84 protein-coding genes, 1 tRNA gene and 1 pseudogene are annotated in these 89,672 nt (G+C 56.9%); 67 read left to right on the top strand and 19 right to left on the bottom strand.

The window, feature by feature from the left end; all coding sequences use genetic code 11:
- Positions 1-48: 48 nt before the first annotated feature.
- Positions 49-1,212, bottom strand: a complete 1,164-nt coding sequence (locus tag HVA01_RS13995; protein ID WP_246129640.1) for a glycosyltransferase — start codon at positions 1,210-1,212, stop codon at positions 49-51.
- A 359-nt stretch (positions 1,213-1,571) separates the two neighbouring features.
- Here HVA01_RS13995 and HVA01_RS13990 point away from each other — a divergent pair.
- The 9 genes and pseudogenes from HVA01_RS13990 to HVA01_RS13950 form a co-directional block, all read left to right on the top strand.
- Positions 1,572-2,366, top strand: a pseudogene (locus HVA01_RS13990) (helix-turn-helix domain-containing protein); the annotation flags it as partial.
- A gap of 179 nt (positions 2,367-2,545) precedes the next feature.
- Positions 2,546-2,902: a RidA family protein gene (locus HVA01_RS13985; protein ID WP_146876030.1), complete on the top strand. Its 357-nt coding sequence runs from the start codon at positions 2,546-2,548 to the stop codon at positions 2,900-2,902.
- A 1-nt stretch (position 2,903) separates the two neighbouring features.
- The gene (gene lhpI, locus HVA01_RS13980) at positions 2,904-3,839 is read left to right on the top strand and encodes a bifunctional Delta(1)-pyrroline-2-carboxylate/Delta(1)-piperideine-2-carboxylate reductase (protein WP_146876029.1); all 936 of its coding nucleotides are present in this window, start codon (positions 2,904-2,906) and stop codon (positions 3,837-3,839) included.
- A gap of 81 nt (positions 3,840-3,920) precedes the next feature.
- Positions 3,921-4,994, top strand: coding sequence for a TRAP transporter substrate-binding protein DctP (gene dctP, locus HVA01_RS13975; RefSeq protein ID WP_146876028.1), 1,074 nt, complete (start codon positions 3,921-3,923; stop codon positions 4,992-4,994).
- A 98-nt stretch (positions 4,995-5,092) separates the two neighbouring features.
- Entirely contained in the window at positions 5,093-5,638 is a 546-nt protein-coding gene (locus HVA01_RS13970) for a TRAP transporter small permease (RefSeq protein WP_146876027.1), read from the top strand.
- Complete coding sequence (locus HVA01_RS13965) at positions 5,635-6,909, top strand: TRAP transporter large permease (RefSeq protein WP_146876026.1); 1,275 nt, start codon at positions 5,635-5,637, stop codon at positions 6,907-6,909. The genes HVA01_RS13970 and HVA01_RS13965 overlap by 4 nt, the downstream gene beginning before the upstream one ends.
- Positions 6,910-6,929: 20 nt before the next feature.
- Complete coding sequence (locus HVA01_RS13960) at positions 6,930-7,961, top strand: histone deacetylase family protein (protein ID WP_146876025.1); 1,032 nt, start codon at positions 6,930-6,932, stop codon at positions 7,959-7,961.
- Positions 7,958-9,064, top strand: a complete 1,107-nt coding sequence (locus HVA01_RS13955) for a histone deacetylase-like amidohydrolase (protein ID WP_146876024.1) — start codon at positions 7,958-7,960, stop codon at positions 9,062-9,064. Before HVA01_RS13960 ends, HVA01_RS13955 begins: the two co-directional genes overlap by 4 nt.
- Positions 9,061-10,017, top strand: a complete 957-nt coding sequence (locus HVA01_RS13950; RefSeq protein ID WP_146876023.1) for a branched-chain amino acid transaminase — start codon at positions 9,061-9,063, stop codon at positions 10,015-10,017. Before HVA01_RS13955 ends, HVA01_RS13950 begins: the two co-directional genes overlap by 4 nt.
- Here the strand turns inward: HVA01_RS13950 and HVA01_RS13945 are convergent.
- From HVA01_RS13945 to HVA01_RS13920, 6 genes are all read right to left on the bottom strand, one after another.
- On the bottom strand, positions 10,014-11,132 hold the full coding sequence (locus HVA01_RS13945; RefSeq protein WP_146876022.1) for a pyridoxal phosphate-dependent aminotransferase: 1,119 nt from the start codon (positions 11,130-11,132) through the stop codon (positions 10,014-10,016). The genes HVA01_RS13950 and HVA01_RS13945 overlap by 4 nt on opposite strands.
- Before the next feature lie 71 nt (positions 11,133-11,203).
- Positions 11,204-12,583, bottom strand: coding sequence for an FAD-binding oxidoreductase (locus HVA01_RS13940; protein WP_146876021.1), 1,380 nt, complete (start codon positions 12,581-12,583; stop codon positions 11,204-11,206).
- Positions 12,584-12,618: 35 nt separating this feature from the next.
- On the bottom strand, positions 12,619-14,250 hold the full coding sequence (locus tag HVA01_RS13935; protein ID WP_146876020.1) for an ABC transporter ATP-binding protein: 1,632 nt from the start codon (positions 14,248-14,250) through the stop codon (positions 12,619-12,621).
- 27 nt (positions 14,251-14,277) lie between these two features.
- Positions 14,278-15,111 (bottom strand): ABC transporter permease, encoded by an 834-nt coding sequence (locus HVA01_RS13930; RefSeq protein ID WP_146876019.1) that lies wholly within the window; start codon positions 15,109-15,111, stop codon positions 14,278-14,280.
- On the bottom strand, positions 15,108-16,088 hold the full coding sequence (locus tag HVA01_RS13925) for an ABC transporter permease (protein WP_146876018.1): 981 nt from the start codon (positions 16,086-16,088) through the stop codon (positions 15,108-15,110). Before HVA01_RS13925 ends, HVA01_RS13930 begins: the two co-directional genes overlap by 4 nt.
- Before the next feature lie 72 nt (positions 16,089-16,160).
- Positions 16,161-17,717: an ABC transporter substrate-binding protein gene (locus tag HVA01_RS13920; protein ID WP_146876017.1), complete on the bottom strand. Its 1,557-nt coding sequence runs from the start codon at positions 17,715-17,717 to the stop codon at positions 16,161-16,163.
- A 226-nt stretch (positions 17,718-17,943) separates the two neighbouring features.
- Between HVA01_RS13920 and HVA01_RS13915 the strand changes: the two genes are divergently transcribed.
- From HVA01_RS13915 to HVA01_RS13800, 24 genes are all read left to right on the top strand, one after another.
- Positions 17,944-18,654, top strand: a complete 711-nt coding sequence (locus HVA01_RS13915) for a GntR family transcriptional regulator (RefSeq protein ID WP_146876016.1) — start codon at positions 17,944-17,946, stop codon at positions 18,652-18,654.
- Positions 18,632-19,654 (top strand): histone deacetylase family protein, encoded by a 1,023-nt coding sequence (locus HVA01_RS13910; RefSeq protein WP_146876015.1) that lies wholly within the window; start codon positions 18,632-18,634, stop codon positions 19,652-19,654. The genes HVA01_RS13915 and HVA01_RS13910 overlap by 23 nt, the downstream gene beginning before the upstream one ends.
- Positions 19,655-19,755: 101 nt before the next feature.
- Complete coding sequence (locus HVA01_RS13905; protein WP_146876014.1) at positions 19,756-23,439, top strand: ATP-binding protein; 3,684 nt, start codon at positions 19,756-19,758, stop codon at positions 23,437-23,439.
- A gap of 11 nt (positions 23,440-23,450) precedes the next feature.
- Positions 23,451-24,077: a condensin complex protein MksE gene (locus HVA01_RS13900; RefSeq protein WP_146876034.1), complete on the top strand. Its 627-nt coding sequence runs from the start codon at positions 23,451-23,453 to the stop codon at positions 24,075-24,077.
- A complete protein-coding gene (locus tag HVA01_RS13895) occupies positions 24,074-25,318 on the top strand; it encodes a DUF445 domain-containing protein (protein WP_146876013.1) in 1,245 nt (414 codons plus the stop codon). The genes HVA01_RS13900 and HVA01_RS13895 overlap by 4 nt, the downstream gene beginning before the upstream one ends.
- 2 nt (positions 25,319-25,320) lie before the next feature.
- The gene (locus tag HVA01_RS13890) at positions 25,321-26,202 is read left to right on the top strand and encodes a DUF7281 domain-containing protein (RefSeq protein ID WP_146876012.1); all 882 of its coding nucleotides are present in this window, start codon (positions 25,321-25,323) and stop codon (positions 26,200-26,202) included.
- Between the two features lie 291 nt (positions 26,203-26,493).
- Entirely contained in the window at positions 26,494-26,670 is a 177-nt protein-coding gene (locus tag HVA01_RS13885; RefSeq protein WP_146876011.1) for a DUF3606 domain-containing protein, read from the top strand.
- 129 nt (positions 26,671-26,799) lie between these two features.
- A complete protein-coding gene (locus HVA01_RS13880; protein WP_146876010.1) occupies positions 26,800-28,374 on the top strand; it encodes an SIR2 family protein in 1,575 nt (524 codons plus the stop codon).
- Positions 28,375-28,471: 97 nt separating this feature from the next.
- Entirely contained in the window at positions 28,472-29,494 is a 1,023-nt protein-coding gene (locus tag HVA01_RS13875; protein WP_146876009.1) for a hypothetical protein, read from the top strand.
- A gap of 94 nt (positions 29,495-29,588) precedes the next feature.
- Positions 29,589-30,155, top strand: coding sequence for a hypothetical protein (locus HVA01_RS13870; protein ID WP_146876008.1), 567 nt, complete (start codon positions 29,589-29,591; stop codon positions 30,153-30,155).
- Between the two features lie 70 nt (positions 30,156-30,225).
- Complete coding sequence (locus tag HVA01_RS13865) at positions 30,226-30,990, top strand: hypothetical protein (RefSeq protein WP_146876007.1); 765 nt, start codon at positions 30,226-30,228, stop codon at positions 30,988-30,990.
- A 144-nt stretch (positions 30,991-31,134) separates the two neighbouring features.
- Entirely contained in the window at positions 31,135-31,407 is a 273-nt protein-coding gene (locus HVA01_RS13860; protein ID WP_146876006.1) for a CopG family ribbon-helix-helix protein, read from the top strand.
- Positions 31,404-31,685, top strand: a complete 282-nt coding sequence (locus tag HVA01_RS13855; protein ID WP_146876005.1) for a type II toxin-antitoxin system RelE/ParE family toxin — start codon at positions 31,404-31,406, stop codon at positions 31,683-31,685. The genes HVA01_RS13860 and HVA01_RS13855 overlap by 4 nt, the downstream gene beginning before the upstream one ends.
- Positions 31,686-31,953: 268 nt before the next feature.
- Positions 31,954-32,136 carry a hypothetical protein gene (locus HVA01_RS13850; RefSeq protein WP_146876004.1) on the top strand — a complete coding sequence of 61 codons (183 nt, stop codon included), beginning with the start codon at positions 31,954-31,956 and terminating at the stop codon, positions 32,134-32,136.
- 331 nt (positions 32,137-32,467) lie between these two features.
- On the top strand, positions 32,468-32,746 hold the full coding sequence (locus HVA01_RS13845) for a type II toxin-antitoxin system RelE/ParE family toxin (protein ID WP_146876003.1): 279 nt from the start codon (positions 32,468-32,470) through the stop codon (positions 32,744-32,746).
- Positions 32,746-33,039: a HigA family addiction module antitoxin gene (locus tag HVA01_RS13840; protein ID WP_066321251.1), complete on the top strand. Its 294-nt coding sequence runs from the start codon at positions 32,746-32,748 to the stop codon at positions 33,037-33,039. The genes HVA01_RS13845 and HVA01_RS13840 overlap by 1 nt, the downstream gene beginning before the upstream one ends.
- 41 nt (positions 33,040-33,080) lie before the next feature.
- Entirely contained in the window at positions 33,081-34,043 is a 963-nt protein-coding gene (locus HVA01_RS13835; RefSeq protein WP_146876002.1) for a ribonuclease Z, read from the top strand.
- Between the two features lie 516 nt (positions 34,044-34,559).
- Complete coding sequence (locus HVA01_RS13830; RefSeq protein WP_146876001.1) at positions 34,560-34,811, top strand: hypothetical protein; 252 nt, start codon at positions 34,560-34,562, stop codon at positions 34,809-34,811.
- A gap of 42 nt (positions 34,812-34,853) precedes the next feature.
- Positions 34,854-35,090 (top strand): MBL fold metallo-hydrolase, encoded by a 237-nt coding sequence (locus tag HVA01_RS13825; protein WP_307725362.1) that lies wholly within the window; start codon positions 34,854-34,856, stop codon positions 35,088-35,090.
- Positions 35,091-35,108: 18 nt separating this feature from the next.
- Complete coding sequence (locus HVA01_RS13820; RefSeq protein WP_146876000.1) at positions 35,109-35,324, top strand: hypothetical protein; 216 nt, start codon at positions 35,109-35,111, stop codon at positions 35,322-35,324.
- An 88-nt stretch (positions 35,325-35,412) separates the two neighbouring features.
- Positions 35,413-35,757 carry a nuclear transport factor 2 family protein gene (locus HVA01_RS13815; RefSeq protein WP_170243520.1) on the top strand — a complete coding sequence of 115 codons (345 nt, stop codon included), beginning with the start codon at positions 35,413-35,415 and terminating at the stop codon, positions 35,755-35,757.
- Positions 35,758-35,848: 91 nt separating this feature from the next.
- Complete coding sequence (locus HVA01_RS13810; protein ID WP_146875998.1) at positions 35,849-36,469, top strand: LysE family translocator; 621 nt, start codon at positions 35,849-35,851, stop codon at positions 36,467-36,469.
- Between the two features lie 75 nt (positions 36,470-36,544).
- The gene (locus HVA01_RS13805; protein ID WP_146875997.1) at positions 36,545-37,168 is read left to right on the top strand and encodes a SagB/ThcOx family dehydrogenase; all 624 of its coding nucleotides are present in this window, start codon (positions 36,545-36,547) and stop codon (positions 37,166-37,168) included.
- Positions 37,169-37,174: 6 nt separating this feature from the next.
- Positions 37,175-37,732, top strand: a complete 558-nt coding sequence (locus tag HVA01_RS13800; RefSeq protein ID WP_246129638.1) for a hypothetical protein — start codon at positions 37,175-37,177, stop codon at positions 37,730-37,732.
- Between the two features lie 106 nt (positions 37,733-37,838).
- On the opposite strand, the gene HVA01_RS13795 is transcribed toward HVA01_RS13800, so the two are convergent.
- On the bottom strand, positions 37,839-38,261 hold the full coding sequence (locus tag HVA01_RS13795) for a hypothetical protein (RefSeq protein WP_146875996.1): 423 nt from the start codon (positions 38,259-38,261) through the stop codon (positions 37,839-37,841).
- 99 nt (positions 38,262-38,360) lie between these two features.
- Between HVA01_RS13795 and HVA01_RS13790 the strand changes: the two genes are divergently transcribed.
- The 5 genes from HVA01_RS13790 (at position 38,361) to HVA01_RS13770 (ending at position 40,205) form a co-directional block, all read left to right on the top strand.
- Entirely contained in the window at positions 38,361-39,014 is a 654-nt protein-coding gene (locus tag HVA01_RS13790; protein WP_146875995.1) for a DsbA family oxidoreductase, read from the top strand.
- A 95-nt stretch (positions 39,015-39,109) separates the two neighbouring features.
- Positions 39,110-39,280 carry a type II toxin-antitoxin system RelE/ParE family toxin gene (locus tag HVA01_RS13785; RefSeq protein ID WP_371860153.1) on the top strand — a complete coding sequence of 57 codons (171 nt, stop codon included), beginning with the start codon at positions 39,110-39,112 and terminating at the stop codon, positions 39,278-39,280.
- Positions 39,280-39,573 carry a HigA family addiction module antitoxin gene (locus tag HVA01_RS13780; RefSeq protein WP_146875993.1) on the top strand — a complete coding sequence of 98 codons (294 nt, stop codon included), beginning with the start codon at positions 39,280-39,282 and terminating at the stop codon, positions 39,571-39,573. The genes HVA01_RS13785 and HVA01_RS13780 overlap by 1 nt, the downstream gene beginning before the upstream one ends.
- 84 nt (positions 39,574-39,657) lie before the next feature.
- Positions 39,658-39,936, top strand: a complete 279-nt coding sequence (locus HVA01_RS13775; protein ID WP_146875992.1) for a BrnT family toxin — start codon at positions 39,658-39,660, stop codon at positions 39,934-39,936.
- Positions 39,933-40,205 carry an antitoxin gene (locus HVA01_RS13770; protein ID WP_146875991.1) on the top strand — a complete coding sequence of 91 codons (273 nt, stop codon included), beginning with the start codon at positions 39,933-39,935 and terminating at the stop codon, positions 40,203-40,205. Before HVA01_RS13775 ends, HVA01_RS13770 begins: the two co-directional genes overlap by 4 nt.
- Before the next feature lie 61 nt (positions 40,206-40,266).
- Here the strand turns inward: HVA01_RS13770 and HVA01_RS13765 are convergent, their stop codons facing one another.
- On the bottom strand, positions 40,267-41,460 hold the full coding sequence (locus HVA01_RS13765; RefSeq protein WP_146875990.1) for an E22 family MetX-like putative esterase: 1,194 nt from the start codon (positions 41,458-41,460) through the stop codon (positions 40,267-40,269).
- 75 nt (positions 41,461-41,535) lie between these two features.
- Positions 41,536-42,708 (bottom strand): UbiH/UbiF/VisC/COQ6 family ubiquinone biosynthesis hydroxylase, encoded by a 1,173-nt coding sequence (locus tag HVA01_RS13760; RefSeq protein WP_146875989.1) that lies wholly within the window; start codon positions 42,706-42,708, stop codon positions 41,536-41,538.
- Positions 42,709-42,814: 106 nt separating this feature from the next.
- Here HVA01_RS13760 and HVA01_RS13755 point away from each other — a divergent pair, with 106 nt between their 5' ends.
- Positions 42,815-43,672, top strand: a complete 858-nt coding sequence (locus tag HVA01_RS13755; RefSeq protein WP_146875988.1) for an NAD-dependent protein deacetylase — start codon at positions 42,815-42,817, stop codon at positions 43,670-43,672.
- On the opposite strand, the gene HVA01_RS13750 is transcribed toward HVA01_RS13755, so the two are convergent.
- Positions 43,669-44,280: a DNA-3-methyladenine glycosylase gene (locus HVA01_RS13750; RefSeq protein WP_146875987.1), complete on the bottom strand. Its 612-nt coding sequence runs from the start codon at positions 44,278-44,280 to the stop codon at positions 43,669-43,671. The genes HVA01_RS13755 and HVA01_RS13750 overlap by 4 nt on opposite strands.
- An 83-nt stretch (positions 44,281-44,363) precedes the next feature.
- Here HVA01_RS13750 and HVA01_RS13745 point away from each other — a divergent pair, with 83 nt between their 5' ends.
- The 6 genes from HVA01_RS13745 (at position 44,364) to HVA01_RS13720 (ending at position 48,875) form a co-directional block, all read left to right on the top strand.
- Positions 44,364-45,827, top strand: a complete 1,464-nt coding sequence (locus tag HVA01_RS13745; protein ID WP_146875986.1) for a protein adenylyltransferase SelO — start codon at positions 44,364-44,366, stop codon at positions 45,825-45,827.
- Between the two features lie 43 nt (positions 45,828-45,870).
- A complete protein-coding gene (gene dinB, locus HVA01_RS13740) occupies positions 45,871-46,917 on the top strand; it encodes a DNA polymerase IV (protein WP_146875985.1) in 1,047 nt (348 codons plus the stop codon).
- A 114-nt stretch (positions 46,918-47,031) separates the two neighbouring features.
- Positions 47,032-47,259 carry a hypothetical protein gene (locus tag HVA01_RS13735; protein ID WP_146875984.1) on the top strand — a complete coding sequence of 76 codons (228 nt, stop codon included), beginning with the start codon at positions 47,032-47,034 and terminating at the stop codon, positions 47,257-47,259.
- The gene (locus tag HVA01_RS13730; protein ID WP_146875983.1) at positions 47,259-47,639 is read left to right on the top strand and encodes a type II toxin-antitoxin system VapC family toxin; all 381 of its coding nucleotides are present in this window, start codon (positions 47,259-47,261) and stop codon (positions 47,637-47,639) included. The genes HVA01_RS13735 and HVA01_RS13730 overlap by 1 nt, the downstream gene beginning before the upstream one ends.
- Before the next feature lie 147 nt (positions 47,640-47,786).
- Positions 47,787-48,614 (top strand): alpha/beta fold hydrolase, encoded by an 828-nt coding sequence (locus tag HVA01_RS13725; protein WP_146875982.1) that lies wholly within the window; start codon positions 47,787-47,789, stop codon positions 48,612-48,614.
- Positions 48,615-48,623: 9 nt separating this feature from the next.
- Positions 48,624-48,875, top strand: coding sequence for a YkoF family thiamine/hydroxymethylpyrimidine-binding protein (locus tag HVA01_RS13720; RefSeq protein ID WP_146875981.1), 252 nt, complete (start codon positions 48,624-48,626; stop codon positions 48,873-48,875).
- Between the two features lie 75 nt (positions 48,876-48,950).
- Here HVA01_RS13720 and gabT read toward each other — a convergent pair whose 3' ends face one another.
- The 5 genes from gabT to HVA01_RS13695 all read right to left on the bottom strand — a co-directional run bounded on the left by gabT (position 48,951) and on the right by HVA01_RS13695 (position 54,626).
- On the bottom strand, positions 48,951-50,228 hold the full coding sequence (gene gabT, locus HVA01_RS13715; RefSeq protein WP_146875980.1) for a 4-aminobutyrate--2-oxoglutarate transaminase: 1,278 nt from the start codon (positions 50,226-50,228) through the stop codon (positions 48,951-48,953).
- A 56-nt stretch (positions 50,229-50,284) separates the two neighbouring features.
- Positions 50,285-51,223 carry a sensor domain-containing diguanylate cyclase gene (locus HVA01_RS13710; RefSeq protein ID WP_146875979.1) on the bottom strand — a complete coding sequence of 313 codons (939 nt, stop codon included), beginning with the start codon at positions 51,221-51,223 and terminating at the stop codon, positions 50,285-50,287.
- Entirely contained in the window at positions 51,216-52,019 is an 804-nt protein-coding gene (locus tag HVA01_RS13705) for an EAL domain-containing protein (RefSeq protein WP_146875978.1), read from the bottom strand. Before HVA01_RS13705 ends, HVA01_RS13710 begins: the two co-directional genes overlap by 8 nt.
- Before the next feature lie 187 nt (positions 52,020-52,206).
- Positions 52,207-53,421: a CaiB/BaiF CoA transferase family protein gene (locus HVA01_RS13700; RefSeq protein ID WP_146875977.1), complete on the bottom strand. Its 1,215-nt coding sequence runs from the start codon at positions 53,419-53,421 to the stop codon at positions 52,207-52,209.
- Between the two features lie 26 nt (positions 53,422-53,447).
- The gene (locus HVA01_RS13695) at positions 53,448-54,626 is read right to left on the bottom strand and encodes an acyl-CoA dehydrogenase (RefSeq protein WP_146875976.1); all 1,179 of its coding nucleotides are present in this window, start codon (positions 54,624-54,626) and stop codon (positions 53,448-53,450) included.
- A 222-nt stretch (positions 54,627-54,848) separates the two neighbouring features.
- Here HVA01_RS13695 and HVA01_RS13690 point away from each other — a divergent pair, with 222 nt between their 5' ends.
- The 3 genes from HVA01_RS13690 (at position 54,849) to HVA01_RS13680 (ending at position 58,480) form a co-directional block, all read left to right on the top strand.
- Positions 54,849-55,820, top strand: coding sequence for a TAXI family TRAP transporter solute-binding subunit (locus tag HVA01_RS13690; protein ID WP_146875975.1), 972 nt, complete (start codon positions 54,849-54,851; stop codon positions 55,818-55,820).
- Between the two features lie 95 nt (positions 55,821-55,915).
- Positions 55,916-56,428, top strand: coding sequence for a DUF1850 domain-containing protein (locus HVA01_RS13685; RefSeq protein WP_146875974.1), 513 nt, complete (start codon positions 55,916-55,918; stop codon positions 56,426-56,428).
- A 33-nt stretch (positions 56,429-56,461) separates the two neighbouring features.
- Positions 56,462-58,480: a TRAP transporter permease gene (locus HVA01_RS13680; protein ID WP_146875973.1), complete on the top strand. Its 2,019-nt coding sequence runs from the start codon at positions 56,462-56,464 to the stop codon at positions 58,478-58,480.
- Between the two features lie 103 nt (positions 58,481-58,583).
- Here the strand turns inward: HVA01_RS13680 and HVA01_RS13675 are convergent, their stop codons facing one another.
- Complete coding sequence (locus tag HVA01_RS13675) at positions 58,584-61,112, bottom strand: penicillin-binding protein 1A (protein ID WP_146875972.1); 2,529 nt, start codon at positions 61,110-61,112, stop codon at positions 58,584-58,586.
- A gap of 212 nt (positions 61,113-61,324) precedes the next feature.
- Between HVA01_RS13675 and pilM the strand changes: the two genes are divergently transcribed.
- From pilM to eno, 12 genes are all read left to right on the top strand, one after another.
- Complete coding sequence (gene pilM, locus HVA01_RS13670; protein WP_146875971.1) at positions 61,325-62,386, top strand: type IV pilus assembly protein PilM; 1,062 nt, start codon at positions 61,325-61,327, stop codon at positions 62,384-62,386.
- A 52-nt stretch (positions 62,387-62,438) separates the two neighbouring features.
- Entirely contained in the window at positions 62,439-62,978 is a 540-nt protein-coding gene (locus HVA01_RS13665; protein WP_146875970.1) for a PilN domain-containing protein, read from the top strand.
- Positions 62,975-63,634, top strand: a complete 660-nt coding sequence (locus HVA01_RS13660; protein WP_146875969.1) for a type IV pilus inner membrane component PilO — start codon at positions 62,975-62,977, stop codon at positions 63,632-63,634. Before HVA01_RS13665 ends, HVA01_RS13660 begins: the two co-directional genes overlap by 4 nt.
- A complete protein-coding gene (locus HVA01_RS13655; RefSeq protein ID WP_146875968.1) occupies positions 63,631-64,167 on the top strand; it encodes a pilus assembly protein PilP in 537 nt (178 codons plus the stop codon). Before HVA01_RS13660 ends, HVA01_RS13655 begins: the two co-directional genes overlap by 4 nt.
- A 14-nt stretch (positions 64,168-64,181) precedes the next feature.
- Entirely contained in the window at positions 64,182-66,224 is a 2,043-nt protein-coding gene (locus HVA01_RS13650; RefSeq protein ID WP_146875967.1) for a type IV pilus secretin PilQ, read from the top strand.
- A complete protein-coding gene (gene aroK / locus HVA01_RS13645; protein WP_146875966.1) occupies positions 66,224-66,784 on the top strand; it encodes a shikimate kinase AroK in 561 nt (186 codons plus the stop codon). The genes HVA01_RS13650 and aroK overlap by 1 nt, the downstream gene beginning before the upstream one ends.
- Complete coding sequence (aroB, locus tag HVA01_RS13640; RefSeq protein WP_146875965.1) at positions 66,781-67,899, top strand: 3-dehydroquinate synthase; 1,119 nt, start codon at positions 66,781-66,783, stop codon at positions 67,897-67,899. The genes aroK and aroB overlap by 4 nt, the downstream gene beginning before the upstream one ends.
- Positions 67,900-68,460: 561 nt before the next feature.
- The gene (gltB, locus tag HVA01_RS13635) at positions 68,461-72,903 is read left to right on the top strand and encodes a glutamate synthase large subunit (RefSeq protein ID WP_146875964.1); all 4,443 of its coding nucleotides are present in this window, start codon (positions 68,461-68,463) and stop codon (positions 72,901-72,903) included.
- A 36-nt stretch (positions 72,904-72,939) separates the two neighbouring features.
- Entirely contained in the window at positions 72,940-74,358 is a 1,419-nt protein-coding gene (locus tag HVA01_RS13630) for a glutamate synthase small subunit GltD family protein (protein WP_146875963.1), read from the top strand.
- Between the two features lie 270 nt (positions 74,359-74,628).
- Positions 74,629-76,284: a CTP synthase gene (gene pyrG / locus HVA01_RS13625; RefSeq protein ID WP_146875962.1), complete on the top strand. Its 1,656-nt coding sequence runs from the start codon at positions 74,629-74,631 to the stop codon at positions 76,282-76,284.
- Positions 76,285-76,299: 15 nt separating this feature from the next.
- Positions 76,300-77,175 carry a 3-deoxy-8-phosphooctulonate synthase gene (gene kdsA, locus HVA01_RS13620; RefSeq protein WP_146875961.1) on the top strand — a complete coding sequence of 292 codons (876 nt, stop codon included), beginning with the start codon at positions 76,300-76,302 and terminating at the stop codon, positions 77,173-77,175.
- Positions 77,176-77,284: 109 nt separating this feature from the next.
- Entirely contained in the window at positions 77,285-78,574 is a 1,290-nt protein-coding gene (gene eno, locus HVA01_RS13615; protein WP_146875960.1) for a phosphopyruvate hydratase, read from the top strand.
- Positions 78,575-79,249: 675 nt separating this feature from the next.
- On the opposite strand, the gene fdxA is transcribed toward eno, so the two are convergent.
- Positions 79,250-79,573 (bottom strand): ferredoxin FdxA, encoded by a 324-nt coding sequence (gene fdxA / locus HVA01_RS13610; protein ID WP_007111508.1) that lies wholly within the window; start codon positions 79,571-79,573, stop codon positions 79,250-79,252.
- Positions 79,574-79,913: 340 nt separating this feature from the next.
- On the bottom strand, positions 79,914-82,475 hold the full coding sequence (mutS, locus tag HVA01_RS13605) for a DNA mismatch repair protein MutS (RefSeq protein WP_146875959.1): 2,562 nt from the start codon (positions 82,473-82,475) through the stop codon (positions 79,914-79,916).
- 152 nt (positions 82,476-82,627) lie between these two features.
- On the opposite strand from mutS, the gene HVA01_RS13600 reads away from it, so the two are divergent.
- The 7 genes from HVA01_RS13600 (at position 82,628) to HVA01_RS13570 (ending at position 89,625) form a co-directional block, all read left to right on the top strand.
- Positions 82,628-83,158, top strand: a complete 531-nt coding sequence (locus HVA01_RS13600) for a CinA family protein (protein ID WP_146875958.1) — start codon at positions 82,628-82,630, stop codon at positions 83,156-83,158.
- Between the two features lie 89 nt (positions 83,159-83,247).
- A complete protein-coding gene (gene recA / locus HVA01_RS13595) occupies positions 83,248-84,324 on the top strand; it encodes a recombinase RecA (protein WP_146875957.1) in 1,077 nt (358 codons plus the stop codon).
- A gap of 9 nt (positions 84,325-84,333) precedes the next feature.
- Entirely contained in the window at positions 84,334-84,798 is a 465-nt protein-coding gene (locus HVA01_RS13590; protein ID WP_146875956.1) for a regulatory protein RecX, read from the top strand.
- Positions 84,799-85,013: 215 nt separating this feature from the next.
- Positions 85,014-87,623, top strand: a complete 2,610-nt coding sequence (alaS, locus tag HVA01_RS13585; RefSeq protein ID WP_146875955.1) for an alanine--tRNA ligase — start codon at positions 85,014-85,016, stop codon at positions 87,621-87,623.
- 146 nt (positions 87,624-87,769) lie between these two features.
- A complete protein-coding gene (locus tag HVA01_RS13580) occupies positions 87,770-89,020 on the top strand; it encodes an aspartate kinase (RefSeq protein WP_146875954.1) in 1,251 nt (416 codons plus the stop codon).
- Between the two features lie 192 nt (positions 89,021-89,212).
- Positions 89,213-89,401, top strand: coding sequence for a carbon storage regulator CsrA (csrA, locus tag HVA01_RS13575; protein ID WP_146875953.1), 189 nt, complete (start codon positions 89,213-89,215; stop codon positions 89,399-89,401).
- A gap of 131 nt (positions 89,402-89,532) precedes the next feature.
- Positions 89,533-89,625: transfer RNA gene (locus HVA01_RS13570), tRNA-Ser, on the top strand.
- The last annotated feature ends 47 nt before the right edge of the window (positions 89,626-89,672 follow it).

Below are 89,672 nucleotides of genomic sequence, written 5' to 3'. Positions count from 1 at the left end.
ATTGAATGCCCTAATGTGTCCACAAAGTGTCAACGGAGACTTCGGCTCTTACTCTCTTGCATTAGCTAACTGCTTCTCTGCCAGCTGTCGATAAAGCGTAACCAGTTCCTCGCTTTTGGCATCCTCATGCCAGCTGGAGGCATAGGCCTGAGCGCACTCGGCAAGCTGTTGGCGCAGGGTTTCATCGCTTAGTAGTCGGTTGACCTTGGTAGCGAAGTCGTCATGGTTATCCTCGGCAATTAGGCAGCCTTCTCCCTCTTTTAACACATCAAGGGTGCCCATCATTGCCGTGGACACTACCGGTGTGCCCAGCGCCATGGCTTCTAGCAGTACCAGCCCTTGGGTTTCCGTGCGTGACGCAAACACAAACACATCCGCTGCACGGTAGGCGGCTTGCAGCGGGCCGTTGCGGTCGAGATAGCCGAGAAATAGCACCGCCTCTGCCACGCCTATTTCCTGGGCGCGCCGTACCAGCGAATCATGGGCCGGACCTTCGCCAGTAATGATTACACGGGTGGAGGGGTGTTCGGCCAATACCTTGGGCAGCATGTCGATCAGAAAATCGATGTTCTTCTCAAAGGCGGCACGGCCGACATAAAGCAGTAATCGTGCTTCCTGCGGCAGGTCGTAATAGGCTCGAAAGTCGCTATCTTGCTGGGGGTGCCTGAACGTCTCCAGCGCCAGGCCGGTGGGAATGACCTCGGTGGGCGTGGTGACGCCGTAGCGGGTGAGTGCTTCATACATCGCTCTGGAGGGGGCCACGATGGCGTCAACCTGTTGGCACTGGTGTACCGACAGTCTTCGTGCGGCAAAGCGCAGCCAACGTCGCGGTAACCAGCGAATATAGTGGTGCAGATACTCCTCGAAAAGCGTGTGATAAGTGGCTACCACCGGAAGGCCGAGCCGACTGCCGAGGGCGACGCCGGCATAGTGCGCGGTAAAGGGGGTGTGAACATGAATCAGGTCAAAGGCCTCGCTGGCCAGTTGCGGCGCCAGGGCCAGCAGCTCCCGGTAGTGCATCATACGGTCTTCAGGGTCGCCGGGAACCTGTCGCGAACGGGTGCGTAGCACGCCCGGCTCGTCTACCTGGCCCACAGGGTAGCCGGGGCAAATCAGTGTGACCGAGTGGCCGAGGCGTTCAAGGGCGCCGCGAAAGCTGGCAATGGAAGTAGAGACACCGTTGACGCGGGGAAAATAAACATCCGAAATCATGAGTATTTTCATGCCGGCCAACGGAGCTTCGTCAGTTGACGGCGTCGGGTGAAATAGCCTTGAAACAGAGGCCAGTCGTGCCTTGCGGTCAGCTTCGCGTTGAAGCGCCAGGGCGTTGCCGTTGGCCAATTTTATAAGAGGTGCAACTTCCGCGTCGCTGAGAGGAGGGCGTCGGCGCTGTGGCATGTTATTTGAACTCTTATGGCAGCTTTTGAGCACGCTAACCCGATTCTATGACTGGCGGATGACAGTCTGCCGCTCTTCAGGCTATGCGTTAGCGCACAGTTGATCGTCCCCTCGCTTTTTGCCGCCTAGCCGTTTTATAGTATTTAGATCGTGCTCAAAATAGTGTTGAAACAGCATTCGACAAACGACGGTATTCCACCATGACCCTTTTTGAGCTGCATAGTCGCAACTTATCCTCGGAGCAGGTGGCCCATACCCACGACTTCCATCAGCTTATTCTGGCCACCTGTGGTGTCACGGAGCTTTCGATGGAGGGGCAGGGGGAAAGAGTGACCGCCCGGCGCGGGTGTCTGATCCCCTCGTCGCGCCACCACGAGTACCAGGGCGATGGCAGTAACCGTACTTTGGTACTGGATATTCCCGTTGCTCAATTGGCCACGCTGGAAAAAGGCAGCGAGATCGAACGCCTGTTCGATAAACCGCGCTTCTTCAGCGTGCCCCCGGCGTTAAACCAGCTGACCCACGCCCTGGCCAATCAGCTTGAACAGTGCCCCGCGCTGCAGAATGAAATTGCCATCCTGCTATTACGCGCGCTGACCATGTATTTGCACGATGCCACTCCGGCAGCGGCAGGGCAGTTGGGCCAGCACTGTATTAGCGAGCGTCTTGATCTTGCCCGTCTGGACGCCTGGCTGGATCAGCATCTGGCCGATGAGGTTCGTGTTGAACAGCTAGCCGCCCTGTGTGCCTTGAGCCCCGGGCACTTTCATACCTGCTTTCGTGAGCTGACCGGTGTGACGCCGCTGGCCTATGTCCAGCGCAGGCGCCTGGAGCATGCGCGTACGCTGGTGCGACACAGCACGCTTAGCCTGGGGCATGTCGCCACGCTGGTGGGCTTTCGCGACCAGGGCAGTTTTTCCCGCGCCTATCGACGCTATTTTGATATCTCTCCTTCGTCTGATAGATAGATGCACCTTGTCTAGACATACCTTGTCGGTAGACGTTGCCGGTTGATTGCCGCTTTCAAATCCCCCTTTCCTGAAAAACCTGCCTGCATGACTTACGGGCAAACTTTCCGCAGTGCCGGGCAAGTAATTTGCCCCGTAGCGTTCTAGTCTTTGAAAAGCCCCTTTCATGGAGAGACCCAATGAGCGTTACCTACCAAGACAGCAATGCGCGGATGAGCCAAGTCGCGGTTCATAACGGCACCGTTTATCTCGCCGGTCAAGTACCCACGGATGCCTCGGCGGCTATGCGTGGTCAAACCGAGCAAGTGCTGGCGCGCATTGATCAACTGCTAGCCCAAGCGGGGACTACCAAAGAGTACCTGCTGTCAGCGCAAATCTGGGTCACCAGCATGGCAGAGTTCGACCAGATGAACGCCGCCTGGGATGCCTGGGTCGTGCCGGGCCGCCCGCCGGTGCGCGCTGCGGTTGAAGCCAAACTCGCCAAGCCCGAGTGGAAGGTGGAGATCATGGTGATCGCCGCGCTGCCGGAGGCCTGATATGCGGGTTGTATCTGCACAAGACGTCGCCAAAACGCTTAGCTGGGATGGCTTGATCAAGCGGCTTCACACCACCTTCGTCAACGGGGTTGAGTCTCCGCCGCGCCACCATCACGCCATGCATCGGCCGGATGGCGAAGCCACCATGCTGCTGATGCCCGCCTGGGAAGCGGCGGGCTATATCGGCGTCAAAATGGTCAACGTGTTTCCACAAAATGCCGACCACGGTGTTCCGGCGATCTCCGGTCTTTACTTGCTCAGCGAGGGCAAACACGGCCAGCCGCTGGCGTGTATCGATGGCAGCGAGTTGACCCGTCGACGCACGGCAGCCGCCTCCGCGCTTGCCGCCCAGGCCTTGGCCAATGAAAACGCAGAAACGCTGCTGGTGGTGGGTACCGGCAAGCTGGCGCCCATGGTGATTGAGGCCCACGCCAGCGTGCGGCCCATCAAACGGGTGATGATTTGGGGACGTAACCCCAGTAAAGCGGCGGCGCTTGCCAAGGAATACGCCGAACAATTCGAGACCCAGGCAGTGGAAGCGTTGGCGGATGCCGTGGCAGAAGCGGACATTATCAGCTGTGTCACGCTCTCTACCCAGCCGCTGATCAAGGGCGAGTGGCTGACGCCTGGCACCCACATCGATTTGATCGGGGCGTTTCGCCCACAAATGCGCGAAACCGATGCGCTCTGCCTGCGCCGCGCAGAGGTGTTTGTGGATACCTACGCCGGTGCCAAAGGTGAAGCGGGGGATATTCTTCAGGCGATTGACGAAGGTGAATTCCAGTTTGAGCAGGTTCAGGCGGAGCTTGCCGAGGTGCTATCCGGGGCTAAACCAGGGCGGTCGTCGCCAGACGCCATTACGCTGTTCAAATCAGTCGGCGCTTCATTGGAAGATTTAGCTGCCGCCATCGAGGTATGGGAAGCACTGCCCGAATAACCACTACAACAACCACGCCGCCCATTAGGTGGCAACGCCAGTCATAACGAAGACCCACCAATAACCAGAAAGAGGCATGTTATGAACGCTAATCGATCTTTGCTAATCGCCGCGATGGCGGCACTCCCCTTGGCGATTGCCAGCGCCAACGCCCAGGCGCAGTCACATGAAATGGTCATCGCCACCCAGTTGCCGGAGAACATGAGCAATAACGCCATTTATCCGGCGCTGGTGCACTTCAAAAACCTGGTGGAGGCGCGCACCGACGGGGATCTTGCGGTCAATATCTTCGGTGGCGGCCAGCTAGGCTCCGAGGTGGAAAACGGCTCGGAAGTTCAGGGCGGGCGTACGCTGCAGTCGACGATCATGTCGTCCGGGGCGATGTCATCGTTTTATGGCGACTATCAGGTGGTTACGGCGCCATTCCTGTTTACCAACTGGCGCCAGGCATGGGCCTTCTTCGACAGTGAATGGTTTGCTGACTTCATGTCCGGCACCATCGAAGACGCCGATATGCGCTACCTGGGCACCTTCGACGATGGCGGCGGCTTTGTGGCGTTTACCAATAATGTGCGCTTGATCGAGACCGTCGAAGACCTGGAAGGGCTCAATATTCGTACCGAAGAGAATCCCGCCCACGTGGCGATTATGCAAGCCCTCGGGGCTTCTGCCACACCGCTGCCCTGGGGCGAGCTGATCACTGCGCTGGAAACCGGCCTGGCCGATGGTCAGTTCAATGCGCCAGTGCTCAATACCACCTTTAACTTCGATGCCGTCACCGACTACACCACGCTCACCGGGCACGTTTACAACAGCGCTCCCTGGATGGTCAGTGAGTCTTGGTACCAATCGTTACCCGAAGAGCACCAGCAGGTGCTGATTAATTCCGCGCGGGAAGCGATTCAGCTCAGTCACGGCATGTCCGGCGCCCTGGCCACCGCCAGTTGGGTGGAGTCCTGTGATCGCTTTGAAGAGTGCTACCTGATGCCCGATGAAGAGCGCGAACGCATGGCCGACATTGCCCGCCCCGCGTGGCAGGAATGGATCGTCGATGACTTTGGCATGGAAGAAGGCCGTGTTCAGGGGCTGCTGGATGAAGTCGAGCGCGTTGGCCAAGAGGTTGCAGACGAAGACTACCGTGTTTATGGCCAATAAACGCATGTCCAGAGCGACGCGCTGTTAATCGACGCCGGGGCGGCATTGTCCGTCTCGGCGTAAAACGTGGTTAGCGGGCGTTGCCATGAGGGGTCGTTATGGGCGTATTACAACCGTTGCGCCGCCTGAGCGATAGCGTCAATCAGGTGGCCATTGTAGTTTGTGTGGGCTGTATCCTGGCGATGCTGGGTATTTCGTTTACGGCGTTTCTCTACAAGCTGGTTACCGGTAGTACGTTGAGCTGGACCTACTCGCTGGCCCGGTTGTTTCTGCCGTGGATCGGCTTTCTCTCCATGACCATTTCGCTGCGCTACGGCGAACATGTCGCCATGACCCTACTGGTGCGCAGCCTGCCCAGAATAATGGTGCAAATCGCTGCCGGGCTCTGCTTGGGAGTGATTGCGCTGTTTGCCCTGATGCTGACCTGGTACGGCTGGGATTACTTCACGAGCGCCACCCAGGTCTACATGGTGTCTGCGCAAATTCAAATTCCCAGTAAGTTTACCGCCGTTGTACTGCCCATTAGCGGCGTCATCATGTTGCTGCATCTGGTGCATGGTTTCGCCCTGCTGGAGCATTTTATCGATGAGCGCCATGTGATTGATGAACTGATTGAAACCGCCGATGGGGAGCATCGCTCATGATGCCTGCGATTGTGGTATTTGTGCTGTTGCTGTTGATCGGTGCGCCGGTGGCGGTGGTGATGGCCATGTCGGGGCTCGCGGGCGGGTTTGCAATAGGCGGTGAGCGCATGCTGGGGATCATCGCTGACCGCATGTTCTCTGGTGTTTCGGGCTTTTTGCTGATCGCCGTGCCCTACTTTATTTTCACTGCAGAACTGATGAACCAGGGCGGGCTGACCCATAAGCTGATCGCGTTCAACAATGCCCTGTTTGGCCGGGTGCGCGGGTCGCTGTCCCACGTCAATATCTCGGTTTCGGTGTTTTTTGCCGGGCTCACCGGCGCGGCGGTCACCGACACCGTCGCCATTGGCAAAATCATGATCCCTGAGATGAAAAAGCAGGGCTACGATGCCGAGTACGCCGCTGCGGTCACCGCCTGCTCATCGATCATCGGGCCGATTATTCCGCCCAGCGTAGTGATGGTGGTTTATGCCACGTTGCTGCGGGATATCTCGGTCATTGACCTGTTCGCCGGTGGCATTATTCCCGGCTTGATCATGGCGCTGGCGCTGTTGGGGGTCAGCTTCTTCCTCGCCTGGAAGCGCAATTACCCGAAGCAGGCACCCACGCCCTTTAAAGCGGCGATCGTCGCCTTTCTCGTCGCATTGCCCGCAATGGTGGTGCCCGTGATCATTCTTGGCGGCATTCTCTCGGGGTTAACCACGATTACCGAAGCCTCAGGCTTTGCGGCGGTTTACGCCATCGTGATTGGCGTGGTGTTCTACCGTAACCTTACCTGGCGCAAGATATGGGATTCGCTGGTCACGACGGTACGTTTCTCCGGCGTGGTGTTTTTTCTATTGGCAACGTCGGCCGTGCTGGGCTGGTTTGTCACCCGCTCGGGCATCGCCAGGGATGCGGCCAGCATGATCACCACCGTTAGCGATGTGGCCTTTGTACAATTGATGTTGGTGTGCCTGCTACTCCTGGTGATCGGCACGGTGATGGATGTGCTGCCCGCGCTGGTGGTCATTGCCCCGGTGCTGGTGCCTGCAATGATCCAGCTTGGCTTTGACCCGCTGCACTTCGCCATCTTGATGATCGTGGTGCTCAATATCTCCAACGTGACGCCACCCGTGGGGATGACGCTAATGACCGCTGCGCGCATCGCCGAGGTGCCCTACGAGCGGGCGATAGTGGCGTCATTGCCGTTTTATGTGTCCTTTTTAGTGGTGATTGTGCTGCTGGCCGCATTCCCAGCGCTTTCCACCTGGATTCCTTCTCTACTGTAACGGGCTGCCAACACTCAACTATGAAATGCTTTTACCACCCAGACCAGGCTTACCATGCGCCGCCGACCTTTCTGTTGCGTGGTCAGCCCGTGCCTTCGCCGGAAGGGCTGGTGCGCGCCGAACTGCTTACCCAGGGGTTGGCGAGTGCAGGGCTAACGCTAACCGCACCTAAAGCGGCCGATTCGCCAACGCTGCGCAAACGCCTGGAGCAGATCCACACGCCGCGCTACCTGACGTTTCTGGACACCATTTACGCCCGCTGGCAGGCGCTGCCCAATGCGGCAGAGGTGGTTGCGCCCAATATTCATCCCTGCGGTGGCGGCTACCACTACCCGCGCCATCCGATTGGCCAGGCAGGCTGGCACCTGCACGATATGGCCTGCCCGCTCAGCGCGACGAGCTTTCAAGGCGCGCTGGCCTCAGCGGCCAGCGCAGAAGCCGCGGCCGAGGACGTACTCAACGGTGCAAACACTGCTTATGCGCTGTGCCGCCCACCGGGTCATCATGCCGGGCCTGAGCGCGCCGGAGGCTTTTGCCTGCTGAATAATTCAGCGCTGGCTGCCACGGTGCTGCGCGAACGCTTTTCTAAAGTGGCGATCATCGATGTGGACTTGCACCACGGCAACGGCACCCAGGATATCTTCTATGCTCGCCGCGATGTCTGGACGGGCTCGCTGCACGCCGATCCCAGTGATTTCTACCCGTTTTTTTGGGGCGGCGCTGATGAAGAGGGCTTTGATGAGGGCGTAGGTGCTAACGTAAATCTGCCCTTGCCGGTAGGTAGCGACGGGGAGGTTTATCTTGACGCCCTGGCGGTGTTAATTGACCACCTCCAGCGCTACGAACCCGATGCCGTGGTGGTCGCGCTCGGGCTAGACGCCCACAAAGACGACCCGCTAGCGGGGCTTAACGTAGAAACCGAGGCGTTCATCGAGGTGGGTAAGCGTTTGGCTGCGCTTTCGCACCCGATGGTGATTATTCAGGAAGGCGGCTATCCCACCGAGCATTTAAGCGCCAACCTGGCCGCCTTTATGCAGGGCTTTACGGCATGAGAACGACCGGATTTTACTGGCATGAGCGCTGCTTCTGGCACGATCAGGGCGCGATCGGTGTGTTCTCCTCACCTGGCGAGTTTTTGCAGCCCCAAGCCGCGTCGGAAAGCCCGGAAAGCAAACGCCGGCTGAAAAATATCCTTGAAGTCAGCGGACTGATTGATGCGCTTAGCGTCGTTAAACCGCCTGCCGCGGCTCTTGAGGATCTGCTGCGCTTTCATACCCTGCGCTATTTAGACGAGCTGCAGGCGGGGGATAAAGGACGGGGCGGTGATGGTGGCGACTGCGCGCCTTACATGTCGGGCAGTTGGGCAGCGGCTACCCACTCTGCGGGGCTGGCCATTGCCGCCGTGGAAGCCGTCGCACTAGGCGAGGTGAGTAATGCCTACGCCCTGTGCCGCCCGCCCGGCCATCATGCGGAAGCTGACCAGGGCCGCGGGTTCTGCCTGCTGGGTAACATTCCCGTGGCGGTGATGCGTGCCCGCGCTTTGGGGCAGGTCAAGCGCGTGGCGATACTCGACTGGGATGTTCATCACGGTAACGGCCAGCAGACGGCTTTTTATAGTGAGCCTGAGGTGTTGACTGTCTCCATCCATCAGGCGGGCAACTACCCGCTGGAAACCGGCAGCTTTGACGAGCAGGGCGAAGGCGCAGGCCTGGGTGCCAACCTCAACCTGCCGCTGCCGCCGGGCTGTGGTCTGGGCGCTTATGCGTACGCGATGGAAACGCTAGTGCTGCCCACCCTGGAAGCCTTTAACCCCGAGATGATTGTGGTTGCCTGCGGCTATGACGCCTGTGCCAAAGACCCATTGGGCAAAATGCTGCTCAATAGCCAAGCGTTCGCTACGATGACCGCCCAGCTTAAAGCGCTAGCCGAGCGCTGCTGCGACGGCAAACTGGTATTTGTGCACGAAGGTGGCTATTCCGAAGGCTATGTACCGCTCTGCGGGCACGCGGTAGTTCAAACCCTGGCGGGTAGCGCGATTAGCGTGCCCGACCCGCAAAACGATGAAATTGCCGCCTGGGGCTATCAGGCCCTGCAACCGCACCAGCAAACGTTAATCGATAGCTGGCGCCAACAGTGGGAGCAAATAACCCGATGACACCGCTTTACGATCGCGACGGCTGGATTTGGCAGGACGGCGAATGGTGTGCGTGGCGCGATGCCAAAGTGCATGTGTTCACCCATACGCTGCACTACGGCATGGGCTGCTTTGAGGGCGTGCGGGCTTACGATGGCCCCAGCGGCACGCACCTGTTTCGCACCGCCGAGCATACCCGGCGTTTGGCGGAGAGCGCTCATTCGCTGGATATGCCGCTGCCGTTTAGCGAGGCAGAACTGGTCGATGCCCAGCGCCAGTGCCTGGCTAAAAATAAGCTTAGCAACGCTTACCTGAAGCCCACGGTGTTTTTCGGCGCGGAAGGCTTGGGGCTGCGTGCTCAAGGATTAACCACCCACGTAATGGTGGCCGCCTGGGATCTAGGCCCTTACATTTCGCCCCAGGCCGCAACTCACGGCTTGCGTGCGCTGACCTCCTCCTGGGCGCGCCACCATGTCAACATCAGCCTCTGTCGGGCGAAGACCAACGGCCACTATGTCAATTCCATGCTGGCGCTGAATACGGCCCTCAAGGCCGGGTTTGACGAAACCATCATGCTCGACCCGGAGGGCTATGTGGCCGAGGCCTCGGCGGCTAACGTCTTCTTGCTGCGCGATGGGGTACTGCATACCCCCGAAGTGACCTCCTGCCTGCAAGGCATCACCCGGGATAGCGTGATTCAACTGGCGCAACAGGTGCTAGGCATTGAAGTGCGCGAGCGGCGGATGACCCGTGACGAGCTCTACACCGCCGATGAGGCGTTCTTAACGGGTACCGCCGCTGAAATATTGCCGCTGCGCGAGCTGGATGGTCGCCGCATCGGCGGCCGCGCGGGCGGGCCGCCTGTCAATGAGCCGATCAGCCAAGCTAGCGTGACCGCTCAACTGCAGCGCTTATATCGCCAGGCGGTGCGGGGTGAGCTGGATGATTTCAGGCATTGGTTAACGCCAGCCTAAGTCCTAATTGCATTCTCTAGCGCCGCTAACCTCCCCGGCGCCAGCGCTGCTTGCACGGCGGTAATACGAATCACATTAGCAAGCTCAGGGTGCGCCAAACGCGCGACTAAAACGCCCTCGGCAAGCAGCTGCTGATGTACTTCGGCGGCAAGCTCGGCGCTGGGTAAGCGAATGCCCACAAAGTTGGTGGCGCTGGGCAGCACGTCGGCACCGAGGGCGCGAAAGTGCTCTGCCAACTGCTCACGGCGGGCTTTTACGTCGGCGACGTGCTGGTGAACTTCCTCCGGGTGGTCAAGCACCACTTCGGCGGCGGCCTGGGTGAAGGTAGATACCGCATAGTGGATGCGCACCTTCATCATTATCGCCAGCACGTCCGAGTCGGCAATGGCGTAGCCAATACGTAGACCTGCCAAGCCGTGCGCCTTGGAGAACGTGCGCAGGCGGATCACTCCCGGCAAGGCTTTAGCGGCGAATTCGCTGCCTGCGTCGTCGCGGAAATCCCCATAGGCTTCGTCCAACAGTAGCCAGCAGTCATCGGGCAGCGATTCGCGCAGCGTGAGAATGGCGCTGTCGCTGTGCAAGTGGCCGCTGGGGTTGTCCGGGTTAGCCAGGTACACCAAGCGGGCGTTTTCCTTTTGGGCCGCTGCCGCCAGGGCTTCCAGGTCGGGTGCCAGCACTCCGGGTGCTTCATGGTAGCTGGGCTCAATTAGATGGCAGCCCTGGCCTTTGGCGAAATACCCAAAGGTGGGGTAAGTGCCCGCAGTGCTCACCACGGTTTCACCCGGCTCGCAGGTGGTGCGCAGGGCCAGGGCGATCAAGCTGTCAGCACCGGCATCCACCAGCAGTGTTTCCAGCGGGATGCCTTGTTGTTCACTCAGGCGCGTTCGCACTCCCAACGCTTCGGCATCGCCGTAGCTGTAAACGTGCTCGGCCAGGGCATCCCCAAAGTGCTTTCGCAGGGCGCGATGCGGCATATCCAGGCCTTCGTTGGAGCCCAACTGGTGAGGAATTTTCCGGCCAAGGCGGCGCTCCAGCACCTTGATACCCGGAAACGGATTGACAGGGCCTTCACTCATTAAGTGCTCGGGATAACGGGGCGTGCTTTGGGTGGGCATAGCAATTCCTAAAAGCGATGTCTAAAAACGATTCTTAAAAAACAATTGTAATGATTAACTTAAAGCGATTATTAAAGTACTTTACCGCGATTCAATAGGTTAAGCGGGTCAAGAGCCTGCTTGAGGGTATGCATTAGCTCAATTTCGGCGCTGGAGCGACAGGTGCTTAGCCAGGGGCGCTTCTCCAGGCCAATGCCGTGCTCGGCGGAGACCGAGCCGCCCAACGCCGCCAGCGGTTGATAGACCATGGCTTCCACTTCACGGCGCACTTCGGGATCAAAACTCCCCACGCTGACAGAAATATGCAGGTTGCCGTCGCCCAGGTGACCAAAGACCACCAAGCTTGCCTTTGGCCAGCGCTGGGTTAGCTGCACTTCCAAGGCATCCGTGTAGCGCTGCATATCGGCAATCGGCAGGCTGACATCAAAAGTGAACAGTGGTGCCAGGCCTTTGATTAACCCTTCAATATCTTCCCGAATGGCCCATAGCCCATCGCGCTGGGTGCTTGATTGAGAGACCACTGCATCAACTATCAGATCACTCTCAAGGGCACACTCCAGCGCCTCGCTGAATTGGCTCGCATTACGCTCTGCATCGCTGCCCAAGGACTCAATAATCACATAAAAAGGATACTCAGTGGCAATGGGTGGCGTATGGCGTCCTAGCGTTTCCGTCAGCAGGCGGTAGTGATTTTGCCACATTACTTCAAAGGCACCGAGGCCACCGCCGAGTGCTTTGCCCATCTGGCTAAGCAGCCCGGTAAGCGCTTCAAATGAGGGGCAGGCCACCAGCGCGGTCTGTTCGCTGGGCGTCGGCGGCTGCAGGCGCAGCACCGCACGGGTTACAATCCCCAGCGTGCCTTCGCTGCCTATAAACAGCTGCTTTAAATCGAAACCGGCGTTGTTTTTGAGCATGCGATTCATGGAGCTGACCACGCGACCATCGGCCATGACGGCCTCTAGCCCCAACACCTGCTGGCGCATCATGCCGTAACGAATGACCCGGACCCCGCCAGCGTTGGTGGCGATATTGCCGCCAATCGTACAGCTGCCCCGAGCGCCCAGGTCCAGCGGGAACTGCAGACCGACCTCTTTTGCTTCCTCCTGAACCCGCTGCAGCGGTGTTCCCGCCTGAACAGTAAGCGTGCCGCCCACTTGGTCAATCTCTTCAATGGCAGTCATCCGCTCAAGGGATATTACCAATTCATCTGCACTTGCCTCAGCGCCGTGAACCAAACCAGTTAAGCCGCCGTGGGTGACCACCGGCTGCTGCGCGGCGTGACAAGCGCGCATTACCGCGGCGACTTGCTCGGTATCCGCCGGACGCACAATCGCCCCTGCTTGGCAGGGCGCGCCGGTCATCCAGTCAACGCGACGGCTAGTGACATCATCGCCGGTTAATACGTGGGCAGGGCCGACAATGCCGCGCAGCGTCTCCAGGGTTATTTGCATGGGTGTTCCTTAGCTTGTCTTGTCCATTCGGTAAATTACGCTGTTGCCGCCACGGGCGCTTCGCGGCCGGGAATCGCCTTGAGCAGGTCTTGGGTATACGCCTCCCGCGGGGCGAGGAAAATCTGCTCGGCGCTGCCTTGTTCGACAATGCGGCCATGCTGCATCACTACAATGCGGTCGCAAATATGCGCGGCGACGCGTAAGTCGTGGGTGATAAACAGCAGCGAGAGCGAAAGCCGCTGCTTCAACTCTTCCAGCAGTTCCAGCACCTGGGCTTGAATCGACACATCCAGCGCCGAGACGGCTTCGTCCGCCACTATCAGCTCAGGGTTAAGCGCCAGCGCTCTGGCAATACCAATACGCTGGCGCTGGCCACCGGAAAATTCGTGGGGGAAGCGCTCCACGGCGCTAGCGCCCAAGCCCACCATGTCTAATAGCTCGCCCGCCTGCTTAAGCGCGGTGGCTTTGGAGGTACCGTTGGCAATCGGCCCCTGGGCAATCGCCATGCCCACCTTGGTGCGTGGGTTGAGCGATGCGTAAGGGTCCTGGAAGATCATCTGCACCCGGTGGCGCTCCCGACGCAGCGCATCTCCTTTAAGCTGGGAGAGGTTAACGCCATCCAGCAGCAGTTCACCGCTATCCGGGTGCTCCAAACGCACCACACAGCGCCCAAGGGTAGACTTACCCGAACCGGACTCCCCAACAATGCCTACCGTTTCGCCGCGGGCGAGGGTGAGCGAGACATCTTCGAGGGCGCGCACTTCCCGGGCAGGCTTAAACAATCCACCTCGAGAGCGAAACACCTTATTGAGCTGCTTGATCTCCAGCAGCGGCGCTACTTGGCTGGTCTCGCGATGAGGTGGTACCGCATTGCTGGGAATCGCCGCAATCAGTGCCTGGGTATAGCTGTCTTGGGGGTTCTCAAGCACCGCTTTTGCTTCACCCAGCTCAACAATCTGGCCATGGCGCATCACGCAGACCCGGTTGGCGATTTCGGCCACCACGCCAAAGTCGTGGGTGATAAACATGACCGACATACCGCGGCGCTGCTGAAGGTCGCGAATCAGCTCCAGAATCTGCGCCTGAGTCGTCACATCCAGCGCCGTGGTGGGTTCGTCGGCAATCAGCAGGATGGGTTCCAGCGCCAGGGCCATGGCGATCATTACCCGCTGGCGCTGGCCGCCGGAAAGCTCGAACGGGTAGGCGCGAATGGCCTTTTCCGGCTGTGGAATGCCCACTTCGATTAACAGCTCCAGGGCCCGGTCCTGGCGCTCTTTAGCGGTGAATTGGCCGTGGGCCTCGAACACTTCGGCAATTTGCGCGCCTACCCGCATCAGCGGGTTGAGGGCGGTCATTGGCTCCTGGAAGATCATGCCGATCTTTAGCCCACGTAGGGCGCGGTGCTGCTTCTCGGTCAGTGCAAGCAGGTTCTGCCCTTCAAACAAAATCTCACCCTGGGTGGCGCGGACTCCCTTGGGCAGCAGCCCCATCACGGCGTTGGCAGCCATCGACTTGCCGGAGCCGGACTCGCCCACCACGCACATGATCTCGCCGCGCTTCACCTCGTAGCTAACGTCCTCCACCGCCAGGGCGCGATCCGCTCCTTTGGGAAGCGCTACGTTGAGGTCGCGAATGCTAAGCACGGTCTCTGTTGATGCTTCATTCATAACAAGCACTCCAGCCATAACAAACGTCTAGCGTTCGCGGGATAGTTTGGGATTCAGCGCATCATCTAACCCTTCACCCACCAGGTTTAACGCCAGTACAGTGAGCAGAATCGCCACCCCAGGGAAGAAGCTCAGCCACCACGCCTGACGAATCACCGTGCGTGCCGCACCAATCATATAGCCCCAGGACATTACGTTAGGGTCGCCCAACCCCAGAAACGACAGCGCCGACTCCAGCAAGATCGCGGTGGCCACCATTAGCGAGGCCAGCACGATAATCGGCGACAGCGTGTTGGGCAGAATCTGACGCAGAATAATCGTGGTATTGGACTGGCCGACAAGCCGAGCGGCTTCCACATACTCGCGGTTACGCAGCGACATAAACTCGGCACGCACCAAACGCGCCACCGGCGGCCAACTGACAATCGCAATGGCCAGCACAATCGAGGTGATGCTGGGCTGCATAATCGCCACCAGCACAATCGCCAGGGCGAAGTTGGGGATGGTCTGGAAGAACTCGGTGAAGCGCATCAATACATCGTCAATAATGCCGCCGTAGTAGCCCGCAATGGCTCCCAAGGGAACGCCAATCAGCAGCGCCACGCTGGTGGATACCAGCCCAATCAACAGCGATACCCAGGCGCCGTGCATTAAGCCTGAGGCTACGTTGCGGCCCATGGTATCGGTGCCCAGGGGAAAGCCATCTTGCGAAAGCGGCGGCAAAAAGGGCCGCTGCACCATGCGCCAGGGTGACTCGGGAAACAGCAGCGGGGCGAGAATGGCCATGGCGATAATTACCAACAGAATAATCAGCCCCACCAGGGCGCCACGGTTTTGCGCGAAGCGTGCGAAAAAGCTCATGCGGCCCCCTTCTTGATGCGTGGATCAGCCAGGCTGTAAACCAAATCGGTGATGATATTGAAGACAATCACCAAGGCTGCCGAGAAGAAGAAAATGCCTAACAGCAGGTTGTAGTCGCGCTGCTCCAGGGCCTCAAACATCAAGCGCCCGATGCCGGGCCAGGCAAACACGGTTTCGGTCAGAATGGCACCGCCAACCATTTGTCCTGCCTGCAAACCAGCCAGGGTGATAATCGGCAGCAGGGCGTTACGCAGCACATGACGGCGCTGAATAATGCTTGGCTTTAAACCTTTGGCGCGGGCGGTTTTGACGTAATCCTGCTGGGCAGCATCGAGCATGGAAGTGCGCGTCATACGGGTGTAAATCGCCATAAAGAACAGCGCTAACGTGGTCGCTGGTAGAACGAGGTGCTTGGCGATATCAAGTGCCAGCGCAAACCCCGTGTGGCCTGCACCCACGGTGTAAAGGCCATAGGCGGGGAGCCAGCCCAGGTAGACCGAAAACACTACCACCGACATCAGCGCCACCCAGAATAGCGGCGTGGCGTAGAACACCAGCGCGAGTGCCATAATCAGCGAACCAGACGGTTTTTTGACCCGCGCCGCGGCCATGGAGCCCGCCACAATGCCCAGCACTAGCGAAAGCACAAAGGCGGTGCCGGTGAGCAGCAGCGTGGCGGGCAAGCGATCCATAATCAGATCAAACACCGGCACGCCCAAGCGGTAGGAGTAACCGAAATCGAGCATCGCAATGCCCGACACATAGCGCCACAGCTGTACGTACATCGGCTGGTCAAGGCCGAAGCGTTCGCGTAGTTGGTTGAGGAACTCCTGATCCGCGGCACCCGCTTGGCCGGCCAGAATGGCGGCCGGGTCACCGGGGGCCAGTTGAATCAGCAGGAAATTAAAAATAACGATTAAAAACAGCACAATCACGGCTTTTAACAGCCGCATGATAATGAGGCGAGCGTAAACCATAAATACCTTCCTGACGTAGCAAACATCCAGGCGGTTCGCACCGCCTGGATGGGCTTAGGCTGGGGTTAACAATTAACGATCTAACCAAGCATCCTTAAAGCCGTCGTTAACCCCCACGCCGGAGGTAACCAGGTTTTTCACATCGCAGCGGTAGAGTGTCGGGAAGCCCAGCTCCATCAGCCAGCCAACGGGCACATCTTCGTGAAGGATTTCCTGGACTTCATGATAAAGCGCTTCTCGCTCTTCGTCGGGAAAAGCCGTGGCGGCCTCGTTGAACAGCTCATCAACGCGCTCGTTTTCGTAGCCTTCGACGTTATTCCAGGGCGAGCCCTTGGCAATATTGTCGGAAAGGTAGGTGCGTGAAATACCCAGGGCCGGGTCGCCGTACTGGTAGAGGTAGGTAAAGGCCAAATCGTAATCCCAGTCGCCCAGGCGCTGATTCCAGCCGCCCACATCGGTGGCTTGGGTTTCGACATTTATGCCAACTTCGCGCAGGTTTTGCTGCACGGCTTCGGCCCAGCGGGTCCAGGTTTCACCGTAGGGCAGCGGCAGAATGGTGATTTCTTCGCCGTCGTAGCCCATTTCTTCCAGTAGCTCACGGGCCCGTTCCGGGTTGTGATCGTAGGGTTCCAGGTCATCATTCTGGAAGCGTGCGTTAGAACCAAAGGCAGAAAGCGGCACGTTGCCCAGGCCATTCCACAGCACATCTTTGGCGAACTCGCGATCCATGGCGTACATCACCGCCTGGCGGAAGCGTTTATCCGCAGTGGGGCCTTCGCGGTTGTTCATCCACAGCATGGCGAAGGGGCTGAAGTACTCGTGACCCTCTTCGGTCATACAGACGTTATCCATTTCCGCTAAACGGGGGATATCGAAGTTCTCGACGGTGCCGCTGGGCAGTACATCGATGGTGCCGTTTTCGAACGCGACCGCACGGGAAGCGCCATCGGGAATAATGTGCCAGTTAACGCCATCCAGGTAGGGCAGGCCGTCTTCGTAGTAGTCGTCATTTTTGACCAGCTCAATCACCGTGCCGCGTTCCCAGTTGGAGAACTCAAACGGGCCGGTGCCAATGGGGTGGTCGTTGTGCTCGTTATCGCGGAAGTCAGTACCTGCATAGAGATGCTCGGGCACCATGGTGAAGGTGCCCGCTTCAAAGGAGAGCATGAACGGGCCGAAGGGTTGAGTCAGAGTGAACACCACGGTGTGATCGTCGGTGGCTTCGATGCTCTCGACATGTTGCAACACCGCTCGGGCGCTAGGGTTTAACTCGCGGTGAAAGACATCGGCGGAGAACACAACGTCGTCAGCCGTAAAGGCTTCACCGTCATGCCAGGTTACGTCATCGCGCAGGTGGAAGGTGTAGGTACGGCCGTCGTCACTGACGTCCCAAGACGCTGCCAGCTGTGGCATAGGCTCAAGGTCAGTGGTGTAGCGCAGCAGGCCTTCGTAGATATTGCCAGAGACAGTACGCGTCGGGGCGTTTTGAATCATGCCCAGCACCAGGCCTGGCGGCTCAGGCTGGATAATGGTGTTGACGACGCCCCCCGGCGTAGGATCGTCAGCCATGCTGACAGATGTGAACGTTAGTGCTGCAGCGGAAATAGCCAAAGCCAATGGTGTCTTCATCGTTTCCTGCTCCTCGTTTATCGGGCCAAAGCACGTTACGCAATGGGCTTACGTTATCGTTAGGTGAGCGAGGCGTGACGTGTTAAGCCCTGTTGTATTGTTTGTTGAGGCTTCATTTGAAAATAGCAGCAAGCGTTAAAACTGTCGACAGTCGGCAATCGTTCGTCGACAAGGTGGTATTTTTCGTCATACTAAAAAGTACGCACCATGCCTATGAGTGAATTTTATGGCCTTATCAACGACGGCTCCCAAGGCCTTTATTCAGCAGCAGAACTTGGTCGAGCAAGTCGCTGACTATTTGACCCAAGCGATTATTCAGCAACACTTTTTACCCGGTGAGCGGCTGTCTGAAGTGCAGCTTTCCCGCGACTTGGGCGTTAGCCGTGCGCCGGTGCGCGAGGCCGCTCGGTTGCTGGAAAGCCGCGGTTTATTGATCTCAAAACCCCGGCGTGGCTTCTTTGTTCGCGCGTTGAATGCCGTTGAACTTGAAGATGTGTTTGATCTACGGCTGTGTCTTGAGCGCCACGCGATTCAACGCCTGGCCGAGTGTTATACGCCTGAGGCCAAGCGCGCGCTGGAACAGCAGGTCGATGTGCTGTGCAAGGCGGCAGCCGCGAACGATGGTACACGCCGCATTGAAGAGGATTTGCAGTTTCACCGCCTGATGCTGCACTACGCAGGCAATGAGCGGCTACTGCGCGCGTTTGACGACCTAACCCACGAACTGCGCTTATGTATCACCTTAATCACCAAAACCCACGAAGCCCCTGAGACCATCGCGACGAGCCACTTTCAACTGCTGGAAGCACTGAGCAGCGGCAGCCCCGACGCTTGTCGCGAGGCAATTGACTACCATATTGGTATTGCCCGCGATTTCGTGGTGAAGGGGGTGGGCGAAACCGGAGAGCATGCCGATGAAGACCTTTTCTCACGCTGACCAACTGCTTCATCAACCGCAAAGCTACTTTTCCCGGGGGAAAATGCGCACGCCCCTGGAAGTGCCGGAGCGCGCCACGCACCTTCTGGCGGCGGCGAAGCGGTTAGGCTTTGAACGCCAAGCGCCCGCCGACTATGGGGTGGCGCCGCTAAGGGCAGTGCATTCGTTGCCCTACCTGCGTTTTCTTGAAAGTGCCTATCAGCGTTGGCATGCCCTGGAGGAAGACTGGGGAGAAGAAGTCATCTCCAATATTTTCGTGCGCTCGCCCAACGCCCTGCGCGGCATATTGGCGGAAGCCGCGCGCTACCTGGCAGATGGCAGCGCGCCGGTGGGCAAGCATACCTGGCAGTCGGCTTATTGGTCAGCGCAAAGCGCGGTCGCCGGTGCCGAAGCGTTGCTTGACGGCGAGCGTTTTGCCTATGCGCTATCGCGCCCGCCGGGCCACCACGCGGGCATCGACTCCGCCGGCGGCTTTTGTTTTCTCAACAATACGGCCATTGCGGCGCAGCACCTTACCTCGCGCTACCCGCGCGTCGTGGTGCTGGACCCCGACATGCACCACGGGCAGGGCGTTCAGGAAATTTTCTACCAGCGCGATGATGTGCTGTATATCTCCATCCACGGCGACACCACCAACTTCTATCCGGCGGTGTCGGGCTTCGAAGACGAGCGTGGGCAGGGCGCTGGGCTGGGCTATAATATCAACCTGCCGATGCCCCATGGGTCAGAGGAGTCGGTATTTTTTGAGCGACTCGAACAGGCCTGCCAAGCCATTCGCCTGTTTGAACCCGATGCGATCGTGCTGGCGCTGGGGTTTGATATCTACGAGCGCGACCCTCAGGCGAAGGTCGCTGTCTCCACGCAGGGGTTTGGTGAGCTTGGCCGCAGGGTTGCTGGGCTGAACGTCCCTACGCTGGTAGTACAGGAAGGCGGTTACTACCTGGAAGGGCTGGAAGCCAATGCGGTGAGTTTTTTTGAGGGGCTGCTGGGCAAGGACTAATGAATAAGACAAGCCATCAATGTGTCTGGCAATATAGTCGCTTTCAGCGATCAGCAAAACGATCCGGATAGTCATTGAAATAGTCATCGAAAGGACACGGCATGGCCCACCTGCTACGTATCGTGATGATTCACGGCCACCTGGAAGGGGTGGTGGAACTGAGTGTGGACGGCCACACCAATATTTGCGGCACCAACGCCTCGGGTAAAACCACGCTTCAGCGGCTGGTGCCGGTGTTTTATGGCGAGCTACCCAATAAGGTGGTGCCCAAAACCCGCATGAAGTTTGATGCGTTCTACCTGCCTTCCCGCAATAGTTATCTGGTTTATGAGTACCGCCGCGAGGCGGGCAATATTTGCCAGGTGGTGCTGACCCGCAAATCGGAAGGCGGGGTAGAGTATCGCTTTGTCGCCGCCCCGTATCGGTCAGAAGATTATCTAATAGAAACTGAAAAAGGTCCGCTGGGTCGAGAGTATGCCCAGTGGTTGGGTGTTTTACGCCGCGAAAATATCTCTTTCTCATCCAAGCTTACCGCTACCTCCGAATACCGCGCCGTGATCCAGAACGACTTTACTCCCACGCCCGGCATTATGCCCCACGGCAATCGCAAGGATGCCCTCAAACTGCGCCAGATGGCCGCGCAGTTCAGCCTGGTCAAGCCCGAGCACCGTATCCGCCATATCGAAAAGCTGGTCTCGGCGGTGCACGCCAAAGAGGGCAAGATGGACACCCTCAAGACCATGCTGGCGGCGATCTTTGAAGAGGACGGCGTCGAGCTACCCGTGACCCGCATCCGCAGCGCCAAGGCGCGGGAGTGGATTGACCAGATGCGCCAATCCATGCGCCTGGAGCCGCTGCAACGCTCGCTTGCCAAGCTGCACGACGTGGACCGTGAGCTGGCGGATGTGGAAACCGCGCTGTGGCAGCTGAAACCGCAGTTGGAAGCCGACCGACACCACATCGAGCGCACCCTGGCCGATGCCGAAGCCGATATGAACACGCGCCAAGCGGCATTTGACGCCGAGAAAAACGCCTATGAGACGGCCCGTGACCAACTCAACGAACACCTCAGCGAGCTGGAAAGCGGCCTCAAGCAGACCCAACGTGACCTGAGCGACCTGCAGGAACAGTTTGAAGCCTTTGAAGCGGCTGACATGCCTGCCCTGGAACGCGATCTCAATGCGCTGCCTCAAAAACGCGAGCAGTTCGAGCAGCTAAAACGTCACCTGTCCGACTTGCAAGAGGCCCACCAGGCAAGTCAAATCCGCAAAGAAGAGCGACTGCGCGAGCTGGGCGAAGCGCTGGCCCGCCAAAGCGAAGAGATTCAGGGGCTGGTCGATGCCCTCAACGAAGAAAAAGCCGCGCATCAGGAAGCCCACTGGGAGGCCCAGCGCCATCTGGACGCCTGCTATCAGACCCAGCGTGAAGAGGCAGAAGCCGACTTTCAGGAACGCCTCAACCAGGGGGTTGAGCGGCTGGCAGCGCTGAAAGCCGCGCTGAGCCACAGCGGCCCCACGGCGGAGGAAAGCGAAGAGGCCGCCCTGATTCAGGCGCGGATCGATCAGGCGCAAAGCGACCACAACGCCGCCAGCAGCCAGCGGGAAAGTCAGCGCCGTGAGCTGGATAGCCTCAAGCGCGAACGCGACGGCGCCGAGCAGGCCCACGCGGATGCACGCCGGACGCTGACCCGCGCCCAGCAAACCAGCCAGGCGCTGCACCGCCAGCGCGACCCCGCCCAAGGCTCGCTGCGGTATTTCCTGCGCTACCATCTGCCCGAATGGGAGCAGCGGCTGGGTAAAGTGATTGCCCCCGAGCTGCTGGAGCGCCGTGACCTGTCGCCGACATTGACCGAGCAGCCAAGCGACGATCTTTACGGCCTGGTGCTGGATACCCATCTGATCGAGCCACCGGACTACGCCCAGGATGAAGCCAGCCTGCTGGCCGCCATTGAAGCGGCGGACGACGCCGTGGTGCGCGCCGAGGCCGAGCTTGCCAACAGCGAAAAGCAGCTCAAACGGCATAACGAGCGCGTCCAGGCCGCCGATGAAGCGCTAAGCCAGGCCCAGTTGGCGGTGAAGCGCGCCGATGAAGAAGTCGAATACGCCCAGGAGGCCCGCCGCCAGTGCCAGGCCCGTCATGCCGAGGCGCAACGCCAGCGCAAGGCCGACCACGAAGCCGCCCTGGCAGAACAGGAAGCGCAGCAGCAAGCCCTGCGCGACGAACGCCAGACCGCGCTGGACAAGCTCAACGCCGCCCATCAGGCCGAACTGCTGGAGCTAAAAGCCGATGCGCAAAGCCAACTGGCGTCCATCGACCGGCAGGTTCAGCAGTACAAGACCCAGCTCACCGAACTGAAAGCCGAGCACAAGCGCCAGTGCGAAGAGCTGGAAGAGGCGTTCGACCAGGAATTGAAAGCCCAGGGCGTCGATCCGGAAAAGCTGCGGGATACCCGCACCCGGCTGCAGCAACTGGACGAACACATCCGCCACACCGCCGCCCGTCAGGACGAGCTGGACGCCTACAAGCGCTTTATGCGGGTGAGCTGGGGGCAGCGCAAACCCGAACTGGTCGAGCAGGAAGGGCGTTTAAGCCGTGAGATAGACGCCGCCCAGCGACAGCGCGAGGAACACCAGCAGGCCTTCAAAGCCACCAAGGCCGCCCACCAGCAGCACGTCGCCGCGTTTGAAACCAAGCGCCGCGAAAGTCACGAGGTGCTCAACGACCTCAAGCCGCTGCTCAAGCAGCTTGATGAACTCACCCTGACCTCTGACGCCACGCCCCAGCAGGAGGCCCCCGGCGATGTCGCCGAGCGGCTGGCGCGCACCCGCCAGGCACTCTCGCGCCGCGCCCAGGAGCGCGACACGCTGCGCAAGGGCTGCCAGGAGGCGGAGAGCCAGCTGATCAAGGGTGCCAGCACCAGCTTTGTCGATGCGCTGGAAAACGAGCGCGCCCGACTCGCCGACCCCGACGACCCGCGGGCGCTGCTGCCGCTGCTCGGCGGCATGCTCAAACTGCTGGAAGACCAGCAGCAACAGCTGATTCAGCAGGGGCGCAATCTCAGCGACGATCTGGACAAGTTCTTCACCGTGTTCCGCGACCTCAACCGCCGCATCAGCGCCCAGAGCAAGCGCCTCTCCGATGAAGTGGCCGACGACCTGCGCCTGGACGGCATTAGCAAGGCCGAGGTGCGCATCCAGTCGACCATCGACGAGCTCGGCTTCTGGGAGCCGCTCAAGCTGTTCGCCCAGCGCTACAAGGCCTGGCGCGACTCCGAGCAGATCCTGCCCAGCGACGACTACCTCAACGCCCTGGCGGACGTGGTCGATCTGCTGCGCAGCGACCAGCAGTACAGCTTCGAAAGCCTGCTGCGCCTGGAGCTGCACCTCAACGAAGGCGGCACCGACCTGATCATCAAGAACGACCGCCAACTGCTCGAATCGTCCAGCCACGGCATGGCGTATCTGATTCTGTGCAAGTTCCTGCTCGCCTTTACCCGCCTGCTGCGCGGCCGGGCGGCGATCGCCATCCACTGGCCCATCGATGAGATCGGCACGCTTGCCTACCACAACGTCGAAAAGTTGTTTGACGCCTGTGACAGCAACCAGATTCATATTGTCGGCGCCTTCCCCAACCCGGAATCCGACGTGCTGCTGCTGTTCCATAACCGCTACCTGATCGACCGCGACGCCGACGACCCCGCCAAACGACGGCTAAAACGCATCGAGCCGCGCCAAAGCCGCCTGGCCGAGCGGCTCAAGGCCCGCCATGAGGAGGTGCCGGTATGAGCGATATGAGTCTGCTACCCCACGGCCCGCTGCTGGAGCGGCTGCTGGCGGGCGAGTTTATCTGCGCGGTGAGCGACGAAAGCGCCTTCAAGCGCCTGCAGGATGACGCCACCCGCGAGGCCATCGACAGCTACTTGCGCCCGCTCAACCGCCGCGTGGCCAGCAGCCAGGAGGAAGGCGTGTATTTCCTCGCCTGGCGTCAGTTGGATGACAGCGCGCGGGACCAGCTCGCCCGCCAGCTGGGGGATACCGTCAACAGCCTGCTGCCGCTGCTGGAGTGGCTACAGCTGGTGCAGGAAGCCCTGGGCCGTGACAGCGTGCTGTCCCCCGGTGATGTGCTCAAGCCCGGCGAGCTGCAGGCCAAAAGCGAAGACAACCCCAGCCTGCGCGAACGCATCGAGCGCCTGGCTACCGACAGCTTTTTTGGCTCCCAAAGCGATCAGCTGGACGCCCAGGTCAAGCAGGTGTTCAAGCGGTTAAGAGAGCACGGCTACCTGCTCCAGCCCCACGCCGACCGCCAGGTGTTCCTGGTGACCGGCAAAGTCGACTACCTGCTCGAACTGGTGCGCTTTATTCGCGATGAAGAACACCTGCCGGTGGACGACGAGGGCGAGGATACCCAGGAGGCGCTGCTGTGAACGACGCGGAAACGCCAGGACTGGAAAGCCGCCTGATCACCACCGGGGTGGAGCGCCTGGCCCTGCTGGGCCGCCACGCCGAGGCGCTGATGCAGGGCTACGCCAACGATCAAGTGCCCCTGGAAGGGCTGAGCCACACCGCGCTGCGCAAGCTGTTGAGCGCGCGGATTGTCTGGCGGCCCGACGAGCAGGGCGGCCTCAAGCTGACCCCCAAGGTGCGCGAGCTGATCGCCGAAATGGTGTCCGATGAAGCCCGGCGCCACGTCAACGCCGACGTGGCCGAGGCGCTGGAACTGATCCGCAGCCTGATCCAAAGCTATCGCGATTCCAGCAGCCGCGGCGACTACTGGCAGCAGGAGCAGCAACTGTTGCGCCTGCGCCAGGCGGTGGATGACATGAACGGCCGCTTTGCCGACGCCATCGACAGCCTGTGGCAGCGGCTCAACAGCGACTTTGGCTTTGTCAGCCAGCTCAACGACAAGGTGCGCGAAAACGACCGCGCGCAAAAGCAGGTGGTCCGCCTGCTCGATGGGCTGGCGCTGATCGACTTTGACGAGCTGATCGAACTGGTGGGCAGTGATGGCACGCTGCGCAAGGTGTTGATCAGCCAGCTGCAGCAGCAACTTAGCCAGCACTACACCAGCCTGCGCGAAGTGCAGCACCGCCTGATCGAATTGATGGCGCGTTTTCGTCATATGCAGGCACGCAGCCGCCTGGTCTCCGGCATGGCCGCCTTCCTGCGCGAGCACCCCGGCTTCACCCCCGGCAACTACGCCCGCCGCAGCGATGTACCGGCGCTGTTCAATCACGCCGCGCCCCTCACCGCCGCCGGTGCCGTAGCGCTGGATCGCGCCCAGGACATTCCCACCCTGAGCGCGCTGATCAAAGCGATTCCCACGCCGTTACGCGCCGCCCAGTCGGTCACGTCGGCACGCCCGGCGGAACACGTTGAAGACACGCTCATCGCCGCCCGCCAGCAGGCCCTCAAAGACGACGTCGAAACCTTCTATCTCAATGTGGTGGACCGCGCCGAGCAAACCCCCATCAGCGCTCTGGACTACCTGAACCAAAGCGAGCTGCAATGGCCCCCAGAGATATGGCTGTTCCAGGTCATCGCCGAGCACCAGGGCCTACCGCACAGCGAGCAGCGCGCGTTTCATCTTCATCAGCAGGAAGAGCGGGCCAGCGCCTACAACGATGTGAAATTGATTCGCGATGTTTCGTTAGGCCTAGCGGTGTAACGATGGATGACCAGACGCTCACTGCCCAGGCTTACAAAAAGCTGAGCGAAATAGAGCGCCAACTGCGCAAGCAGTCATGGGTCGACAAAAAGCGCAGCCAGCAGTGGGTAGAAACCTTCATCCACTGGTGTGATGAGCAGCATATTGAGCTTGGCCCTCGGCTAAGCCATCAATCGCTGCGCTTTGACCATGCCCTTATTAAGCAGGTGAACGAAGCGCTTGAAAGCCAACGACTGGCCACCATTGGGCAATGGCAAAGCGGCTTGACCAGTGCGGCGCAAGCGGAGCAGGGCGTCAATGAAGATAAAACCAACCGCGAAGGCCCGCGCGCCCAGCGGGTGCTGGCCAATATTCCCGCCAGCGCCCCGGCTTGGCTCTCGGCCCAACCGCGTTCGATGCACGACGTCGACTGGCGAGATATAAACCTTGAGCAGTGCGACGTGCTTATCCAGGTCGAAAACCTGGACAGCTTTTACGCCTTCTCACCGCAAATCCCCGCGCTAAGCGACTACGCAAACCCACTGGTCGTCTACCGCGGCGACAGCCACTATGGCGGCGGCTTCAAGCAACTCGCCAGCGCCTGGAACGCCACCCAAAAGCCGCACCTCTATGCAGGCGACTTCGATATAAAAGGCATCAGCATCGCGCTTTCCAGCGGCGCCTCGCACCTATTACTCCCGCCGCTGGCATGGCTCACCGAGCAGGCCACCACCTTCCACGACCCCGCCAAACAACTCGACCACCGCCGCCGGCTTGAGAACCACCGCGACCAACTACCCACCGTACATCCGTTACAGCCGTATCTAACGCTACTACTCGACCAGCAGCGCGGGCTAAGGCAGCAGTGGCTGGGTGAGCAATTCGAGCGCGTGGCGCTGGTGTGAAGGGCCCGGCCCCCATCGACCTAATGCGTAGTGCCGAATGATGTGATTGCGTCCACTATGATTGAAACGGGCAAAACGCGCAGGCACGCGAATTCTGGCTATGTTGCCAAAATTGGCTTTGCTATCAGAAGAATCAATGGGGTAGAGTCAAATGGGTTGGCTGCAAAATCCCGATGAACGTGCCGTCGCGTTCATTGTGGTTTTGCAGGAGGCCGTAGAATCACTGTTAGGCTTTTTGCCCAGAGCCTATTTTTTCTATGTATTGGGCACAAACTGAAAAGGAGTATTACAATGCCAGATGATAAAACAAAGCGTAGCCCTGAAGATAATAAACAAATCGATATCAATGACCCGAGTGAAGTCTCAAATTGGTGTAGGTCTCTAGGGTGTACAGCAGATGAGCTTAAAGCTGCTGTTTCGGCTGTGGGTAAGTCGGCCGAAAAAGTAAAAGAGCACCTAGGAAAGTAAGCCTAACAAGCGCAGGCAATCTGACCGGCAAACCTGTCACTCAAATTGCTTTCGCAATTTAAGCGCCATCTTTGCCGGCAGTTGCTGTGGGCGTTATGCAGATGAAATTTGACCCTAGAAGGAAAAGTCGTGACTTTTAAACAGCTTCTTTCCGAGCATTTCAATAAGTTTTCCGCATCTCCCTTCCTGTTTGTAGGGTCTGGAATGTCACGCCGCTATATGGGTGCGGAAAACTGGGAAGATCTTTTAAAACGGTTTTGCGAGCTAATTGGTGAAAATTACACCAAAATAAGATCACAAGCTGATGGAGATTTGACAAAAATAGCAAGTGTTCTAGCCAGGTCATACAGTGAAAAGTGGTGGGATAGCGAGATCAAAGGGAACAAAGACGTCCACTACGCTGAACACCTTTTGAAATCAGACTCCCCGCTAAAAGTAGAAATATCAGGTTACCTAAAAAGAATTCATGAGAACGTGAACGAAGAATATCGAGAAGAAATAGAACTCTTAAAGTCAAGTAAAATTGATGGTGTTATCACTACCAACTGGGATCTTTTTTTGGAGTCACTTTTTAGTGAGTTTTCTGTATTTATTGGTCAGGAGGGATTGTTTGCGAGTAGAAACTACGGAATTGCCGAGATATACAAGATCCATGGTAGCTGCAAGGATCCGAATAGTCTAATACTTACTAATGAGGACTATGAGAAGTTTAGAAAAAAGAATCCATATTTATCATCTAAGCTGTTAACAGTTTTTGTTGAGCATCCCATTATATTTCTCGGCTATTCTCTGACAGATCCGCATATATTAGAAATTCTAGAAGAGATTGTTGAGTGCATACCGGAAAACAAAATGGATGCTCTCAAAGAGAATATCATTTTTGTTGAATGGGCTCCTGAATTGGATAAACCAACTCTGACTGAGTCAGTATTGCTAAAAACTCTGCCAGTAAATCTTATTAGAGCTGCGTCTTATCGAGATATATTCGAGGTTTTGTCCGAGGTTAAGCGCAGGATACCTGCTCACATCTTTCGGCAGATAAAAGACGAACTATATGATCTAATATTAACCAACGATCCCAAAGGAAAGTTGTATGTTAAAGAGGCCGACGACGTAGGTGCTTTGGAGGGGCAGCAAGAGTTCGTGGTCGGATATGGTGCAATCAGTAAGATCAAAAAGTCTGAGGAAATGGCAAAGCAAGGGCTAATTGGTTTGTCAAGAGAAGATATTGTACGAGATGTGGTTTTCGACAATGGTGGTTACGATTCGGCTTCAATCGTCTTTGATGTATTCCCGAATCTTATTAAAGGCCAGATAAATATTCCTGTCTTTAAATATCTTAATGCTTCTGGTTTGATTGGCGAGGATGGTAGGGTAAATGAAAATGGTCTCTGTGATTCTTTGGTGGCTAGGATAAGAAAGAACGTCGAACACTATCGGCCCAGTGGCGGCGAAGAGAGGCGGGCGACTACGGTTCCCCAAGTCAATGAAGGCATCGAACAGTTATATAATACTGTGGATTTTAACCTTTTTTTGCGCATGGCAGTGTTCGTACCGCCAGATGTTTTAAACTTGGGTGCTCTCGAGAAGATTCTTAAAAAGCATGCAGATGATGATTTTTCATCGGGCGAAAAAAGCCAATTTATCAAGATCGTATGTGTCTATGACTTAGTTAAGTATTCACGCAGGTATGGCCCTGCATAACCAATGAATCAAGCCGACCCATTTTCCGCTGCCGCTCCAAATCGGCGGCTTATTCAATGCGTTATATGGCAGAAGGTAGCGTCGCTTAGGACACATCATGGGAAGAGATCTTACACTTTATCCGAAAAAGGCCTCAAAGCAGGATCTGCGGGATCATCTTGTCGGGATGGGGTTTGAAAAGTGTGTTCATTGGTGGGATTGGCCTAAAGGAACGCTGAATTTCAGTTGGTTCGACGAGCAGGATTTCAACTCAATCGATGGCGTATCAGCTGACGTTTATCCAGTTTTAGGGGAAGAGCTAGAGGTTACCGGTAATCCCTGGGCACTACACGTTCGCAACGTTTATAGCGCAAGTTGGCATGACGTAAGTAAGCTGAATGAGGTTTTGAAAAGTGCACGTCGGAAATTCGGCGGAACGATTAAAGGCGACTATGGTACCAATCGCTATGCGCCACTATGGAAAGATATGAGTACTCCCCTCAGTCGAGGGTTGTCTTCGGTCGTCCTGCACGTTGAACGCGAAATTTCTGCAGTTCGACATGCCTTGCCTGAACCAACCTTTCACAATCCCACTGTCGCAACTGGCAAGGGCGCCGAGTTCATAGAATTTACAAACAGTATGGATCCAAGCCGAGTCATTTATAATGGCTTAGTTCCCTTTGCTGTGGCTGTCTTCGAGTACTTTTTTTCTCGGTCTTTTCAAATTCTTCTTCAGTATGACGAAGGAGCACAGACAAAGCTTCAGTCTCATCAACAGAAGGTAAAATTTGAAGATCTGCTTCAGGTCAAGAGCGGCAACAAAACCGTCGAGATGCTTGTGGCCGAAAGTTATACCTTTCAAAACCTAGATCAGCTTAATAGGGCATATAAGGATTGGGTTGGGATAGACGTACGCGCTTTGCTCTATAAAAAGAGGAAAATAGGTGCATCCATAGGTTATCTGGAAAATCGAGTGTCAGAAATTATTCAGTACAGGCATGGCGTCGTTCACCATCTGGCAATTGATAGGTCGCTCAAAAAGCAGGACTATTTGCATATTTTGAGAGCTATTGAACTGGCAATCGATGAATTTATTAGTCACATCGAAAGGCGCTACAGGATCAATGTCGAACGTGATTGAGCTGCCATATAACAATGCCATGCACAGGATGCCAAAGTCTTCGCTTCGCTCCGGCTTTGGCACCGGTGATGGCTGGCGTTATGGATAGGTGAGCATGGACTGGAAGACGTTTTTCGCACAGATGATCGACTCCCTAGCTTGGCCAGCAGTTGCTGTCTTCGTCGTATTTCTATTGCGAGACAAAATTACAGAACTACTTCCTCGTTTAAAAAAGTTTAGGCACAAAGAAACCGAAGTTGAGTTTGCAGAGGGTGTCACTGAGCTGGTGCAAGAGCGGCAAGCTCAAGGGATTCAAAACAATGAAGTCGAACAGACAGAAGAATATCAGGATCAATTCGGTTTCTTATCGCGGTTATCAGAGATATCACCAAGATCCGCTGTTCTTGAGGCTTTTCGTATAGTTGAAGCGGCCGCCGCGAAAAAGGCGGCACGAATATACCCGGATCTTGAGAGCCGGTATGCCAAGAGCCCTTTTCATTTGCAAAAGCTCCTCAAAGGTGAGGTTTTAACCAAAAACGAATTCCATCAGTTCGATCAGCTTCGAAGGCTCAGGAATGAAGCCGCACACACAGAGGAATTCGGTGTGAAAGGGATGCCAGTCGAGGCTTACATTGATATCGCTTTATCCATGGCTTCCCGGCTGGAAGCTGAAAATCCATAACCAGTGCAGGCAAGGGACGCTTCTGACGGCGCAACCCTGCTGCAAGCGTTATATCTAAGGAGATTTTCGAATGCCCTCGCGTATCTCTGGACAAGATTTGATTCAGCTCAAGGACGCTATTGTCCAAGATTTCGATTCGTCAAATTGGCGCGAGCTTGGTGCCCTCACAAATATGATTGATGAGGTCGAGAGACACCCTCGATTGCTACGGAGCCTCTCTTTTGGCGATCCTGATTATGACGGCTTGGCATTGACCTTTCTGCGAAGGATGATAGGTCAAGAAGACGAGAATCTTGATACTGTCGTGAAATATATTCACAAAACATGCGGCAATGCTGGGGAGAACGTTTCTAGTGAGGTAGCGCAAGGCCGAAAAATAGTTTTCTCTCCGACCATCTTCAATGTTCCCAGCGATCCTGTTGATACAAACCTGATCTCCGTCATGATGCCGTTCGACGCGTCAATGGCCGGAGTCTATAACGCTATTGTATCGGCTGCCCAACAAGCAGGTTTCGAGTGCCAAAGAGCGGATAACATTTGGGATCATTCGACCGTAATCCAAGATGTGTTTTCACTCATTTTCAAGTCTTACATCGTGGTATGTGATTTCACAGGCAAGAATCCGAACGTATTTTACGAAGCGGGTATCGCACACACGTTGGGAAAGCATGTGGTGCCAATTACTCAATCAGAGCAGGATGTACCTTTCGACTTAAGGCACCATCGTTTTGCCAAATATTTGAACAATGGTGAAGGCTTGGAGAGTTTAGAAGAGGGTTTAGCCAGTCGCTTTGCAACGTTGGCTACAAAGCGATCGAATTCAGGCTGGATATAACCAGGCCAGGCACGGCGACGCCTTTTCCATTGCGGCTTCGCCTCCATTCCAAAGCCGCGCGTGCTGCGGGCGTTAAAATTTTTTGCTGCTCTCTCACAGACTATGCTGTAATACGTTGTAGTCGCCAAATTCGGGGATATAGCCATGAGTGTCACCACAGTTCGCCTTCAAGCAGACGTTGAGCAGCATCTGGAAGCCATCGCCAGCAGGCTGCACAGGAGCAAAGGCTGGGTGATTAACCAGGCACTTGCGGAATACATAGAAAAGCAGCAGCTCGAGCAAGAGCGGTGGAAGCAAACATTAGAGGCAATGGAGTCTGCTGCCCAGGGCAAGGTTGTTGATGCCAGCGAGGTTCACAGCTGGCTTAAAAGCTGGGGAACTGAAAACGAGCAGGATGCGCCGGGGTCAGGTAAGTGAAACTGGTTTACACGGACGAAGCCATTGATGATTTGATACGTCTCCGGGATTTTATTGCGGTGCATAATCCGACGGCGGCAGCCAGGATAGCTTCAGACCTGGTTGGTAAAATCGAATTGCTGCCAGACTTCCCCAACATGGGCACGCCAGTTGAAATGGCACCGGTGCCTGACTCTATTCGAGATATGGTTTTCGGAAAATACGTCGTTCGATATTCGCTTCATACCAGTGCCATCATTATTCTCCGGGTTTGGCATGGCCTTGAGGGTGAGCGATAGCAATTTAACCCAACGCGGCACTTGGACGCTCTTGTCTCCGCTTCGATGCCTCAAGGCCACCTGTGCGCTGCCTCAGGTGCGACGGTTGGCGTTCACATCATCCGCAAGCCAAGCCTTGATCAGCGATTGGTAGGGCACCCGCTTGTTAGCTTCGATTTTGAACTGATCAAGCAGTGTTTCCGGCGACGCCCTTTACATTTCACCCTCGGCTCCATTTCATGGGCGCGCATGCTGCAGGCATGGGGTAGCCATCTAATAGGAGGATTGGATGTCTATTGATCCGATTGCAGTATGGGCGAATATGAAGTTGAAAATCTGGCCTGAACGGTACTGGATGTTAGAGCTAGGAGATGTATCCGCCGCTGATGCTGCTAGCGTGTTTGTCGAATGTGATGGCCGCTATAGCTGTTTGATTCGCGACCAAGCGGGTGTGTCGGCGATAGTCGAGTAAATAGCATTTGAACGCTTGAAATCCGAAGTCCCTGTCAGGGATTACTTCGGTTCGTTCCGTGTCGTTTCAACGGATGGAGACCTTCCCTTCGACGTCATCGGATTCCTTCGTCCTGTTTTAGAATTGCTAAATAATGAAGGGATCAAGGCAGGCCCCCAGTGCGGTGCCGTGTTTGATCACCTATTCATTTACGAACGGGATGTTGAGCGTGCAAACGCTCTGCTAGAGGATTTTATTAGTAAGGCTCGGGATCAATGACCCTACCCCTCTCCATGGTTATAAAATAATCAACTTTATTGGTGCGTGATGCGCAACGCGCTATAATGTCCTCATGATCAAATCATTCCGCCACAAAGGACTGAAGCGGTTCTACGCCACCGGTAGCACGGCGGGCATACAGCCTGATCACGCCGGGAAGCTGCGTATGCAGCTAGCTGCTCTGGATACCGCCTCGTCGGTGGAAGACATGGACATACCCGGTTTTCGGCTTGATCCCTTGAAGGGTAAAGACAAAGGACGGTGGTCGATTCGGGTTAACGGAAATTGGCGCATGACGTTCGAATTTCGGGACGGCAACGCTTACATTCTTGATTATGAGGATTATCACTGATGACGATGCATAACCCGCCGCATCCTGGTGAATTCATTCGGGAGGTATACTTGGAGCCTTTTGGTATCAGTTCTCGCCAATTGGCTTCCAGTTTAGGCGTCTCGCCCTCTACGCTGTCACGATTGCTCAAAGGGAATAGCGGTATCAGCCCTGAAATGTCTTTACGTCTGTCGAAGGTTCTCGGGCGCACCCCAGAAAGCTGGCTGGCAATGCAGGATATGTATGACCTATGGATGGCTCGCGGCACACTTAATTTGGACGATCTTCACCCTTTGGATTTTGAAGCCGCTTAACGAAAGCTACTCCTGAACTCTAGAGAGATCACCAACAAGCTATGAACTTACTCTTCCTCGGCACTTCCGCCGGTGTCCCCACCAAAAGCAGAAACGTCGCCGGGGTCGCGTTGCGCGAGAGCAAAGGGAAGGGGTGGTATCTGATAGATTGTGGTGAGGGCACTCAGCATCAGGTCTTGAACACCAAGCTGTCACTGAATGCATTGAAAGCCATATTGATTACCCATGTGCACGGCGACCACTGCTATGGGCTGCCGGGCCTACTGGCGAGTGCGGCGATGAATGGCCGAACACTGCCGCTGACCATTGTGGCGCCAGCGGGCATCAAGGCATGGCTGGACGCCACCTTTGAGGCCACCCAGCTATCGTTACCCTTCGCCTTGGAATTTGTCGATTCTGATGATCTGCCAAGCGTCGAGTTTGAGCGCATCTCGGTTGCTACCCACAGGCTTTCACACCGGGCGACGTCCTATGCTTATGGATTCACGGAGAGAAAGGTGGACGCTTCTCTGGACGTGGATAAGCTGATACAAAAGGGGATTCCCAGAGGGCCTTTGTGGGGGCAGTTGAAGCAAGGGATGGATATTGAATTTGCGGGCGAGTGGTTAAAAAGCCGTGATTTCCTGATCTTCAAACACAAGCCAAGAAAGGTGGTGATCGCCGGAGATAATGACCAGCCCGACTTGTTGTCGGAAGCATGCGCCGAGGCGCAGGTACTGGTGCATGAAGCGACTTACACTGAAGCCATGGCCGAAAAGGCGGGTGACTTCGGGCATAGCTACGCCGGTCAGGTCGCCACGTTTGCCGAATCGGTAAAGCTCTCCAATCTGGTGCTGACGCACTTCAGTCCTCGTTACCAGTTCCACCCCCTTGCCTCGCCATCCATTGAGGACATCCGTCAAGAGGCCTTGCGCGTCTATTCCGGCTCGCTTTATTTAGCGCGGGATTTTCTCGAATTCACCCTGAGCAAGTCGGGTCACTTATCTGAAGTGGCGGGCGAATAGGTGGGCCGTTTTTCGACCATCCTTCCGAAAATGCGGCTACTGAAAAAGGGGTGACGTCGCACCGGCCAGAAAGACAAATACGGCAAGCGCCACCAGACCCTGCCGGATAAAGGCTAGCGAGAGACGACGCCAGCCAGCACGTTTCATTTTGATCCAGTATAACTAACTTGTATCTGCCCAACGGGCGAAAAGTTGAGCTATCGAAGCTCGAGAACGTATGTGATGATCCCGACGTCACCCCCAGGTAGATGAACATAGCTGCTTCCAGCCTGCTCTGAACTATTCAAATTGCGTGTTCCATTCCTGACCCTTATGATACGTTAGGTAAAATATTCTTAGGGGATGGCGATGAGGCAAATGATGGGCATAGCCACGGCTTTGCTACTGTCTGGATGTATTGATCCAGGGCCGCCTCAGCCGAATATGTCTCTGGAAATAGGCGATGAAGGAGTAGTGTCCAACGCTGGGCGCATGTGTAACACCGTTGGGCTTTATGAGACTCTCAGAAAGAGATTCATGGATGCAACTCAGGAAGAGATGGACGCCTTCAATATTGCTTTAGAGGATGGAGGTTGCACGTCTGCATATGAGAAAGACTTACATTACAAGGTGCTGGATATTGGCCCCGTAGTGGAGCACCGCTCTGGCTGTAATCGTTACTACATGGTGACAATTGAGCTTGAGGGCCATGGCACGCGGTACGTTCACAATAGACGCATTACAGGCGAAACAGCAGAACAACTGGAATACATTATTAATTGCAATTAATGTCTTTTTTATATAGCAAGGAAAGCCATAAAGGCCGGTGAGGTGGGGCATAGCTATGCCAGACAGGTCGCCACGTTTGCCGAATCGGTAGCGCTCCCCAACTTGGTGTTGACGCACTTCAGCCCCCGTTACCAGCCCAACCCCCATGCGTTGCCTTCCATTGAGGACATTCGCAAAGAAGCCCTGAGCGTCTATTCCGGCTCGCTTTATTTGGCGCGGGATTTTGGCGAATACACCCTGGATAAAGCAGGCCACTTTTCTGAACTGGCAGGCGAGTAGTCAGTTTGTATTTCGGCCATGCTTGTAAGCAATGACTACCTGAAAACCGGTATCGCCAGAACCCCTCGCGCTATTTTCCTTGTCCTTGGCAAGGGAACTTTTATCGCTGTTTACACGCTGGTGGGTGGCCCGGACGCGCGGCAAGCTGTTTCGGTGCTCGGCTTTGCGGTCTTGTTAACGCTCGGCAACGGGCTGCTGAGGTTTGTTATTGCCCCGACACGCTACAAACCATAAATAATGACTTGGGTCGTTTGCACTTTGATCAAACGGCCTGTATGGCTATTATCCTCGTCGAGCTAATAAAAGTTAAATGGAATCAGCAATGGACATTTTCCGAGAAATTGAATCTTTAGAAATGGAGTTGGTTGATCCTGGCACCCGCAAGGATGCTGCTCGTCTGCAGGAGTTACTCTCAGATGAGTTTCTTGAGTTCGGTAGCTCTGGAGTGGTGATCCGTAAGAGTGACGTGCTAGACAGCGCCAATACTCCGAGCACAACCACCTATCAGCTCAGTGATTTCAAGTTCAAATCATTGGGAAATGAGCACATTTTGGTTACGTATCGGTCGATAAAATCACCTCGGGAAATAGCCTATCGAAGCTCTGTGTGGGTAAAGCAAGATGGTCGCTGGCAAATGCTGCATCACCAATCTACCGTAGTGACCTGAGCCGTTTAACAAGCGCCATCATTCGGAGCAACTTTTCGTTGGCGCTTCAAATTGTCCGGTGCTGCGGGCGTTCAAAAAAGGAGAGCCAACTGTGTCGCTAATGACTATCTTGTTGTTCATACCAGCGTGCTTTGCTCTGAACATGGCGCCTGGGCCCAATAATCTGCTGTCAATGGCTAACGCGAAGCGGTACGGCGTCAGAACTGCTTGCTATGCCGGTGTCGGTCGCCTGGTTGCCTTCGTGGGCATGATTACGCTTGCGGCGATGGGGCTTGCCACCGTGCTTTACACATCGGAAAAGTTATTTCTCATCATAAAGGTTGTCGGAGGCTTTTATCTGCTTTGGATTGCCTTTCAATTGTGGGCTGCAGATCCTTCTGACAATGAAAATGAAGCAATTGGAGGGAGAAGCTTGCTCCAATTGGGGCGGCAAGAGTTTCTTCTCGCGGCCGGAAACCCTAAGGCTATTTTGATTTTCACTGCTTTTCTGCCTCAGTTTGTCGACCCTGCCGGTTCTGTCGGATTTCAGTTCCTGGTGCTAGGTATCCTGTTTTTGGTACTTGAATGGATAGCGATAGCCGGGTATGCACTTGTCGGGAAAGTATTGCGTCATTGGTTTTCTCGACCTTCGATGCGTCTTGTGTTCAACCGGATTTGCTCGGGGCTACTGGGTAGTGCTGGCATTGGCCTTTTGCTGGCTCGTCGTGAGTGAACTAACAAACCGCGGTAGGCGGAAGTCCCTAACGGCCCGCCGGTTGGCTCTACGTTATGCATAGGGAGTCAATGCATGATCTTCGAGTTACCTGCACCAGAATTGCAAAACGCTGAACCATTGGTTGGCTGTATTGAGGCTCGTCGCAGTATAAGGCATTACTCAAAGGCGCCTTTACCATTAGGCCTCTTGTCCCAGTTGCTTTGGTCGGCTCAGGGAAGCACCGGTCCAGACCAAAAAAGAACAACTCCATCGGCCGGCGGGGTATACCCGCTCCATCTACGAATCGCGGTGCAACGAGTATCAGGGCTTGAGCCTGGTATTTATGAGTATATGGATGACAGTCATTCGCTGAAGCTTGTCGGTGATCGTGTCCCGGAAGGGACCATGCTAGAGCTAGGTATCGGCGATCAACCATGGTTGAAAGATGCGGCTATCGTCATCGGCGTCACAGCGAAACTTGGGGAGGCGGTTCGGCACTTTGAATGTCAGCCACCTCAGGGGGAACGCGGTGCTCGCTATGTGTATATGGAAGTGGGTGCTTTAGCGCAGAACATCCATCTTTTGAGTACGGCGCTCGGAGTCGGCTGTGTCCTGGTAGCAGGGTTTGATGATTTGAGGGTGAAGCAAGCACTGAGGTTACCCGCAGACTTGGAGCCGACGGCACTGCTGTGTATTGGGCAGCGGCAGGATGTCTAGCAGCGCATGACAATACGCGTCACGCTGATGGCCCTTACACCGCTTCGCCACTCAAACTACAACGCTTTTCGTACAGAGGAATCTATGCCAAGGATGCAAACACGCCCGCTGGTCGCAAGCCTGATTGCGCTAATGGGGTTATGGATGACGTTACGTCAATTGCCTGATGTCGTTTCATCGTTATTTATGGTGTTTTCTGATCAGGGAGATATACCGGCTAGCGTATTAACGATCCACGCGGTGCACTTTTTTAGTTACACGCTGATTGGTGTTGGTCTTATTTTGCTACGCGAGAAGCTGGCGGGTTGGCTGGTTCCACACGAGGCAAGCGTGTTGATGGGCATTCGAGCTTTGATGGCGGTTGGAACGGCGCTTATCGGTATTTACTTTATTGCCACCGGTGTCGTTTCCCTTGGCGAGAGTTTTGCGCAACAGCACTCAAGTGCCAACCCTTATTTATTATGGCGAGGAGGAGCCTCTTTAGCGATGGGGCTGGTTCTTTTTGTGGGGTCTGTGGGTATTCAAAGGTTATGGGTATTGCTGGTCGGGCTGCGACGTGTGTAGGTGGCTGGCGCATGAAGCCACCTACACCGAGCAGGTGACCCAGAAGGCGGGCGATGTCGGGCATGGCCCAAATTTGTCGCCGCTTATTAAAAGAGTGCCGGGCGAGTCAGTCGCGGCAATAGCCTTCACCTGTTGCTACTACCAGGCAGTCTTTTTTTTCCATTAGCCACTTCATACCTGTGGCTTCGCCGTCGCCCGCACGAAGCATCTGTGAGCGGTCCCCGCGGTTGAAGCGAATGCCCTCGGCGGTGGCTTGCCCTTCGAAAGTGCCGATTTGATCGGCATCCAGGCCGTAGCGCATGTGAAGGAGATAATGGCCCGGGCCTGCCGACTCGTCCTTGCTGATTTCCAGGAATAACCCTTCTACGCCAGTCCATCGGCCGACCCATTGGTCAGTCATCTGATGGTGGGGCGCGCTTTGCTCGGTTGCCGTACCTGAGTCGTTCACGTCGGAGGTTTCGGTATGGCTATTGTGAGCACAACCGCTGATAAGTAATAGGGTACTTAACGCTAACGCCGCTTTTTCCATGGCTGTCTCCTTATCACTACTGACGTTACTCACTATATACACGTAACATGCTTTCTTTAGTTTGATCGAATTTTGGGATATGTCGAAGGGATATACAAAATGCAGAAGGTAAGAATTGACCTAGTGTCCGATGTAGCCTGCCCATGGTGCGCGATCGGCTATCGGCGCTTAGAACAAGCGCTAGAAACGCTTGATGGCGAGATCGACGTTGAGCTTGTCTGGCAGCCCTTTGAGCTGAACCCGGACATGCCTCCCGAGGGCGAGCCGATCCTGGAGCACTTGTGCCGCAAGTATGGCAAAGATGCGGCCAGCATGGAGCAGTCCCAGCGCGAGATTATGGCCGTGGCCGAAGAGCTTGGGCTGAATTTTCGTGGCGCCCAGGAGCGTCGAGCGAACAATACCTTCGCTGCTCACCGCGTGCTGACGTGGGCCGCAACGCAAAACCTGGAGACGCCCCTGCAGTTGGCGCTGTTTGATGCCTACTTCGGTGAGGCGAAAAACCCTTCAGATCCCACCGTTCTGCGAGAGAAGGCCATTGAGGTCGGGCTAGATGGGGACGCCGCCGAGGCCATCGCCCGGTCGGATCAGTACGCGGATGAAGTTCGCGCGGCAGAACAGCGATTCATGGAGGCAGGGGTGAGCGCAGTGCCGGGCTTCATTCTCGATGGACGTTACCTGATTGCTGGCGCCCAGCCCGCCGACGTGCTTGTCGATGCGCTCCGTCAGGTGGCTGAAGAAAACGCAAACCGCTAATGCTTTAGAGGCTTCGGTCTGAATGGCGGCTAGTCAGGCTGGTTTCTATCGCAACGTCTTAAGCGCTGGCTTAAAGACTCAAAGCCAGCGCTTTAATTGCCCTGGATACGGCTATTTCAGGCATGGATATCCCCGGTTTTCGCCTTCACCCATTAAAGGGGAAGGATACAGGGCGATGGGCGATTTGGATTAATGGAACTTGGCGCATGACGTTCAAATTTCGGGATGGCAACGCCTACATTCTTGATTATGAGGATTATCACTAATGACGATGCATAACCCGCTGCATCCCGGAGAATTTATTCGAGAGGTTTACCTGGCACCCTTTTGTATCAGTTCCCGTCAGCTTGCGTCCAGTTTGGGTGTTTCACCCTCTACGCTTTCTCGATTACTTAAAGGGGATAGCGGTATTAGCCCCGAGATGTCATTGCGCTTGTCGAAGGTACTCGGGCGCACCCCCGAGAGCTGGCTGGCCATGCAGGATATGTATGACCTATGTATGGCCCGCAGCACAGTTAATTTAGACGATCTTCACCCTTTGGATTTTGAAGCTGCTTAACCAAGATGTCATAGGTTTTTTTCGGATCATTGAAAACGCTACTTATTGAGTACAAAAAGCACACAATGTGCTACGCTTTGGCTTATGAAACCGATCACGTGGAACCCAGAGAAAAACAGACTTCTCCAAAAGGAACGGGATATCTCTTTCGAGGATGTTGTTTTGCATATCTCGGTTGGGGGTATCCTAGATACGTTCGAGCATCCGAACCAGGACAGGTATCCGGGTCAGCAAATTCATGTGGTTGAGATAGAAGGGTATGCCTATTTGGTGCCCTTCGTGGAGTCGGAGGATGAGGTTTTTCTGAAAACGATCATTCCGAGCCGGAAAGCAACAAAAGCCTATTTGGGAGGTTCAAAATGAGTAGGTTAAATAAAGAAGAGCAAGATATTCTGGATGCATTTGATGCGGGAGAGTTGCGGCGAGCGACAGATATTGAGAACAGGAATGCGAGGCATCAGCAGTATGCTGATGCGATGTTCAAGAAAGATGCGCGCATCAATATCAGGCTTTCTTCCAAGGATCTTCGCGGTCTACAGAAAAAAGCCTTGGCGGAAGGCATTCCCTACCAAACGCTTGTTGCCAGTATCCTTCATAAATATGTAGAAGGTCGCTTGCATGAGGATCGGTAGCTAATCCGCCTATCCATTGAGTGAGCGCGCTGGCTTTAACTTCAAGCCAGCGCTCAATCCCTTACTGCAAAAACTCCCGCAGCGTATCGCTGGCTTGGTCGATGGATAAGACGCCATCCAAGTGGCCTCTATTACCTTCCAGAGTTTCAAGGGTAACGTCGGTACTGTCCGCTTCAATCAATTCCGCAGTGCGGCGAACACCTTCGGGAGGGAAAATTAAGTCTTTCTCGCTATACAGCATCAATGTCGGTGCTTCGATAGCGGCAAGCCCCGCTTCTAACGAGTCGCCGTGGCCTGCCATAAAGGTTTGGTTGGCCTGAACCAAGTATAGAAAATGGTTGGCATCGGAAACCTCAGCGCGGGCGGCGGCGATATCATCCAGGGTTTGCTCAATGGCGTAACGGGCGTTGATATCCTTGGCCGGGTCGCGATCTTCGTCGGCCCAGTCACGGTTAAAGGTGTCGTTGGCCCACTGCCAGTGGTTGGCGTTAAGCGTAACGAGCTTAAGCGCTTCTTTTAGCCCGTCGGTGGGTGGCTCGCCGTCGTAGTAGTTACCCTCGTTCCAGTTGGCATCCAGTCGAATCGGCGCTGCCCAGGCGCTGAGCGTCGCCAGCAGCCAGGGGTTGGCAACGCCGCTGCCGATAACGGGGATCAGGCGCTCGACCCAGTCAGGGTAGGCGCTGGCCCACTCAATGGCTTGTAGTGCGCCCATTGAGGCACCCATCACCGCATGCAGCGATTCAATGCCTTGGCTCTCCAACAGCTCGCGCTGTACTTCGACGAAGTCACGGATGGTCACCACCGGGAAATCCATGCCCCAGGGTTCGCCGGTGTCAGGGTTGATAGAGGCAGGCCCGGTGGTGGTGACGTTGGGATCAAAGGCATTCAGGTTGACCAGGGTATCCGAGGAGATAATGTAGTACTCATCAGTGTCCAGCGGCTTACCGGGCCCAATGATGGCATTCCAGTAGCCAGCCAGCTCGTCATCAGGGTCATAGCGGCCTGCTGCATGGCTGGTGCCGGAGAAAAAGTGGGTAATTAAAATAACGTTATCGCGAGCGTCGTTAAGTTCGCCGTAGGCCTCCCAACCCACCGTGACGTCGGGAATCGTCTCGCCGCCCTGGGTCGTGAAGCTGTCTATTGCGAAGGTTTGCTTCTCGACGACGCCATCCCAGGCCCAGAGGTGAGAAGCCAGAAGAAGGCCAAGGCCGGAACATAGCGTTGCCGCGAACAGCGTTTGTCGTGTAGGTGCCATAGGGTTGCCTTTAACGAGGGTTTATTGTGATTGTTTTGGCCACGGGCAGTGACCACCCTCTCAGCGTAGTAGACCCTAGCGCCTTTTAAACGGATTCAACCCATTGGCCTGCTGCATCATCATGCGCTTGGCGAGCGGGAAGCGTTCGGCGAGCTGCAGGCTTAAATCGCCCAGTTGGCGTAGCGGTTTGGCGCCGGTAAACAGGTGGTGGAAGCTGTCGGTGGCGGCGATCATTGCCTGGTTGGCTGCACGGCGCTGGCACTCAAAACGGAGTAGGTTGACGTAGTCGCCGGGGTCGCGGCCTTGAATGATAATCTCGGCCAGCGTGTCGGCGTCGTGGAGGCCGATATTTAACCCCTGGCCCGCCAGCGGGTGCACCACATGGGCGGCATCACCAATCAGCGCCAGGCGCTTGCCGATATAGCGCTGGGCGTGCTGGCGCTTGATGGGAAAGCTGGCCCGCGCGACGATACGGGTGAGCTTGCCCAGGCGAGTAGGGAAGGCCGTTTCAATGGCCGTTTTGAGCGCTTCGTCGTCCAGCTGTTCGCGGTCTTTGATGGCGTCGTCGCTGTCGTACCACACCAGGGAGGCGCGCTGGCCGGGCAGCGGCAGCATAGCCAGTGGGCCGGTGGGGGTAAAACATTGCCAACTGACATCCTGCTGAGGCAGTTCGGTTTCCACGTTAATGATCATCGCCAGCTGGTGATAGTCGTAGCTGCTAACGCTAATCCCGGCCAGCTCGCGCAGGGTGGACTGCGCGCCGTCAGCCCCGACAATCAGCCGTGCGCTTAGGGTTTTACCGTTATCCAGCTCAAGCAGGCGGGCGGAGGTGGCTGAGATGGTGGTCAGCGGTGCGCAGTGGGTATAACAGGTAACGCTGGGCAGCTGTTCCAAGCGCTGCCAGAGCGCATATTGCAGGGTGAGGTTTTCGACGAAAATGCCGAAGTCTTCCATGCCGCTCTCTTCAGCAGAAAACAGCGAGTGGCCTGAGCCATCCTGGTTAAAAACATCGATATGCCGAAAAGGGCAGCTGCGTTCTTCGGGCAGTGCTGTGCCGCTGGCTTTGATAAACGCGAGAGAACGCGCATTCAGCGATGAAATTCGCAGGTCGTAATCGCCACTCGGTGCGGTGGGTGCATCATCACGCTCAACCAGGCCAATCGAGAAGCCCGCGTGGCCTAGGCGGGCAGCAAGCGCAGCGCCCACCATGCCGCCACCGACAATAATAATGTCATGGTCCTGCTGCATAAGAGTATCTCCTGGGTGCACAATAACCGATGAAGGGCGCGTTGCATGGCCCGCTGATGTTCTACAGTATCACTGACTCATAACCACATTGCCTAGAGGTGAACTATTGACGCAGGCCGTGGAAATTGCAAAAAGCGTTAGCCAGGCGGGTGAGGAGCTGGCTGATTTTATTCAGCGCTACCCCAAGCTGTGGGTGATTACCGGGGCGGGAGTGAGTACCGATAGCGGCATTCCCGACTACCGCGATGCGGATGGCCAGTGGAAACGGCCCCCGCCTGTTCAGCATGGCGATTTTATGGGCTCCTTTGCGGTGCGCCAGCGTTACTGGGCGCGCGCGTTAGTGGGCTTTAAAGCAATGCGCGAGGCCCAGGTGAGTGGCGCCCATAAAGCCCTGGCGGCATTGGAGGCAATGGGGTTTATCGAGCTGCTGGTGACGCAGAATGTCGATCGGCTGCATCAGCGGGCGGGGTCTAAGAGGGTGGTTGATCTACATGGCCGGGCAGATTTAGTGAAGTGCATGAGCTGCGATTACACGATGATGCGCCACGCCATGCATAGCGAGATGGCCGTTATGAACCCGCGCTTTGCCGCGTTGGATGCACGCTATGCACCGGACGGCGATGCCGACCTGGAAACCGATTTCAGCACCTTTAAGGTGTTTGACTGCCCGCGCTGTGGCGGGATTTTAAAGCCGGACGTGGTTTATTACGGCGACGTCGTGCCACCCGCTAGGCGCCTTGCTGCTCAGGCGGGGCTGAGTAATGCCGGTGCGGTGTTGGCGGTGGGGACCTCGTTGATGGTGTTTTCCGGCTACCGCTTCTGCCGTGATGCGCATGGGCTGGGCCTGCCGGTTGCATCGCTCTCGCTTGGCGTCACACGGGCTGACGCGCTATTGACCCATCAGTGGCGTGCGCCGTTAACGCCGGTGCTTGAACAGGCTGTCAGCTGTTTACAGAGCGATTAGCGCGCCTTTGAAACCCACGGGTTGCCCTCACACCAAAATCGCCAGGGGGCGTCGCGGTGCTCGGGCTTAGCGTAATCAATGCCTACTCGTGGGCCGCTGGCGATCACGGCATCGTGCGTTGCGGCGCTGATCCATAGCTTGTCAGCCTGGGTCATATCATGGCCATACAGGGCTTTATCAATACTGAGGGCACGGGTGAGCTTGCCCGGGCCATTGCTAAGCTGTTTTCCGGTTGCTTGGCGGGTGGCGCGCATAGCGGCTTCGTTGGCGGTGGGCTCCACGGCGCGAATTAACACCGCACAGGGCGAGCCGTCGGGTTCCGTGACCACGTTGAGTAGCCAATGCATGCCATAGACGAGATACACATACGCATGGCCAGCTGCCCCGAACATGGCTTCGGTGCGCGGGGAGCGACGGCGGTGGGCATGGCAGGCAGAATCCTCAACGCCGCAATAGGCCTCTGTTTCAACAATCCTCGCGGCCATCTGCTCGCCGTTATGCTCACGCACCAGCCAACAGCCCAGCATGTCGCGGGCGACCTCAAGCGTGTTGCGGTTATAAAAATCCCGCCCAAGCGGGGCCAGGCAATGGTCTAGGGCAATCGGCATGATAGAGAGGCTTCGCTTCGGCGTTTACTTGAGTAAAATGCTAGGGTATTAACAAACCACAGCCAATAGACGCGGAGTTAGTCGTGCTGTCATTTGAACATCGCTACGCCACCTTACCAGAACCTCTCTGGGTCGCCAGCCAGGCAACGCCGGTTGAGCACCCTGAGCTGATTGCCTTTAACGCGCCGCTCGCCTACGAGCTGGGTGCCCAGGACATACCTGATGCCACCACGCTTGCCGAATGGTTCAGCGGCAACCAGCTACCGCCCGGTGCCCAGCCGGGCGCACTCGGCTACGCGGGCCACCAGTTCGGCAACTTCGTGCCGCAGCTGGGCGATGGCCGTGCGCTGCTGCTGGGTGAAGTTGTCGACCAGAATGGTGTACGCCGGGATGTGCAGCTCAAAGGCAGCGGCCGCACGCCGTTCTCCCGCGGTGGTGATGGTCGCTCGCCGCTGGGGCCGGTGCTGCGTGAGTATCTGGTCAGCGAGTTTATGGCCGCCATGGGTATTCCCACCACGCGTGCGTTAGCCGCGGTCACCACTGGCGAGCGCGTGGTGCGCCAATTGCCCGAGCCCGGCGCGGTGTTTACCCGCGTGGCTACCAGCCATATCCGGGTGGGGACTTTTCAATTTATTGCGGCTCGCCGGGATGAAGCGGCGTTAAAGGCGCTGGCGGATCATGTCATTGAGCGCCACTACCCCGACGCCGCCGCGGCAGAAGACCCCTACATGGCGCTGCTGGAAGCCGTGGTCGCTCGCCAAGCCGTATTGATTGCCCGGTGGATGAGCATCGGCTTTATCCATGGCGTGATGAATACCGATAACACCAGTATCGCTGGAGAAACCATCGATTACGGCCCCTGCGCTTTTATGGAGCAATTTGACCCGCAAAAGGTCTTTAGCTCCATCGATGAAGGCCGCCGCTATGCGTTTGCCAACCAGCCAACGATTGCCCAGTGGAACCTGGCCCGCTTTGCCGAAACATTGCTGCCGCTCATGCACGCAGAGGGCGATGCATTAGTAGCGCAAGCTACCGATGCCATTCGCCGCTTTCAGCCGCTGTTTGATACCGAACAGCGCCGCCTGCATGCCAAAAAATTGGGCCTGGAGGCGGAAAACGACCAAGCTGTGCCATTGATGGAAGGGCTGGAAAGCCAGATGCACCAGGGGCGGATGGATATGACCGCGACCTTTGATGCGCTCACCCAGTACGCCGCCTCGTCGAGTGATGAAAACCGTGAGGCGTTGCTGGCGCTAACGCTGAATCCCGAGGCGCTGGGCGAGTGGTTAAGCCAGTGGCAAGCGGCGCAAGTCGCCAGCCAAAACGCTGAACGCCTAGCGGCCATGCGCCAAGCCAACCCGATCATTATTCCCCGCAACCACCGGGTTCAGGAGGTGATCAATGCCGCTATCGAGGGTGACTTTGCGCCTTTTCACACTCTGTTAGCGGTGGTGACCAAGCCGTTCGATGATTCCGTTGAAGCACGCCGACTGGCGGCGCCAGCCACGGAAAGCGAGCAGGTACTGAGAACGTTCTGCGGCACCTGATGCTGTGATAAGCTGTGGTTTTTTACAGTTGGATGGGTAACCAGTGCGCAAAATTATTCACTGCGACTGTGACTGTTTTTACGCCGCGGTGGAAATGCGCGATAACCCCGCGTTGCGGGATATCCCGATTGCCATTGGCGGCAGTGTCGAGCAGCGCGGGGTGGTCGCCACCTGTAACTACCCCGCCCGGGAGTTTGGTATTCACTCGGCGATGCCGATGGGCCAAGCGCTGAAGCGCTGCCCGCATTTGACGTTGATTCGCGGCGATATGGCCAAATATAAAGCGGTCGCCCGCCAAGTGTTTGCGATTTATCGCGAAGTGACCGAGCTGATTGAGCCGCTCTCCCTGGATGAGGCGTTTTTGGATGTCTCAGCGGTCACCCAGCATCACGGTAGCGCGACGCTAATGGCAGAAGCGATTCGCGAGCGGGTCAGCCGTGAGGTAGGGATTACCGTCTCGGCCGGTGTGGCGCCCAACAAGTTTCTGGCCAAAATCGCCAGCGACTGGAACAAGCCCGATGGGCTGTGTGTGATCACGCCGGATAAGGTCGACAGCTTTGTGCAACAGCTGCCGGTGAAAAAAATCCACGGCGTTGGCCCCCGCACGGCAGAAAAAATGGCAGGGCTGGCTATTCACACCTGCGCCGATTTACGCGCTCGCCCGCTGACTGAGCTGGTGGAGCATTTTGGCCGCTTTGGCAAGCGCCTGCATGAGCTAAGCTGGGGCCGCGACGAGCGCCCGGTGAAAACTCACCGCGAGCGCAAATCAATAAGCACCGAGCAGACCTACGCCCAGGATTTACCCACCCTTGACGCCTGCCGCCATGAGCTACCGGCGCTGATCGACGACTTAGAGCGCCGCTACGCACGGCTTGACCCACCCCTGGCGGTGCGTGGTCTGATCGTCAAAGTGAAGTTTAACGATTTTACCCAAACCACCGTCGAACACGCCGACCCGGCGCCCAACCTTGAACAGTTTGAAACCTTGCTTAACGTTGGTTGGGCCAGAGGCGAGCGCCCCGTGCGCCTGCTAGGCGTAGGCTATCGGTTAGCGGAAAACAGCCAGGAGCAGCAGCTGTCGCTGTTTTAATGATTGGCTGATCAATAGATCATATTTAAAGCCTAGGCTGGCGCTATTGACGGGCGTATGATTTTCTAACGGTTGACTCAGTCGTTCTTTCCCACCGTTTAAGGAGTCCATGCTGTGACCATCGATGAACTGATTCCTTCTATTGTCCCTCTCTCTCATGGGGAAAAAATCCGTTTGTTGCAAGTGGTTCTACAACAGCTTGCACAAGAAGAGTCTGCATCTGCGGAGCCCACTCGTCCGGCTACCGATGGCTTTGAACCGCAACGGTTCTTTGGCGTGGCGCACCAGTCGCGCCAACAAGTGGATGGTTACCTAGCTTCGCTGCGGGAAGGTTGGAACTAATGCGTTATTTGTTTGATACCAATATCATCATTTATTACTTCAACGGATTGACTGCCGATGAAGTACTCCACCAAATGCTGGCTGAAAGTTTCAATATATCCGTTATCACTAAAATTGAATTTTTGGGATGGAGTGAGTTTTCCAGTAACCCCACGCTGCAAAATCAGGCCAGAGCTTTTATTGGCCATGCCCGCGTGTTCGACCTTTCTGAAACGGTTGTGGAACAAACCATTCGGCTGCGACAGCAATTCAAAACCAAAACTCCAGATGCTATTATCGCAGCGACCGCGCTGGTCAACGACCTGACTGTCGTGACGCATAACACCAATGATTTCGAGCGCTTAGGTCTCGAAACGCTGAACGTAAAGATGAAATCTTAAACCAGAACCAAATAGCAGCTAAAGCCTGATTTAATTATCGATTTTAGTAGCGCCACTCTATAGCCGCATTGACGCTCATCCATCAGCGCGTTAAAACATACGTATGATTGATTGATCCTTTCCCCTTTGGCCACCCACGAGCCCGCCATGTCTGCTGATGCCGTTTCACGCCCCCGCTTAGTGTTTGCCCATGCCAACGGTTTCCCCGGCTTAAGCTATCGCAGCCTGCTTGATCCTCTGGCGGAGACGTTTGATCTGCATCCGATCAATTGCCTGGGTCATCATCCTGACTACCCGGTTAACCACAACTGGGGCAACTTGGTCGATGAGTTGCTGCATTCCCTGCCCGAGAGCGATACGCCGCTGTTAGGCGTTGGCCATTCGCTGGGCGGCACCTTAATGGCCATGGCCGCCGACAGGCAGCCCGAGCGCTTTTGTGGGGTGATCATGCTGGACCCACCCTTGATGCTGGGAACGGATGCCTGGGCAATGAAAGCCGCTAAGCGGTTTGGCTTTATCGATCGTATAACGCCCGCCGGTAAAACCTTGGGGCGGCGTACTGTGTGGCCGAGCCGCGAGGCGATGGCCAATTCTTTGCGCCGCCGGGGGCTTTTTCGGCGCTTTACCCCGCAAGCACTCAACGACTACATTGAAGCAGGGACACGCTTGTTAGATGACGGTCGCGCCGAACTGACGTTCGATCCGCGTATCGAGGTGGAGATTTTTCGCCACCTACCGGATCACCTCTCGCGCCTTCCCCAGCGTTTAGGGGTGCCGCTGGCGTTGGTGGCGGGTAAAGAGTCGCATCTGCTGACCGCCTCACGCATCAAGCGGTTAAGGCGCAAGGGGTTAACGGTGAGTGAAGTCCCCGGTACGCATATGTTCCCCATGGAGCATCCTGATGAGACCCGGGCGGCTATTTTGGCTGCCTGGCAGCGCTTGGCTAACGCCATAAAGCATTCACACACAGCGTAAGGAGACGTTATGTATCTTTCCGTACAGCTTAGCTACTACCCACTGGCCGAGGACTTTAAGCCGGTCATCCAAGAGGTGGTAAAACGCCTTGAGGCAACGGGGCTGGAAGTGTATCCGAACCGTATGAGCACTCACATATTTGGTGAGTTTGACGCCGTCATGGCGGCGATAAGCGACGTGATGAAGTGGTCGTTTGAGGCTTATGGTAAAGCGGTGTTTACGGCGAATTTCTTGGAAGGCGACCGTCGGCCGAAAGAGTAAGCAGAATCGGCTGCCAACAATAACGCCGCCGCCCAGAAGGGGCGGCGGCGTTTTAGTACGTAAGCTAGCGCTTACTTACACCAGCGATTCCAGGCAGGATTCGATGATATCTAGCCCTTCGTTGAGCACGTTGTCTTGAATGGTGACGGGCATCAAGAAGCGGATGGTGTTGCCGTACATGCCGCAAGAGAGCAGGATCAAGCCTTCCTCACGGGCTTTCTTGCACAGCGCCGCGGCTAGTTCAGGATTAGGCGTCCGCTCGGTTTTATCGGATACCAGTTCAAAGGCGGCCATGGCGCCCATATTGCGGCCGTTATCAACGCAGGCAAACTTGCTTTCCCATCCGCCGAAACGCTGAGCCAGCTTCTCACCTAGCGCCTGGCTCTTCTCAAGGATGTTTTCCTCTTCGAACACTTCCATCACCGCCAGGGCGGCGGCGCAGGCGGTCGGGCTGCCGGTGTAGGTGCCGCCCAGCGAGTTGGGGCCAGACGCATCCATGATCTTGTCGGTACCCACGATAGCCGAAATCGGCATGCCATCGGCCATGCTCTTGGCCATGGTCATCATGTCCGGCTCAACGCCGCTGTGCTCGATGGCAAACATTTTACCGGTGCGGCCAAAGCCCGACTGCACTTCGTCGACGATCATCAAAATGCCGTGCTCATCGCAAATGGCGCGGACCTTCTCGAGGAAGCTTTTTGATGCCGGATAGAAACCACCTTCACCGAGTACCGGTTCAAGCACGATCGCAGCGGTGTCGTTAGGGTTGGCATCGGTTTTTAGCGCCATCTTCAAGCCGCGGATGGCTTCATCTTCGCTGACTCCGTGGTAGGGCACCGGGTAAGGGGCACGGAACACAGTGCCCGGCATCGGGCCGAAGTCGTTCTGGTAAGGCGCCACTTTGCCGTTCATGGCCATGGTGTAGAAGGTACGGCCGTGGTAGCCGCCGTCAAAGCAGATAATGTTGGAACGGCCGGTGGCGGCGCGGGCAATCTTAACCGCGTTTTCCAGCGCTTCGGCGCCAGAGTTTGCCAACATGACTTTGGCATGGCCGCGCACGGGAACGATATGGCTGAGCTTTTCTGCCACTTTGACGTAGCCTTCATAAGGCATCACGGTTTGGCAGGTGTGCATCAGCTTATCGAGCTGGGCCTTGACGGCAGCGACGACCTTGGGGTGGCGGTGGCCCACGTTGAGGACGCCGATGCCGCCCGCGAAGTCGATAAAGCGATTGCCGTCGGCATCCCAGACTTCAGCATTTTCAGCACGATCGGCAAACGCCGTCGCGGGGCTAGCGGCGCCAGCAGCGACGTATTTGTGTTTCAGCTCGTTTAATTCGGCATTGCTGCTCATGACTTAAATCCTATTAATGAATGATGAACTTTCAGCATAGCGCGCAATGGCGTTGCTCACCTAGGCGACGATACAATGACAACCCGATTGCGTCCCGCCTGCTTGGCTTGATACATAGCTTTGTCGGCACGATCAAGCAGTCGTGTGCCAGATGTTTCGACATAACTGGCGATCCCAGATGAAAGAGTAACCGTTAAGTGATGCTCGGTAAAAGAGGCTTGTGCAACCGCTTTACGAACGCGCTCCATGCCACGCAAGGCTTCGTCGGCGTCTACCTCCGGCATAATCACCAGAAATTCCTCCCCGCCCAAGCGGATTTGCAGATCGGTATCGCGCAGTACTTGGTTCACCAAGGCGGTGGTCTGCTGTAAGACGCTATCGCCAACGCTATGCCCATACTGGTCATTGATGGTTTTGAAGTCGTCCAGGTCGTACATGGCGATGCTGAAGGTGCCGCCGTATCGGTCGCAGCGTTTGATCTCTTCATCCAGGCGCTGCAAGCCGGCACGGCGGTTGAGCAGCTCGGTTAGCTCATCGTGATGGGCAAGGTGATCAAGGCGCTCGTTGGCCTTTTTTAGGCGTTCTTCAAGCTGTTTACGCTGGGTGATATCGAGGATAAAGGTGACTTTTCGCGGCGTGCCGTCTTCGCCTTCAATGCGCGCCGATTCGACAATAATGGTACGAATCTGGCCATCTTTGGTTAGCATCTCCCACTCTTGACGTTGCTCTTGGCGTTCGCCGCCCTGCATAAAATCCTGGTGCAGGGCTGTCAATTGCTGCCTGTAAGTCTCGGAGATAACCAAGGTGAAATGCTGGCCCAGGAGTTCCACTTCCAGATAACCGCACAGTTCACAGTAAGCCGGGTTGACCATCTCGAAGTGGCCGGACGGAGTGGTAATACAGATCCCAATAGGCGCAGCCCGAATAACGCTTTCCGTATTACGCTTTGAGCGGTTAAATAGCTCATAGATTTGCTCAGTGCTAAAGTTATTCATCGGCTTTTCCTGACGCTATACCCGCTTCACTTTTTAACCCCATAAGTAGAGGGGTAATATCATCGCCCAAAGAGTTAACCGCCGGCCTGGCAAAGTAGAAGCCTTGCTGGCGTACGATACCGGCTCGCGCCAGCCAGAGCGCTTCAGGCCGAGTTTCGACGCCTTCGGCAATGAGCGTCATGTCGAGGTCTTGCGCCAGGGTAATAATCACGTTTAACAGCGCCTGACGACGAACATCGCTATCGCAGTTCATCACCAGCGCCCGATCAATCTTAAGTTTATCGGGCGTTAGGTCGGTGAGGAGGTCCAAGTTGGCATAGCCATTGCCAAAATCATCCAGCGCGGTTTTGAAGCCCATGGAGCGGTAGGCATCAATAATATTGCACAGGTGCTGGCGGTCGCGAACGCGCTCTGTTTCGGTAATTTCAAAAATCAGCCGATCCATCGGCCAGCCAACGCGCTTGGAAACATCTAGCGTTGCCTGAATGCAGGCTTCCGGTTCATAAACGGCGTTGGGCAAGAAGTTGATCGAGAGATCGGTTTGCATATCCAGGGCGCTGGCCATTTCAATGGCTTTCACCCGGCAGGCTTGATCAAAAAGATAGAGCAGCTCATCAGTGACTTGCGAAATGACGCTCCAGGCGGATTCCCCATTGATACCGCGAACTAAGGCTTCGTAAGTAACCACTTGCGCCAAAGCAATATCCACGATCGGCTGAAAAGCCATGGTGAATTCAAATGGCAAATTGCCTTCGCAGCGTTTGCAGCTGCCATCAACACGCGCGCACTGGCTCATTACAACTCCTGTGTAAGATCTTTGTCCGCTCTGGATGAGTCAGCGTCAGTCGTATACGCATTGCCAGCTCAATAAATGATATATTTTAGACGTAAATGGGGTGCGTTGTACAGGATTCGTACAGCATAGATGATGCACCTAGTCATTAGCATAGCGCCGAAGATGAAAATGTCACCTTCAAGCAAGTTTAGATAATACCTGCTTTACGCAGTGCTTCGCACTGTTCTTGGGTGATGCCGAGCTCGGCTAATACGTTGTCGGTGTGTTGGCCTAAGTGAGGAGGGGCGGTAGTGGCGCTCATCTGTACGCCGTTGAAACGGATCGGGTTGGCAACCAAGTCCACCTGGCCCGCTTGAGTGTGCGGCAACGTCTGCTTTAGCCCGCGCGCCTTGACGTGTGCATCGTCGAATACGCGATCCAGGGTATTGATCGGTCCACAGGGCACACCGGCGGCTTCGAAAGCGGCCAGCCAGTGCTCGGTGCTGCGCTGGGCCAGCGCCGCTTCCAGCTGGGGAACCAGTAGCGCACGCTGGTTCACTCGGGCGCCGTTGGTGGCGTAGCGCGGGTCATCAGCCAGCCACGGCAGTGACAGCGTTGTACAGAAACGCTTAAATTGCTCATCGTTGCCTACGGCCACAATCATATGGCCATCCTGGGTGGCAAACGCCTGGTAAGGCACAATATTAGGGTGGGCATTGCCCATCCGTTGGGGCACGTTACCCGAGGTTAAGTAGTTAAGCGCCTGATTAGCGAGCACGCCGACCTGGACATCCATCAGCGCCATATCAATATGGCAGCCCTCGCCGCTATCGCGGCGTTGATAAAGCGCTGCCAGTACCGCATTAGCGGCGTATAGCCCGGTAAAAATATCGGTAAAGGCGACGCCGCTTTTCACCGGGCCCCCGCCGGGCTCATCGTCAGGCTTGCCGGTCAGGCTCATGACCCCGCCCATGGCTTGGATCATAAAGTCGTAACCGGCGCGGTGCGCGTAAGGGCTCTCCTGACCAAAGCCGGTAATCGAGCAGTAAATCAGCTTGGGATTCAACGCCTTCAAGCTGGCGTAATCTAGGCCGTAACGTTGCAAACCGCCGACTTTAAAATTTTCTATCAGCACGTCGGACTGGGCGACTAGCTGTTTGATCACCGCCTGGCCTTCGGGCTTGGCCATATCGACGGTCACCGAGCGCTTGCCGCGGTTGGCGCATAGGTAGTAGGCCGATTCGGCCGTTCCAGCTAACCAGGGCGGCCCCCAGTGGCGAGTGTCATCGCCGCTGCCGGGGCGTTCGACCTTGATTACATCGGCGCCCATGTCGGCGAGCATCTGGCCGCACCATGGGCCGGCCAGTACGCGGGAAATATCCAGCACTTTGATACCGGCCAGAGGTTGGGGGGCTTTGCTCATACTGCGCTCCTGCTGCCGGGGGGCAATCAAAAGAAGGCCTGGATACCGGTCTGTGAGCGACCCAGAATCAAGGCATGCACATCGTGGGTGCCTTCGTAGGTGTTCACCGACTCAAGGTTCACCATGTGGCGGATAACGCCGTATTCGTCGGATACACCGTTGCCGCCGTGCATATCGCGGGATTGGCGAGCGATATCCAGCGCTTTGCCGCAGTTGTTGCGCTTGATCAGCGAGACCATTTCCGGCGCCCAGTTGCCACTATCCATTAGCCGGCCCACCTGCAGCGCAGCCTGCAAGCCCAGGGTGATCTCGGTCTGCATGTCGGCGAGCTTTTTCTGGATCAGCTGATTGGCGGCCAGCGGGCGGCCGAACTGCTTGCGGTCCAGGGTGTATTGGCGCGCCGCGTGCCAGCAGAATTCAGACGTGCCCATCACGCCCCAGGCAATGCCGTAACGGGCCTTGTTCAAGCAGCCAAACGGGCCTTTCAGGCCGCTCACGTTGGGTAGCAGGTTCTCCTCGGGAACGAAGGCATTTTCCAGCACGATTTCGCCGGTAATCGAGGCGCGCAGCGAGACTTTACCCTCGATTTTGGGCGTGCTGAAACCCTCAACGCCGCGCTCCACAATAAAGCCTTTGATCTGATTATCGTGAGCCGCCGACTTGGCCCAGACCACGGCGATATCGGCAATCGGGCTATTGGTAATCCACATCTTGGCGCCGGTCAGGCGGTAGCCGCCGTCGACTTTTTCAGCGCGCGTGATCATATTGCCGGGGTCAGAGCCGTGATCCGGCTCGGTCAGGCCAAAGCAGCCGATCATCTCGCCGCTGGCCAGTTTGGGCAGGTACTTGTGCTTTTGCTCCTCGGAGCCGTAAGTCTCGATGGGGTACATTACCAGCGATGACTGCACGCTCATGGCCGAACGGTAGCCGGAGTCGACGCGCTCGACCTCGCGTGCAATCAGGCCGTAGGCAACGTGGTTAACGCCAGCGCCGCCGTATTCAGGGGAAACGGTGGCGCCAAGCAGGCCCAGCTCACCCATTTCGGTCATGATCTCGCGGTCAAAGCGCTCTTCGCGGAAGGCGGTCAGTACCCGGGGCTGAAGGTTTTCCTGACAGTAGTCGTAGGCCGCATCGCGGATCTGGCGCTCTTCATCAGAGAGCTGCTGTTCCAGAAGTAGTGGGTCATCCCAGTTGAAATGCGTCATGGTGTGAATTCCTCGATTCGTTCGGTGGGCGGTGTGGCGCCTGAGCCTATAACGGTAAGCCAGCGGGTAGAATAACGCCTTATTAGCATGTAACGCACAAGCCGTGCTAACTTCTTATAACCGCGTTTGCTTGGCTGCTGATGGCAGGCAGAAGCGGCGGCTTCAACACCTCCTTTATCGTCAACCATACCTATAAGTCCAAACAGGACGGAGGAAACGCTCATGCGAACTCTACGCTCTCTATACGCCACAACAGCGGCTGCGGCTATGCTCGCGGTTGCGCTCCCAGCCAGCGCTCAACAACTGTCGATCGCCACCGGCGGTACCGGCGGCGTCTACTACCCTATCGGCGGTGGCTTCGCCGAAATGATCAATAATCATATCGAAGGCGCCCAAGCGACCGCCGAAGTTACCGGCGCCTCGGTCGAAAACATGGGCTTGATCATGCGTGGCGATGCCGACCTTGCGCTGGCACTCGCCGATACCGTCTATCAAGCGTACACCGGCACCGATGATTTCGAGAGCCGTCAAATTGAAAATACCCGCGCATTGGCCTCGGTTTATCCCAACGCCGTTCAGCTGGTGACGTTGGCGGAATCGGATATTGAATCAATTGCTGATTTGGCAGGCAAGGTCGTATCGGTCGGCGCGCCGGGTAGCGGCACCGAGCTGAATGCCCGTGCTCTGTTGGAGTCCAACGGCATTAGCTACAGCGACTTTAGCCCTCGGCGGCTTAATTTCAACGAAACCGCCGATGCCATTCGCGATGGTGATATCGACGCTGGTTTCTGGAGCGTCGGCCCGCCGACCAGTTCCATTCTTAACCTTGCGGCAACGCGGGATATTCGTCTGATTGGCCTGTCCGATGAAGAAATCGCCAATGCGCAGGAAGAAGTAGCGGTGTTCTCTAAGTATCAGCTAGCCGCCGGTATGTATGACGGCATGGACGAAGCGGTTCAGACCATCGGTATTCCCAATGTGCTTGTCGTTAATGCCGATATGGACGAAGAGCTGGCCTATCAACTGACCCAGCTGCTGTTCGAAAACACCGACGAGCTGATTGCGGTGCATCCGGCGGCAAACGACACCACCGTTGAGTTCACCATGGAATCCACGCCCGTGCCGCTGCACCCAGGCGCACTGCGTTACTTCGAAGAAGTGGGCGCTGATATTCCCGACCGCATGCGTCCGTAACCGTTCAGTGACATGCTTATAAGAAGTAATAAGATTGTCATAAGCGTTTTGTCATAAGCACTTTGTAATAAGCGCTTCGTCATAAGGACCTTGCCATGCAGTGGCAGCAACGACTGGTGGCGCTACTCATCGCATGTTGTCCGCTCGCCGAAGTGGGGGCTTCCCCCGCTTCGGCGACTTCATTTATGCGCTTGGCCGTGGTGAGCGAACAAGGCGAGCATCTGTTAGATGCTGCGGTGCCTGATGGCGGTCGCTGGTGTATTAAATGGCAGCATTCTGTCGAGCACTTTACGGTGCTGGACTGCTACCGTAATGCGGCGGGCGTCATGCAACTGGAGCGTAGCCATCAACCCGACTTCGCCGCCGGGCTTGGGCATATCTTTGGCCGGGGCGAGCAGGTCTCAGATGGCCACGGGGGCTACTGGATTAAGGCGATTAACGAGCCCGTCACCAATAACCGCTATGTATTAAGGGTAGGTTCACTGGCCGTCAATCATCGTGTGGTGTGGCCAGACGGTGAACACCCGCCGGTGAGCCTCAGCGAGCAGGCCGCTGGGCAACGCGTGACCATTCAACTCGTCGCACCTCACGCTTCCCCGCGTCAATAAAAACGACATTAGTGATTAAATTCCGAGGGCTTCATGAGCGAATCCAAACAACCGCCGAGCGTGATGCCGGGCGCTAATGCGACTCAACCCCGCATGGTGCTGTGGGCTATCACCATCGTGGCGGTGGGTCTTTCCCTGTTTCAACTCTACTCCGCCGGTATTCAGCCGTTAGGGCTCTTTTATCAGCGCAGTATTCACCTGGCATTGATTATGATGCTGGCGTTTTTAATCTTTCCTGCCTTTGGTCCCCGCCGCCAGCGTGGGGTCTTGGGCTGGGGGATAGACCTAGTGTTTTTGGCCGGGGCACTGCTCACCGGCGGCTACTTAGTGCTCAACCTGGATGCGATTTTCAGTCGCGCGGGCTTTTGGAACAGTACCGACATTCTGGTTGCCTGTATCGCCACTGTCACCGTGCTAGAGGCTAGCCGTCGTGCAGTGGGGTTGGGTATGACGATGATTGGCCTGCTGGCAATCGCGTATGCGTTTGCCGGGCCGCGCGGTGAGCTTGCGTGGTTGGGTGAGTGGATGCCGGGCATTCTGGAGCATCGGGGCTACACCTTTGATCGGGTGGCCGGGCAGCTCTACCTAGGCCAAGAGGGTATCTTTGGCCTGCCGCTGGGGGTGGCGGCAACCTATATCTTTATTTTTGTGCTGTTTGGGGCCTTCTTGGAATGCACCGGCGCGGGTAAATTCTTTATTGATATGGCCTACGCCGCGACCGGTCGCCAACGCGGCGGGCCTGCCAAAGCCGCCGTTTTAGCCTCGGCGGGGATGGGCTCTATTTCCGGTAGCGCGATTGCCAACGTGGTGACTACCGGCGCCTTTACCATCCCGCTAATGAAACGGCTGGGCTATAAGCCCAAGCAGGCGGGCGGTATCGAAGCCGCTGCCTCGACAGGTGGGCAAATTATGCCGCCGTTGATGGGCGCGGGTGCCTTCCTGATTGCCGAGTACACCAATACGCCGTACCTGGATATTGTCAAAGTCAGTATCTTGCCGGCGATTATGTATTTCGCCACGGTCTATCTGTTTGTGCATATCATTGCGCTTAAGCAAGGCATGCAAGGGCTGCCCAAAAGCGAGCTGCCGCAGATGCGCCAGGTCATGAAAGATGGCTGGCACTTCCTGCTGCCGCTTGCCGTGCTGGTCTGGCTGCTGGCGATGAGTATGTCGCCCATGCGGGTAGGCTACTACGCAGTGGTCACCATTTTGGCGGTGGCGGTCTTGCGCTATGTGCTGTGGTTTTTCTTTGTGGCGCCGAGCCAGGGCCAGCCGGTGACGGTAAGCGCGATCAAAGACGTCACCAGCCAAGGGTTTGCCAAGTTGATTGAGGGCTTGGAGTTAGGTGCCCGCAATGCAGTAGCGGTGTCGATGGCTTGCGCCGTGGCGGGGATTATTGTGGGTGTCGTGGGTTTAACCGGATTGGGGCTGAAGTTCTCTTCTATGATGATGGCCTTCTCCGGTGGCAACATCCTGCTGGCGCTGGTGATGGTGCTATTGGCCAGTTTGGTGCTGGGTATGGGACTGCCGGTGACGGCCAGCTACATCGTTTTGATTGTGCTCGTTGGCCCTGCGCTTACCCAGGAGTTTGGTATTCCATTGCTGGTCGCTCACCTAGTGGTGTTCTGGTACTCCCAAGACTCCAACGTGACGCCGCCAATCGCCTTGGCAGGCTTTGCCGGGGCGGCGATTGCGGGCAGCAAGCCGATGGAAACCAGCTTCCAGGCGTGGAAGTTTGCCAAGGGTCTCTACCTGATTCCGCTGTTTATGGTGTTTAACCCAGAAATCATCATGGGCGGGCCGATAGCGGTAGTGGTCTGGAACGCGGTGATTGCCATCCTGGCGCTAGGCGCCTTTGCGGCGGCCTTGGAAGGCTACCTGTTTACCCGGATGTCGTGGCTACCTCGCTTGGCGATTACCGCGGCGATTATCGGGGTGTTCTATCCTAACCTGATGACTGAAATTGCCGGCGTGGCGGTCATGACCGCTTTCATCGGCGCTAACTGGTTAGCCAGCAAACGCGAAGCGTCGGCGACGCCCGTTAGTCAGTAACTGTCAGTAACCCCAAAAGGTAAGGAAACAAAAAGGCCCGGAGAAACTATCTCCGGGCCTTTTGCTGGGCGGGCTTGTAACGGCAGGGCTCGTAGCGTTAGGGCTAGAAAATCGACTCGGCGGTGCCTGACCCCTGCGAGCCGCTGGCTTCTTCCAACTCACGGCTGATACGGCGTTGCTGGTAATCCGGGAGGTGGTCCTGGTGGAACAGCTCCGTCATACCGCCTGCTTGGCCGTCGGCTAAGCGCTGGCCGGTGTCTGGGTCGACCCGCGCGGTTACGACGCTATCCGGGCGCTCAGGCACGGCACTCGGCGTTCCCTCAAGGGCATTCCCCATAAACTCTACCCAGATGGGTAGCGCGGCCTGAGAACCGTACTCAGAGATGGTTTCGTTACTGTCTTTACCTACCCACACCGTTGTGACGAGTTCATTATTAAAGCCCGCGAACCAAGCGTCACGCTGGTTATTAGTCGTGCCGGTTTTACCCACGATATCATCGCGGTTCAGGCTTAGTGCGCCGCGGCCAGTGCCCGAGGTGATAACGTCGCGCAGCATATCGCGCAGAATATACACGGCCGCCGGATCGGCCACCCGTTTGGCAATCGGGTATTCGCGGCCATCGATTTCAACCGTTTCCTGGTCCTCAGCGCAGCTGGGGCAAGCCACCTGCGGCGTGGCTTCATCAATCACTTCGTTATCATCGTCGCGGGTTACCCGCTCAATAAACCAGGGTGACACCTGAAAGCCGCCATTGGCGAGGACCGAGTAGGCGTTGGTCATCTCCATCGGGGTTAAGCTGGCACTACCCAGTGCCAGGGACAGACCATTCGGTAAACGACCTGGGGCAAAACCGAAACCTTCCAAGAAGTTGATGGTGTGATCTATTCCCATGGTCTGTAGCACGCGAATAGTCACTAGGTTGCGCGAGCGAGCGAGCGCTGGACGTAAGCGCATGGGACCATTGAAGTCACGGCTAGAGTTGACCGGCCGCCATAAGGAATTGCTGCCATCGTCGAGCACCACGGGGGAGTCGTTGACCACGCTGGCCGCGTTCATTTCGCCGTCTTCGAGGGCCGCTAGGTAGATAAACGGCTTGAAGATGGAGCCTGATTGGCGCTGCGCCTGTACCGCGCGGTTGAACTTGCTGGCATTAAAGTCAAACCCGCCCTGCAGCGCAAGAATGGCGCCGGTGCGTGGGTCTTGGGCGACCAGCGAGCCTTCAGCATCGGGCAGTTGCGAGAGGCGTAGCGAGCCGTCTTCATTCTCAACCACGCGCACCATATCGCCACGCACGGCAATCTGCTCAGCCGAGCTGGGTTCGGCGCCGCGGCTACGCGGGCTCAGGTAAGGGCGTGCCCAGCTCAAGCCTTCCCAGCCAATTGTCTGTAAGCCATCGTCGCGGGTTAAAACCTGCATCTCGCGGCCACTGCTATCCACCACAATGGCGGGCTCCAGGAGGCCATAGTTAGGCGTGCGCTCAAGCACCTGAATCCAGTTGCTGACATCGCCCTCAATGCCTTCGACTTCAGTTTGACTACGCTGGGCGGCTTGGCGGGCGGTCTCACGAATCTCGGGTGACTCGGAAAGCTCCTCCTCAAGGCCTCGGGTCTCGGTTTGTTCCTGCGCTTCGACGAGGCTCGCGGCAATCTCACGCTGTTCCGGTCCGCGCCAGCCGTGACGTAGGTCGTAGTCGATTAGCCCTTTGGACAGCGCTTGACGTGCGAAGGGCTGCAGCTCGCTATCAATGGTGGTGTAGATACGGTAGCCGCCGGTGTAGGCATCATCGCCAAAGCGCTCTATTGCATACTGGCGTGCCATTTCGGAGACATAGGCAGCTTCGACTTCGGCTTGGGTATAGTGGCGCTGTGCGGTGACGGGTTCTTGCACAGACACTTGGTAGGTGTCGTCGTCGATATAGCCGAGCTTGCGCATGCGGAACAAAATCCAGTTGCGACGAATCAGCGAACGCTCGGAATTAGCCAGCGGGTTAAAGGCCGAGGGGGCCTTCGGCAGGCCAGCAATCATCGCCGTTTGGGCAAGGCTAAGCTCGGCAAGCGGCTTGTCGTAGTAGGTTTCAGCGGCTGCTGCGATGCCGTAGGCACGATTGCCTAAGAAGATCTTATTGACGTAAAGCTCAAATATCTCTTCTTTACTAAGCACCTGCTCCATTTCCAGTGCTAGCAGGATTTCGCGAATTTTGCGCGTAAAGGTCTGATCCAGCGTCAACATATAATTACGCGCGACCTGCATGGTGATGGTCGAGCCGCCTGACTGGATCGTGCCGCCGCTCTGGACAAGCTCGACTGCCGCCCGGGCTAAGCCGCGAGGATCAACACCGGCGTGATCGAAATAACTGGCGTCCTCGGCGGCGATTAAGGCATTGACCATATTTTGCGGCACTTCAGCAAAATCGATGGCCATGCGGCGTTCTTCACCGAATTCGCCAATCAATTTACCGTCTCGGGTAAAGATGCGCAGCGGGGTGTGTAGCTCAAAGTCCTGTAGTTGACGAACGTCGGGCAAACCGGGGGAAAAGTACAGGGCGGCCCCCACCACGGCCAGGGCGCCGGCACCGACCAACGATACGATAAGAAAGAACAGCGATACAATAAGGGTTCGAAGCAACGTCATGAACAGAGAGCACCCTGGGAAGAATAAAAGAATCGGCATCTAAACGGCCGTATTATGCAATTGGCAGCCATTATAGGAAGCCAAGGCGGCAGCCACCAGTGTTGATATGCGCTAAGTGCCTGTGCGTGTGACTTAACTAGAAATCATGTAACCTCACGCTATGCAATAAACAGGCAAAAGACGGGCGATAAACAGGCGGAGCCATACCCAATATGCGCTTTCTAAAATCTGCTCAAGGCCTGATCGGCGTCGATATTACCTCGGCGACCGTGAAATTGCTTGAGTTGAAACAGTGCCATGATAATTACCAAGTGGAAAGCTATGCCGTGCGCCCGCTACGTGAGGGGGCCGTGGTCGAGCGCCGGATCCGCGATATCGATGACGTGGCGAGTGTGCTTAGTCGTGCCGTGGAGCACGCCAAACCGTCTACGCGCAAAGCGGCGGTGGCCGTACCCGCGAGTGCCGCCATCACCAAAACGCTGAGCTTTCCAGTCGATTTAAGTGAAGAAGAGATTGAAGAACGCATTGTAGCCGAATCGGACCGTCATATTCCTTTTCCGTTCAATGAAGTTGCGTTTGATTTTGAGTGCCTGGGCCCCATGCCGTTTGATGAAGAGCAGCAGCAGGTCGTGCTGGTCGCTTGCCGGCAACAGGATGTGACGCAGCTCACCGACACGTTGGAACGGGCTGGCTTAGAACCCGCCGCCGTGGATGTGGAAACCTTTGCCATGGAGCGTTCACTGGCTGAGCTGCGCCGCCAGCTAAAGGTGGAGAACGACCCCACCGCCTGCGTGGGGTTAGTCGATATTGGCGCTAATATGAACGCCTTTCACGTCGTGCGTGGCGGCCATATCGTCTACACCCGCGACACGGTGTTTGGTGGCCGACAGCTCACCGATGCGATTCGCGACCGCTACGATCTCAGCATGGAGGAAGCGGGCTTCGCCAAAAAGCGCGGCGGACTGCCCGATGATTACCACGCCAGCGTCCTCAATCCGTTTCTTGAGACCGTGGTGCAGCAGGTCGGTCGCTCGTTACAGCTTTACTACACCGCCGGGCGTCAGCAGGAAGTACAGCACATCGTTTTAGCGGGCGGGTCGAGCGTGATTCCTGGGCTTGCCGAGCGCATTGCTGACGACAGCGGCATGTCGGTGACCATTGCTAACCCCTTCCAGCGCATGCAGGTCAATAAACGCTTAAATCTCCAGGCATTAACCAACGATGCCCCGGCGATGCTAACCGCGGGTGGCTTGGCAATGAGAGTCAGTCAATGAGAGCTAGTCAATGAGAGCTAGCCAGTGAGAGTGAGTCAATGAGGGCCAGCCAATGAGCATCACCATTAACCTACTGCCTTGGCGAGACGTTCAGCGGGAACGGCGGACACGACAATTCTATGCCGTCTTGGCGGCGATGCTATTGCTGGGGGTAGTGCTTGGGCTGCTGGTGTCTCAACTTTACCAGTTTAAGCTGGCCGCCCAGCAGCAGCGTAATGCCGCTATTAATGACCATATTGAGCGTCTCAATGCCGATATTGCGGGCGTTTCGCGTTACCAGAGCGATGCCGAGCAGTTAACTGAGCAGATCGCGGTATTCCAAGCGTTGCAGGCGGAACGAGCGCATACCGTGCAACTCTTTAATGATGTGGCTGACAGCGTGGCTAATGGCGTGGTCTATCAACGCTTGTCGAAAAACGGCGATAGCGTTAGCGTCACCGCGGTTGCCGGTAACGAACGTCAGGTGTCCGAGCAGCTGCGTCGAATCGCATCGCTGCCAGGTTTAGGCGTGCCTTCGCTTTCGGCGGTGGAAAGCGACCCAAATAGCATTGGCCGTGTGTTTCGCTTCGACGTAGAGCAGACTGCACCATGAGACTGACTCGTGAACAGTGGTCCGAGCAATGGCAGCGGCTGCGCGACGTCGATTGGCGTGATTTGGATATTAAAGAAGCCGGCGGTTGGCCGTGGCTATTAAAAGTGTTGTGCGGCGGCCTGGCGCTGCTAGTGGCGCTGGGCATTATGGCGTGGCTGGTGGTAAGCGAACAGCGTGACGCTTTAACGGCGGCTCAGCGCCAAGAAGTGAGGCTGTTGAGCGAGTACCGCAGCAAAGCCGCCGAGGCCGCTTTCTTGCCGGAAATGCGCCAGCAACTTACCACCCTCCAAGCGCAGCTAACGCGTTTACGCACCATGCTACCCACCGACGCCGAGATTCCTGCACTGCTCGATAGCATTAGCGATGCCGCCGTTGATAACCGCTTGACCATCGAAACGATTCGGCTGGGCCCTACCCAAGCGCAACCCCATTATGTCGAGCAACCGCTGGATATTCAGGTGCGCGGCGGCTACCACCAATTGGCCCGTTTTAGTGCCGATATCGCCTCGTTGCCGCGCATGGTGACCCAGCACGATTTCAGTTTGCAGCCCGTTGACGATCGTGGTGACACGCTGCGCCTTTCGCTATTGGCGCGCACCTATCGCTACGTTGACGAAAGTGATCAGCCCGACGTTGCGGAGGCTGAAACACCATGAAACAGCTAGCCTCTTGTTTTATGTTAGCGGCCACTGTGTCACTGCTGACGGGCTGTGCGGATGCGGACTTGGCAGGGCTTGAGCGCACCCTGGCGGATATTCGTCGCTCTCCCGGCGGGCAGCCGCCGGTGGTCAGCGTGTCGTTGCCCGAAAGCCCACCGTTGAAGTATTTGCATAGCCAAGAGCGCAGCCCTTTTTTGCCGCCAGAGGCCGTCGCTGATAATAATGTCTCCCGCAGCGATAGCGCCCTGGCCCCTGACCAGCAGCGCGAGCAGGAGCCGTTAGAGCGTTTTCAACTGCAGTCGCTGCGATTAGTCGGTACGCTGCGTATGGGCGGCCGGGAGGTCGCCATGATTGCATCGCCTGATGGCAACATCACCAGCGTCAAAGAGGGTAACTATATGGGCACCGATTACGGCCGTATTGCCGATATCACCGGGCAGGAAGTTCGCGTTACCGAGCGGGTGTTCACCCAGAGCGAAGGTTGGCAGGAGCGCCAGGTGTCGCTGGTCATTAACGAAAACAACGAGTAAGTGGATAATAGCTCATGGCAGTGACAGCTTGGCGACGCATTTTCTTTATGGTGATAGCCGCCCTATTTTCGCTATTGCCCTCATTGGCGGCGGCCTCGGTACTGACCGATATTGAGGTTCAGCCCGCCGAGAACGGTGGCACTCACCTTGACCTGCACTTCACCGGCGGCGTTCCCGAGCTACGCAGCTACCGCCTGGAGTCCCCACCCCGAGTAACGCTGGACTTGGCAGGCACCCAGAGCGGGCTCGCCGATCGCCGCCTGAACGTTAATAACCGCGGCATTGATCAGGTGACCGCCCTGGAAGGTAATGGCCGCACCCGTTTGGTGGTGGCGCTGAGTGAAGCGCGAGAATTTACCTCACAGGTGCTGGATAACCGATGGCGGGTGACGTTTGCAGCCGCACCAGGTAGTAATGCCCCCGCGGCGCCGGATGCACTGGAAGTCGACCAAGGACCGCAGATCGAGGGGATTGATTTTCGTCGTGGCCCGGAAGGTGCCGGCCGCTTGCTGGTTACCTTTGACCGTGAAGGCATAGAGGCAAACGTGCGTGAGGGCAGTGGTGACCAAGTGCTGGTGGAGCTGCGTAATGTCGCTATCCCCGATGCGCTCAATCAGGTCTACGACGTGACCGATTTTGCTACCCCCATTACGCGAATTACTCCCCGGCCAGGGCCCCGCGACACACAGTTAGCGATTGCCACCCAAGGCGCCTACGCGATGATCTCCTCGCAAGATGGCCGCACGCTGACCGTCGAAGTGCAGCCGGTTAAAGACGAACCCGAGCCGTTACCAGGCGCTGAAGAACGCTTCACCGGCGAGCGTTTGAGCCTCAATTTTCAGGATATCGAAGTGCGCTCGGTGCTGGCCACGCTGGCCGAGTTTACCGGGCTAAATTTAGTCGCCAGCGACAGCGTCACGGGGCGGGTAACGCTTAGCTTAAATGATGTCCCCTGGGATCAGGCGTTGGAGCTGATCTTGCAAAGCCAAGGGTTGTCGAGCCGTGAACAGGGCAATGTGATTGTGGTGGCGCCTGCCAGCGAGCTGGCCGATTTAGAGCGCCAGGAGCTAGAGGCGCGTAACCAGCTTGAGACGCTGGCGCCCTTGGTAACCGAGTTTATCGAGATTAAATACGCCCGAGCCGAAGACTTAGCCCAGCTGCTGCGCGGCGGCGACGGCTTTGGGCTACTCACCGAACGCGGGCGTGTCAGCATTGATAACCGCACCAATACGCTGCTGATACAGGATACCGCTGATCAGGTGCGCGATATTGCCCGCACCATTGACCGCCTGGATGTCGCCGTTCGCCAAGTACAGATTGAGGCGCGCATTGTCATCGCCCGCGACACCGCCTCGCGCGAGCTGGGGATTAACTGGGGCATGTCGAGCACCCGCGGCTTTCAAGAGGGAGAAAGCGGCGCTTTCAGCCGCCGCGATATCAACCCCGATGGCATTAATCGCGCGCAGGGCGGCTTAGCCGTAGATTTGGGGGAGTCCACCGGGCCGGGCACCGGCTTTAGCTTTGGCTATTTGTCCGGCGATATCCTGTTGGATCTGGAGCTGCGGGCGCTGGAAAGCGAGGGTAAAAGCCAAACCATTTCACAGCCGCGCATTATTACCGCCAATCAACGGACTGCCAGAATCAGCCAGGGTGAAGAGCGCGCTTTCCAGAGTGTGGATGGCAACGACAACCCGGATACCGAGTTCAAGCAGGCCGAGCTTTCGTTGGAGGTCACCCCGCAAATTACCCCCGACAACCGCATCATTATGGATCTGGTGATTAAAAATGATAGTTTCCGCGAGTCAGAGTTTGGCGGCGAGCCGCCGATAGACACCAATCAAATCGAAACCCAAGTGCTGGTAGATAACGGCCAAACGGTGGTGTTAGGCGGTATTTTGACCACCGAAGAGCTGCGCCAAATGGCCAAAACGCCGCTATTGGGTGATATTCCTTGGCTGGGTAGACTGTTTCGCTATACCGAAGAGAGCAATGAAAAGGTAGAGTTGTTAGTCTTTATTACTCCACGACTCCTTGACGATGGTTTGACGATTCGCTAATGCAGGATTTACCCAATCTATTTCTCATAGGCCCCATGGGGGCTGGCAAAAGCACGATTGGTCGCCTGTTGGCGGCGGAATTGTCGCGCCCCTTTTACGACAGTGACCACGCCATTCAGGATCGCTGCGGGGCCGATATCCCGTGGATTTTCGATGTCGAGGGCGAACAGGGCTTTCGCCTAAGGGAAATTCACATGATCGACGAGTTGACCCAGCTTTCGCCGGTGGTCGTGGCTACCGGCGGCGGAGCGGTGCTGCGCGAAGAGAACCGCCGCGCGTTGCGTGAGCGCGGCACGGTGATCTATCTGCTGACCACCGTTGATCAGCAGCTCAGGCGAACGGCGAAAGATCGTAACCGGCCACTGCTGCAGTGCGCTAATCGCGAACAGGTGCTCTACGACATGTTTGCCCAGCGCGATCCGCTCTATCGCGCCACTTCGGATATTGCCGTGCGTACCGACCGGCGTAGCCCGCGGGCCGTCGTCAATGAAATCGTGCGCCGGGTGCACCGGCTGGTGGACCCGCTAGAGCCTTCGTCCCATAACCAGGTATCGCCATGACCTCTAACGCCAGCGCCACTGCCAGCGCGCGACGCACCCTTAACGTTGCCCTCGATGAGCGCAGCTATCCGATTCATATTGATGCCGGGTTGATGGGGCGGGCCGATTCGTTGACGCCGTACTTGGCTGGCCAGCAAGTCATGGTGGTCACTAACGACACCATCGCGCCGCTGTATCTGGAAAAACTCTGCGCCAGCCTGCCAGCGCACCTCGATGTGCGCACTGTCGTGCTCCCCGATGGCGAACAGTACAAATCCATTGAGCAGGTTAGCCGGATTTGGGATGCACTGCTGGAGGCCGGTTTTAACCGCCGCTGTACCCTCATTGCCCTAGGCGGTGGCGTGATCGGCGACATGGTCGGCTATGCCGCCGCCTCGTATCAGCGCGGCGTGGCGTTTATCCAGGTGCCCACCACGCTGCTTTCCCAGGTGGACTCCTCGGTGGGCGGTAAAACCGGCGTTAACCATCCGCTGGGTAAAAACATGATCGGTGCATTTTGGCAGCCCAAAGCCGTTCTGGTCGACATTGAAACGCTTAAGACCTTGCCGCGTCGTGAACTGTCCGCTGGGCTTGCCGAGGTCATCAAGTATGGCCTAATCCGCGACGAAGGCTTTTTAAGCTGGCTGGAAGCCAATATGGCCGCGCTGCTGAATGTGGAGCCTGAAGTAGTCGCCGAAGCCATTGCGCGCAGTTGCCAAATCAAAGCCGATATCGTCGCCGAAGATGAAACCGAGCAAGGCGTGCGCGCGCTGCTTAACCTGGGGCACACCTTTGGTCACGCCATTGAAGCCCATCAAGGCTACGGCAACTGGCTGCACGGCGAAGCGGTGGGCGCGGGCATGGCCATGGCGGCGACGCTTTCCCAGCGCTTGGGCTGGATCGATGACGCCGCACTCGCGCGTAGTCTGGCAGTCATCGAGAGCGCCGAGCTGCCGTTGGCGGCACCGGCGAATATGACCAGCGATGATTTTTTAGTACGTATGCGGCTGGATAAGAAAAATATCGATACCCGGCTGCGTCTGGTGCTGCTTAACGCCCTGGGCGATGCCTGCGTTAGCGACGCCACGCCCGTGGATGTTCTCCGCACGCTGCTGGACGATTACCCACGCTGCTGAGTAGCCAAACTAAGTAGCAGCGATTCCCTTTCAAAAGTTTCTTCGTCATTCAGCGTGGAACTAACGCTGCCAGCCTGATGGGTAGCTCCCATGGGAGGGAGCTTTAGCGCGCGAATATGTGGGCTCCTGGCATGATGAAGCCAAGGGGGCCCCTGCGGGCACCCTTATCGGGTGCCCGTTAGTCGAACGCTGTTTTCATATAATCCGTATGCCTTATGCGCTATCGGCATGGGCTGAACGGGCTTTATTAGACTAAAGTCTAGAGGTGGTTTGCAGCCGTTGAAATTGCGTTTTATATATTTGCAAGTAATTGAAGTGTATGTGTTTTTTTCTTGAATGAGAATGCAAATACAAGATTTGAAAAGAGTTTTACGGCGGTGTTGGGCACGCGACGATTGCGCAAAGTGGCCACCAATCGCTATGCTGATCGGCCATTTTGTTGTAGCAGCCGATGTGGGTAGTACCCTGTTCAGGGCAGTTTATAAGCACCTAAAAAAAGCAAAACCGCTCTTTATACCATAAGCACGCTGCTTAAAAAATACCTTGACTAGAGGCACGCCCATGAATAGAGGTCTTCACCAGCCTGGCGAGTTTCGCGATAACTGTGGTTTTGGCCTGATTGCCCATATGGAAGGCCAGGCTAGCCACGACTTGCTGAAAACCGCCATAGAATCACTGACCTGCATGACTCACCGGGGCGGTATCGCGGCCGATGGTAAAACCGGCGACGGCTGCGGCTTGCTGCTTAAAATGCCGACCCAATTTATGCAGGCGTTGGCCAAAGAGGCCTTTGATACCGAGCTGGGCGAACGCTTTGCCGTGGGCACGGTGTTTCTGCCCAATGATGACGCCCGCGAAGCGCATGCCCGTGACACCTTGACCCACGAGCTCGAAGCGCGCGGCCTCAATGTGCTTGGCTGGCGCGAGGTGCCTACCGATTCCAGCGTTTGCGGCCCCATGGCAGTCGACTGCCTGCCGCGTATTCGCCAGCTGTTTGTGCAGCCGGGCCTCGGTGAGCATTTCGATGTCGACCTGTTTATGGCCCGCCGCCGTGCCGAACAGGCGCTGCGCGACGAAGCAGACTTCTATGTTGCCTCGCTATCGTCAGAAGTCGTCTCCTATAAAGGCTTGGTGATGCCGGAAGATTTACCGGCGTTCTACCAGGACTTGAACGATCCGCGCCTGGAAACCGCCATTTGCGTGTTCCACCAGCGCTTCTCGACCAATACCGCGCCGCGCTGGCCGCTGGCGCAGCCGTTCCGTCTGCTGGCCCACAACGGTGAGATCAACACCATTGAGGCCAACCGCGGCTGGGCGAACTCGCGCAAGGCCAACTTCGTCAACGAGCGCCTGCCGGATATCGCCGAGCTGGACGAAATCGTCAACACCACCGGCTCCGACTCATCGAGCATGGACAACATGCTGGAAGTGCTGCTGACCGGTGGTATGGAGCTGCACCGCGCGGTGCGTATGATGGTGCCGCCCGCGTGGCAAAACGTGGAAACCATGGACGCCGAGCTGCGCGCCTTCTACGAATATAACTCCATGCACATGGAGCCCTGGGACGGCCCGGCGGGCGTGGTAATGACCGACGGCCGCCAGGCCGTGTGTATGCTGGACCGTAACGGGCTGCGCCCGGCGCGCTGGGTGATTACCAAAAACGGCTATATCACCCTGGCCTCGGAAACGGGCACCTACGGCTACAAGCCGGAAGATGTGGTCGCCAAAGGCCGCGTTGGCCCGGGGCAAATGCTGGCCGTGGACACCCAAACCGGCGAAGTGCTGCACACCGCTGATATCGACGAGCGGCTGAAGTCCGCTTACCCCTATAAGCGTTGGCTTAAGCAGGAGGCTAACTATCTAGAGTCGGCACTCACCGAGTTGGCGCGTTTCCAAACCATGGACGTCGACGCGCTCAACGTGCAGCAGAAGCTGTTCCAGGTGAGCTTTGAAGAGCGCGACCAGGTGCTGCGCCCGCTGGCGGAAAGTGGTCAGGAAGGGGTGGGCTCCATGGGTGACGATACCCCCATGGCGGTGCTCTCCAGCCGCCCGCGCCTGCTGACCGACTTCTTCCGGCAAAAGTTTGCCCAGGTGACCAACCCGGCCATTGATCCGCTGCGCGAAGCGATCGTGATGTCGCTGGAAACCTGTGGTGGTGCCGAGCTTAACGTGTTCAAAGCCACGCCCGAACACGCGCACCGCTTGATTTTGACTACTCCGGTACTGTCGCCGCGTAAGTTTACCGCGCTGGTCAGCCAGGATGACCCCGCTTTTGCCAGCCATACGCTGTCATTGGGCTACGACCCGGAACAGCAGAGCCTGCACCAGGCGCTCAAGGCGCTGTGCCAAGAGGCTGCAAGCCAGGTGCGCGCCGGGAAAGTGATCCTGGTGTTGTCCGATGCCGATTTGACCAAAGGGCTAATTCCCATCCAGGCTGCGCTGGCGGTTGGCGCCGTGCATACCCATCTGGGCCGCTTGGCGCTGCGGCCGAATGCCAATATTGTGATCGAAACCGGCTATGCCCGCGATGCTCACCAAATGGCGGTGCTGTTTGGCGTGGGCGCTACAGCGGTTTATCCGTGGCTCGCCTATCAGGTCATGGCCGATATGCACCGCATCGGCGAGCTGACCGGCAACCCGGCCGATAGCCGCGAGAACTACCGCAAAGGTCTGCAGAAAGGCCTGTTCAAGATCTTGTCGAAAATGGGCATCTCGACGCTGGCCTCTTACCGTGGCTCAATGCTGTTCGAGGCGGTAGGGTTGTCAGATGAAGTCATGGACATGTGTTTTACGGGCATGGCGTCGCGCATTCAAGGCGCTGGCTTTACCGAGCTGCAAATGCAGCAGGCACTGCTGGCCAAGGATGCCTGGATTCCCCGTAAAGGCATCTCTCAGGGCGGTATGTACAAATACGTCCACGGCCACGAGTACCACGCTTACAACCCCGATGTGGTGATGTCGCTGCAGGCCGCGGTGCAAGAGGGCAGCTACGCTAAGTGGAAGAAGTTTGCGCAGCTGGTCAACGAGCGTCCGGTGGCGACCATTCGTGACTTGCTTAAACTCAAGCCAGCGGAAACAGCCTTGCCGCTTGATGAAATAGAGGCCGTTGAAGATTTGCTGCCGCGTTTTGATAGCGCGGGGATGTCGTTGGGCGCGCTATCGCCGGAAGCCCACGAAGCGCTGGCCCAGGCCATGAACGAAGAAGGTGGCCGTTCTAACTCGGGTGAAGGCGGCGAAGACCCGGCCCGCTACGGCACGGTGCGCAGCTCGAAAATCAAGCAGATCGCCTCCGGTCGTTTTGGTGTGACGCCCCATTATCTGGTCAATGCGGAAGTGCTGCAGATTAAAGTCGCCCAGGGCGCCAAGCCCGGCGAAGGGGGCCAGCTGCCCGGCGGCAAAGTCAACGATCTGATTGCTCGGCTGCGCTACGCGGTGCCCGGCGTCACGCTGATTTCACCGCCGCCGCACCACGATATTTACTCGATCGAAGATTTGGCCCAGCTGATTTTTGACCTTAAACAGGTCAATCCCGACGCCCAGGTATCGGTAAAGCTGGTTTCCGAGCCGGGTATTGGCACCATCGCCACCGGTGTTGCCAAGGCCTACGCGGACCTGATCACTGTCTCCGGTTACGACGGCGGCACGGCGGCGAGCCCGCTGACCTCGATCAAGCACGCCGGTTCACCCTGGGAATTGGGGCTGCCCGAAGTGCACCAGGCACTGCGCATTAACGGCCTGCGCGATAAGATTCGTCTGCAGACCGACGGTGGCTTAAAAACCGGCCTGGATGTGGTCAAAGCGGCGATTCTGGGTGCTGAGAGCTTTGGCTTCGGTACCGCGCCGATGGTCGCGCTGGGCTGTAAGTACCTGCGTATCTGCCACCTCAACAACTGCGCCACCGGCGTCGCCACTCAGGATGATTTCCTGCGCGGCGAGCACTTCCGCGGCACTGTGGATATGGTTAAAAACTACTTCCGCTTTATCGCCGAAGAAGTACGCGAGCTGATGGCCATGCTGGGTGTGCGCAAGCTCACCGATTTGATCGGCCGCACCGACCTGCTGGAAGTGCTGGAAGGCGACACGGCTTCCCAGCGCAAGCTCGACTTAACGCCGCTGCTGGCCAATGATTCTGTGCCTAAAGATGCGCCGCAGTTCTGTAAGGTCAGCCGTAACGTGCCTCACGACCCGGGCGCCAAGAACCAGGAAGTGTTGGCGGCATTGAAAGACGCTATTGAAAACCAGTCGGGTGGTGAGTTTGACTTCACCATCACCAACTGTGACCGCAGTGTAGCGGCGTTGACGTCCGGCGCGATTGCCAAGCGCTACGGTGAAGAAGGCTTGGAAAACGCGCCGATCACCGCCCGCTTTACCGGGGTGGCGGGGCAAAGCTTCGGGGTGTGGAACGCGCGTGGCCTGAACCTGTATCTCGAAGGCGACGCCAACGACTATGTGGGTAAAGGCATGAACGGCGGCAGTATCGTGATTGTGCCGCCCAAAGTCAGTCAGTTCGAGAGCCATAAAACCGCGATTGTCGGCAATACCTGCCTATATGGCGCCACCGGCGGGACGCTGTTTGCGGCGGGTACCGCGGGTGAGCGTTTCGCGGTACGTAACTCCGGCGCCACGGCGGTGATCGAAGGCGCAGGCGACCACTGCTGCGAGTATATGACCGGCGGCCTGGTTTGTGTGCTGGGCGAGACCGGGATCAACTTCGGTGCGGGCATGACCGGTGGCTTTGCCTATGTATTGGATGAAGAGCGTACCTTCGTGGACAAGTACAACCATGAGCTGGTCGAAATTCATCGCATCAACACCGAGATCATGGAGGCGTATCGTCGCCACCTGCGTGAAATGATCGAAGCCTATGTGGCCGCGACGGGGTCTGCACGCGGGGCGGCAATTTTGGAAGACTTCAGCGACTATGCGCGGCATTTCTGGCTGGTAAAGCCAAAGGCGGCAAGTTTGGGCAGTTTGCTGGATCAATCCCGGCGTCAGCCGGAATAACCCGCTTGTGCCCATTACGCTGACAGGAGAAAGTACATGGCCAACCGTTTAAATAATGATTTTCAGTTTATCGATGTGGGTCGTAAAGACCCGCAGAAGAAAGATGCGCATACCCGTGCTAAAGAGTTTGCGGAAATTTACGAGCCTTACAAGCCCACTGATGCAGCCAGTCAGGCGCATCGCTGCCTGCATTGCGGAAATCCGTACTGCGAGTGGAAGTGCCCGGTGCACAACTACATTCCTAACTGGCTTCAGCTGGTGGTGGAAGGCAATATTATTGAAGCCGCTGAGATGTCGCACAAAACCAACTCGCTGCCCGAGGTGTGTGGCCGTGTCTGCCCCCAGGATCGGCTTTGCGAGGGCGACTGCACCCTGAATGACGGCTTTGGCGCGGTGACCATCGGTTCGATAGAGAAATACATCACCGATACGGCGTTTGCCATGGGCTGGCGTCCGGATATGTCCCATGTCGCCTGGACCGACAAAAAAGTCGCCATCATTGGCGCGGGCCCGGCCGGCTTAGGCTGTGCCGATATCCTGGCGCGCAACGGCGTTAAGCCGGTGGTGTTTGATAAGTACCCTGAAATTGGCGGCCTGCTGACCTTTGGTATCCCCGAGTTCAAGCTGGAAAAGAGCGTGATGGAGCGCCGCCGGGCGGTATTTGAGGAGATGGGCGTCGAGTTTCGCCTGAATACCGAAATCGGCACCGATATCGAGTTTGATACCTTGATGCAGGAGTACGACGCGGTCTTTCTGGGCATGGGCACTTATAAGTACATGGAAGGCGGCTTTCCTGGTGAAGATTTGCCGGGTGTCTACAAAGCCCTCGATTTCCTGATTGCCAACGTCAACCGCTGCCTGGGCTTCGAGAAAGACCCCAGCGACTATATCTCTATGGAAGGTAGGCGCGTGGTCGTGCTAGGCGGCGGCGATACCGCAATGGACTGCAACCGTACCTCGATTCGCCAAAATGCCACCAGCGTGACCTGCGCCTACCGTCGTGACGAAGGCAACATGCCGGGCTCGCGTAAAGAAGTCGCCAATGCCCGGGAAGAGGGCGTGGAGTTTCTGTTCAACCGCCAGCCGGTCGCGGTGGTGGGCGAAGAGAAGGTCGAAGGCGTGAAGGTGGTGCGCACGCGCTTGGGTGAACCGGACGAAAACGGCCGTCAGCGCCCAGAAGTGGTGCCCGGTTCTGAAGAGATCATTGCGGCGGACGCCGTGGTGATCGCCTTCGGCTTTCAGGCCAGCCCCGCCCCCTGGTTCGACCCTTCCAACATTCAGGTGGATGAGCGCGACCGCGTGAAAGCCCCGGAGCATGGCCAATACGCCTTCCAAACCAGCAACGAAAAAATCTTTGCCGGTGGCGATATGGTGCGCGGCTCTGATCTGGTGGTCACGGCGATTTATGAAGGCCGTCAAGCGGCGGAAGGGATGTTGGATTACCTGGGCGTTTAAATTAGAACAACGGGGTGCCTCCGGCACCCTTCGCCGAAGTGTCGGACCAACGCTGAAGCGCCCTCCCACAATAGTCCTGAGGCTGATGAGACTCAGGTTGTGCTTGCTGCCCTTGTGGGAGGGAGCTTCAGCTCGCGATTGACCTTCTTTGCAGATTAACCAATCGAAGAGTAGTTCAAATTGAGCCTTAGGTCGTAATCTGCTAGTCTGTCGACCCATCCTGGCGTGGCTTTCTGCCGTGCCTTCTGATCACGTTTCGACAGGTTATCCATGACACGATATATCTTCGTGACCGGCGGCGTTGTGTCTTCTCTCGGGAAGGGCATCGCTTCCGCCTCGCTTGCGGCGATTTTAGAGGCCCGCGGCCTTAAGGTCACCATGCTCAAGCTCGACCCGTACATCAATGTGGACCCGGGCACTATGAGCCCCTTCCAGCACGGTGAGGTGTTCGTCACAGAAGATGGTGCCGAAACCGACCTTGACCTCGGGCATTACGAGCGCTTCATTCGCACCAAAATGACCCAGCGCAACAACTTCACAACCGGCCGTGTTTACGAAAACGTGCTGCGTAAAGAGCGCCGTGGCGACTATTTAGGCGGCACCGTTCAGGTGATTCCGCATATTACCGACGAGATTAAAGAACGCGTTTACGCCGGTGGCGAAGGCTTTGACGTCGCGCTGGTCGAAATTGGCGGCACGGTGGGTGACATCGAATCGCTGCCGTTTCTGGAGTCGATTCGGCAAATCCGTAGCGAACAGGGCGCCAACCGCGCGCTGTTTATGCACCTGACCCTGGTGCCCTACATCAAAACCGCCGGTGAGACCAAAACCAAACCGACCCAGCACAGCGTGAAAGAGCTGCGCTCTATCGGTATCCAGCCGGATATTCTGATTTGCCGCAGCGAAGTTGAGTTGGAAGAGAGCGAGCGCCGCAAAATCGCCCTGTTCACCAACGTCGAAGAGCGCGCGGTAGTGCCTCTTCAGGATGCCGATACCATTTATCGCATTCCGCTGATGCTGCATGAGCACGGCCTGGACGAAATTGTCTGCGATAAGCTGCGCCTGGAAGCCCCCGAAGCGGATTTGTCTGAGTGGGTGAAGGTGCTGGACGCTAAGCTTAATCCGCTCAAATCGGTCAGCATCGCCATGGTGGGTAAATACATGGAGCTGCTGGATGCCTACAAGTCGCTCAATGAAGCGCTGATTCACGCCGGTATTCAAGGGCGTATCAAGGTCAACGTCGACTATATTGATTCCGAGGATATCGAGCACCACGGCACCGAGCGGCTGGCGGGCAAAGACGCCATTCTGGTCCCCGGCGGGTTTGGCGAACGCGGCGTCGAGGGCAAGATTATGACCGCCCAGTTTGCGCGTGAAAATAACGTACCGTACCTGGGTATTTGCCTAGGCATGCAGGTGGCCGTGATTGAGTTTGCCCGCAACGTAGCGGGTTGGAAAGACGCTAATTCCACCGAGTTCAGCCGCGATACCCAGCATCCGGTGGTAGGGCTGATTACGGAGTGGCTGAACCCAGAAGGCAAAATCGAGCTGCGCAATGCGGCGTCTGATCTAGGTGGCACCATGCGCTTGGGCGGCCAGATTTGTCATTTGGCGTCGGGCACAAAAGCCCGTAACGCCTATGGTTCCGATGAGATTGTCGAACGCCATCGTCACCGCTTTGAGGTGAACAACCAGTTTATCGATGAGCTTGAAAAAGCCGGGCTGGTGGTCTCAGGCAAGAGCGTCGACCAATCGTTAGTCGAAGTTATTGAGCTTGCCGATCACCCTTGGTACGTGGCTTGCCAGTTCCACCCGGAGTTCACCTCCACGCCGCGGGATGGTCATCCGCTGTTCTCGGGCTTTGTGAACGCCGCGTTAGAAAACAAAACAGCGCGTAGTCGCGCCCACGCACATTCTCAGGAATAAGGGAGCGCGCCGCCCATGCCTTCTCAAAACCGCTCTTTGAATGAAGCTCAAGAGCGTCATATTAACGTTGCCGGCTTAACCGCCGGTAATTCCTTGCCGCTGATGCTGTTAGGCGGCATGAACGTGCTGGAGTCGGCCGAGCTTGCCGACGAGGTCGCCCACGCTTACGTCACGGCGACCCAGAAATTGGGCATGTCCTACGTTTTTAAGGCCAGCTTTGATAAAGCCAACCGCAGCTCGATTCACTCCTACCGTGGCCCGGGTATTGAGAAAGGGCTGCAGATATTGGCCGATATCAAAGCCCGCTACAACGTGCCTATCATTACCGATGTGCACGAACCCTGGCAGGCCCAGGCGGCCGCAGAAGTGGCTGATATTATCCAGCTGCCGGCGTTTCTGGCCCGCCAAACCGATTTAGTGGTCGCCATGGCCAAAACCGGTGCGGTGATCAATATCAAAAAGCCGCAGTTTTTGGCGCCCCATGAAATGCGCCATATTCTGAGCAAGTTTCAGGAAGCGGGTAACGACCAGTTGATGCTCTGCGAGCGCGGTTCAAGCTTTGGGTATAACAACCTGGTTGTGGATATGCTCGGCTTTGGCGATATGAAGCAAACCGGCTACCCGGTGTTTTTCGACGTGACTCACGCGCTTCAGCGCCCCGGTGGGCGGGCGGACAGCGCTGACGGTCGTCGTGCTCAGGTGGCGGAGCTAGCGCGGGCCGGGGTGGCGGTTGGCCTTGCAGGGCTGTTTTTAGAAGCCCATCCTGACCCTGATAACGCTAAATGTGACGGCCCTTGCGCACTCCCCCTGGATCAGCTCGAACCGTTCTTAACGCAGCTGGTACAGCTGGACGCGCTGGTCAAAGGGTTTGAACCGCTGGCGATTCGCTAGACTTGTTTTTACGAAACTTGTTTTTACTAAGCTAAGCTTGGCTCATATAGTTGGCTAATCAGGGCGTTATATTAATAATTGTATTTAACCTACCGTAAAGGAAACTGCCATGACCAAAATTGTTGCTATCAGTGCGTTGGAAGTGCTGGATTCGCGTGGTAACCCCACCGTGCAGGCGCACGTACGCCTTGCCAGTGGCGCCGTTGGCGAAGCCTGCGCGCCTAGCGGTGCCTCTACCGGTTCTCGGGAAGCGTTAGAGCTGCGCGACGGCGATAAGTCGCGTTATCTGGGTAAAGGCGTGCTGAAGGCAGTCGATGCGGTCAATGGCAAAATTCGGGATGCGCTGCTGGGCATGGATGCGCGTGACCAGCGCGGCCTGGACGATGCCATGCTAGCGCTGGACGGTACCGAGAACAAAGCCAACCTGGGCGCTAACGCGATTCTGGCGGTTTCCCTGGCAGCGGCTAAAGCCGCCGCTAATGCGAAAGACGTGCCGCTGTACGCGCACATTGCCGAGCTCTACGGTCAACCTGGCCAGTACAGCATGCCGGTACCGATGATGAATATCATCAACGGCGGCGAACACGCGGATAACAACGTCGATATCCAAGAATTTATGATTCAGCCGGTGGGCGCGCCCAACTTCCGCGAAGGGCTGCGGATGGGCGCGGAAATTTTCCACACGCTGAAAAAAGTACTCTCGGCGAAGGGGCTTTCCACCTCCGTTGGCGACGAGGGCGGCTTTGCGCCCAACCTGGCGTCTAACGCCGATGCACTGGCGGTGATTAAGCAAGCCGTGGCAGATGCCGGCTATAACCTGGGCAAGGACGTTACCCTGGCGCTGGACTGTGCATCATCCGAATTCTATAAAGATGGCCAGTACAACCTTGCCGGTGAAGGCAAAAGTTACGATGCCCAAGGCTTTACCGATTACCTGGCAGGCCTTTGCGCCGACTACCCGATTGTGTCGATTGAAGACGGCATGGATGAGTCTGATTGGGCGGGCTGGAAGGCGTTGACCGACAAGCTGGGCGATAAAGTACAGCTAGTGGGCGATGACCTCTTTGTTACCAATACCAAGATTCTCAAGCGTGGTATTGATGAGCAGATCGGTAATTCGATCTTGATCAAGTTCAACCAGATCGGTTCGCTCTCTGAAACCTTGGATGCCATTAAGATGGCACAGGACGCCGGGTTTACGGCGGTCATTTCGCATCGCTCCGGTGAAACCGAAGATACCACCATTGCCGATTTGGCGGTGGCTACCTGCGCCGGGCAGATCAAGACGGGGTCGCTATGCCGCTCTGATCGCGTTGCCAAGTATAACCGCTTGCTGGTGATTGAGGCCGAGCTTGAGAACGTTACTTACCCAGGCTTGAAAGCCATTAAAGGGCAGTAAACGCCAATATCGAGCGGGTTTTTCGCGGCTGCTTGTAAGAGATGTCTCAAAAATTTGTAAGAGATATCTTACAAATGCCGACGAAATCCGCTCGATTGGGGCTAAAAAATGCCTCATTTTGTGCTAATTTAAATTTAAGCTATTGTTTTTGAAGTTATTTTTTAAATAAGGCGAGTCGTTAAGACTCGCCTTATTGCGTTGTGGCTTTGTTGAGAAGCCGCCGTGATCTGCCACAATAGGCACAGGACAAGGGGAGGCAGGGATGCTTTAGGCAGAATGCAGTGGGGTGCAAGATCGGATACGCCGGGTAATACAGTGAAGTAGGTTCTGGCAGGGACGTTATCCGAGGAGGTTGACACAGGGAGTGGTCAGAGGAAGTGCTTGGAGCGGGCGGCCCACAGGGCCGCCTTTTTTTGTCTGGGGGTTCAGGTCGGAAACCACTAAGCCAGCTATCTGTTGTGGGAGGCCGCTTCAGCGTGGTCCGACACTTCGGTGGTCCGACACTTCGGTGGTCCGACACCTCGGCGAAAGGTGCCGCAGGCACCCCCTTGGCTTCTTCATGCTAGTAGCCCAAACATTCGCGAGCTGAAGCTCCCTCCCACGGGAGTCATTATCATGCTGGCAGAATTATGAATTCCACACTGGGTGACGAAGAGCCTTAAATCGTTAGGGCACTTAGCGCTCTAGTTTCTCAAGCTTACCCGGCTTGCCATCCCACTCTTCGGCATCAGGCAGTGGGTCTTTTCTTTCGGCAATGTTGGGCCATACTTCGGCCATTTCGGCGTTAATTTCAATAAAGGCCTCCTGCCCATCGGGCAGCTCGTCTTCGGAGAATATCGCCTCGGCGGGGCACTCGGGCTCGCACAGCGCGCAGTCGATACACTCGTCCGGATGAATAACCAGGAAGTTCGGGCCCTCGTAAAAACAGTCGACCGGGCAGACTTCCACACAGTCGGTGTATTTGCACTGGATGCAGTTCTCGGTAACGACAAACGTCATCTTGCTATCCCTCTTGCAGGGCCGGGACACACCCGGCCATGGTCAATCGTGAATGGTTATAAATCAGCCGTTTTTTATAAGCTAAAAGTTTGAGCGACATTCTAGAGGTGCGCTTACCCGGCGGCAAGCGCCATATGGTTTCAGAGCTATCTCTGTTGGTAGCAATGCCAGTACAGGTTTCCGCGAGGGCGCTGTAAACCCATCCCTGGGCGCTACTTTTTCCATCTGACCGCCACGGATGGCGGAAATGCCGGCATTGTCGGGAATATTTTCCGGCCTTGGAAAAAGACCCTCGCTCCAACCTGCACTGGCACTAGAAACTCACTGATGGTCTTCCAAGTTAGATCAGGTCTCGCCACTGATACAACAGTGACAGCGCTTCCCGCGGCGATAAACCATCTACATCGACGTTTTCCAGCGCCTCGACCACTGGGTGCGGCGCGGCGGCGAACAGGTCGTTCTGCTGCGGCGTGGTGCGCGGCGCTTGCGCCGTGTTGTCCACATCACGCTGCTCCAGGCTCATCAGCTTTTCACGGGCGCGTTTGATCACATGATTCGGCACGCCCGCCAGTTGCGCCACCTGCAAGCCGTAGCTCTGGCTGGCCGGGCCCGCTTCAATGCGGTGCATGAACACAATGCTGTCGCCATGCTCGGTGGCCGTTAAATGAATATTGGCCACGCCCTCGGTATGCTCAGGCAAGGCGGTCATTTCAAAGTAGTGGGTGGCAAATAGCGTGAGGGCTCGGTTTTTAGCCAGATGCTCAGCGCTAGCCCAGGCCAGCGATAAACCGTCAAAGGTGCTGGTGCCGCGGCCAATCTCATCCATCAGGATCAGGCTTTGCGGGGTGGCGTTGTGCAGAATATTGGCGGTTTCGGTCATTTCCACCATAAAGGTAGAGCGGCCGCCAGCCAAGTCATCCGATGAGCCAATACGGGTGAATATTCGATCCAGCGGACCGATCTCGGCTGTATCGGCGGGCACGAAGCTGCCGCAGTGGGCCAGCAGGGCGATGAGCGCCGTCTGACGCATATAGGTCGATTTACCGCCCATATTGGGCCCGGTAATAATCAACATATGCTGGTCAGGATTGAGCGTTACATCGTTGGGCACAAAGGGCGTGTCGCTGACCTGCTCGACCACCGGGTGTCTACCCGCGTCAATTTGAATACCCGTGGTTTGGCTTAACGTTGGGCGCACCCAGTTCAGCGCCTCGGCGCGTTCGGCAAAGGTGCACAGCACGTCCAGCTCCGCCAGGGCTTGCGAGGTGCCTTGCAGCGCGTGAAGGCTATCGTTCAGCTCGCCCAGCAGGCGATCATAGAGCCATTTCTCACGGGTTAACGCGCGGGATTTAGCCGATAGCGCCTTATCTTCAAACTCTTTGAGTTCGGGAATAATAAACCGCTCGGCATTTTTAAGCGTTTGGCGGCGAATATAGTCAGCGGGCGCTTGCTGGGCCTGGGCGCGGGGCAGCTCGATAAAGTAGCCGTGTACCCGGTTGTAGCCAACTTTTAGATGGGCCAACCCGGTGCGTTCGCGCTCGCGGGTTTCCAGCTTGATCAAGTAGTCGCCAGCGTTCTCGGCCATGCCGCGGTGTTCGTCGAGCTCAGCGTCAAAGCCATCGGCAATCACCCCGCCATCGCGGATCACCACCGGCGGGTTTTCGACCAGCGCGCGGCTGAGCATATCGGCCATTTCCGGGTAGGGGCGAACATGCGAGCGCAGGCTGTCCAGGGCGCTGCCGCGTTCTACCTCGCTGAGCTGTTGCTCTAGCTCCGGAAGGGTCACCAGCGCATCGCGCAGGCGGGCCAAGTCGCGGGGGCGGGCGCTATACAGCGCCACACGGGCGAGAATGCGCTCCACGTCGCCTACGTCGCTCAATGTTTCACGTAGCGGCATAAAAGCCGCTTCCAAGCTTAACAGCGCCACGCCTGCATGGCGGGCCTGGACAACATCGCGCTGGCGTAGCGGGCGGTTGAGCCAGCGCTTGAGAAGCCGTGAGCCCATGGCCGTGGTGCAGGTGTCCAGCACGCTAGCCAGGGTATTGTCAGTACTGCCGCCAAGGTTGATATCGATTTCCAGATTGCGGCGGCTGGCGGCATCGATGACCACCGCATCGTCGCGGTTCTCGACGCTGATCGCGGTAACGTGGGGCAGGCGCGAGCGCTGGGTATCGCGGGCGTAGTCTATCAACACGCCAGCGGCCATCAGCGCAGTGGTTAAATGCGCGCAGCCAAAACCGCGTAAATCCTGGACTTCAAACTGGTCGCAGAGGCTGCGGGTAGCGCTTTCCAAATCAAACAGCCACTCCCCCTGGCGGCGCAGGCTGCGTTTTTGCGACCAGGCATCGGGAAGCGTTAGGCTTTCAGGCACCAGCAGTTCAGCGGGGGAGAGGCGAGTCAGCTCGGCCAGCATCTCTGCTTCGCTCTCCACCTCCAACACGTTGAAGCGGCCGCTGGAGAGCTCCAGCCAGGCAAGGCCCCAGCTGTTTTTTCCAGGCGCAACAGAGACCAGCACATTGTCGCGACGCGCATCGAGCAGCGCTTCATCGTGGAGCGTGCCGGGGGTGACAATGCGCACCACTTGGCGGTCAACGGGGCCTTTACTGGTGGCCGGGTCGCCAATCTGCTCACAAATAGCCACCGACTCGCCGCCGGCGACCAGACGTGCCAAATAGCCCTCGGCACTGTGATAGGGTACACCTGCCATGGGGATCGGTTTGCCACCCGATTGCCCGCGCTGGGTCAGGGTGATATCCAGCAGCGCGGCGGCGCGCTTGGCGTCGTCGAAAAACAGCTCGTAAAAATCCCCCATGCGGTAAAACAGCAGTACCTCGGGGTGTTCGCGTTTGATCTTTAAATATTGCGTGATCATTGGCGTGTTGGCGGGAATAGCCTGTGACATGGGCATCCTGATTAAGCGTAGCGCAAGCCATCTCGGCTTACGGCATGTTCTTTGCGCGGTTTCTGTGAGCCAGTGCGTTAAGAAAGCTCGTTGAGAAAGCTAAACGCGCTATTCTACGCTGAACAGACGACTTACTTGAAGGAGCGACGACAGTGCCCAGCGAAGCTAGCTTGAAAAATCTTGATTTAACCCAGTTGGCACAGCGGCTGGGGCAGCTTTGTCAGCAGTTGGGTGTGGAAGTGACCGCCGCTGAATCATGCACCGGCGGCGGCATTGCCAGTGCGATTACCGCTGTTGCAGGTAGCTCTGCTTATTTTACGACCGGCTATGTGACCTACGCGAATGCGGCTAAAACGCGCTTATTGGGAGTGCCTGAAGCCACGCTGGCTGAACACGGCGCGGTAAGTGAAGCGGTGGTTAACGCCATGGCGACAGGCGCCTGCCGGGAAAGCGGTGCCGATCTGGCCGTTGCCGTTAGTGGTGTCGCCGGACCGGATGGCGGTAGCGAAGCGAAACCGGTCGGCACGGTATGGCTTGCATGGGGCAATGCCGAAAGCCAGCAGGTAAAGTGCTTTCATTTCCCTGGTGATCGTCAGGCCGTGCGTGAGCAAGCCGTACGGGAGGGGCTGGTAGGGCTGGTGGCCCACTTGAGGGACCAGGCCCAAAACAGTGAAAAGAAATAATCGTTAAATATGCTGGCGAGGATTTGTTTAGTCGCCAATCTTTGGCATACTACTGGCTAATTATACAGCTTGTTATGAGGAATCTCTGAATGGCTCAGGATGACAACCGCACCAAAGCGCTAAACGCTGCACTCACCCAAATCGACCGTCAGTTCGGCAAGGGCACCGTCATGCGTCTAGGCGACGCGCCGCGTGTGGTCATGCCGTCGGTTTCCACCGGCTCGCTGGGTCTGGATATCGCCCTTGGCATCGGTGGTTTGCCGTATGGTCGTGTGGCGGAAATTTTTGGCCCGGAGTCCTCGGGTAAGACAACGCTGACCCTTTCGGTGATTGCGCAAGCGCAAAAGCAAGGCAAAGTGTGTGCCTTCGTCGATGCGGAGCATGCCCTTGACCCCAGCTATGCCGAAAAACTTGGCGTCAACCTGGATGACCTGCTGATTTCCCAGCCGGACACTGGCGAGCAGGCGTTAGAAGTTACCGATATGCTGGTACGCTCCGGCGGCGTTGACATCATTGTCATTGACTCGGTGGCGGCACTGACCCCGCGGGCTGAGATCGAAGGCGAGATGGGTGACACCCACGTTGGCCTGCAGGCGCGCCTGATGTCGCAAGCCTTGCGTAAAATCAGCGGTAATATCAAAAATGCCAATTGCCTGGTGATCTTCATCAACCAGATTCGCATGAAGATCGGCGTGATGTTTGGTAGCCCCGAAACCACCACCGGGGGTAACGCGCTTAAGTTCTACGCCAGCGTGCGCCTGGATATTCGCCGTACGGGGTCGGTGAAGGTCGGCGATGAAGTCACCGGTAATGAAACCCGCGTGAAAGTGGTTAAAAACAAGGTGGCACCGCCGTTCCGTCAGGCCGAGTTCCAGATTCTTTACGGCAAAGGCATTTACCATGCCGGTGAAGTCGTTGACCTGGGCGTGCAGCGCAATCTCGTCGATAAAGCCGGCGCCTGGTACAGCTACAAGGGTAAGAAAATCGGCCAGGGTAAAGCGAACGCCGCCCAGTATCTGGAAGAGCACCCTGACATTATGGTCGAGATCGAAACCCAGATTCGTGAGCAGCTCCTGGCCAAGCCCGATCCCAAAAAGGAGAAGGCAGAAGAAGCGCCTACAAAAGCAGCGGCGGAAGCGGATACGGGTGACGACGATCTGCTCTAAGACGATCTGATGGCCTTTACCTCGCAACGCGATGCCTCGCCCCGTGATATCGCTATTGGCTTACTGGCTCGGCGCGAATATTCCCGCGCCGAACTGGCCCAGCGGTTGAAGAAAAAAGCCTTCGATGAGGCGGCGATCGATGACTGTCTGGATACGCTGATTGAGCAAGGGCTGCAGTCTGACGCGCGGTTTGCGGCGGTTTTCGTACGCTCACGCATGTTGCGCGGCCAGGGTGTCATTCGTATTAAAGGCGAGCTGCGCCAGCGCGGCGTCGATCAAGACACGCTCAGTGCTGCCTTCGAAGCGGTGGAGGAGAGCGAAAACGTCGACTGGTTTGAGCTGGCCCGTGAAACCCTGGCGCGGCGCTTTGACAGCCCCGGCGAGACCCCCAAAGAGCGCGCCAGGCGCGAGCGTTTTCTGGTCAACCGTGGTTTCGATTTTGAGCAAATCCGCTATGCGCTTTCCTGCCTGTAAAGCGTTTTCTAGCGCCTGTTAAACCGCCCCTCTTACATTTCTTATAGCGCTCTAATACGCTTGTTCACTTCGTTGTTCCCATGGCTGTTTGCCTGTCTGCCACTAAGTGCGGCTTTAGTCGTTTGATAACTGCGCTATAATGGCTGCTTTGCGACCCCCTTAGGGTAGCGTCGACAGCGCCCTGGGACATCACGCTTTATTGTTACGGATACCCTATGAAAAGCGCAGAGATCAGACAGGCCTTTCTCACCTTCTTCGCCGAGCAGGGGCATACGATTGTACCCACCGGCTCTTTAGTGCCGGGCAACGACCCGACGCTGCTGTTTACCAATGCTGGCATGGTGCCGTTTAAAGATGTGTTTCTGGGTCTCGACCCGCGCCCTTACGTGCGCGCCACGTCTGCGCAGCGCTGCGTACGCGCGGGCGGCAAGCATAATGACTTAGATAACGTGGGCTACACCGCGCGCCACCACACCTTCTTTGAAATGCTGGGTAACTTCAGTTTTGGCGACTACTTCAAGCGCGATGCCATTCGCTTTGCCTGGGTGTTTTTGACCGAAACGTTAGGGTTGCCCAAAGATAAATTGTGGGTCACGGTCCATACCAGCGATGACGAAGCTGAGCGTATCTGGAAAGACGAGATTGGTATCGACCCTGAGCGTTTCTCCAAGCTGGGTGAAGACAACTTCTGGCAGATGGGCGACACCGGCCCCTGCGGCCCCAGCTCGGAAATCTTCTTTGATCACGGCCCTGAGGTATGGGGTGGCCCGCCGGGAAGCCCAGAAGAAGATGGTGATCGCTACATCGAAATCTGGAACCTGGTGTTCATGCAGTTTGATCGCGATGCTGCAGGCACGCTCAATCCGCTGCCCAAGCCCTCCATCGATACCGGCATGGGCCTGGAGCGGGTCGCCGCCGTGATGCAGGGTGTGCACTCCAACTATCAGATCGACCTGTTCCAGAACCTGCTGCGCGCTGCGGCTAAAGCCACCGGCCACCCCGATACGGCCACGCCCTCGCTTCGCGTGATTGCCGACCACATTCGCTCCTGCGCCTTCCTGATTGCCGACGGCGTGATGCCCTCTAATGAGGGGCGCGGCTACGTGCTGCGGCGGATTATTCGCCGCGCGATTCGGCATGGCCACAAGCTGGGCGCGGTAGAGCCGTTCTTCCACAAGCTGGTTGACGCGCTGGACGCTGAAATGGGCGACGCCTACCCAGAGCTGCGCGAAGCCAGTGAGCAAATCGTGCGCATATTGTTGAAAGAAGAAGAGCAGTTCGCGCGCACTCTGGATCATGGCATGGGGCTGTTGAACGCGGCCCTGGCCGAGCTGGATGGCAAGGTGCTGCCGGGCGAAACCGTGTTTAAGCTTTACGACACCTACGGCTTTCCCTTCGACCTCACCGCCGATGTCTGCCGCGAACGCGGCGTTACTCTGGACGAAGAGGGCTTTCAGCAGGCGTTGGAGGCCCAGCGTGAGCGCGCCCGGGCGGCCAGCCAGTTCGGCGCCGACTACAGCGCTTCGATTGAGTTGGAGGGCGAGACGGCCTTCACAGGCTACGACCGCCTGGAAGATCAGGCCAAGGTGACGGCGCTGGTCGACAGCGAAGGTAACGCATTGGCCGCGCTGGAAGCGGGTCAGAAGGGCGTCGTGGTACTCGACCGCACGCCATTTTACGGTGAGTCTGGCGGGCAGGTGGGCGATACCGGCTACCTGTATGTTGACGGCGGGCGCTTCCAGGTAACGGATACCCAAAAGCAGCGCGGTCATCACCTTCACCAGGGCATCATGGTCGAAGGTTCGCTAAGCGTCGGTGCCAGCGTTCGTGGCGAGGTGGATGCCAGCCTGCGCGCCGCCACCATCCGCAATCACTCGGCGACTCATCTACTGCACAAAGCGCTGCGCATGGTGCTGGGTGATCACGTGCAGCAGAAAGGCTCGCTGGTTAACGCCGAGCGCCTGCGCTTTGACTTTAGCCACTTCGAACCGATGACCGCCGAGCAACTTGCAGAAGTCGAGCGGCTGGTCAACGAGCAGATTTTGGCTAACGCGCCGACCAAGACCGAGCAGATGAGCCTGGATCAAGCCAAGGCCAAAGGGGCGGCGGCGCTGTTTGAAGCCAAATACGCCGACAACGTACGCGTGCTGACCATTGGCGCGGATGACTTCTCTATCGAGCTGTGTGGTGGCACTCACGTGGCGCGCAGCGGCGATATTGGCTGCTGCCACGTGATGAGCGAAGTGGGTATTGCCTCCGGTGTGCGTCGTATCGAAGCGGTTACCGGCGAAAATGCATTGACCTACTTCCGCGAGCAGGAAGCACGCCTTGAACGCTTGGGCGAGCGTTTGAAGACCAAGCCTGAGCAGGTCGAGGCGCGGGTAGAGTCGCTGGTTGAGCGCAACCGCAGCCTGGAAAAAGAGCTTGAGCAGTTGAAGGCCAAGCTGGCTAGCGCGGCGGGTAGCGACATGCTCAGCCAGGTAACAGAGGTCAACGGCGTTAAACTACTGGCGACCCAGCTAGACGGCGTATCGGGCAAAGACTTACGCGGCATTCTTGATCAGCTCAAGAACAAGCTCGGCTCCGGGGTGATTATCCTCGGCGTTACCGACCCGGCGGCGGGCAAGGTCAGCCTAATTGCTGGGGTCACCCAAGACCTGGTCGGCCGTGTGAAAGCCGGCGAGTTAGTCAACCATGTGGCCTCTCAGGTAGGCGGTAAGGGCGGCGGTCGCCCCGACATGGCCCAGGCGGGGGGGAGTCAACCCGACGCCTTGCCGGATGCGTTGAAGAGCGTGCCGGCATGGTTGGAAAACGTACTTAGCTAAACCGCAAGGCTGGTGGCATTATTGTCACCGGCCTTATTTGTTTAGGAGACCTCTGATTAACTATTGCGCTTATGACGTTAATCAAAGGTTCCTGGAACGCAATGTAATGACACCCTTCATTCCCGAACGCATAGGAAAAACGGCATATGGCACTATACGTACAGAAGTTCGGCGGCACTTCGGTGGGCTCTGTCGAGCGTATCAAGGCCGTGGCGGAAAAGGTTAAGGGCTTCCGCGACCGAGGCCATCAGGTGGTGGTGGTGGTTTCCGCCATGAGCGGCGAAACCAACCGTCTGACGGACATGGCGCAGGCGCTGAACGAAGACCCTGCGCCGCGCGAAATGGACATGCTGCTGTCCACCGGTGAGCAGGTGACTATTTCACTGCTCGCCATGGCGCTGCAGCAAATCGGTGTGCCAGCCACGTCGCACACTGGCGCCCAGGTTGGCATTCATACCGATAGCGCCTATACCAAGGCGCGTATACAGCGCATTGAAACCGATGACCTGAAGGCTGATCTAGAAGCCGGCCAAGTGGTGGTCGTCGCCGGTTTCCAGGGCGTTGATGAAGACGGCAATATTACCACCTTGGGGCGCGGCGGTTCCGACACCACCGGGGTCGCTTTGGCTGCGGCGTTAGGTGCCGATGAATGTCAGATTTACACCGATGTGGATGGCGTCTACACCACTGACCCCCGCGTATGCACCAAAGCCCGGCGCTTAACGAGCATTACCGTGGAGGAGATGCTGGAGCTGGCAAGCTTAGGCTCTAAAGTGCTGCAGATTCGTGCGGTAGAGTTTGCCGGAAAATACAACGTGCCCCTGCGGGTGCTGTCGAGCTTTGAAGACGGCCCCGGTACCCTAATTATTGCGGAAGCAGACCAAGACGAGGACACCATGGAAGAACCACTGATCTCCGGTATCGCTTTTACTAAAAATGAAGCAAAATTAACCCTGCTTAACACGCCTGACGTGCCAGGCGTGGCGTCGCGTATTCTTGGCCCGATTGCCGATGCCAATATCGAAGTTGATATGATCGTACAGAACGTGGCGCCCGCTGGGGACTATACCGATTTCACCTTTACAGTCGCTAAGGGTGATTATAAAGCCACCAAAAAACTGCTTGAAGAGACGGTGATTCCTGATCTGGGTGGTGGTGATCTGCGTGGTGACGACAATATTGCCAAGGTCTCGCTCGTGGGTGTGGGTATGCGTTCCCACGCGGGTGTTGCGTCGAAAATGTTCCGCGTTCTGGCTGACGAAAACATCAACATCCGTATGGTATCGACCTCTGAGATCAAAATTTCGGTGGTGATCGATGAGAAGCATATGGAGCTGGCCGTTAACGCGTTACATACAGCGTTTGGCCTAGATAAATCAGATATCGAATCTGAATAACACTAATACCTTAAACCTTCTACGCTGATGGGTACTCGCTGCCGTATGGTCGTGGGCTTTCTTTCAACGGGAGGTTAAGGTGTCATGGAGCCGGAGCCATTGGTGACAGGCGCTGCTATGCCGCATAATGGTAAGGTGGCGCCCCGGTAGACACAGCCCGTTGCAAAAAAACGTCTGAGAAGGAGATCAGCCATGCTCATATTAACTCGCCGTGTTGGCGAAACCCTGATGATCGGCGATGAAATTACTGTCACCGTGCTGGGTGTGAAGGGAAATCAAGTACGTATCGGTGTTAATGCGCCCAAAGATGTTGCGGTCCACCGCGAAGAGATCTATCAGCGTATTCAGCGTGAAAGAGACGGTGAGAACGAGGTAGATTAACGCTTACGTCCCTGTATGAACCTCGTTCCACCCTGTTATGTGTTGCGGGTAAGGCAAGGCGGCGCGAAAAAAATTGGCGCAAGGCTAGACACAGCAAGCCTAAATCGGTAATATTCGCGCCGTGCCGTTGAGGAGAGGTGGCCGAGTGGCTGAAGGCGCTCCCCTGCTAAGGGAGTATAGGGTTTATAGCCCTATCGAGGGTTCGAATCCCTCTCTCTCCGCCAATTGCATGGCTAGAAAGTGCTTAGTTAAAAAGTACATGGTTAAAAGG

This window comes from Halovibrio variabilis (genome assembly GCF_007991175.1).
In the GTDB taxonomy this organism is placed as follows: Bacteria; Pseudomonadota; Gammaproteobacteria; order Pseudomonadales; family Halomonadaceae; genus Vreelandella; species Vreelandella variabilis.
This window is presented reverse-complemented; position numbering and strand designations above follow the sequence as displayed.

Bases quoted from the DNA above. Each gene is read 5' to 3' on its own strand.
- HVA01_RS13995 (WP_246129640.1), bottom strand. From the start codon at position 1,212: ATGATTTCGGATGTTTATTTTCCCCGCGTCAACGGTGTCTCTACTTCC.
- HVA01_RS13985 (WP_146876030.1), top strand. From the start codon at position 2,546: ATGAGCGTTACCTACCAAGACAGCAATGCGCGGATGAGCCAAGTCGCG.
- lhpI (WP_146876029.1), top strand. From the start codon at position 2,904: ATGCGGGTTGTATCTGCACAAGACGTCGCCAAAACGCTTAGCTGGGAT.
- dctP (WP_146876028.1), top strand. From the start codon at position 3,921: ATGAACGCTAATCGATCTTTGCTAATCGCCGCGATGGCGGCACTCCCC.
- HVA01_RS13970 (WP_146876027.1), top strand. From the start codon at position 5,093: ATGGGCGTATTACAACCGTTGCGCCGCCTGAGCGATAGCGTCAATCAG.
- HVA01_RS13965 (WP_146876026.1), top strand. From the start codon at position 5,635: ATGATGCCTGCGATTGTGGTATTTGTGCTGTTGCTGTTGATCGGTGCG.
- HVA01_RS13960 (WP_146876025.1), top strand. From the start codon at position 6,930: ATGAAATGCTTTTACCACCCAGACCAGGCTTACCATGCGCCGCCGACC.
- HVA01_RS13955 (WP_146876024.1), top strand. From the start codon at position 7,958: ATGAGAACGACCGGATTTTACTGGCATGAGCGCTGCTTCTGGCACGAT.
- HVA01_RS13950 (WP_146876023.1), top strand. From the start codon at position 9,061: ATGACACCGCTTTACGATCGCGACGGCTGGATTTGGCAGGACGGCGAA.
- HVA01_RS13945 (WP_146876022.1), bottom strand. From the start codon at position 11,132: ATGCCCACCCAAAGCACGCCCCGTTATCCCGAGCACTTAATGAGTGAA.
- HVA01_RS13940 (WP_146876021.1), bottom strand. From the start codon at position 12,583: ATGCAAATAACCCTGGAGACGCTGCGCGGCATTGTCGGCCCTGCCCAC.
- HVA01_RS13935 (WP_146876020.1), bottom strand. From the start codon at position 14,250: ATGAATGAAGCATCAACAGAGACCGTGCTTAGCATTCGCGACCTCAAC.
- HVA01_RS13930 (WP_146876019.1), bottom strand. From the start codon at position 15,111: ATGAGCTTTTTCGCACGCTTCGCGCAAAACCGTGGCGCCCTGGTGGGG.
- HVA01_RS13925 (WP_146876018.1), bottom strand. From the start codon at position 16,088: ATGGTTTACGCTCGCCTCATTATCATGCGGCTGTTAAAAGCCGTGATT.
- HVA01_RS13920 (WP_146876017.1), bottom strand. From the start codon at position 17,717: ATGAAGACACCATTGGCTTTGGCTATTTCCGCTGCAGCACTAACGTTC.
- HVA01_RS13915 (WP_146876016.1), top strand. From the start codon at position 17,944: ATGGCCTTATCAACGACGGCTCCCAAGGCCTTTATTCAGCAGCAGAAC.
- HVA01_RS13910 (WP_146876015.1), top strand. From the start codon at position 18,632: ATGAAGACCTTTTCTCACGCTGACCAACTGCTTCATCAACCGCAAAGC.
- HVA01_RS13905 (WP_146876014.1), top strand. From the start codon at position 19,756: ATGGCCCACCTGCTACGTATCGTGATGATTCACGGCCACCTGGAAGGG.
- HVA01_RS13890 (WP_146876012.1), top strand. From the start codon at position 25,321: ATGGATGACCAGACGCTCACTGCCCAGGCTTACAAAAAGCTGAGCGAA.
- HVA01_RS13885 (WP_146876011.1), top strand. From the start codon at position 26,494: ATGCCAGATGATAAAACAAAGCGTAGCCCTGAAGATAATAAACAAATC.
- HVA01_RS13875 (WP_146876009.1), top strand. From the start codon at position 28,472: ATGGGAAGAGATCTTACACTTTATCCGAAAAAGGCCTCAAAGCAGGAT.
- HVA01_RS13870 (WP_146876008.1), top strand. From the start codon at position 29,589: ATGGACTGGAAGACGTTTTTCGCACAGATGATCGACTCCCTAGCTTGG.
- HVA01_RS13865 (WP_146876007.1), top strand. From the start codon at position 30,226: ATGCCCTCGCGTATCTCTGGACAAGATTTGATTCAGCTCAAGGACGCT.
- HVA01_RS13860 (WP_146876006.1), top strand. From the start codon at position 31,135: ATGAGTGTCACCACAGTTCGCCTTCAAGCAGACGTTGAGCAGCATCTG.
- HVA01_RS13850 (WP_146876004.1), top strand. From the start codon at position 31,954: ATGTCTATTGATCCGATTGCAGTATGGGCGAATATGAAGTTGAAAATC.
- HVA01_RS13845 (WP_146876003.1), top strand. From the start codon at position 32,468: ATGATCAAATCATTCCGCCACAAAGGACTGAAGCGGTTCTACGCCACC.
- HVA01_RS13840 (WP_066321251.1), top strand. From the start codon at position 32,746: ATGACGATGCATAACCCGCCGCATCCTGGTGAATTCATTCGGGAGGTA.
- HVA01_RS13835 (WP_146876002.1), top strand. From the start codon at position 33,081: ATGAACTTACTCTTCCTCGGCACTTCCGCCGGTGTCCCCACCAAAAGC.
- HVA01_RS13830 (WP_146876001.1), top strand. From the start codon at position 34,560: ATGGATGCAACTCAGGAAGAGATGGACGCCTTCAATATTGCTTTAGAG.
- HVA01_RS13820 (WP_146876000.1), top strand. From the start codon at position 35,109: ATGCTTGTAAGCAATGACTACCTGAAAACCGGTATCGCCAGAACCCCT.
- HVA01_RS13815 (WP_170243520.1), top strand. From the start codon at position 35,413: ATGGACATTTTCCGAGAAATTGAATCTTTAGAAATGGAGTTGGTTGAT.
- HVA01_RS13805 (WP_146875997.1), top strand. From the start codon at position 36,545: ATGATCTTCGAGTTACCTGCACCAGAATTGCAAAACGCTGAACCATTG.
- HVA01_RS13800 (WP_246129638.1), top strand. From the start codon at position 37,175: ATGACAATACGCGTCACGCTGATGGCCCTTACACCGCTTCGCCACTCA.
- HVA01_RS13795 (WP_146875996.1), bottom strand. From the start codon at position 38,261: ATGGAAAAAGCGGCGTTAGCGTTAAGTACCCTATTACTTATCAGCGGT.
- HVA01_RS13790 (WP_146875995.1), top strand. From the start codon at position 38,361: ATGCAGAAGGTAAGAATTGACCTAGTGTCCGATGTAGCCTGCCCATGG.
- HVA01_RS13780 (WP_146875993.1), top strand. From the start codon at position 39,280: ATGACGATGCATAACCCGCTGCATCCCGGAGAATTTATTCGAGAGGTT.
- HVA01_RS13775 (WP_146875992.1), top strand. From the start codon at position 39,658: ATGAAACCGATCACGTGGAACCCAGAGAAAAACAGACTTCTCCAAAAG.
- HVA01_RS13770 (WP_146875991.1), top strand. From the start codon at position 39,933: ATGAGTAGGTTAAATAAAGAAGAGCAAGATATTCTGGATGCATTTGAT.
- HVA01_RS13765 (WP_146875990.1), bottom strand. From the start codon at position 41,460: ATGGCACCTACACGACAAACGCTGTTCGCGGCAACGCTATGTTCCGGC.
- HVA01_RS13760 (WP_146875989.1), bottom strand. From the start codon at position 42,708: ATGCAGCAGGACCATGACATTATTATTGTCGGTGGCGGCATGGTGGGC.
- HVA01_RS13750 (WP_146875987.1), bottom strand. From the start codon at position 44,280: ATGCCGATTGCCCTAGACCATTGCCTGGCCCCGCTTGGGCGGGATTTT.
- HVA01_RS13730 (WP_146875983.1), top strand. From the start codon at position 47,259: ATGCGTTATTTGTTTGATACCAATATCATCATTTATTACTTCAACGGA.
- HVA01_RS13725 (WP_146875982.1), top strand. From the start codon at position 47,787: ATGTCTGCTGATGCCGTTTCACGCCCCCGCTTAGTGTTTGCCCATGCC.
- HVA01_RS13720 (WP_146875981.1), top strand. From the start codon at position 48,624: ATGTATCTTTCCGTACAGCTTAGCTACTACCCACTGGCCGAGGACTTT.
- gabT (WP_146875980.1), bottom strand. From the start codon at position 50,228: ATGAGCAGCAATGCCGAATTAAACGAGCTGAAACACAAATACGTCGCT.
- HVA01_RS13710 (WP_146875979.1), bottom strand. From the start codon at position 51,223: ATGAATAACTTTAGCACTGAGCAAATCTATGAGCTATTTAACCGCTCA.
- HVA01_RS13705 (WP_146875978.1), bottom strand. From the start codon at position 52,019: ATGAGCCAGTGCGCGCGTGTTGATGGCAGCTGCAAACGCTGCGAAGGC.
- HVA01_RS13700 (WP_146875977.1), bottom strand. From the start codon at position 53,421: ATGAGCAAAGCCCCCCAACCTCTGGCCGGTATCAAAGTGCTGGATATT.
- HVA01_RS13695 (WP_146875976.1), bottom strand. From the start codon at position 54,626: ATGACGCATTTCAACTGGGATGACCCACTACTTCTGGAACAGCAGCTC.
- HVA01_RS13690 (WP_146875975.1), top strand. From the start codon at position 54,849: ATGCGAACTCTACGCTCTCTATACGCCACAACAGCGGCTGCGGCTATG.
- HVA01_RS13685 (WP_146875974.1), top strand. From the start codon at position 55,916: ATGCAGTGGCAGCAACGACTGGTGGCGCTACTCATCGCATGTTGTCCG.
- HVA01_RS13680 (WP_146875973.1), top strand. From the start codon at position 56,462: ATGAGCGAATCCAAACAACCGCCGAGCGTGATGCCGGGCGCTAATGCG.
- HVA01_RS13675 (WP_146875972.1), bottom strand. From the start codon at position 61,112: ATGACGTTGCTTCGAACCCTTATTGTATCGCTGTTCTTTCTTATCGTA.
- pilM (WP_146875971.1), top strand. From the start codon at position 61,325: ATGCGCTTTCTAAAATCTGCTCAAGGCCTGATCGGCGTCGATATTACC.
- HVA01_RS13665 (WP_146875970.1), top strand. From the start codon at position 62,439: ATGAGCATCACCATTAACCTACTGCCTTGGCGAGACGTTCAGCGGGAA.
- HVA01_RS13660 (WP_146875969.1), top strand. From the start codon at position 62,975: ATGAGACTGACTCGTGAACAGTGGTCCGAGCAATGGCAGCGGCTGCGC.
- HVA01_RS13655 (WP_146875968.1), top strand. From the start codon at position 63,631: ATGAAACAGCTAGCCTCTTGTTTTATGTTAGCGGCCACTGTGTCACTG.
- HVA01_RS13650 (WP_146875967.1), top strand. From the start codon at position 64,182: ATGGCAGTGACAGCTTGGCGACGCATTTTCTTTATGGTGATAGCCGCC.
- aroK (WP_146875966.1), top strand. From the start codon at position 66,224: ATGCAGGATTTACCCAATCTATTTCTCATAGGCCCCATGGGGGCTGGC.
- aroB (WP_146875965.1), top strand. From the start codon at position 66,781: ATGACCTCTAACGCCAGCGCCACTGCCAGCGCGCGACGCACCCTTAAC.
- gltB (WP_146875964.1), top strand. From the start codon at position 68,461: ATGAATAGAGGTCTTCACCAGCCTGGCGAGTTTCGCGATAACTGTGGT.
- HVA01_RS13630 (WP_146875963.1), top strand. From the start codon at position 72,940: ATGGCCAACCGTTTAAATAATGATTTTCAGTTTATCGATGTGGGTCGT.
- pyrG (WP_146875962.1), top strand. From the start codon at position 74,629: ATGACACGATATATCTTCGTGACCGGCGGCGTTGTGTCTTCTCTCGGG.
- kdsA (WP_146875961.1), top strand. From the start codon at position 76,300: ATGCCTTCTCAAAACCGCTCTTTGAATGAAGCTCAAGAGCGTCATATT.
- eno (WP_146875960.1), top strand. From the start codon at position 77,285: ATGACCAAAATTGTTGCTATCAGTGCGTTGGAAGTGCTGGATTCGCGT.
- fdxA (WP_007111508.1), bottom strand. From the start codon at position 79,573: ATGACGTTTGTCGTTACCGAGAACTGCATCCAGTGCAAATACACCGAC.
- mutS (WP_146875959.1), bottom strand. From the start codon at position 82,475: ATGTCACAGGCTATTCCCGCCAACACGCCAATGATCACGCAATATTTA.
- recA (WP_146875957.1), top strand. From the start codon at position 83,248: ATGGCTCAGGATGACAACCGCACCAAAGCGCTAAACGCTGCACTCACC.
- HVA01_RS13590 (WP_146875956.1), top strand. From the start codon at position 84,334: ATGGCCTTTACCTCGCAACGCGATGCCTCGCCCCGTGATATCGCTATT.
- alaS (WP_146875955.1), top strand. From the start codon at position 85,014: ATGAAAAGCGCAGAGATCAGACAGGCCTTTCTCACCTTCTTCGCCGAG.
- HVA01_RS13580 (WP_146875954.1), top strand. From the start codon at position 87,770: ATGGCACTATACGTACAGAAGTTCGGCGGCACTTCGGTGGGCTCTGTC.
- csrA (WP_146875953.1), top strand. From the start codon at position 89,213: ATGCTCATATTAACTCGCCGTGTTGGCGAAACCCTGATGATCGGCGAT.